The 115,343-nt window shown below is 34.6% G+C and carries 102 protein-coding genes, 1 tRNA gene, 1 pseudogene and 1 riboswitch (1 of these 105 running past the window's edge); of the genes and pseudogenes, 53 read left to right on the top strand and 51 right to left on the bottom strand.

What is annotated here, in order from left to right; genetic code table 11:
* The 3 genes from AC4PRO_RS01430 to AC4PRO_RS01440 form a co-directional block, all read left to right on the top strand.
* Positions 1-1,847, top strand: a 1,847-nt coding sequence (locus AC4PRO_RS01430) for a T9SS type B sorting domain-containing protein (RefSeq protein ID WP_492116026.1), incomplete at its 5' end; no start/stop codon positions are given.
* A 48-nt stretch (positions 1,848-1,895) separates the two neighbouring features.
* Complete coding sequence (locus AC4PRO_RS01435) at positions 1,896-2,825, top strand: PorP/SprF family type IX secretion system membrane protein (protein WP_074722006.1); 930 nt, start codon at positions 1,896-1,898, stop codon at positions 2,823-2,825.
* Between the two features lie 10 nt (positions 2,826-2,835).
* Complete coding sequence (locus AC4PRO_RS01440; RefSeq protein ID WP_492116027.1) at positions 2,836-4,776, top strand: OmpA family protein; 1,941 nt, start codon at positions 2,836-2,838, stop codon at positions 4,774-4,776.
* A gap of 118 nt (positions 4,777-4,894) precedes the next feature.
* Here AC4PRO_RS01440 and AC4PRO_RS01445 read toward each other — a convergent pair whose 3' ends face one another.
* From AC4PRO_RS01445 to AC4PRO_RS01455, 3 genes are all read right to left on the bottom strand, one after another.
* Positions 4,895-8,326 carry a DUF8818 domain-containing protein gene (locus AC4PRO_RS01445; RefSeq protein ID WP_492116028.1) on the bottom strand — a complete coding sequence of 1,144 codons (3,432 nt, stop codon included), beginning with the start codon at positions 8,324-8,326 and terminating at the stop codon, positions 4,895-4,897.
* A gap of 85 nt (positions 8,327-8,411) precedes the next feature.
* Positions 8,412-9,668, bottom strand: a complete 1,257-nt coding sequence (locus AC4PRO_RS01450; RefSeq protein WP_492116029.1) for an aspartate kinase — start codon at positions 9,666-9,668, stop codon at positions 8,412-8,414.
* 99 nt (positions 9,669-9,767) lie between these two features.
* Positions 9,768-10,250, bottom strand: coding sequence for a GNAT family N-acetyltransferase (locus AC4PRO_RS01455; protein WP_492116030.1), 483 nt, complete (start codon positions 10,248-10,250; stop codon positions 9,768-9,770).
* Between the two features lie 169 nt (positions 10,251-10,419).
* Here AC4PRO_RS01455 and fbp point away from each other — a divergent pair, with 169 nt between their 5' ends.
* Positions 10,420-11,439 (top strand): class 1 fructose-bisphosphatase, encoded by a 1,020-nt coding sequence (gene fbp, locus AC4PRO_RS01460; RefSeq protein WP_492116031.1) that lies wholly within the window; start codon positions 10,420-10,422, stop codon positions 11,437-11,439.
* Between the two features lie 48 nt (positions 11,440-11,487).
* Here the strand turns inward: fbp and AC4PRO_RS01465 are convergent, their stop codons facing one another.
* Positions 11,488-11,916, bottom strand: a complete 429-nt coding sequence (locus AC4PRO_RS01465; RefSeq protein ID WP_492116032.1) for a TerB family tellurite resistance protein — start codon at positions 11,914-11,916, stop codon at positions 11,488-11,490.
* Between the two features lie 194 nt (positions 11,917-12,110).
* Here AC4PRO_RS01465 and AC4PRO_RS01470 point away from each other — a divergent pair, with 194 nt between their 5' ends.
* Genes AC4PRO_RS01470 through AC4PRO_RS01480 form a run of 3 tightly spaced genes read left to right on the top strand, consistent with a single transcriptional unit; the run spans position 12,111 to position 14,709 of the window.
* The gene (locus tag AC4PRO_RS01470; protein WP_074721992.1) at positions 12,111-12,704 is read left to right on the top strand and encodes a HupE/UreJ family protein; all 594 of its coding nucleotides are present in this window, start codon (positions 12,111-12,113) and stop codon (positions 12,702-12,704) included.
* Position 12,705: 1 nt separating this feature from the next.
* A complete protein-coding gene (locus AC4PRO_RS01475) occupies positions 12,706-13,137 on the top strand; it encodes a deoxycytidylate deaminase (protein ID WP_074722098.1) in 432 nt (143 codons plus the stop codon).
* A complete protein-coding gene (locus tag AC4PRO_RS01480) occupies positions 13,138-14,709 on the top strand; it encodes a S41 family peptidase (RefSeq protein WP_492116033.1) in 1,572 nt (523 codons plus the stop codon).
* Positions 14,710-14,786: 77 nt separating this feature from the next.
* On the opposite strand, the gene AC4PRO_RS01485 is transcribed toward AC4PRO_RS01480, so the two are convergent.
* The 4 genes from AC4PRO_RS01485 to AC4PRO_RS01500 form a co-directional block, all read right to left on the bottom strand.
* Positions 14,787-15,551, bottom strand: coding sequence for a lysophospholipid acyltransferase family protein (locus AC4PRO_RS01485; RefSeq protein ID WP_492116034.1), 765 nt, complete (start codon positions 15,549-15,551; stop codon positions 14,787-14,789).
* Positions 15,552-15,607: 56 nt separating this feature from the next.
* Positions 15,608-16,213 carry an FAD-dependent oxidoreductase gene (locus tag AC4PRO_RS01490; RefSeq protein WP_492116035.1) on the bottom strand — a complete coding sequence of 202 codons (606 nt, stop codon included), beginning with the start codon at positions 16,211-16,213 and terminating at the stop codon, positions 15,608-15,610.
* Positions 16,214-16,215: 2 nt separating this feature from the next.
* A complete protein-coding gene (locus AC4PRO_RS01495; RefSeq protein WP_074721984.1) occupies positions 16,216-16,419 on the bottom strand; it encodes a hypothetical protein in 204 nt (67 codons plus the stop codon).
* Positions 16,420-16,542: 123 nt separating this feature from the next.
* Complete coding sequence (locus tag AC4PRO_RS01500; RefSeq protein WP_074721982.1) at positions 16,543-17,118, bottom strand: MarC family protein; 576 nt, start codon at positions 17,116-17,118, stop codon at positions 16,543-16,545.
* A 158-nt stretch (positions 17,119-17,276) separates the two neighbouring features.
* Between AC4PRO_RS01500 and AC4PRO_RS01505 the strand changes: the two genes are divergently transcribed.
* The 5 genes from AC4PRO_RS01505 to AC4PRO_RS01525 all read left to right on the top strand — a co-directional run bounded on the left by AC4PRO_RS01505 (position 17,277) and on the right by AC4PRO_RS01525 (position 23,435).
* Positions 17,277-18,080, top strand: coding sequence for a hypothetical protein (locus tag AC4PRO_RS01505; RefSeq protein WP_074721980.1), 804 nt, complete (start codon positions 17,277-17,279; stop codon positions 18,078-18,080).
* 86 nt (positions 18,081-18,166) lie between these two features.
* Entirely contained in the window at positions 18,167-18,733 is a 567-nt protein-coding gene (locus tag AC4PRO_RS01510) for a DUF3109 family protein (protein ID WP_074721978.1), read from the top strand.
* Positions 18,734-18,994: 261 nt separating this feature from the next.
* Positions 18,995-19,972 carry a ribonucleotide-diphosphate reductase subunit beta gene (locus AC4PRO_RS01515; RefSeq protein WP_074721976.1) on the top strand — a complete coding sequence of 326 codons (978 nt, stop codon included), beginning with the start codon at positions 18,995-18,997 and terminating at the stop codon, positions 19,970-19,972.
* Positions 19,973-20,194: 222 nt separating this feature from the next.
* Complete coding sequence (locus AC4PRO_RS01520) at positions 20,195-22,618, top strand: ribonucleoside-diphosphate reductase subunit alpha (RefSeq protein ID WP_492116036.1); 2,424 nt, start codon at positions 20,195-20,197, stop codon at positions 22,616-22,618.
* Between the two features lie 316 nt (positions 22,619-22,934).
* Entirely contained in the window at positions 22,935-23,435 is a 501-nt protein-coding gene (locus AC4PRO_RS01525) for an RDD family protein (protein ID WP_492116037.1), read from the top strand.
* A 99-nt stretch (positions 23,436-23,534) separates the two neighbouring features.
* Here the strand turns inward: AC4PRO_RS01525 and AC4PRO_RS01530 are convergent, their stop codons facing one another.
* Complete coding sequence (locus AC4PRO_RS01530; RefSeq protein WP_492116038.1) at positions 23,535-24,269, bottom strand: hypothetical protein; 735 nt, start codon at positions 24,267-24,269, stop codon at positions 23,535-23,537.
* 203 nt (positions 24,270-24,472) lie between these two features.
* The gene (locus AC4PRO_RS01535; protein ID WP_492116039.1) at positions 24,473-25,537 is read right to left on the bottom strand and encodes a flavin monoamine oxidase family protein; all 1,065 of its coding nucleotides are present in this window, start codon (positions 25,535-25,537) and stop codon (positions 24,473-24,475) included.
* 235 nt (positions 25,538-25,772) lie between these two features.
* Between AC4PRO_RS01535 and dgt the strand changes: the two genes are divergently transcribed.
* Positions 25,773-27,119 (top strand): dGTP triphosphohydrolase, encoded by a 1,347-nt coding sequence (gene dgt / locus AC4PRO_RS01540; RefSeq protein ID WP_492116040.1) that lies wholly within the window; start codon positions 25,773-25,775, stop codon positions 27,117-27,119.
* Here dgt and AC4PRO_RS01545 read toward each other — a convergent pair whose 3' ends face one another.
* Both AC4PRO_RS01545 and AC4PRO_RS01550 read right to left on the bottom strand, forming a co-directional pair.
* Positions 27,120-28,088 (bottom strand): DUF3078 domain-containing protein, encoded by a 969-nt coding sequence (locus tag AC4PRO_RS01545; RefSeq protein WP_492116041.1) that lies wholly within the window; start codon positions 28,086-28,088, stop codon positions 27,120-27,122.
* Between the two features lie 40 nt (positions 28,089-28,128).
* A complete protein-coding gene (locus AC4PRO_RS01550) occupies positions 28,129-29,910 on the bottom strand; it encodes a 1-deoxy-D-xylulose-5-phosphate synthase (protein WP_492116042.1) in 1,782 nt (593 codons plus the stop codon).
* A 124-nt stretch (positions 29,911-30,034) separates the two neighbouring features.
* On the opposite strand from AC4PRO_RS01550, the gene AC4PRO_RS01555 reads away from it, so the two are divergent.
* Positions 30,035-30,478, top strand: coding sequence for a nucleoside deaminase (locus tag AC4PRO_RS01555; protein WP_492116043.1), 444 nt, complete (start codon positions 30,035-30,037; stop codon positions 30,476-30,478).
* Between the two features lie 15 nt (positions 30,479-30,493).
* Here AC4PRO_RS01555 and AC4PRO_RS01560 read toward each other — a convergent pair whose 3' ends face one another.
* From AC4PRO_RS01560 to AC4PRO_RS01575, 4 genes are all read right to left on the bottom strand, one after another.
* Entirely contained in the window at positions 30,494-31,534 is a 1,041-nt protein-coding gene (locus AC4PRO_RS01560; RefSeq protein WP_492116044.1) for a potassium channel family protein, read from the bottom strand.
* Between the two features lie 153 nt (positions 31,535-31,687).
* The gene (locus tag AC4PRO_RS01565) at positions 31,688-32,032 is read right to left on the bottom strand and encodes a hypothetical protein (RefSeq protein WP_492116045.1); all 345 of its coding nucleotides are present in this window, start codon (positions 32,030-32,032) and stop codon (positions 31,688-31,690) included.
* A 290-nt stretch (positions 32,033-32,322) separates the two neighbouring features.
* Positions 32,323-33,867: an Rne/Rng family ribonuclease gene (locus tag AC4PRO_RS01570; RefSeq protein ID WP_492116046.1), complete on the bottom strand. Its 1,545-nt coding sequence runs from the start codon at positions 33,865-33,867 to the stop codon at positions 32,323-32,325.
* A gap of 391 nt (positions 33,868-34,258) precedes the next feature.
* Positions 34,259-34,549 (bottom strand): HU family DNA-binding protein, encoded by a 291-nt coding sequence (locus tag AC4PRO_RS01575; RefSeq protein WP_016989051.1) that lies wholly within the window; start codon positions 34,547-34,549, stop codon positions 34,259-34,261.
* Between the two features lie 134 nt (positions 34,550-34,683).
* Here AC4PRO_RS01575 and mutY point away from each other — a divergent pair, with 134 nt between their 5' ends.
* Genes mutY through gldD form a run of 4 tightly spaced genes read left to right on the top strand, consistent with a single transcriptional unit; the run spans position 34,684 to position 38,114 of the window.
* Positions 34,684-35,718, top strand: coding sequence for an A/G-specific adenine glycosylase (gene mutY / locus AC4PRO_RS01580; RefSeq protein ID WP_492116047.1), 1,035 nt, complete (start codon positions 34,684-34,686; stop codon positions 35,716-35,718).
* Positions 35,719-35,768: 50 nt separating this feature from the next.
* Complete coding sequence (locus AC4PRO_RS01585) at positions 35,769-36,209, top strand: single-stranded DNA-binding protein (protein ID WP_492116048.1); 441 nt, start codon at positions 35,769-35,771, stop codon at positions 36,207-36,209.
* Between the two features lie 23 nt (positions 36,210-36,232).
* Positions 36,233-37,531, top strand: a complete 1,299-nt coding sequence (locus AC4PRO_RS01590; protein WP_492116049.1) for a gliding motility-associated protein GldE — start codon at positions 36,233-36,235, stop codon at positions 37,529-37,531.
* Between the two features lie 55 nt (positions 37,532-37,586).
* Entirely contained in the window at positions 37,587-38,114 is a 528-nt protein-coding gene (gene gldD / locus AC4PRO_RS01595; RefSeq protein WP_245744864.1) for a gliding motility lipoprotein GldD, read from the top strand.
* Positions 38,115-38,171: 57 nt separating this feature from the next.
* On the opposite strand, the gene AC4PRO_RS01600 is transcribed toward gldD, so the two are convergent.
* Entirely contained in the window at positions 38,172-38,552 is a 381-nt protein-coding gene (locus tag AC4PRO_RS01600) for a heavy-metal-associated domain-containing protein (protein WP_492116050.1), read from the bottom strand.
* A 110-nt stretch (positions 38,553-38,662) separates the two neighbouring features.
* On the opposite strand from AC4PRO_RS01600, the gene AC4PRO_RS01605 reads away from it, so the two are divergent.
* The gene (locus AC4PRO_RS01605; RefSeq protein ID WP_492116051.1) at positions 38,663-39,529 is read left to right on the top strand and encodes a DMT family transporter; all 867 of its coding nucleotides are present in this window, start codon (positions 38,663-38,665) and stop codon (positions 39,527-39,529) included.
* 81 nt (positions 39,530-39,610) lie between these two features.
* Here the strand turns inward: AC4PRO_RS01605 and AC4PRO_RS01610 are convergent, their stop codons facing one another.
* From AC4PRO_RS01610 to AC4PRO_RS01625, 4 genes are all read right to left on the bottom strand, one after another.
* A complete protein-coding gene (locus tag AC4PRO_RS01610) occupies positions 39,611-41,659 on the bottom strand; it encodes a M16 family metallopeptidase (RefSeq protein ID WP_074721940.1) in 2,049 nt (682 codons plus the stop codon).
* A gap of 12 nt (positions 41,660-41,671) precedes the next feature.
* A complete protein-coding gene (locus tag AC4PRO_RS01615) occupies positions 41,672-42,997 on the bottom strand; it encodes a M16 family metallopeptidase (protein ID WP_492116052.1) in 1,326 nt (441 codons plus the stop codon).
* 170 nt (positions 42,998-43,167) lie between these two features.
* Positions 43,168-44,535: a M16 family metallopeptidase gene (locus AC4PRO_RS01620; protein ID WP_492116053.1), complete on the bottom strand. Its 1,368-nt coding sequence runs from the start codon at positions 44,533-44,535 to the stop codon at positions 43,168-43,170.
* Positions 44,536-44,596: 61 nt separating this feature from the next.
* Positions 44,597-45,922 (bottom strand): M16 family metallopeptidase, encoded by a 1,326-nt coding sequence (locus AC4PRO_RS01625; protein ID WP_492116054.1) that lies wholly within the window; start codon positions 45,920-45,922, stop codon positions 44,597-44,599.
* A gap of 244 nt (positions 45,923-46,166) precedes the next feature.
* On the opposite strand from AC4PRO_RS01625, the gene rplU reads away from it, so the two are divergent.
* Together rplU and rpmA are read left to right on the top strand one after the other, a co-directional pair.
* On the top strand, positions 46,167-46,610 hold the full coding sequence (gene rplU / locus AC4PRO_RS01630; RefSeq protein WP_074721932.1) for a 50S ribosomal protein L21: 444 nt from the start codon (positions 46,167-46,169) through the stop codon (positions 46,608-46,610).
* Positions 46,611-46,633: 23 nt separating this feature from the next.
* The gene (rpmA, locus tag AC4PRO_RS01635) at positions 46,634-46,900 is read left to right on the top strand and encodes a 50S ribosomal protein L27 (RefSeq protein WP_016989063.1); all 267 of its coding nucleotides are present in this window, start codon (positions 46,634-46,636) and stop codon (positions 46,898-46,900) included.
* 167 nt (positions 46,901-47,067) lie between these two features.
* On the opposite strand, the gene AC4PRO_RS01640 is transcribed toward rpmA, so the two are convergent.
* Positions 47,068-47,343 (bottom strand): hypothetical protein, encoded by a 276-nt coding sequence (locus tag AC4PRO_RS01640; RefSeq protein WP_492116055.1) that lies wholly within the window; start codon positions 47,341-47,343, stop codon positions 47,068-47,070.
* 51 nt (positions 47,344-47,394) lie between these two features.
* Positions 47,395-47,661, bottom strand: coding sequence for a hypothetical protein (locus AC4PRO_RS01645; RefSeq protein ID WP_492116056.1), 267 nt, complete (start codon positions 47,659-47,661; stop codon positions 47,395-47,397).
* Positions 47,662-47,903: 242 nt separating this feature from the next.
* Here AC4PRO_RS01645 and AC4PRO_RS01650 point away from each other — a divergent pair, with 242 nt between their 5' ends.
* Positions 47,904-49,751 carry a hypothetical protein gene (locus AC4PRO_RS01650; protein ID WP_492116057.1) on the top strand — a complete coding sequence of 616 codons (1,848 nt, stop codon included), beginning with the start codon at positions 47,904-47,906 and terminating at the stop codon, positions 49,749-49,751.
* Positions 49,752-49,965: 214 nt separating this feature from the next.
* On the opposite strand, the pseudogene AC4PRO_RS01655 reads toward AC4PRO_RS01650, so the two are convergent.
* The 4 genes and pseudogenes from AC4PRO_RS01655 to ahcY all read right to left on the bottom strand — a co-directional run.
* Positions 49,966-50,085 (bottom strand): annotated as a pseudogene (locus tag AC4PRO_RS01655) (adenosylhomocysteinase); the annotation flags it as partial.
* Positions 50,082-50,246, bottom strand: a complete 165-nt coding sequence (locus AC4PRO_RS01660) for a type II toxin-antitoxin system YoeB family toxin (RefSeq protein WP_492116198.1) — start codon at positions 50,244-50,246, stop codon at positions 50,082-50,084. The pseudogene AC4PRO_RS01655 and the gene AC4PRO_RS01660, both read right to left, overlap by 4 nt.
* Positions 50,247-50,347: 101 nt before the next feature.
* Complete coding sequence (locus AC4PRO_RS01665; protein ID WP_492116058.1) at positions 50,348-50,569, bottom strand: DUF2683 family protein; 222 nt, start codon at positions 50,567-50,569, stop codon at positions 50,348-50,350.
* Positions 50,570-50,874: 305 nt separating this feature from the next.
* On the bottom strand, positions 50,875-52,191 hold the full coding sequence (ahcY, locus tag AC4PRO_RS01670) for an adenosylhomocysteinase (RefSeq protein WP_074721918.1): 1,317 nt from the start codon (positions 52,189-52,191) through the stop codon (positions 50,875-50,877).
* 269 nt (positions 52,192-52,460) lie between these two features.
* Between ahcY and AC4PRO_RS01675 the strand changes: the two genes are divergently transcribed.
* The 6 genes from AC4PRO_RS01675 to AC4PRO_RS01700 all read left to right on the top strand — a co-directional run bounded on the left by AC4PRO_RS01675 (position 52,461) and on the right by AC4PRO_RS01700 (position 59,528).
* Positions 52,461-53,093 (top strand): 4'-phosphopantetheinyl transferase family protein, encoded by a 633-nt coding sequence (locus AC4PRO_RS01675; protein ID WP_492116199.1) that lies wholly within the window; start codon positions 52,461-52,463, stop codon positions 53,091-53,093.
* Positions 53,094-53,181: 88 nt separating this feature from the next.
* Complete coding sequence (locus AC4PRO_RS01680; protein WP_492116059.1) at positions 53,182-53,925, top strand: phosphoglycerol geranylgeranyltransferase; 744 nt, start codon at positions 53,182-53,184, stop codon at positions 53,923-53,925.
* Positions 53,925-54,548 (top strand): nicotinamide riboside transporter PnuC, encoded by a 624-nt coding sequence (gene pnuC, locus AC4PRO_RS01685; RefSeq protein WP_074721908.1) that lies wholly within the window; start codon positions 53,925-53,927, stop codon positions 54,546-54,548. Before AC4PRO_RS01680 ends, pnuC begins: the two co-directional genes overlap by 1 nt.
* Complete coding sequence (locus AC4PRO_RS01690; protein ID WP_492116060.1) at positions 54,509-56,620, top strand: DUF4301 family protein; 2,112 nt, start codon at positions 54,509-54,511, stop codon at positions 56,618-56,620. Before pnuC ends, AC4PRO_RS01690 begins: the two co-directional genes overlap by 40 nt.
* 30 nt (positions 56,621-56,650) lie before the next feature.
* Positions 56,651-57,055, top strand: coding sequence for an alternative ribosome rescue aminoacyl-tRNA hydrolase ArfB (arfB, locus tag AC4PRO_RS01695; protein ID WP_492116061.1), 405 nt, complete (start codon positions 56,651-56,653; stop codon positions 57,053-57,055).
* A 244-nt stretch (positions 57,056-57,299) separates the two neighbouring features.
* Positions 57,300-59,528: a TonB-dependent receptor gene (locus tag AC4PRO_RS01700; RefSeq protein ID WP_492116062.1), complete on the top strand. Its 2,229-nt coding sequence runs from the start codon at positions 57,300-57,302 to the stop codon at positions 59,526-59,528.
* Positions 59,529-59,586: 58 nt separating this feature from the next.
* Here AC4PRO_RS01700 and AC4PRO_RS01705 read toward each other — a convergent pair whose 3' ends face one another.
* Positions 59,587-60,006 (bottom strand): Rieske (2Fe-2S) protein, encoded by a 420-nt coding sequence (locus AC4PRO_RS01705; protein WP_492116063.1) that lies wholly within the window; start codon positions 60,004-60,006, stop codon positions 59,587-59,589.
* A 163-nt stretch (positions 60,007-60,169) separates the two neighbouring features.
* On the opposite strand from AC4PRO_RS01705, the gene greA reads away from it, so the two are divergent.
* From greA to AC4PRO_RS01720, 3 genes are all read left to right on the top strand, one after another.
* Positions 60,170-60,646 carry a transcription elongation factor GreA gene (gene greA, locus AC4PRO_RS01710; protein ID WP_074721898.1) on the top strand — a complete coding sequence of 159 codons (477 nt, stop codon included), beginning with the start codon at positions 60,170-60,172 and terminating at the stop codon, positions 60,644-60,646.
* Positions 60,647-60,780: 134 nt separating this feature from the next.
* Positions 60,781-61,170, top strand: a complete 390-nt coding sequence (locus tag AC4PRO_RS01715) for an HIT family protein (RefSeq protein ID WP_074721896.1) — start codon at positions 60,781-60,783, stop codon at positions 61,168-61,170.
* A 96-nt stretch (positions 61,171-61,266) separates the two neighbouring features.
* Entirely contained in the window at positions 61,267-62,430 is a 1,164-nt protein-coding gene (locus AC4PRO_RS01720) for a transglutaminase domain-containing protein (protein WP_492116064.1), read from the top strand.
* Here the strand turns inward: AC4PRO_RS01720 and AC4PRO_RS01725 are convergent.
* A complete protein-coding gene (locus AC4PRO_RS01725) occupies positions 62,422-63,576 on the bottom strand; it encodes a sensor histidine kinase (protein WP_492116065.1) in 1,155 nt (384 codons plus the stop codon). The two genes, AC4PRO_RS01720 and AC4PRO_RS01725, sit on opposite strands and share 9 nt — an antisense overlap.
* Positions 63,577-63,762: 186 nt before the next feature.
* Between AC4PRO_RS01725 and AC4PRO_RS01730 the strand changes: the two genes are divergently transcribed.
* A complete protein-coding gene (locus AC4PRO_RS01730; RefSeq protein WP_492116066.1) occupies positions 63,763-64,644 on the top strand; it encodes a flavin reductase family protein in 882 nt (293 codons plus the stop codon).
* 21 nt (positions 64,645-64,665) lie between these two features.
* Positions 64,666-65,037, top strand: a complete 372-nt coding sequence (locus AC4PRO_RS01735; protein WP_074721889.1) for a DUF3127 domain-containing protein — start codon at positions 64,666-64,668, stop codon at positions 65,035-65,037.
* A gap of 59 nt (positions 65,038-65,096) precedes the next feature.
* On the opposite strand, the gene AC4PRO_RS01740 is transcribed toward AC4PRO_RS01735, so the two are convergent.
* Positions 65,097-65,828 carry a phosphatase PAP2 family protein gene (locus AC4PRO_RS01740; protein ID WP_492116067.1) on the bottom strand — a complete coding sequence of 244 codons (732 nt, stop codon included), beginning with the start codon at positions 65,826-65,828 and terminating at the stop codon, positions 65,097-65,099.
* A gap of 68 nt (positions 65,829-65,896) precedes the next feature.
* Between AC4PRO_RS01740 and aat the strand changes: the two genes are divergently transcribed.
* Positions 65,897-66,541: a leucyl/phenylalanyl-tRNA--protein transferase gene (gene aat / locus AC4PRO_RS01745; protein ID WP_492116068.1), complete on the top strand. Its 645-nt coding sequence runs from the start codon at positions 65,897-65,899 to the stop codon at positions 66,539-66,541.
* Between the two features lie 240 nt (positions 66,542-66,781).
* Here aat and AC4PRO_RS01750 read toward each other — a convergent pair whose 3' ends face one another.
* The 13 genes from AC4PRO_RS01750 to rplM all read right to left on the bottom strand — a co-directional run bounded on the left by AC4PRO_RS01750 (position 66,782) and on the right by rplM (position 77,708).
* Positions 66,782-67,492 carry a HesA/MoeB/ThiF family protein gene (locus AC4PRO_RS01750; RefSeq protein WP_492116069.1) on the bottom strand — a complete coding sequence of 237 codons (711 nt, stop codon included), beginning with the start codon at positions 67,490-67,492 and terminating at the stop codon, positions 66,782-66,784.
* Between the two features lie 154 nt (positions 67,493-67,646).
* Positions 67,647-68,759: a 2-iminoacetate synthase ThiH gene (gene thiH, locus AC4PRO_RS01755; protein WP_492116070.1), complete on the bottom strand. Its 1,113-nt coding sequence runs from the start codon at positions 68,757-68,759 to the stop codon at positions 67,647-67,649.
* Positions 68,760-68,961: 202 nt separating this feature from the next.
* Entirely contained in the window at positions 68,962-69,738 is a 777-nt protein-coding gene (locus tag AC4PRO_RS01760; RefSeq protein ID WP_492116071.1) for a thiazole synthase, read from the bottom strand.
* On the bottom strand, positions 69,719-70,357 hold the full coding sequence (locus tag AC4PRO_RS01765) for a thiamine phosphate synthase (protein WP_492116072.1): 639 nt from the start codon (positions 70,355-70,357) through the stop codon (positions 69,719-69,721). Before AC4PRO_RS01765 ends, AC4PRO_RS01760 begins: the two co-directional genes overlap by 20 nt.
* Entirely contained in the window at positions 70,350-71,105 is a 756-nt protein-coding gene (locus AC4PRO_RS01770; RefSeq protein WP_492116073.1) for a hydroxymethylpyrimidine/phosphomethylpyrimidine kinase, read from the bottom strand. The genes AC4PRO_RS01765 and AC4PRO_RS01770 overlap by 8 nt, the downstream gene beginning before the upstream one ends.
* On the bottom strand, positions 71,078-71,671 hold the full coding sequence (locus tag AC4PRO_RS01775; protein WP_492116074.1) for a thiamine phosphate synthase: 594 nt from the start codon (positions 71,669-71,671) through the stop codon (positions 71,078-71,080). Before AC4PRO_RS01775 ends, AC4PRO_RS01770 begins: the two co-directional genes overlap by 28 nt.
* A gap of 49 nt (positions 71,672-71,720) precedes the next feature.
* On the bottom strand, positions 71,721-73,544 hold the full coding sequence (gene thiC, locus AC4PRO_RS01780) for a phosphomethylpyrimidine synthase ThiC (RefSeq protein WP_492116075.1): 1,824 nt from the start codon (positions 73,542-73,544) through the stop codon (positions 71,721-71,723).
* Positions 73,545-73,767: 223 nt separating this feature from the next.
* A complete protein-coding gene (gene thiS, locus AC4PRO_RS01785; RefSeq protein ID WP_074721869.1) occupies positions 73,768-73,974 on the bottom strand; it encodes a sulfur carrier protein ThiS in 207 nt (68 codons plus the stop codon).
* A 65-nt stretch (positions 73,975-74,039) separates the two neighbouring features.
* Positions 74,040-74,136: riboswitch (TPP riboswitch) on the bottom strand.
* 114 nt (positions 74,137-74,250) lie between these two features.
* A complete protein-coding gene (locus tag AC4PRO_RS01790) occupies positions 74,251-74,811 on the bottom strand; it encodes a DNA-3-methyladenine glycosylase I (protein ID WP_074721867.1) in 561 nt (186 codons plus the stop codon).
* A gap of 87 nt (positions 74,812-74,898) precedes the next feature.
* A complete protein-coding gene (gene tsf / locus AC4PRO_RS01795; protein ID WP_074721865.1) occupies positions 74,899-75,723 on the bottom strand; it encodes a translation elongation factor Ts in 825 nt (274 codons plus the stop codon).
* A 138-nt stretch (positions 75,724-75,861) separates the two neighbouring features.
* The gene (rpsB, locus tag AC4PRO_RS01800) at positions 75,862-76,695 is read right to left on the bottom strand and encodes a 30S ribosomal protein S2 (RefSeq protein WP_074721863.1); all 834 of its coding nucleotides are present in this window, start codon (positions 76,693-76,695) and stop codon (positions 75,862-75,864) included.
* A 171-nt stretch (positions 76,696-76,866) separates the two neighbouring features.
* A complete protein-coding gene (gene rpsI, locus AC4PRO_RS01805; RefSeq protein ID WP_074721861.1) occupies positions 76,867-77,253 on the bottom strand; it encodes a 30S ribosomal protein S9 in 387 nt (128 codons plus the stop codon).
* Positions 77,253-77,708, bottom strand: coding sequence for a 50S ribosomal protein L13 (gene rplM / locus AC4PRO_RS01810; RefSeq protein WP_074721859.1), 456 nt, complete (start codon positions 77,706-77,708; stop codon positions 77,253-77,255). The genes rpsI and rplM overlap by 1 nt, the downstream gene beginning before the upstream one ends.
* Before the next feature lie 342 nt (positions 77,709-78,050).
* Here rplM and AC4PRO_RS01815 point away from each other — a divergent pair, with 342 nt between their 5' ends.
* The gene (locus tag AC4PRO_RS01815; RefSeq protein WP_492116076.1) at positions 78,051-79,076 is read left to right on the top strand and encodes a LacI family DNA-binding transcriptional regulator; all 1,026 of its coding nucleotides are present in this window, start codon (positions 78,051-78,053) and stop codon (positions 79,074-79,076) included.
* 105 nt (positions 79,077-79,181) lie between these two features.
* Here AC4PRO_RS01815 and polA read toward each other — a convergent pair whose 3' ends face one another.
* Positions 79,182-82,022: a DNA polymerase I gene (gene polA, locus AC4PRO_RS01820; RefSeq protein WP_492116077.1), complete on the bottom strand. Its 2,841-nt coding sequence runs from the start codon at positions 82,020-82,022 to the stop codon at positions 79,182-79,184.
* Positions 82,023-82,369: 347 nt separating this feature from the next.
* Between polA and AC4PRO_RS01825 the strand changes: the two genes are divergently transcribed.
* From AC4PRO_RS01825 to AC4PRO_RS01835, 3 genes are all read left to right on the top strand, one after another.
* A complete protein-coding gene (locus tag AC4PRO_RS01825) occupies positions 82,370-83,857 on the top strand; it encodes a phage tail-like protein (protein WP_492116078.1) in 1,488 nt (495 codons plus the stop codon).
* A 165-nt stretch (positions 83,858-84,022) separates the two neighbouring features.
* The gene (locus AC4PRO_RS01830; protein ID WP_074721853.1) at positions 84,023-85,258 is read left to right on the top strand and encodes a metallophosphoesterase; all 1,236 of its coding nucleotides are present in this window, start codon (positions 84,023-84,025) and stop codon (positions 85,256-85,258) included.
* A 74-nt stretch (positions 85,259-85,332) separates the two neighbouring features.
* A complete protein-coding gene (locus AC4PRO_RS01835) occupies positions 85,333-85,629 on the top strand; it encodes a thioredoxin family protein (protein WP_074721851.1) in 297 nt (98 codons plus the stop codon).
* Positions 85,630-85,646: 17 nt separating this feature from the next.
* Here the strand turns inward: AC4PRO_RS01835 and AC4PRO_RS01840 are convergent, their stop codons facing one another.
* A complete protein-coding gene (locus tag AC4PRO_RS01840) occupies positions 85,647-86,294 on the bottom strand; it encodes a polysaccharide deacetylase family protein (protein ID WP_492116079.1) in 648 nt (215 codons plus the stop codon).
* A 90-nt stretch (positions 86,295-86,384) separates the two neighbouring features.
* Positions 86,385-89,696, bottom strand: a complete 3,312-nt coding sequence (locus tag AC4PRO_RS01845) for a glycosyltransferase family 117 protein (protein ID WP_492116080.1) — start codon at positions 89,694-89,696, stop codon at positions 86,385-86,387.
* Positions 89,697-89,933: 237 nt separating this feature from the next.
* On the opposite strand from AC4PRO_RS01845, the gene AC4PRO_RS01850 reads away from it, so the two are divergent.
* Positions 89,934-90,004 (top strand) — tRNA-Gln (locus AC4PRO_RS01850).
* Positions 90,005-90,104: 100 nt separating this feature from the next.
* Here the strand turns inward: AC4PRO_RS01850 and AC4PRO_RS01855 are convergent.
* Positions 90,105-90,929: a universal stress protein gene (locus AC4PRO_RS01855; protein WP_492116081.1), complete on the bottom strand. Its 825-nt coding sequence runs from the start codon at positions 90,927-90,929 to the stop codon at positions 90,105-90,107.
* Between the two features lie 175 nt (positions 90,930-91,104).
* Here AC4PRO_RS01855 and rimP point away from each other — a divergent pair, with 175 nt between their 5' ends.
* The 4 genes from rimP (at position 91,105) to AC4PRO_RS01875 (ending at position 96,997) form a co-directional block, all read left to right on the top strand.
* Positions 91,105-91,569 (top strand): ribosome assembly cofactor RimP, encoded by a 465-nt coding sequence (rimP, locus tag AC4PRO_RS01860; RefSeq protein WP_492116200.1) that lies wholly within the window; start codon positions 91,105-91,107, stop codon positions 91,567-91,569.
* A gap of 13 nt (positions 91,570-91,582) precedes the next feature.
* On the top strand, positions 91,583-92,836 hold the full coding sequence (gene nusA, locus AC4PRO_RS01865) for a transcription termination factor NusA (RefSeq protein WP_492116082.1): 1,254 nt from the start codon (positions 91,583-91,585) through the stop codon (positions 92,834-92,836).
* A 112-nt stretch (positions 92,837-92,948) separates the two neighbouring features.
* On the top strand, positions 92,949-95,840 hold the full coding sequence (gene infB, locus AC4PRO_RS01870) for a translation initiation factor IF-2 (protein WP_492116083.1): 2,892 nt from the start codon (positions 92,949-92,951) through the stop codon (positions 95,838-95,840).
* A 431-nt stretch (positions 95,841-96,271) separates the two neighbouring features.
* Positions 96,272-96,997, top strand: a complete 726-nt coding sequence (locus tag AC4PRO_RS01875) for a DUF6563 family protein (RefSeq protein WP_492116084.1) — start codon at positions 96,272-96,274, stop codon at positions 96,995-96,997.
* Positions 96,998-98,389: 1,392 nt separating this feature from the next.
* Here AC4PRO_RS01875 and AC4PRO_RS01880 read toward each other — a convergent pair.
* Positions 98,390-98,779 carry an SPOR domain-containing protein gene (locus tag AC4PRO_RS01880; RefSeq protein WP_074721837.1) on the bottom strand — a complete coding sequence of 130 codons (390 nt, stop codon included), beginning with the start codon at positions 98,777-98,779 and terminating at the stop codon, positions 98,390-98,392.
* 217 nt (positions 98,780-98,996) lie between these two features.
* On the opposite strand from AC4PRO_RS01880, the gene AC4PRO_RS01885 reads away from it, so the two are divergent.
* The 10 genes from AC4PRO_RS01885 (at position 98,997) to queG (ending at position 112,532) form a co-directional block, all read left to right on the top strand.
* Positions 98,997-100,316 carry a c-type cytochrome gene (locus tag AC4PRO_RS01885; protein ID WP_492116085.1) on the top strand — a complete coding sequence of 440 codons (1,320 nt, stop codon included), beginning with the start codon at positions 98,997-98,999 and terminating at the stop codon, positions 100,314-100,316.
* Between the two features lie 32 nt (positions 100,317-100,348).
* Positions 100,349-103,399, top strand: coding sequence for a TAT-variant-translocated molybdopterin oxidoreductase (locus AC4PRO_RS01890; RefSeq protein ID WP_492116086.1), 3,051 nt, complete (start codon positions 100,349-100,351; stop codon positions 103,397-103,399).
* Between the two features lie 38 nt (positions 103,400-103,437).
* Positions 103,438-104,841 (top strand): NrfD/PsrC family molybdoenzyme membrane anchor subunit, encoded by a 1,404-nt coding sequence (gene nrfD, locus AC4PRO_RS01895; RefSeq protein WP_492116087.1) that lies wholly within the window; start codon positions 103,438-103,440, stop codon positions 104,839-104,841.
* Complete coding sequence (locus AC4PRO_RS01900) at positions 104,834-105,358, top strand: DUF3341 domain-containing protein (RefSeq protein ID WP_074721829.1); 525 nt, start codon at positions 104,834-104,836, stop codon at positions 105,356-105,358. The genes nrfD and AC4PRO_RS01900 overlap by 8 nt, the downstream gene beginning before the upstream one ends.
* A gap of 7 nt (positions 105,359-105,365) precedes the next feature.
* Positions 105,366-105,911 carry a c-type cytochrome gene (locus AC4PRO_RS01905; RefSeq protein ID WP_492116088.1) on the top strand — a complete coding sequence of 182 codons (546 nt, stop codon included), beginning with the start codon at positions 105,366-105,368 and terminating at the stop codon, positions 105,909-105,911.
* Between the two features lie 27 nt (positions 105,912-105,938).
* On the top strand, positions 105,939-107,399 hold the full coding sequence (locus AC4PRO_RS01910) for a quinol:cytochrome C oxidoreductase (RefSeq protein WP_492116089.1): 1,461 nt from the start codon (positions 105,939-105,941) through the stop codon (positions 107,397-107,399).
* Between the two features lie 19 nt (positions 107,400-107,418).
* Complete coding sequence (locus AC4PRO_RS01915; RefSeq protein WP_492116090.1) at positions 107,419-108,573, top strand: cytochrome c oxidase subunit II; 1,155 nt, start codon at positions 107,419-107,421, stop codon at positions 108,571-108,573.
* Between the two features lie 28 nt (positions 108,574-108,601).
* On the top strand, positions 108,602-110,398 hold the full coding sequence (locus AC4PRO_RS01920; RefSeq protein WP_074721821.1) for a cytochrome c oxidase subunit I: 1,797 nt from the start codon (positions 108,602-108,604) through the stop codon (positions 110,396-110,398).
* A 156-nt stretch (positions 110,399-110,554) separates the two neighbouring features.
* The gene (gene ruvB / locus AC4PRO_RS01925) at positions 110,555-111,577 is read left to right on the top strand and encodes a Holliday junction branch migration DNA helicase RuvB (protein WP_492116091.1); all 1,023 of its coding nucleotides are present in this window, start codon (positions 110,555-110,557) and stop codon (positions 111,575-111,577) included.
* Between the two features lie 34 nt (positions 111,578-111,611).
* The gene (queG, locus tag AC4PRO_RS01930; RefSeq protein WP_492116201.1) at positions 111,612-112,532 is read left to right on the top strand and encodes a tRNA epoxyqueuosine(34) reductase QueG; all 921 of its coding nucleotides are present in this window, start codon (positions 111,612-111,614) and stop codon (positions 112,530-112,532) included.
* Here queG and AC4PRO_RS01935 read toward each other — a convergent pair whose 3' ends face one another.
* The 3 genes from AC4PRO_RS01935 to AC4PRO_RS01945 form a co-directional block, all read right to left on the bottom strand.
* Positions 112,533-113,567, bottom strand: coding sequence for a LacI family DNA-binding transcriptional regulator (locus AC4PRO_RS01935; protein WP_492116092.1), 1,035 nt, complete (start codon positions 113,565-113,567; stop codon positions 112,533-112,535). It lies immediately after the preceding gene.
* Between the two features lie 245 nt (positions 113,568-113,812).
* Positions 113,813-114,832: a LacI family DNA-binding transcriptional regulator gene (locus AC4PRO_RS01940; protein WP_492116093.1), complete on the bottom strand. Its 1,020-nt coding sequence runs from the start codon at positions 114,830-114,832 to the stop codon at positions 113,813-113,815.
* 291 nt (positions 114,833-115,123) lie between these two features.
* Positions 115,124-115,343, bottom strand: the 3' portion of a protein-coding gene (locus AC4PRO_RS01945; RefSeq protein ID WP_492116202.1) for an alpha-glucosidase C-terminal domain-containing protein. Its footprint extends 41 nt past the window's final position; only the last 220 of its 261 coding nucleotides appear in the window; its start codon lies beyond the right edge, outside the window — the gene reads right to left on this strand; it ends in the stop codon at positions 115,124-115,126.

The following is a 115,343-nucleotide window of genomic DNA, read 5'->3' on the forward strand; positions in this document are numbered from 1 at the left end:
GCAATCCAAGTGCAGTAGATGTAGAGTACACCTTCACATTAAGTACAGGAACAGCTGGAAGTTCAGATTACACGACTACCGATGTTAAAGTAACAGTATTAGCAGGTGCAACGACCGGAACAGTAAGCGTACCAACAACCATCGACACAATCGATGAGTCAGATGAGACCTTCACAATCCACAATGGAGCGGTAAGTGCAACAGGAACAATCATAGACAACAATACAGCACCAACAGTAACTGGAATCACTCCATCGATCGCCACCGAAGGCGATGCTGTAGTATTTGATTTCGAGTTAAGCAATCCAAGTGCAGTAGATGTAGAGTACACCTTCACATTAAGTACAGGAACAGCTGGAAGTTCAGATTACACGACTACCGATGTTAAAGTAACAGTATTAGCAGGTGCAACGACCGGAACAGTAAGCGTACCAACAACCATCGACACAATCGATGAGTCAGATGAGACCTTCACAATCCACAATGGAGCGGTAAGTGCAACAGGAACAATCATAGACAACAATACAGCACCAACAGTAACTGGAATCACTCCATCGATCGCCACCGAAGGTGATGCTGTGGTATTTGATTTCGAATTAAGCAATCCAAGTGCAGTAGACACGACGTATACCTTCACATTAACCAATGGAACAGCGGGTGATTTAGATTACACAATAACCAATGTTGTGGTAACAGTACCAGCAGGTGCAACTACTGGAACAGTAAGTGTACCAACGACCCAAGACAGTATTGATGAGTCGGATGAAACCTTCACGATTAATAATGGAACAGTAACGGCAACAGGAACCATTATTGACGATGATGATACTGCACTTATTCCTCCAACAACAAATGACATTGTAAATGCGACTTTGATTAAAAACGACAAATCGCAATCAGTTTCGCCATTAACTGGTTCAGATGCAGACGGTGTAGTAGTTGCTTACGTAATTCGAACGCTTCCTGATCCTGCATCAGGGATACTAACTTTGAATGGAATTCCTTTGTTCGTTGGTCAAGAATTAACAGTTGGAGAAGCTGCATTGATCCAATTTACTCCTAACTCAAGTTTCAACGGTAATAGAGCTAGTTTTACGGTAGTAGCCAAAGACAATACGGGACTGATGGGTCTTACTCCAGCAACAATAATAATTCCATTAGTGGAAGCTGAATCCCCAAGTATTTTACTTGTTAAAGAGGGGGTTTTTAATGATGTGGACGGCAACGGATTTGCTGAAGTTGGAGAAACAATAACTTATAATTTCACAATAACGAACACAGGAAATATTCCATTAACAAACGTTACTATTATTGATACTATGCCAGGTTTAGTAATAAGTGGAAATCCAATAGCTCTTTTGCAAGTAGGTGAGGCAAATAGTACTTCAATTATAGCTACATATGTGATTACTCAAAGAGACCTTGACGCTTTATCGATATCAAATAAAGCACTAGTACAGGGTACAAGTCCTAATGGTGCTATAGTCGAAAGCAGCTCTACGAAAATTGTTGATTTATCGCTAGTTGCTAGAGAATTTGTTTGTGCAATTAAGGTCTTTAACGCCTTATCACCAAATGATGATGGTAAAAATGACGAGTTCTTTATTGAAGGGTTAGAATGCTATCCTGATAATAAAGTCGAGATTTATAATAGATGGGGTGTTCTAGTTTTCGAGAGAGAAAAATACAATAATAAAGAAAGAGCCTTTAGAGGGGCATCTGAAGGACGAGTGACAGTAGCTCAATCCCAGGAATTACCAACAGGAACCTATTTCTATATTTTAAAATATTCAGATTTGGATAAGAAGGTAATCGAACAATCAGGTTATTTGTATATTAATAGATAAAACGAACACTATAGGTTTTTTCGAACCTTAGGTTATAAAAAATAAGTTATGAAAACAAGATTATTAATATTCACTTTAATTTTATTGTCGGGGACGATGGTAGCGCAGCAAGACGCGCAGTTTACCCAGTACATGTACAATACTGTTGGCATTAATCCAGCCTATGCAGGTTCTAGGGGTGTAATGAGCATTTTTGGAATACATAGAACCCAATGGGTAGGATTGGATGGAGCTCCTACCACCAATGGATTTTCATTAAACACCCCAATAGGAGACAGTAATGTAGGATTGGGATTGTCAATATTGAATGATAAAATTGGACCTTCAGTAGAGAACAATGTTTCGATTGACTTCTCTTATAGTATTCCAACATCAGAGACATACAAATTGTCGTTTGGTTTAAAGGCGACTGCTAATTTATTGAATGTTGATTTTAATAGATTAAATCAACACGATGCAAATGATTACAGTTTTGAAACCAATATTGACAATAAGTTTTCTCCGAATTTTGGGGTAGGAATGTATTTACATTCTGACGATACTTATATTGGTATATCAGCTCCGAACATATTGGAAACCGAGCATTTTGACAGATATGCAGGTACGGGAGCTAATAGCCATGTTGCAAATGAAAAGATTCATTATTATTTAATAGCAGGTCATGTATTTGATTTAAGCGCAACAGTTAAGTTTAAACCTTCGTTACTAACAAAAGTGATTCAAGGAGCACCTTTGCAAGTGGATATTTCAGGTAATTTTCTAATAAATGAAAAATTTGTAGCCGGTGTAGCCTATCGATGGAGCGCTGCTGTGAGTGCCATGGTAGGGTTTCAAGCCAGTGATTCCTGGTTTATAGGGTATGGATATGATTTAGAGACCACTAGATTGTCTAACTACAATTCAGGTTCCCATGAAATATTTTTGAGATATGAATTATTTAATAAATATGGTAGAATAGTATCCCCAAGATTCTTCTAAATTCCTCATTATGAAATTTAAAAACGTTATTTATAGTGCATTTTTAATTATTCTTGCCAGTCAAGGGTATGGACAAAAAGCAAATGTTGTTGCTGCAGATAAGAAATACGATCAGTATGCGTATATCGATGCTATCGCCACATACGAAAGTGTTGCAGAAAAAGGGTATAAGGATGAAAAGATGTTTCAAAAGCTAGGGAATGCCTACTATTTTAATGCCGATTTAGAGAAAGCAGGAAGATGGTACAAGGAGCTTTTTGATATGAATCAAGATCAGGAGCCAGAGTATTGCTACAGATATTCGCAATGCTTAAAATCGATTGGTGAATACAAAAAAGCAGATCAGATGCTGGAGCAATTTAATCGAAAGTCAGGGAATGACCAAAGAGCTAAATTATATGCCAGCAATAAAAATTATCTCGAAGAAATCAAAGCTAACTCAGGACGGTTTACTATTGAAGATGCAGGTATCAATTCTGAATATTCAGATTATGGTAGTTCTTTTTCAGGGAATAAATTAGTATTTGCATCCGCTAGAGATACAGGTGGAGTTGCTAAAAAAGTTTTTAGATGGACGAACCAGTCTTTTACAAATTTATATAGTTCAGAGAGGAACAATGATGGAAGTCTAAGCGCTCCAAAACGTTTAGCGAATGCTGTTAATTCTAAATTTCATGAATCTACGCCTGTCTTTACCAAAGATGGCCAGACAATGTATTTTACAAGAAATAATTATTTAGATGGAAAGAAAGGGAAGGATGATCAAAAAATAACACTTCTTAAAATATACAAAGCTAGTTTAGTGAACGGACAGTGGGAAAACGTATCTGAATTGCCTTTTAATAGCGACCAGTACAGCGTTGCTCATCCAGCATTAAGTGCCGATGATACAATTTTATATTTTGCTTCTAATATGCCTGGTACAATGGGCCAATCTGATTTGTTTAAAGTGACTATTAATAATGATGGGACATATTCCATTCCAGAGAATCTAGGGACTACAATTAATACAGAAGGACGAGAAACATTTCCATTTGTTTCAAATGATAATGAATTGTATTTTGCTACTGATGGACGTCCGGGACTAGGAGGACTAGATATTTATGTTTCTAAAATTGAAAAAGATTTAAGTTTCAAGGAAGTGAAAAATGTTGGAGCGCCAATAAACGGTACTCAAGATGATTTTGCTTTTTTGATAGATAGTAAAAGTAGAACTGGTTTTTTTACTTCTAATAGAATTGGCGGAAAAGGATATGATGATATTTACAAGTTTAACGAAACCAAAAAATTAGAGTGTTTGCAACTTTTAGATGGAACGATCACAGATCAAGAAACGGGTTTATTGCTTGCAGATTCTAAATTAAGTTTGTTTGACGATAAATTTGAATTCATTAAGGGAAGTAGCACCGATGAAAAGGGACAGTACAGTTTTGATGTAGAATGTGGTAAGATGTATTATATAAGAGCTGAAAAACTAAACTACGAGACCAAAGAAGCCAATATAACAATTGCTAAAACAACGGGTAAATCCGAATTAAATTTAGCGCTAGAGCAACGTATGAAGCCAATTGGTCTTGGCACAGATTTAGCTAAAACATTAAATATTCCGATGATTTATTTTGATTTAGATAAATCTTTTATTCGAAAAGATGCTGCCTTTGAGTTAGAGAAAATTGTTGCAGTTATGAATCAATATCCTAAGATGAAAATCGACATACGCTCCCATACCGACAGCCGACAAACAGAACAATATAATGAGGCTTTGTCAGACAGAAGAGCCAAATCAACAAGAACATGGTTAATCAAGAATGGCATCGATGGCAGTCGTTTAACCGCTAAAGGATATGGGGAATCCCAGTTAGTAAACCATTGTTCAGATGGCGTAATATGTACCGAAGTGGAACATCAGGCTAACAGACGTAGCGAATTCGTGATTATTTATATGGAATAAATTTTTTACCCGTTCGAAAGTGAAAAAGGAAACAGAAGAGGCTAAACTAGCCAACTATTTACAATAAATAGTTGGCTAGTTTAGCCTCTTTATTTTATTATAGTACAAATATTTCCTCCTAAAAATAAGCCCTCAATTGTACATTTCCGGTATGAATGGCTTTACTTGTTTCGCTTTTTCTTCCTTGATAATTGAAATTAATATCTAGGAATTGGGTGATGTTTTTTTGTAATAACAATCTCCATGTGATATTTTGACCCGTTTGTAAACCTTCTAGCATTTGAAAACCAACAGCAGAAAATTCATTGCCATTAAATTTATTTTGGTAAAAAGAAATCTCGCCATTTAAGGTGATTTTTTTCTCGCCAGCATAAGAAAAGGAAGTTCCAAATCGATTTTGAATTAGATTTTCGAAATTCCCAATCTGATTTTCTTTGTTTTGTAACTCGTAGAAAACATCCCAACTGGTGTTTTTTGAAAACAAATAGCTGATTTTTGGAGCTAGTTGATAACCTGATATAGTAAAATTCTTTTCTGGAAAATTTTCAGAAATTATAGCCGTTTGAATTGTTTTTGCGAAAGCGCCAAACAACCAACTCTTTCTATATAAATGTGAATATTGGAATTGATGAGAGCTGTTTGTAGATTCTTGTGAGCCTATGGAGAGTAAATTTTTTGTTTGATTTTCTAAGAATGAGTAGGTGACAGAGTGCTTTTGCTTTCCTCTATTGTAAAACAAACTATTTCTAAAACTGGAACTCAGTCCCAATACATTTTCTTGTGAGGAGTTAAAAGGGTTCAATTCAAAATTACCGCCTTCGTTTTTTGTTTTCCTATCAATAATGAAGGAAGTCTGATTGTAAAAAAACGAACTAAATTTTTTAAATCCCGTCGCGTTTTGCCACTGATTAGGATTTAAAATGATTGATTGAGAAAACTTGGTCTGATGCGTTTTTATATAGACACGATTGGGCAAATACACTCTAATGTACTTTGCCTGATCGATAAATGGAGCGACTTCAAATTCCTGTAATTCCTGAATTCCGTTTGCGTTATAATCATTCCAAGTGTAAACCCCTTGTCCAGCGGGAACTTCAAGATAAGTGAACTCCTGTTGCGGCAATGTTCCCGAATTGGTTTCATAAGCACTGGTTCCCTGAAGCAGTTGATTGAAAAAGCGGTCATTATATACTATTCTCGAATTCAGCGAAGGCTCGTTTCTCTTCGAAGCAGCTACAAAATCCAATACTCGATAATTAGCGTAAACAGATAAATCACTTTTAGGTGTTTGAATTAATTTTGATTTGAAATAGTAGGTTTGAGAAGTGTTTACCCTTTGTAATAGACCATTTTGAATACTATCATTGGTTCTTTTTAATAAACCCAATTCGACAAATACCTTTGTACTATCCCCTCGTCCGGCGAATAATCCATATTCGGAAAATCGCTGACTTAAGTTCGAAAATTGATTGGTTGATTTATTTTTTTCTTGATTGTCCTCCAATCGCTGGCTGGCACCGACCCAGTTTTTATCAAAATGATACCGAACTTGAGATTGGTTTCTAATGAAATTCGAAAAGGCAAGTATACCATCACTTTTTAAATAACTTCCTTGGTTTTGAAAGCTCCATTTTTTTAAATTAAAATATCCGTTTAGCATATGTCTATTCCCAGAGAAGCTTTCGGAGAAATCTAGTTTTTCAAATTGGTATTTTAGTATCCCGTTGTTATTCGTTTTTGTGGTGGGATTTAAATTAAAGTTCAAGCCCGATACGAGTAAACTTTGATTTCCAACCGCTGTCGTTCCGAGATTCCAATCCCTGTCAAATTCAATAGTATACAGCCGTTCAACAGTTTTAAATTCTTTTTGGGTAAATTGATAATTGGCAAAAGCATCAACGATCCATTTTTTTGAAAACAGACGTTGTTTGGTATTAATTTTTCCGCTTATTCCTTGATTGTTTGAGTCATCATTATTCGAAAACAGATTACTATCGTTGTTACTAACTGCTATTTCGAAATCAACAGCGGTTTTCTCAGATGGGGAGTATTTTCCTAAAAAAGTAGCTATTTGAATTTTTGTAGGAGCTACAAGTTGAACTGTTGGGGCATAATTCCCTTGTGGAACGGTGTTTATTGGTGCAATATATTCGTATATTCTACTGATGCTAGCCGCATTTTTCACTATGTAATTTCCCTTGTTGGAGCCAACTAAGCTAAATCGTACATTGAATAGCTCTATTTGAGCGTCATTTGAATATTCGAATATTTCAGCCGCATTCACCACCGTTTTTCTATACAGCACTTTATTGTCAGAGAAAGAGTCTGGATAGGCAGATGGAGCAATCATCAATTCTGGATTGTCTCCCGCATCGATCAAGATTTGTGCTTGCTCTTTGGAGAGGTTTTGTTGTAAAGGTTGGTTTTTGATATCATTTTCAGAATAGATATAACTTCCAAAACTCCATTTTTCATTTTGATGCGTGGCTCCTGCATACGTCACAAATCGCGTATAATTTCTGTCGGAATACTGGTATTCAATGGCAATACGCATTTCTGAAGTTATGGTAAACAAAGGTGTAAATGTTATTTCCCCCGCGTTATAGTCAATCGTATAATCATTATTTTTGCCTCTTTCTAAAAGCAATCCATTTACATAAACCCGCTCTGAGCCAGATATTACAAGTACGTATAATTCGCCATTTTGCCCCTTTAATTTATACGGCCCTTGACTGCCTTCGACTCCCGTGAAATTACTTTTGGCATATTGACCTCTGACCAAGGCTACGGCAGCGAAAACATTCGTTTTGTTTTTGGCGGTACCAAAATCGAAATTAGTGGAAAGTCCCTGCACCTTTTTATTAAAGTTAAGAAATTGTGTGGCGTGATTTTCTAGAAAGAGATCTCCCGCTCGAATATTCCATTTATCACTAAAAAGTTCCATGAAAATGTTGTCAAATTGGTCTAGTCGCTGTGAGTAACCACCATCTTGTAAAGGAATATTACTGTCTTGCAAAGATGCTCGTAAACTAACTTTTTCCGACAGTTTCCCCGTGATTTGTAAATCTAAATTGGAATTTAGAACTGTGTTTTGATTGTTCCCTATTGTTACTCCGCGGGTAATGCTCCCGGAAGTAGTCAAGCCGTCAAAAGGGATATTTTTTTCAGCAGTTTTCGTGTTTACTTGATATAATTTTTCCGAATTAATATCATTGCTGACCACCCGACTTGGGTCGTAAATGCGGTATTCCTTCGTTAGAAAATCAGGAAATTTTAGGTATTGTATTGTGATAGAATCGGATTCAAAAAGAAGTTTGCTATTTAACAGTAAAGTTGCTTTTAGAAAATCTACTTTATAAGAAGTACTGTCTATAGGAGTACTATTGGCGTCAAGCAATTTAAAAAAAGACGCATTTAGACTTTCATTTTCAAGATGTATGGTATCACGAGAAAATGCAATTTTCTTGGTTTTGTATAATGATTTGTTTTCCTGGGCATGGAGCCCAGAAAAACAAATGATCATCGCCAAAAGCAATATTTTTTTTACCATAAAGAGAATAACGTCTATAAATCAAAAGTAGTGTATTCTATATTATTATGGGCAATGTGATGCTAAAGCAAGCAAAGAATAGATTTTAATTTTCGCTGGTCACAATTTGCATTGTTTCCGTACTGATTTGTTTTAAAATTACTTTTTTGCCATTTTCAACTGTTTGGGCAGCGGCGTCGTTAAAATGTCTAATGGTATATAAAGTTACATTTTGACTAAAGTCAACTTTGAATTTTTTTGATAAAATAGCATTTAACTCGTTGAAATTATCAAATTTATCTTCAACACATACGGAGAAGCTGATAGCAGTATTCTGAATTAAATTGACTTTTAGTTTAAACTCATGGAATAAAGAAAATATCTCACTGATATTCTCTTCCATGATAAAAGAGAAATCTATTGAGGAAAGCGATATCAATAATTGGTTTCTTTTGACTATAAAACAAGGTAAATACGGCTCTAAATTAACGCCTTTTGAAACACTTGTCCCTTTTAGTAAAGGGTTAATAAATGATTTTACATACAAAGGAATTTCCTTTTTTTGTAAAGGTTGTAATGTTTTTGGATGGATTACCGTTGCGCCATAAAAGGCTAGTTCAATGGCTTCACGATACGAAATCTGATTCAATAAACTGGCATTCTCAAAATAACGTGGATCAGCATTCATTACTCCAGGAACGTCTTTCCAGATGGTTACGCTTTCAGCGTTTAAACAATAGGCAAAAATAGCTGCCGTATAATCAGAACCTTCACGTCCTAGTGTCGTTGTGAAATTGTTTTCATCAGAACCCAGGAATCCTTGGGTAATGTTTAACATTTTTCTTTTTACATTTTTCGAAATATTCTTTTGGGTAAGGTCCCAATCTACTGTGGCATCTCTATAATTAGAATCGGTTTTAATGAAGTTTCTAACATCAATCCATTCTGTTTTTATACCCATATGATTCATGAAATGAGCAAGAATAGTGGTAGATATCAACTCACCATAACTCACAACCTGATCATAAACAAAATTATAGTTAGGAGATTTGTTGTGTACTAAAAAATAGTCTAGATCAGAAAATTGCGCTTTTACAGCATTAAAAACAACGTGTTGATCATCTTCAAACAAATCCATTAAGATTTGATTGTGGTATTTTTTTACTTCTTGAACCGAGGATTGAAGTGCGGATGACTTATCAAAATAGTCTTTTATCACTACTTCAAGTGCATTAGTAGTTTTTCCCATTGCGGAGACCACCAATAAAACATCTTCATAACCTACCTTTTGTAAAACGTCATAAACATTTTTAATTCCCTCAGCATCTTTCACGGATGCACCTCCAAATTTGAATACTCTCATAATTATAAAAATTCCAATTTTTTAAATTCTAACTTCCAATGTTTAAATTCTAACTCCCCTTTTTTTAATTGGAATTTGGAATTTATTTTTTTTGAAAATTTATTTTCTTATCTTATTCTCAACAAAATTTTCTACACCTGCCTCGTCCATTTGCACTACGTACCAATCACGAAGTACTTTGGCACCTGATTTTTCATAAAAATCAATTGCAGGAGTATTCCAGTCCAGGACATTCCATTCCACTCTGCGAACTTGATCTTTTTTACCTTGTTTTATAATTTCTGAATACAAAGCATAGCCAGCTCCTGTACCGCGCATTTTTTCTTTGACTACTAAATCTTCTAAATGTATAGTCTTGCCTTTCCATGTTGAGTAGCGATAATAGTACAAGGCAATTCCAACAATCTCCGTCTCCACTTCAGCTACAAAAACATGAAATAAGGGAGTAGGGCCAAAGCCATCGCGAATTAAATCATCTACATTTATCAATACCGCATCTGGTTCCTTTTCAAAATCAGCTAATTCTTGAATTAATTCTAGAACAGCAGTCATATCTTCGGGGGTTCCTTTTCTAATAATCATATAGTATTGTTTTTAAAGGTTAAAAACTTAAAATAAAGTTTTTTCAGCCCGTAATTTAGGGATTATATTAGCAAATATACAATACCGACAAACTAAGTAAATATTATTCAATTCATTTTCACAAAAAAGCCGATATTTGTGACTTCAATTTAACTACAACGATGTCGTAATGGAAGAACGCAATAAAACCTTAGGGGAATTTATCATTGAGAATCAAAATGCCTTTCAATATTCGTCTGGCGAATTATCTAGAATTATCAATTCGATTAGATTAGCAGCCAAGGTGGTCAACTACAAAGTAAATAAAGCTGGGCTTGTTGACATTGTAGGAGCCGCTGGAGAACAAAACATTCAAGGGGAAGACCAACAGAAACTTGATGTTTATGCTAATGAAGTTTTTATTCAAACATTAATAAATCGTGAAATTGTTTGCGGAATTGCTTCTGAAGAAAATGACGAATTTATTACTGTTGAAGGAAGTGATAATAGCCATAATAATAAATATGTTGTATTAATGGATCCGCTGGATGGATCGTCAAATATTGACGTAAACGTTTCTGTTGGGACTATCTTTTCTGTTTATAGAAGAGTTACACCAATAGGTTCTCCGGTAACCATTGAGGATTTTTTACAGCCTGGAACGAGTCAAGTTGCTGCAGGATATGTAATTTACGGAACATCAACTATGATTGTTTATACAACTGGACATGGTGTAAATGGCTTTACTTTAAATCCTGCAATTGGGACGTTTTATTTATCACATCCTGACATGAAATTTTCTGAAGATGGGCATATATATTCCATTAATGAAGGGAACTATGTGCATTTTCCACAAGGGGTTAAAGATTATATCAAATATTGCCAATCAGAAGAGGATGACAGACCTTATACCTCTCGTTATATAGGAAGTTTAGTTTCTGATATTCATAGAAACATGATCAAAGGCGGAATTTACATTTACCCAACAAGTTCTAAAGCTCCAAAAGGGAAGCTACGTTTGTTGTATGAATGCAATCCAATGGCTTTTATTGTAGAGCAGGCTGGCGGAAAGGCGTCAGATGGTTTTGGAAGAATAATGGAAATTGAACCAACTGAATTGCACGAAAGGGTACCGTTTTTCTGTGGTAGTTATAATATGGTGGAGAAAGCAGAAGAGTTCATGCACAAAGCAAAACTAAGTAAATACTAAAATAATATATAAAGAGCCCTAAATTTTTAGGGCTCTTTATTTTTAAATTTATAGATGTTTTTCCATTTCTAAAAGGAAATCATCGACATCTGTGTTTTTGTCTACCAATAAAAGAGCTTCAGCTACGACCAAGTCTACGTTTTCTGGAGTAAAACCAATTCCTAAACAAAGTTTTTTCAACATAACTTCTTGTTTGTCTCCCAAAATATGGTCAACATGAACAATCCTTGCTAAATCGTACAAACGCTCCAATCTCATCGAATTTAAATAAGGAGGATTGATTGGGTATTTTGAAGGGTTTTCTAAAATCTCTTCATATTCTGCAGGAGAAATTTCAAGCCTAATGGCTAATTTGTCTAAAAACTCTTTTTCTTCAGGGGCAAAAACCCCGTCTGCTAATGCTAATCTTACAATAGAAGAAAAGTGACCTTTGTTTCTTTGCTTGAATTCGCTATCAAATAAATCTGAAAATGACATAATTAAGTGTATTTTTTATGGTACAAATATAAATCAATTTTTAAACTATTAAATTATTTTCGTTTTAATTTTAATTTTAAAATTATGGAATGTTTTTATTGAAATATAAATGTGGGATTTGACTATTCAATTCTACCATTTTCAAAATAAATCGTAAGTTTACAATCCCTTTATCAACTATAATTATTTCACCTATGTCAGAATTTTTGATTTATTTTCAAATAGGATTAAAACACGTTTTGGATATTTACGCTTACGATCATGTTTTGTTTTTAATCGCTCTTGCGGTGCCGTTTTCTTTTAATGATTGGAAACGAATAGTCCTCTTAATAACGCTTTTTACGATAGGTCACACTATGGCTTTATTGCTTTCTGTTTTTGGTATTATTGCCATTAAAGTAAATGTTGTGGAACTATTAATCCCAATCACGATATTAATTACCGCCTTTTTTAATTTGTTTACTGCCGGTAAATCAAATAAAAAAGAAAGTGTAAATCTGATTTTTTTCGTCACTCTGTTCTTTGGAATTATACATGGATTAGGATTTTCTAATTATTTTAAAGCAATACTTGGCGGAAATGCGACATCAAAAATACTGCCTTTAGCCGAATTTGCGTTAGGAATTGAAGCAGCACAAATTGTTGTGGTTTTTGTAGTTTTAATATTGTCATATATTGTACAAACTGTTTTTAGATTCTCGAAAAGGGATTGGACTTTAGTGATGTCAGCATTTATAATAGGAGTAGTATTGCCAATGATAATTGAAAATGAAATTTGGACGAGATAAAATGGAAGTAAAAAAATTAAATAAATACGATAAGGCTTATCTAAGAATTGCTACTGAATGGGGCAGTTTGTCTTATTGTAAGCGGAAACAGGTAGGGGCGATCATCGTTCGCGACCGAATGATAATTTCAGATGGTTATAATGGAACGCCATCGGGTTTTGAAAACTGTTGTGAGGATAACGAAGGATTAACCCGATGGGATGTCTTACATGCGGAAGCAAATGCCATTCTAAAAGTAGCAAGGTCCACCCAATCCTGTGAAGGCTCCACTTTGTATATTACATTGTCACCATGCAAAGAGTGTAGTAAATTGATACATCAATCTGGAATAAAACGAGTAGTGTATCATAAAGGGTACCGTGATGATTCAGGAATTCAGTTTTTAATAAAAGCTGGTGTGATTGTTGATCATATTTCAATATTAGAAGAATAGATGAAAACTGACGTTAAATACCTTCCAATAGTTCTGGGCGCAACTCTTGCGCTAGGGATTGTTATTGGCGGTTGGTTAAATACTTTCAATGGGAATCATTTTTTGGACGAAAATAGTTCTAAAACTAAAATTAATAAACTGATTGACTTTATCGATAATGAGTATGTAGACAATGTGAATACAGATTCTATCGTAAACATTACGGTCGACAATATTATGAGTCAGCTTGATCCGCATTCTGTTTATATTTCGCCGAGTGAGCAAACGCAAGTTGCGGAAAGCATGAAAGGCGATTTTGTGGGGATTGGTGTCAATTTTTATATGTACAAAGATTCTGTGGCGATAATCAGACCCATTGAGAATGGCCCTTCGGCCAAAGCGGGAATACAGGCTGGAGACAGGATTTTATATGCTGATAAAACAAAATTATTTGGACGTAAATTACCTAGCGACAGTCTTTTCTCTAAGTTAAAAGGAGAACAAGGTTCTGTTGTAGAGCTTACTATTTATAGAAAATCTATTGGTAAACAAATAAAAATCAAAATAGAACGGGGTATTATTCCTTTAAAAAGTGTCGATGTGGCAGTACTTTTAAATGGGAAAACTGGATATATTAAGATCAATCGCTTTGCCGAAACCACCTTTGAAGAATTTAAAATGGGATTGGCCAAATTAAAAAAAGAAGGAGCAAAAACGCTGATAATTGATCTTCGTGATAATGGTGGCGGTTATATGGAAGAAGCAATAGATATTGCAGATGAGTTGTTGAAAGATAAGCAATTAATCGTTTTTACTAAAAATAAAAAAGGCAACATACAAAAAACATACGCAACAAAAAAAGGCGATTTTGAGTCAGGTAATGTATTTGTATTGCAAAATGAAAATAGTGCTTCGGCGAGTGAAATTCTTGCGGGAGCGATTCAAGATAATGATAGAGGTACTATTGTAGGACGACGTTCTTTCGGCAAGGGATTGGTGCAACGAGAAATGGATTTTGATGACGGATCGGCAGTTCGATTAACGGTGGCGAGGTATTACACGCCTACAGGAAGGTCTATACAAAAACCATACGTCAAAGGGAATGAAGAATATTTTAAAGAGTCGGAAAATCGTTTTGAGAACGGGGAGTTATATGAAAAAGACAGTATTAAAGTTGCCGATAGTTTAAAATTTAAAACACCTAAAGGTAGAATTGTTTACGGCGGCGGCGGTATTGTTCCGGATATTTTTGTTCCTCTCGAAGTGGAGCATGGCAATGAAAATACAGTGTACTTAATGAAATCCGGAATCGTAGGGAATTTTGTTTTTGAGCAATTGGATAGAAATAGAGTTGTTTTTAAAGGGGTGCCTTTTGAGCAGTTTAAGGGTAAAATGGATAAAACCGATTTGTATTTTAAAGCTTTTCAAAAATACCTTTTGAGAAATGGATTAGATGTCGATTTATCGAAAAGCAAAGCTATTGTAAAGCGGTATCTCGCAGCTGAATTTGCTCGACAATTGTATGGAGAAAGCAGCTATTATGAGATCGTTTTAAAAGAGGACGCCATGGTTAACGCGGTACTTAATAAGTAGTTGTAGGCTTCAATATCAATTAAAAAAAATCAATATCAAATAAATACGGGCTCTAATCTTGAATGCCGCATTGCATTCTAACTTCTACCTTCCGTTATTAGGTTATCCCAGTCTTTCCTGTAGCGTATAAGTTCGTCATCGATCATTTCTTTGGAAGTTTTTAATAGAAAATCAACATCATTAGAATATAAAGGAGGGAAATACGTCATTTTTATCTGTGTGGTGCGTTTTCCGAAGCATTTTATAAAATGGGGCACGAAGGTATCGTCGTCAACAAATGCATCTGTTTTTTCTTTGTAATCAATTGCAATAGGGATTACAGCAGCTTCGATTTTTGTGGCCATTGCAAATGAGCCGTAGTTAAAGTCGATGGTGGTGGGTGAAACATGTGTTGTTCCTTCCGGAAAATTAATGACTGAATGGCCGAGGCTCAGTGCTTTCTTTATGCTTTCGCAGGTGTTTTGTCTGCTTTCAGGATCTTTTCTGTCAACAAAAATCACTCCTGATATTTTGCAAATGTATCCTATAAGAGGCCATGATTCTACTTCCTTTTTTCCTACTGGAAAGGTCTGTCTGTGATTTACCATGATTATGGGGTCAAAATACGAACGGTGATTAGCAACAATTAGTCCTTGGACTTCTGGAGGTACTCCGTAAATTTGGAGACGGATACCAAGTAATGAGTTGAGTACGCTGATTATAAAATCGCGAAATATAAGCGCGTTTTTTGAAGTTGTTTCTTTACTCCAAAATAAACTTACTAAGTAGAAAAGAAGAGAGAAGAAAGAAATAAATAGTATAAAAAGAATCAATCTTGTTAAGCCTAATATATATGATTGCATAATGTGTTTTGTAAAAAAGGTAAAACTAACATTATTTCCGAATAATTAAAGGTGCTTTATCGAATACTGTCGTGAATATGTGTTTGAGTTCCGTGATTCCATAACGTAAGAATATCTGTTGCTACTGCGGCGCCACTTCCGGCGGCAATGGCAAGTTGGCTTCTCCATCCCGCTAGAGTTCCCGCTACGTAAATGCCTTCGGTAATTTTGTGATCAATATTGTGTAATTGAATTCTTTCTTTTTCGGGTAGTGATTTTTGATGCGGCTCGACAAACTGCATTAGTCCTTCAATTGAAAAGGTGTTTGCCGCGCCAATAGCGACTACAATTACTTTGGTTTTGTAAGTGTTTTTGTTTGTTATTATGGTAAATTCTGGAGATTGTCCTTCAATTTTCAAGACTTTTTCACTTGGTATTTGAGCGATATGAGGATAGAGTTGAGATAGTTGCTTTATACTTTGTACTAGCAAATCTGAGCCTAATGTTGCGGAAGGAATTCCATAGGCATTATTAAAAATAGCTTCTTGGAGAGAGGATGATTTTTGATGGGTGAAAATTCCAATTTCTTTTTCGGTTGCAAATAGTTTCTTTTTTGCAGACCCTAATACAAGGCCACATGACATTCCAGAAACGCCACCACCAATAATCAAAACGTCAAACATAGTTATAGGTTATCGTTCATCTTTTCTTCAATTTTTTTAGACATTCTAAAAATCAAAAGAATTAACACAGCGCAGAACGAAGCTCCGATTCCAACCGATGCTACCATACTGTCTCCTTGAAATGGATGATTGAAATCTAGCAATGTAATATTAAAAATAATAAGTGCCAAAGCTAAAAACACTAAAATGTTAGTAAAGATTTTCATAATATGGAATTTTATACCTGAGTCGTAAAAAAGATTTGAGGAGTAGTTTAATTAAAACATATTCCAGAAAAATCAGATTATATTTACAGGCTACATTAGAGGGTAAATTTATAAAAAAAAATATTATACAAACAAACCTTTAACATTAGCAGCGAATAATTTAACAGCGATTGCGAGAAGAACGACCCCGAAAGTCTTGCGAACAACCCCTAATCCGTCTTTTCCAAGCATTCTCTCGATTTTAGAAGATGATTTTAGTACGATATAAACTAAAAGAATGTTTAAAATGATTGCGATAATGATATTTATGGTGTGAAATTGAGATTTTAGCGACAGCAAAGTGGTCATTGTTCCGGCTCCCGCAATTAATGGAAATGCAAGAGGAACAATAGAGGCAGAGCTGGCTTCCTCGTCACGATAAATACGAATTCCTAAAATCATTTCTAATGCTAAAAAGAATAAAACAAAGGAACCAGCGACCGCAAATGAGTTCACGTCGATACCAATTAGTTTTAAAAGTTCTTCACCCACAAAAAGGAAAACAATCATAATAAAACCAGAGGCTAAAGAAGCTTTTTCAGATTCAATATGGCCAAATTTGGATCGCAGGTCAACGATTATGGGAATAGAACCCACGATATCAATCACAGCAAAAAGTACCATTCCAACAGTAATTATCTCCCTTATATCTAATTGCATAACGTTTTTTTATTTATTGCAAAAGTATTAAATTTAGTTGACAGCTATGTTAGTTTTTAATTGTAATTCTGACTCTAATTCTGGCATTTTTCTTTTAAATTAATGTAACTGTTTGAAAATCAAGTCGTAAATTTGACTGTAATTTAAAATTTATAGTCATGAAACAGATAGCTCGGGTTTTTAGTATAGTGTTGTTGTTATTTTTTATTACTACTTCGGAAGCGCAGATTTTGAAAAAATTATCAAAAAAAATTCAAGATAATGTAGCTGCAAAAGTAGTTCGCAAAGATAGTGTAACGGTAGAGCATAAAGAGGGAATTTTGAATGATGATGTGATGGCAATGGTACATGGAAAGAATAAAATAGATGTTTCATTGATTCCTAATTCTTATCCGTTTAGTTGGGAATATTCTTTAGAAATTCAAAGTGACAATAACAAAGCGATGGTTGTGGATTATTTACTGGAACCTAATGCAGAATATTTTGGTTTTAAAATGCAGGATGCAGGAGGTATGTTTATGGTGATTGACAGCAAAAACAGGTTTATGATTAGCACTTTTAAGGGTGAAAAAGGAAATATGGCCATGGCTTCTAAAATGCCTGAATATTCTGAAATGATAGAAAAAGGAAATGATAGCGACGAGTTTTCATATAAAGCACTTCCGGATAAAACAATAATGGGTTATAATTGCAGAGGAATTGAAGCTACAAGTGAGAAGTTTATTATGGTTTTTTATTATACTAATGAGGCTAAAGTGAGTTTTTCTGACCTGTTTAGAGCGCAACAAAAGCAAACAGCCCCAAATGCTTTGAAAAATTATTTCAAAGTAGGAGATAAACCTTTAATGATGACTATGAGTATGAAGGATTTAAAAAATAAAGGGGTAGTTACCACGATGAAGTGTGTTAGCTTGGTTGAAAAAACAAATACATTTAATAAAGTAGATTATATATTTATGTAGTTTGTCTTTCAATCTTTTCCGTTTTTGTTTTCAAATTTATGATTTGCTGAGGTGCTTTTTTGAATATCTTTGAATATCTTTGTAGAATGTTTCAACTAGGTAAGACCATCGTCTCAGAAGATATTTTAAGTAAAGATTTTGTTTGCAATTTAACAGCCTGTAAAGGGGCTTGTTGTGTTAACGGTGATGCCGGAGCACCACTAAGTCTCGAGGAGACAAAAATTTTAGAGGAAATATATCCAAAGGTAAAACCGTTCCTTCGAAAGGAGGGGATTGCGGTTATTGAGGCTCAAGGAACTTCGATAGTGGGTACAGACGGTGACCTTGAAACGCCACTGATTGACGACAAAGATTGCGCTTATGTAATCTATGATGGCAAAACAGCACTTTGTGGTATTGAACAAGCTTATAATCAAGGAGAAATACACTGGAAAAAACCTGTTTCTTGTCATTTATACCCAATTCGTGTAAAAGATTTCACTGAATTTGCTGCTGTTAATTATGACAGATGGGATATTTGTGATCCAGCCTGTTCTTTAGGTCAGGAACTTGAGGTTCCAATCTATAAATTCGTCAAAGAAGCTTTGGTTAGAAGGTTTGGCGAAGACTGGTACTTGGAACTTGAGAAAGTCGCCGAAGAGCTAAAAAAGTAATTCCGAAAAATCGCCTTTTTTTATCGCGATTTGTTTTTAAATCCCTATGTTTTACGGTGCTTTAGCGAGCATCGATAAATTTAATCTATTGATTATTAGCAATTTGTGATTTCATGAAAAACGTTCTGTTTTTTCATGTTTGTTAAAAACTATGGCCGATTGTGGATAAGTTTGGCTTTTAATTATCGCAATATTTTACAATCTTTGTAATCCCCAGAACGCATAAAAATTCTTTAAAACATCAAAATAAAACAAACAACAATGTCGCAAATTGAACCAATATTACAAGAGAATAAAAATCGATTCGTAATTTTTCCTATCAAGCATCATGATATCTGGGAATGGTATAAGAAGATGGAAGCTAGTTTTTGGACTGCTGAAGAAATCGATTTGTCTCAAGATTTGAATGACTGGAATAATAAATTGAACGATGATGAAAGATATTTCGTGAAACATATTCTTGCTTTTTTTGCCGCTTCAGACGGAATTGTAAATGAAAACCTAGCGGAAAATTTTGTAAATGAAGTACAATATGCTGAAGCCAAATTCTTTTATGGTTTTCAAATTATGATGGAAAATATTCACAGTGAAACCTATTCGTTGTTGATTGACACCTACGTAAAAGACGAGGCTGAAAAAGATGATTTGTTTAATGCTTTGGAAGTTTTTCCAGCTATTAAGAAAAAAGCAGATTGGGCTTTGAAATGGATAGAATCTGATTCTTTTGCAGAGCGATTAATTGCTTTTGCAGCAGTTGAGGGGATTTTCTTCTCAGGAGCATTTTGTTCTATTTACTGGTTAAAGAAAAGAGGGTTAATGCCAGGATTAACTTTTTCTAACGAGTTGATTTCTCGTGATGAGGGAGTTCACTGCGATTTTGCGGTACACTTACATAACCACCACTTGGTTAATAAAGTTCCAAAAGAAAGAATTAGAAGCATTATTGTAGATGCTTTAAATATAGAAAGAGAATTTATTACAGAGTCACTTCCGGTAAGTTTAATAGGGATGAATGCGGTCTTGATGACGCAATATTTAGAATTTGTTGCTGATCGATTGTTAGTTGAATTGGGTTGCGACAGAGAATACAATACTACAAATCCATTTGATTTTATGGATATGATTTCGCTTCAAGGAAAAACAAATTTCTTTGAAAAGAAAGTAGCCGAATATCAAAAATCTGGTGTGATGAACACTGATGGTGATGCTCAAAAAATATCTTTTGACGCAGACTTTTAATTTTTAGAAGCAAAGAAATTAGGTTGCAAAGTAAATTGAAAGCTTAGTTTTAGCAGAAAAGCTATAATAATAGAAACTTTAAGTCTTCGTGTCTTTACGGCTATCGGAGATGAAATACTAAAGCATAAATACATTGTGCCTTAGCGCTCTAGTGGCAAAAATTAAATAACAAATAACCAGAAACAGCGAAGGGATTTACTGTTTTTAAAAACAAACAAAAGTATGTACGTAGTAAAAAGAGATGGCCACAAGGAGCCAGTAATGTTCGACAAAATAACAGATAGAATTAAAAAACTATGTTATGGTTTGAATGATTTAGTGGATGCCGTTAAAGTGGCAATGCGAGTAATTGAAGGACTTTACGATGGAGTTTCTACGTCAGAATTAGATAATTTAGCAGCTGAAACCGCAGCTTCGATGACTATTGCGCACCCGGATTATGCACAATTGGCAGCGAGAATTGCGATTTCAAATTTGCATTCCAATACAACAAAATCATTTTCGGAAACAATGACCGAAATGTTTGAATATGTAAATCCGAGAAATGGACAATACGCTCCATTAATTGCTGAGGATGTTTACAAAGTAATTCAGGAAAACGCTGAGTTTTTAGATTCGCATATCATTTATAATAGAGATTTTAACTATGATTATTTTGGATTCAAGACATTAGAACGTTCTTATTTGCTTAAGATAAACGGGAAAATTGTAGAGCGACCACAACATATGTTAATGCGTGTTTCTGTTGGGATTCACTTAGATGATTTAGAGTCGGTTTTAGAGACCTATGATTTAATGTCTAAAAAATTCTTTACGCATGCAACACCAACATTATTTAATTCAGGAACGCCAAAGCCTCAAATGTCTTCTTGTTTCCTTTTAGCAATGCAAGATGATAGTATTGATGGGATTTATGATACGTTGAAACAAACGGCTAAAATTTCGCAATCTGCCGGAGGAGTAGGACTTTCTATTCACAATGTACGTGCTACAGGTTCGTACATTCGTGGTACAAACGGAACTTCTAACGGAATTGTTCCTATGTTGAGAGTTTTTAACGATACGGCACGCTACGTAGATCAAGGTGGAGGAAAACGTAAAGGTAGTTTTGCTATTTATATCGAAACTTGGCATGCAGATATTTTTGATTTCTTGGATTTAAAAAAGAATACAGGAAAAGAAGAAATGCGTGCGAGAGATTTATTTTTCGCAATGTGGACTTCTGATTTGTTTATGAAAAGAGTTCAGGAAGACGGTAATTGGACGTTGATGTGTCCTAACGAATGTCCTGGATTGTATGATGTATATGGTGAAGAATTTGAAAAAATGTACACTGATTACGAAAAAGCTGGTAAAGGAAGAAAAACAATTAAAGCACAAGAATTGTGGGAGAAAATTCTAGAATCTCAAATTGAGACTGGAACGCCTTACATGTTATATAAAGATGCGGCAAACCGCAAATCAAATCAAAAGAATTTAGGAACGATACGTTCGTCAAACTTGTGTACAGAGATTATGGAGTACACTTCTCCTGATGAGGTAGCGGTTTGTAATCTAGCATCACTTTCATTACCCATGTTTGTGGATAATGGTAAGTTTGATCACGAAGCATTTTATAATGTAACAAAACGCGTTACCAAAAACTTGAATAAAGTTATTGATAGAAATTACTATCCGGTAAAAGAAGCAGAAAATTCTAACCTACGTCACAGACCAGTAGGTCTTGGAGTACAAGGATTAGCAGATGCTTTTATCATGTTGCGTTTGCCTTTTACATCTGATGAGGCTAAAAAGCTGAACCAAGAAATCTTCGAAACACTTTATTTTGCTGCTGTAACCGCTTCTATGGAAATGGCAAAAGTAGAAGGGCCTTATTCAACATTTAAAGGATCGCCAATCTCTCAGGGAGAATTCCAGTACAATTTATGGGGAATGAAAGATGAGGAATTATCAGGACGTTGGGACTGGGCGTCTTTAAGAAAAGAAGTAATGGAGCACGGAGTACGTAATTCATTATTAGTTGCACCTATGCCTACCGCTTCAACTTCTCAAATTCTGGGTAACAACGAAGCATTCGAACCTTATACTTCTAATATTTACACTCGTCGTGTATTATCCGGAGAGTTCATTGTGGTAAACAAGCATTTATTGCATGATTTAGTGGAGCTTGGTTTGTGGAATGAAACTTTGAAACAAGAATTGATGAGAAATAACGGATCAGTACAAGATTTAAATATTCCTCAAGACTTGAAAGAATTGTATAAAACAGTTTGGGAAATGTCAATGAAAGATATTATCGATATGTCACGTCATCGTGGTTATTTTGTAGATCAATCGCAATCATTGAACTTGTTTATGCAAAATGCCAATTATTCAAAACTAACGTCAATGCATTTTTATGCTTGGCAGTCAGGATTGAAAACAGGAATGTACTACTTAAGAACAAAAGCGGCAGTTGATGCGATTAAATTTACATTGAACAATGATAAAAAAGCAGAGCCAATCGAAGTAATGTCTAGACCAGCGCCAGTAGCAACTCCGGTTGCTGTGGAAGCGGCAGTAGAGATGACAGCAGATGAATACAAAGCAATGATCGAACTAGCTAAAAATGCTGGTCCAGATGATTGTGAAATGTGTGGATCGTAAATTAGAAAATAGAATACAGTAAATGAAGCAGCTATCAATTTTTTGGTAGCTGTTTTATTTTTAGGAGCAGTTTACTTCGTCAGTTCGCTTCGCTCGTGTCCCGCTTTCCATTACAATCTTTTTATTTTTAAAGAAAAAATAAAAAGGATTTTCACTGCAATCAGGGCTATGAATATAGTTGTTAAAATTGTGTTTAAGGACTAATGACAAACTCGTAATAATGAATATTCTGATTAATATTTTAATATTAATTGCTTATATTTGAGTAGATTAAGCTGTGGGTTTATTCTTTTTGTTAGCTAAAAATACGGATAATATGAAAAATACAACATTTGCAATTACGGATGATTTACTCGCTACACGGGGACAGCGATTTCTTAATTTTAGTATTGATTTAGTATTCCTTTATATTATCATACTGAGCATTGGGACTTCTATTATCCTGATTGCTGATGCTGCGAGTAAGTTTGCGGTTTCTACTTGGGTCGAGACGATGTCCAAAGGAGAAATCGTACTTTATAGCATATTGATCATGCTGCTCTATTATAGCCTTACTGAAATCTACTTTTCCAGAACCATCGCGCAACTAATTACCAAAACGGTTGTAGTTAATAAGGATGGCGTAAAACCAGATATAAAAACGTTAGTGATACGCACGCTCTGCAGGTTTATTCCATTTGAGCCTTTTTCCTTTTTAGGAGCGATTCCCCGCGGTTGGCATGATACTTTTTCGGATACGTACGTGGTCAAAAAAAAGAATTTGTCAAAAAGTAGAGGGTTTTTTAATAACCCAGAAGAATTTAGAAAAATAGAATAATAAATAACCCTAGTACGTATAAGGTACTAGGGCTTTTGATTATAGTGACGCCGTATTATTTTCTTTTCAAATTTTATACTAACAAGTATTATTTAAAATTTACAACTCAGTAAATGGATTTACACCATTATTAATGGCTTCAATCGATTTTCCGATTTTAATATTTTGTAGTTTCAAATTAATTAACCCTTTATGGCTTGTCGCAATTTTGACATTGTTCTGAAATGTTTTCCAATCTTCCCAGCTTGTCTCTAGTCCGCCCATGGGAATAATGCTAACCCAAAGTCTCCAGGCTTTAGGAACATAATTTTGATCGACTAACCAAAGATAAGAATCGCCTGGAGTGCTGCCACCAGTAGCGTAGGTAACCATTAAAGCTTCCTGATTGTCCTGCATTACAATACTTCGAGTTGTTCCAGCGTCCCGTAATTTGAACGGAGCAATAAGCCAGAAAGAATCATTATTAAAAGAATCATTCGCTTGTTTTATAGCTTTTGTTTTATCAGTATCAGCCAATTTTTTGTCATTTTCATAAGCAACACCTTCTAAAGTTTGATTGTTGTAAATTACCTTTTTATGATCCCATTGCACTTGAACCAAATTGCGTTTTTTGTCCCACAGATAATGATGGCTTCCTTTAAAGGTAAAGGCAACTGCTACGATCGAGTCCCACGCTTTTTGATTGATTGCTTGTTGAATTTTATCCGTAAGCGCTTCGGCTTTTATTCCTTTTTCACCTTGCGGTAGTGGTTTACTCGTGAAATATAAAAAGGCTACGAGCGCGATAATAAGGACAAGAATAATAGTGCCAATTATTTTGAATGTTTTTTTCATTATTTAAAATTGTTTTGTTTTGAACTCCTTCTCAAATATAATGAAATAGGATCATTTGAACTGGATCTTTCTTAATTTGTTAGTGTATTACACAGGGCCTAGCTTATTAAAGCTAAACCCTTTGCAACTACATTGATGATAAATAAATCGCAAACTATTGAAAATAGCAGCAACACTATATAAATAGTTTTTGTAATCTTATGCTAGGCCTTACTTTGTAATTTTAAAATAGTTTCGGCGGTATTTTTGGCAGCTATTACAGCGCCTTCCATATAACCTGGATATTGATTAGCGGTTTCGGTTCCAGCAAAAAATAACCGATTATCGTAATAAGATTCCCGGAATAAAGGATGTCCATTGTTTTGATGTGGATACATAAACCCTATTTGCTTCGCGCTTTTAGTGGCTGTTTCCTTTGCCCAAACCGTTTCATGATAAGACGTAAAGTTGAGCGATTCCTGACCAAAAATCTTCTCTAATTGTATTTTTAGTTTTTCTAATCGCTCTTCCTGAGTGTACATTTCCATTCCGGAACTGATGAAGCCACAAAGAGCAAATTTGTTCAACGCCGCATTGGATTGATCGTAAAACTCCGTTATCGGGCCCACATTACTAAATAAAGTACCTGAATAATTCTTGTTGCGCCAAAAAGGGTCATCGTAAACAAAGGCAACTTTAATAGAATCTTGCATCCAAGTATGCGTTTTTTTAGCAATATCTGTTAGTTTTTGCGGCAGTGGAGGATTTATGTTAATATCATTTGCAAACAACGCTTGCGGCAAAGTCGAAATCACATAATCAGTTTCGAATATTTTGTTTGGAGTTGTAATTTTTATTTTCTCATTGTCAAAATCGATGTTAGAAATTACTTCGTTTAAATGAATTGGAACATCAGTCAATTTAGATTTTAAGGTTTCGATAAGTTGGCTTGTTCCGCCTACAACTCGGTAACTCGGACTATTTTGTGGAATCTGGATCTCTTGTGCTGGTGCAGCTGAAAATGGTTCGAAATAGGAAGTGCCTTGCATGAATTGTTCGAAATAATCCAGCTCTAATTCGCTTAAGAGATTTTTGAAATTAACATGAATCTCATTAAACCAAGTCGCACCCATTTCTACTTGAGCGGTATCAGAATTTATAGTGTGGATTCGCCCGCCAATGCGGTTTCTAGCTTCAATAATTTCGATATCAAAGTCTTTATTTTGTAGGTGGTAAGCGGTTAATAATCCGCTTAATCCAGCGCCAAGTATGGTGATTTTTTTAGTCATTTTTTTCTTTTGAAATTGCGCGTAAAAATACAATCTGTTTGTCTATAAGATACTTTTTAGCAATCATATTATCAAATACCACTATAGTACGTTTTAGTACATGCTTGTGTGCAGATGCTGTTTCGATTTTTGTTTTCACACATCCGTTTATAAAACAATTAAAAGCTATTTTATGTTATTGCTATTTCTTTATCTTTGAAAAATAATCCAATTATTCAAATTTGAAAAAGACAGTATGAACTGGGAACAACTTCTATCACTAAAAAGACAAGGCGACACAAGCAAACGATTGCGTATAGAGCAAGATGATACCCGCTTGGGTTTTGAAGTAGACTATGACCGTATTATTTTTTCTGCGGCATTTAGAAGTCTACAAGATAAAACACAGGTAATTCCACTTTCAAAAACCGACTTTGTACACACGCGTTTGACACATAGTTTAGAGGTTTCGGTTGTGGGTCGTTCATTAGGAAGATTAGTTGGAAAGAAAATAATTGAAAAGTATCCACATTTAAAAGAAGTTCATGGGTATCACATGAATGATTTTGGAGCTATTGTTGCTGCTGCATCTTTGGCGCATGATATTGGGAATCCACCTTTCGGACATTCTGGCGAGAAAGCTATCGGGGAGTATTTTTCTATTGGAAACGGAAAAAAATACGAAGATAAATTGTCTAAAAAACAGTGGCAGGATTTAATTGATTTTGAAGGAAATGCCAATGGGTTTGCGGTTTTGACTGCAAGTCGTCCCGGAATAGAGGGCGGTCTTCGAATCTCTTATGCCACTCTTGGTGCTTTTATGAAATACCCAAAAGAAAGTTTGCCTAAAAAGCCAACTAAAAATATTGCTGATAAAAAATACGGTTTCTTTCAAACTGATAAAAAATTCTTTGAAGAAGCGGCTCGTGATATGGGAATGATTCCGAATAAGTCTGGAGACAATATTGGTTTTGAAAGACATCCTCTTGCTTATTTAGTAGAAGCTGCAGATGATATTTGTTACACCATTATTGATTTTGAAGACGGAATAAATTTAGGATTAGTCTCAGAGGATTTTGCTTTAGAATATTTGATTAAATTAGTTAAAGACAGCATTGATACTTCCAAATATAAAACGCTTACTACAAAGGAAGATCGCATTAGTTATTTGCGTGCTTTGGCAATCGGTAGTTTGATTAATGATGCAGTAAAAGTTTTCATAGACAACGAGGAAGCCATTTTAAACGGAAAATTTCCGTTTGCGTTAACTGATAAGAGTAAGTATAAAGCACAAATGGATGATATCATCAGCATTAGTGTGAACAATATTTATCAGAGTCGTGAAGTTATCGAAAAAGAGATTGTGGGTTACCAAATTATCCAAACTTTGTTGGATAAATTTATAACGGCCTACGATAACAAGTATAATGGAAATGCATCTAATTATGATGTGTTAATTTTAAAATTACTGCCGGAGAAACACCATTACGAAAAAGCAGATCTGTATGAAAGATTGCTTCATATCTGTCATTTTGTGTCCTTACTTACAGATGGAAATGCCTTAGAGTTATTTGAAACTATCAATGGAAAGAAAAAGGATTAATTAGAAATCATAAACGATTCCCACTCCTAAAATTTGTTTTAATTGTAGTTTTGGACCTACGGTAACTTGTTCTCCGTTGATGTCTTCTTTTGCTTTAATGTCATCATCATAAATGACATGCATCCCAATATTTGTCTTCACGTGTTGATTGACCACTAATTCTAATGTCAGATCGTAATCGATATCAACATTTCCAAATTTATTGATGTAGTCAGAATATAAACTCAGTCTGTTTTCAATAGTGATATTTTTGAATATTTCTTTTTTATAAAAACCAGTTAAAAGAAAACCAAGTTCCACTTTTGATTTTTCTCCTTCAGCAATTAAATTTCCATTTAAATCATATGTCGCCTTTTTAACACCAAAAGTACCTAGATTAGCTAATCTTTGGTCCAATACCATCGTTATTTTTGAAGTGAAAGGAGATAAGTATAGTAGTTTGTGTTTGTCTTTTGAAGCATATTCTGCTCCAAGTCCTAGGAATATATAAGCGGGTGCAAATGCTCTGGATATGGAGGTTTCCTTATTTGGATACGCATACCCATCAGTGAATTGGGTAGCAAAATTGAATTTTGCAGTATGGAACCAGTTCGATAATGTGTCTTGACGATACCCTAAAGCAGAACTTAACTGCAGTACGTCTTCTGTTTTTCGAAGTTCAATTCCATCTTGTTTATTCAAACCATATCGTACAATCAATTCGTTAGTCCAGTTGTAATTGTCTTTGGTGTATACTCGATTAAATTTTCCTTTTAGTAAGCCTGAAATGGAGCTAGTTCCTCCGGCATTCCAATTTAGAAAAGCAATTTCAGAGATATCAAATCCAATTCGGTTTTTATTTACCCAATGAGAAAGGCTGTCTATATCGACTTTTTCAGGACCATCTATGGTGGTAATAATTTTCTGGGAGAACATATTTGCTGAAAACAGCAATATGATTAACAGGACGGACGAATGCGGTAATTTCATTATAAGCTCATTGTGTTTAGTGGGCGCAAAATAATTGTTTTCACTCAGAGGAAAAAATTATTTCTAAACTTTTAACGTCAATGTTACAGTATTGTTGTAGTTTTTCTACAGTGCCGTGTTCTATAAATTCATCAGGCATTCCCAGTAATTGTATTTTTGCAGTATAATTATTTTTTGCTGCAAACTCTAGGATTGCACTTCCAAATCCGCCTTTTGTTACTCCATCTTCGATTGTTACAATCTTTTTGAAGGTTTTGAAAATAGTATGTAATTCTTTTTCATCCAATGGTTTAACGAATGCAAAGTCGTAATGAGCAATAGTTTTTGGGTTGTTTAAATTAGCTAATGCCAAAGTGACGTTTTTGCCTATCGAGCCATTCGATAAAACTGCAGTTTCAGTTCCGTGCTTTAAGCAATTGGCGCTACCGATTTCAATTTTTTCGTAGTTTCCGAAGTTTTTGGATTGCCAGTCTGCGAGCACGCCACGACCACGAGGATAACGAATGGCTATAGGATGATCTAGGCCTAGCTGGGCACTGTAAAGTATGTTTTGCAGTCCAATTTCATTCAGTGGAGAATAGATGATCATATTAGGAATACAGCGCAAATAAGCCAAATCAAAAACGCCATGATGGGTTGCTCCATCTTCTCCCACGAGTCCCGCTCTGTCTAGGCAAAAAATCACGGGTAAGTTTTGTAAGGCTACGTCATGAATCACTTGATCGTAGGCTCTTTGTAAAAAAGTGGAGTAGATGTTGCAAAAAACCACCATTCCTTGCGTCGCCATTCCGGCAGAGAGGGTAACAGCATGTTGCTCGGCAATTCCCACATCAAAGGCACGCTCTGGCAAAGCGTCCATCATGAATTTCAATGAACTTCCTGATGGCATAGCGGGCGTAATCCCTACTATTTTTTCGTTTTTTTTAGCTAAATCTAAAACGGTCAAGCCAAAAACGTCTTGGTATTTTGGTGGAAGATTTTCTTCCGACTTTAAATGTATTTCACCAGATTTAGCATCAAATTTTCCTGGTGCATGGTATTTTACTTGATCTTCTTCGGCTTGTTTTAGTCCTTTGCCTTTTGTAGTAATAACATGAAGAAATTTTGGGCCTTTTATTTTTTGTAAACGTTTCAGTTCTTTAATTACTGCAAAAATATCATGTCCGTCAATAGGACCGGAATAGTCAATATTTAAGGATTTAATCATGTTATTTTGCCTCGGATTTTTTCCGTTTTTCACCGCAGTGAGGTAATTTTTTAAGGCACCTACGCTTGGATCAATTCCGATAGCGTTGTCGTTCAGGATTACTAATAAATTTGCATCAGTGACTCCTGCATGATTTAATCCCTCAAAAGCCATCCCTGAAGCTATAGAGGCGTCTCCAATCACCGCGATGTGTTGTTTGTCGAAGTCTCCTTTTAGGTTGCTAGCAATTGCCATTCCCAAAGCCGCAGAAATAGAAGTGGAGGAGTGGCCTACGCCAAAAGCGTCATAGATACTCTCACTTCTTTTTGGGAAACCAGATAGGCCGCCCAATTGTCTGTTCGTATGAAAACTGTCTCTTCTTCCAGTCAGTATTTTATGTCCGTATGCCTGATGCCCCACGTCCCAAATCAATAAATCATCGGGGGTATTAAATACATAATGCAAGGCGATGGTGAGTTCGATAACGCCTAAACTGGCACCGAGATGGCCTTCTTTTACGGAAACAACATCGATGATAAAATTACGTAATTCTTGAGCCAGCTTTGGAAGTTGGGCTTCGTCCAGTTTGCGCAAATCAATGGGACTATCAATGTTTAAAAGTAAATTGTCTGACATAAAGCAAATGTACGATTTGAATTTGTATTTTTACATTCGATAAAATAACTTGTTTTACAAAGATTCACAAAAAAAAGCGAAGATTCACAAAGAATTTAAAATTTGGGAATGCGCGGTCAATATTATGATAAATCCTTTCACTGACGAGTACTTCATGAAGAAAGCTTTGCAGGAAGCTGAAATGGCTTTCGATAAAGGCGAAATTCCTGTTGGGGCTATTATCGTAGTTAATAATACGGTTATCGCGCGAAGTCATAATCTCACCGAATTGCTTAATGACGTTACTGCTCATGCAGAAATGCAAGCGATTACCGCCGCCGCAAATTACCTTGGTGGAAAATATTTAAAAGACTGTACGCTTTATGTTACTCTCGAACCCTGCCAGATGTGCGCTGGTGCTTTGTATTGGAGTCAAATTTCTAAAATTGTTTTTGGAGCAATCGATGAGAGCCGTGGTTTTTCAAAAATGGGTACACAACTGCATCCAAAAACGATCGTAAAAAGAGGAGTTCTCGCTGATGAAGCAGCGGAGTTAATGAAGCAGTTTTTTGCTGCGAAAAGAAAATAAGTTTTGGAACCCAGTTTAATTGGTGTCATTCATTATTATTTCATGATTATAACTTTCGCAATTAAGGTCAGTCCATTCCCATCCGTCATCTATCAGTAGAGACAATAATAATCGGCGTCTCGTTCTCAGCTTATCATATTCTAAATCTACTATTTCACCAGATATTATTTTTATTCCCTTGTTTTCAAGTGCAGTAAGAATTAAAACTGGTGGTGTTTTTTTTCCTGGAGTTATGAAGGTGGCTGGTAGCGTTACTAGGTAGCTGGAAATCGCTTTTCTCAGTCTGATAAGCACATGGAATGAAGGTTGCTGTTCTTTAGAAATGTTATGGAGTAGTACAGTAATTACTTCGTCGAGGTTTGTGATATTAAGAACAAAGGCTTCTTTCCTATCGGAAGAATGGAAAAAATGCAATACAGAGTAGGCTTTATGATTTTGAGCGTGTAAGATGATAGAATCAATTAGGGGAATGAAAGGTTGTTCTAGTTCCTTAAAGTCTTTTCCATTCCAATAATTCAATAGTATCTCTTCCACAGAACCGCCAAGTGTATTGATGTTAACACTAATTTTTCTTTTTGTTATTTCAGCTGAAACTACTGGAATTAAGTAGGTAATTGCTATGGAAATCAGAATTAATCCGGTGAATGAAAGTATCGCGGTAAGAATATCCCAGAAGTTTCCTTCGGGTTCTATGTCGCCAAGGCCTAAAGTAGATAAAGTATAACCAGTGAAAAAGATCTTATTAACTACAGTTGTAGGAGAGTTGGTCTCAACATTCATCAGTGAATCGGGATGACTGATGAATAATAGACTGGCCGAAATCCAGATGAGCAGCAACCAGTTTATTAAAATAGAAACCAATATGATAGCCCCGCCCATTTCCAGCACTTTTCTGCGCCCCATTTTTTTATTAATGACCAAGAGTATATTCCAGATGGACATGGACAGCCGTTTTGTAAGAAAACCTGCCCCGCGTACGGATAGAGAAGTATTAATTAAATCAGTGGCAGTAACGAGAAGAAGTATGAATCCTAGGAAAAACACAAAATAGTTCATGGTATTTATTTTAATCTATAACATCAAAAAATATAGTATTGGGCTATTGCAGTAGTCTTGTGTTTTGATATTTGGTCAGGGGACTAATATAGTAAATAAACACAAATTTCTGGGCACTTAGTTTTACTGTAAATCTTGCGCAAGTATTTGTGCTTAGCCCAATTTAATACTAAACTTGCTTTTGCTATCTTGTTTTGGCGTTATTAGTTGATTTTTAAGTACGCTAATTGGTGATCCGAAAATACCAACGGCAAGTTCTGCCCAGATCAATAAGAGGAGCAGCAGAAGTGCTGCACAAATGACAATGCGATATTTAGTTTTAGGGATTTTTTTTAATACCAACTCACACATTAACCCAATACCGGGGAGCAGTACTCCAGCTACAATAAAATCAATTGCTGTCCAATTTACTTCAGTTGTAAATCGCATGGCTATAAACGGTATTAATAATAGAATTACTGTCGTAAGGACGATGATAATTTGTCTTTTATTTCGCATAAATGGCCGTTCTTTTTTATGTTTTTTTGTTTGGAATCGAATGCTTTGTTTTTCGATATACTAATGTATGCTATTTTTTAGGACAGTAATAAGTTACTTAGTTGTAATCTGGAGGTTTTCGTGTAGAATTTTTTTAGCCCTGATTGCAACGAAAATCCTTTTTATTTTTTCTTTAAAAATAACAAGATTGTAGTGTAAAGCAGGACACGAGCGAAGCGAACTGACGAAGTAAAAAGCTCCTTAAAAAAAAGCCAAAAAAAAACTCCTCAATTTCTTAAGGAGTTTCTGATTTATTCTTTTATAACATTTCCCGTTTTGTCGTAGAAATGATATTCTAAATACGTGTAAGCGTCACGCGGTATGATTTTTACCCACTTTTTACGTTCAAAAAACCATTTTGAACGTAATGATGGAAAACCTTTGGTAAGGTATGCGGCCACAAAAGGGTGTACGTTAAGCACAACATCTTTGTTGGTTTTTAATATTCTTTCTAAATCAGAATTGATTCGGTCAATGATTAAAATTGGCGCTTCAATTTCGCCATTCACATCGTTTGGATCTTCTTCTCTAGTTTTAATGTTTACTTCAGGTCTTACTCTTTGTCTTGTAATCTGGACTAATCCAAATTTACTAGGAGGTAAGATCTTGTGTTTTGCTTTATCATCGCTCATTTCTTCTCGCAAGAAGTCAAACAATATTTTACGGTTTTCAGGATTAGACAAGTCGATAAAATCAATTACGATAATACCACCCATATCACGAAGACGCAATTGTCTAGCGATTTCGGCAGCGGCGATCATATTGACTTCCATGGCAGTATCTTCCTGATTAGATGCTTTATTAGAACGGTTTCCGCTGTTTACGTCAATGACGTGTAAGGCTTCAGTATGTTCGATAATAAGATAAGCACCTTTACTCATGGACACTGTTTTCCCGAATGAAGTCTTGATTTGTCTCTCTATGTTGTATTTCTCAAAAATGGGCGTATCATTTGATTGATAAAACTTAACAATTGATTGTTTTGAAGGTGCAATTTCTTGCAAATAATCCTTCGTTTGGTTGTACAACTCTTCATCATCAATTTGTATACTAGTAAAAGTATCATTAAAAACGTCTCTTAATATAGAAGAAGCTCTATTGAGTTCTCCTAAAATTTTTGACGGATGATGAGCGGTCGGTAATTTTTTACACATTGCATCCCATCTGCTAAGCAGGTTCTGCATGTCTTTTTCTAATTCGGCTGTATTTTTGCCTTCTGCTACTGTGCGAACAATAACACCAAATCCTTTTGGCTTGATGGATTGCACAAGTTTTTTTAGTCTGTCTTTTTCTTTCTTATCTTCTATTTTTTGAGAAATAGAAACTCGATCAGAAAAAGGAACTAAAACAATAAATCTTCCGGCAAGAGAAAGCTCAGCGCTAATTCTTGGGCCTTTTGTAGATATTGGTTCTTTTACAACTTGTACTAAGATAGATTGATTAGCGTTAATTACATCAGTAATAATACCGTCTTTGTCTATCTCTTTATCAAACTGAAAGTTTTTTAGGGAGAAATCTTTTATTTTACCTGCGCTTACAAGTTTTATGAATTTCATTTGGGAAGCTAAATTAGGTCCTAAATCGTGATAATGTAAAAAAGCATCTTTTTCGAAGCCTACATTTACAAAAGCAGCATTAAGACCAGCAACTGGTTTTCTTATTTTGGCAATAAAAATATCACCTACTTGAAAGTTGCTTTTTTCTTCTTCCTTGTGTAATTCAATTAGTTTTCCATCTTTTAATAAGGCAAAATCTACAAAATCAGAACTAGATCGAATGATTAATTCTTTATTCACGTTGTAAATTTTTATCCGAACTGATGATTTGGGATATTGGATTTGAGATTTTGGATTTTATAATCCTGAATCCTGAATCTAAATTCCTAAATTAAAAATAAGGATGGATTAAACAATAATTTTAACAGGTATTGAACCCGGAGAAATTTAGGCTGGCAGATTAACTCGCAATTTTCAGATACTTAAATCTTAGATTATGCTCTGTAAACCTGAAATCACTAAATTTCAATTTCAATGAACTTTTAAAAAGGAAAAAGTAGTTTAAAACTACTTTTTCTTTTTGTGACGGTTAGCTCTCGCTCTTTTTTTACGTTTGTGAGTTGCTACCTTATGTCTCTTTCTTTTTTTACCACTTGGCATATCTTATCGATTTTATGATTAATTAATATTTTTATTTTGCTTCGTTATTGATCTTTACTCCTTCAACAAAAACTTTTGCTGGTTTGAAAGCAGGAATGTTATGTGCAGGAATTTTTATTGTTGTATTTTTGGAAATATTTCTTCCAGTTTTTTCAGCTCTAGTTTTCACGATAAAACTTCCGAAACCTCTTAAATAAACATTGTCTCCAGTTTCTAATGAATTTTTAACTTCATTCATAAAAGTCTCTACAGTTGCTTGCACATCACCTTTTTCAAGACCTAATTTTTCTGAAATTTTTGCTACGATATCTGCTTTCGTCATTTTCTTTCCTTATTTATTATATTGTAATCATTTTTTTGAGTGTGCAAATATATGAATTTAAAAAACAATTATTCAAGCTAATTCATTAAAATTTAATCACATAAACTTTTACTTTTGTCAACAAATAATTAATAATGAAATTTTCTAACTTGCTTATAAAGTGGTATTTACAAAATAAAAGAGATTTGCCATGGCGAAGCACTACAAATCCGTACCTAATTTGGCTCTCCGAAATCATGCTTCAACAGACTCGAGTGGCTCAGGGGACGCCGTATTTTTTGGCTTTTACAGCTGCATTTCCCACTGTTTTTGATTTGGCTAAAGCCAATGAAGAAGAAGTGCTAAAGCTTTGGCAAGGACTTGGGTATTACTCGCGTGCCAGAAACTTGCATAAAACAGCTCAATATGTAGCATTTGAATTAAATGGTGTTTTTCCTGGTAGTTATAATGACTTGTTGAAATTAAAAGGAGTGGGCGAGTACACCGCTGCCGCCATTGCCTCTTTTTCTTATAATGAGATCGTTCCTGTAGTGGACGGAAATGTGTTTCGGGTGTTGTCGCGCTATTTTGATGTCGAAACCGATATTGCTTTGGCTTCCGCCAAAAAAGAATTCGCTGCCTTGGCTTTCGAATTAATACCTAAAGACAACCCCGCTATTTTTAATCAAGCGATTATGGAGTTTGGTGCTTTGCAATGTGTTCCCAAAAGTCCGAATTGTAGTATTTGTGTGTTTAATGAAAGTTGTGCTGCACTGCAGAAAAATAAAGTAGCTCAGTTGCCAGTAAAGTCTAAGAAGTTGAAAGTGCGCAATCGCTACTTTAATTACTTGGTTGTTGCTGATGATAATGAAAACACCATAATACAAAAGAGAACGGCCAAAGGGATTTGGCAAAATCTATATGAGTTTCCTTTGATAGAGACCGATAAGGTGGAAGACTTTGAATATGTTTATAAACAAGTTCAGCAGAAGTTTTTTAAAGACAATGAGGTGGTTAGTTTTATAGGATATAACGAAGAAAGTATTATTCATAAATTATCGCATCAACACCTTTATATTAAGTTCTGGAAAGTAGGTCTAAAAGGGACTATTGAAAACGGAATAAACAATGAGGTTTTGAAAACGTTTCCATTCCCTATCGTGATTCATAATTTTATTGAAAAGGAATAATTAAAAGAAGTAAAAAAATGTACCTTTGAGTAAAATACACACCAAATACCATGAACGGAACGTTAAATAAGGTGATGCTGATTGGGCACCTTGGAGATGAAATAAAAATGCATTATTTTGATGGAGGGAACTGTATCGGCAGGTTTCAATTGGCTACAAATGAAGTGTATATTAATAAAACTACAAACGAAAAAATCACTTCTACGGAGTGGCATAATTTAGTGGTACGTAATAAAGCGGCCGAAATTTGTGAGAAACATTTATCAAAAGGCGATAAAATTTATGTAGAGGGACGTATTAAATCGCGTCAATGGCAGACAGAGGACGGAACCACAAAGCACACTACCGAAATTCAAGTTACGGAGTTCACTTTTTTATCAACGAAGAAAGCTAGCGAAAACAACAAACAAATTGATATCACGGAATCCGTAAAAAACACTAACTTTGACCCACAAAATAATGGCTTGCCTATCAATGATTTGCCATTTTAATTGTTTAACTAATCTTTTTTAATTTGGACCCAGAGCCCAGTTTAAATTTCGCGTATACAATAGATACCAATCTATTGTTTGGTTTTGCCGGTATATTTGTATTGCTTTTTTGCTCTGCATTAGTTTCCGGAGCTGAAGTAGCCTTGTTTTCGTTGTCACAACAAGACATTGACGAAACAATACAAGGGAATGATTCCAAAGGGAAAATTCTCGCTGATCTTATAGAGAGACCCAAAAAACTATTGGCTACGCTTCTTGTGGCTAATAATTTTATTAATATTGGAGTGGTAATTTTATTTTCATTTATTGGGAAAAACTTGTTTGCTGCGATTAGTTCACCGGCTTTAAAGTTTACTGTCGAAGTCATCGTTGTTACCTTTTTACTTTTGTTATTTGGCGAAGTATTACCTAAGGTATATGCCAGTCGAAACAACATTAAGTTTGCAAAAATGATTGCATACCCGATTGCCGTACTTGATAAATTGCTTTCACCTATTAGTGTTCCTATGCGAGAAACAACCATTTATTTACACAATAAACTAGGGAAACAAAAAACAAATTTTTCAGTTGATCAGCTGTCACAAGCTTTAGAACTTACTTCTTCAGATGAAACTTCTTTAGAGGAGCAGAAGATATTGATGGGGATTGTAACTTTTGGTAATACAGATACGAAGCAGGTTATGAGTCCGAGGATTGATATCTTTGCTTTAGAGATAACAGAATCATTTTCTGAAATCTATTCTAAGATTATCGAAAAAGGATATTCCCGAATTCCTGTTTATCGGGACAATATTGACCAGATAGAAGGCGTTTTGTTTGTGAAGGATTTATTGCGTCACCTTGATGAGAAAGATTTTATGTGGAACACCTTAATACGGGAGCCGTTTTTTATCCCAGAGAATAAGAAATTGGATAACCTGCTAAAAGACTTTCAAAGAATGAAAAGTCATCTTGCTATTGTGGTGGATGAATACGGCGGAACCTCTGGTTTGGTTTCTCTCGAAGATGTTATTGAGGAAATTGTTGGAGATATCAGTGATGAGTTTGATGATGACAATGTTAATTTCATTAAAATTGATGAAAAAAACTATCTTTTTGAGGGTAAAATAAATCTGAAAGATTTCTATAGAATTATTGATGTCAACGAGGAAGAGTTTGAGATAAGAAAAGGAGAAGCTGAAACTTTGGCTGGATTTATTCTTGAAATTTCAGGTAATTTCCCAATGAAAGGGCAAAAAATATCATATGAAAATTGCCTATTCACAATTGAGACAGTAGATAAAAAACGTATAAAACAGATAAAAGTAACGGTTGATGTTTAATTTGAATCAGGACAAAAATATATATTTTTCTAGTATAATAGTTGTAATCGTGTTTATGGGATTGTTCCTGTTTTCAAGCTGTAAGGACGATGTTCTTCCAAAACCATCCAGTTATTTGCGCTTGGATTATCCGGTTGCGACCTATGCTAATTTTGAAAATGAATGTCCGTTTACTTTCGAAATGAATTCAGAAGCGGTCATAAAAGGAGAAAAGGATTGCGGATTTACGATTACGTACCCAAAAATGAAAGCGACAATTTATTTGACTTATAAGCCAGTGAATAACAATATCAATACCTTGCTGCGGGATGCCCAGAAGCTAACTTACGAGCATGTTATAAAGGCCGATGATATATTGGAGCAGCCTTATATGAATCCTGCCAAAAAAGTGTATGGTATGTTTTATCAGGTGGATGGAAATGCAGCAACCAATTCGCAATTCTATGCAACCGATAGTACGAAACATTTCGTTACCGGTTCCGTTTATTTTTACGCAAAACCTAATTTTGATTCTATAATGCCAGCGGCGAGTTATGTTAAAAATGACATGCAACGGTTGCTGGAAACTTTAAAATGGAAATAGATTTCATAAAAAAAGCTTCTCAACGAGAAGCTTTTTTTATGAAATAAAATCTGTTAATTACGATTTCATATTCGAAACGGTGTATGTTTTTCCGTCACCGGTAGCTTGAACGACTTTAGTTAAGCTTTCAGGAGTTTGTACTGTTTTATCAAAAGTTACTATTGCTGATTTTGTGTCAAAATCCACCTTAGCGGTTTGTACTCCGTCAAGAACCGTTAATTCTTCTTGGATTGTTTTAGCGCAACCTACTGCACAAGTCATTCCTTCAACAGAAAATTTAGCAGTTTGTACGTTTTCGGCAGCGATTTCTTTTTTTACTTTTGGGGCTTCCGTTTCTGTTTTTGAAGTTTCTTTTGGGGCTTCTTCAGTGTTTTTTTTGCAGCTTACAAACAAAAGTCCAGCTAGTGCTACTATAGCGATTGATTTTGTAATGTTCATTATGATATGATTTTAAGTGTTTTACCCGTTTTTTTTATTCGAAAACAAAATTACTTAAAAAAGTAGCGCTAATTCATAAAATTATTACAATTTTGAGGTAAACTAACAATATGGAATCGAAACAATTAAAATGGATTTATTTAATGGGACTTGCCTTGATTTGGGGAAGTTCATTTATTTTAATAAAAAAAGGATTAATTGGATTGTCAGCTTTACAAGTTGGTTCCTTACGAATCATTTTTGCTGCGATTTTTTTATTGCTGATTGGTTTCAAAAGCTTGTCAAAAATCCCAAAAGAAAAATGGAAGTTCATTGCGATGACTTCTATGTTCGGGACATTTGTTCCTGCTTTTCTTTTTGCTTTAGCACAAACGGAAATTGATAGTTCTGTAAGCTCTATTTTAAACTCTTTGACGCCCTTAAATACGTTGATTTTGGGTGCGCTAGTCTTTGGTGTTAGTTTCGAAAGAAGACAAGTTTGGGGTGTTTTTATTGGACTAATTGGAAGTTTATTGTTAGTTTTCAATGGAGCAATGAATCATCCCGATCAGAATTACTATTATGCTATTTTAGTGGTTATTGCTTCGGTTTGTTATGCTATTAATGTCAATCTAATCAAACGATTTTTGTCAGACTTGAGTCCGCTTAGTATTACAACAGGTAATTTTCTAGTACTGCTTTTTCCCTCTTTGATTATATTGTATTTCACCAGTTTTGCAGATGTTGTACATGTTGAAAAAGTACAGCAGGCAGTTGTATTTATCATAATCTTAGGAGTTCTTGGAACTGGAATTGCCAATATTCTTTTCTTTAAACTAATACAAATGTCTTCGCCGGTTTTTGCAACTTCGGTGACCTATTTGATTCCGGTGGTAGCCTTCTTCTGGGGATTGTTGGATAATGAAATACTAACTTCGGTGCAGTTTGTAGGTGCTTTTATCATCTTAATTGGAGTGTATTTGTCGGCGAAAAAGTAACATTCAATACATATAGGATATTTTGTATAATAATAAAGGCTGTCGTTTTAGACAGCCTTTATTGTTTATTTCAGGATTTGATTATTTAAAATCAGCATCTGTAACACCTTCATTAATTTTTACATCGGACATTTTGATGTCTAATTCAAAGCCTACGTTTTGAATGATGTTGAAAGGAACTTTTACACCTTTAACTTCTCTGTAATCCCCAAAATTAGTTACTTGAGTAATAGATTTGCCTCCTTGCTCCATTGTTTTTGCGTCTGCCAGTTTTAAACCGGTAGTCACATCATAATAGAGTGTAGTTTTACCGTCTTTAATAGCATAAGTGTCTTTACCGTTAATGGTTTCGATACCAGTTAGTGTTACGCCGTCTTTTTTATCCAAAAGTAATTCTTCGAATAAGACTGCGCTATTTTTCATTTCAGCTAACTCATCGCCTTTAAAATCTTTTCGTTGCCCTTGTTGTAGCGCATAAGCACTGGTTTCATTGACTACTTGTTTCATCATGCTCATAGTTCCCATTGCTAGTTCTATACTTAATTTTCCTTTTGCATCCGCTTTTGAAGTAAAAGTTAAAGGCGATGGCGCTTGAGGTATTACTGTTGAACCTACCATAGAGATTGTTTTTACGGCTTTCACCGCTTTTTCTCCACCTATTGCAACGATGTAATTGTCTAAGACACTTTTAATAGTTACGCCTGCTGGTATCTCTTTTTTGAAAATTGGTTTTTCAATTGGCGTTCCGTATTTATCAAAATAAAACATTGGCATTTTTAGTTTCTCCAATGCGGGAGCTACTTCAGATCCTTTACCCACAACCAATACTCTTATATTGTCAGCCAGGAAATATTTATTAGCTACATCTTTAATATCTTCTACAGTTACTGCATTTATGCTTTTAATGTAGTTTTCGTAAAAATCAGAAGGCAAATTATAGATTTCTGTATTTAAGGCATAACGTGCAACCGTAGTTGGCTTTTGGATTTGCATTACAAAGTTACCTATGTATTTTGCTTTTGCGTTTTTTAGATCGTCAGCAGACACAAATTCTGTTCTGATTTTTTTTAATTCGCTTAAAATTTCAACTACAGAACTGTCTGTTACTGCATTTCTTACTGAAGTTGAAGAACGAAATTTTTCTACGTATTTACCAAATCCTATATTAGAATAAGCGCCGTATGTCCATCCGTGTTTTTCACGTAAGTTTAAAAATAATCTTCCTTCTCCGCCACCACCAAGAATTTGATTTGCTAAAATTGCAGAAAAATATTGTTTGTCAGTAAGTTTTAAATTGATGGTATTTACCACTGCGATTTCAGACTGGACAGCGTTTGGCATATCTACAAAATCAATCTGAGTTTGTTGCACGTTTTTAGGATCAGGATATGTGATCTGAGGGGCAATGCCTTTGGCCCAAGAGCCAAAAAGTTTCTCAACCATTTTTTTTACTTCTTTCGTATTGACATCTCCTACAATAACCAAGTAGGCATTTCCGGGAACGAAATTAGTTTTGTAGTTTGCAACGGCATCTTTTAGGGCAACTTTGTCAATGGTTTCGGCACTTAAAAACTCTCCTGAAGGATGGCTTACCCCAAAGGCTAAAACATCTTCAACGCGGCCTGCAACAGCAGCGACGCTCTTTTCTTGTGTTTTTATTCCTTCTAAAAGCTTTGCTTTTATTTTATCAAATTCTTCTTGAGTAAAGACGGTATTGAGTGCGCCGTCAGCCATTAATTCTAATATTCTTTCAGAATATTTAGACAGTCCGCTGGCATAAGCACCATTTGAATTAAAATTTATATTTGCACCTAAGAAATCAACTTCTTCATTAAAGGCATCTTTTGATGTTTTTGTGGTTCCGCTTCCGATAAGTTGACTGGTAATATCTGCTACTCCTTTTTTGTCTCCTTCGGCATAAGGCATGTTGTCTAAACTAAGGCTATAGGCTACTCGAGGCAGTTTGTGGTTTTCTACGACCATTATTTTCAGTCCGTTCTTAAGCTCAAAATTACTGGATTTACCAATCTTAATTGTCGGAGGAGCTGCAGGTTTTGGTTGCGGGATTATTTGTGCTTGCAAAACTAAAGTCAAAAATAGACTTGATAGTATATATATTGTTTTTTTCATGATGGTTCTGTATTATTTTGTGGCTTTGTCTGATGATGGAACATAATCTAATACTAATCTTTGGTTTGGATTTAGATATTTTTTTGCAACAGTTCTAATCTCTTCCGGTGTAATAGTACGATACATTTCAATTTCTGTATTGATTAAGTTTACGTCCTTGTAGAGCATATAGTAGGTTGCAAGATTATCTGCTACTCCTTCAATAGAGGCGTTACTATTTACGTATTGATTCTCATACTTGTTCTGAAGTTTTTGCAATTCCTTATCAGAAATTAATTCTGTCTGTAGCTTCACGATTTCGGCATCAATTTCAGTAAGTAGATTTTCAGACGTACTTGGTGCTTGCGGTAAACCATAAAGAATATACGTTCCGTAATCTTCTTGACTATAACTAAACGCACCAATTTGTAAGGCCATTTTTTTGTCGTCCACTATTTTTTTGTATAATCTAGAGCTCTTACCGTCACTTAAGATTGTGGAAATAAAATCCAAAACTCTGGCATCACGAGTTTTCATTGATGGAGTTCTGTAAGCAGCTACAACCATTGGGATTTGAATGTTGGAGTCCTCAAATTTTGCTTTGATGGTTTCGGTAATTGGTTCTTCTACGAAAGTTTCTCTTTCAATAGTAGTTCCTTTTTTTATCGCACCAAAGTATTTTTGGATCCATTCTTTCGTTTGAGTTGCGTTAAAATCTCCAGCGACTACAAGAACTGCGTTGTTCGGGATGTAGAATTTCTTGTTGAAGCTTTGGAATTCCTCTAATTTTGCGGCGTCTAAATGGTCCATTGAACCAATAGTTGTCCAGCGATAAGGATGGTTTGTGAACATCTTTTTCTTTACTTCCGGAATCATTTGTCCATAAGGACTATTGTCATAACGCAATCTTTTTTCCTCTTTGACAACCTCATTTTGGGTATCAACGCCAATTTGGTTAATCACAGGGTGTAGCATTCTTTCGGATTCCATCCATAATCCTAATTCAAGATTGTTCGATGGGAATACTTCGTAATAATAAGTACGGTCTTCGGTGGTGTTGGCGTTATTTGTCCCTCCATTTCCGGTGACAATTTTAAACCATTCTCCACGCTTGATGTTCTCAGTACCTTCAAATAATAAATGTTCAAAAAAGTGAGCAAAACCAGTTCTTTCTGGATTTTCATTTTTAGCGCCTACGTGATACATTACTGATGTTATTACAACCGGAGCCGAAGGATCGTTTTGTAAAATAACATGTAAACCATTGTCTAAATTGTATTCTTCGAAGGCTACTTTTTGTGCAAAAACAACTCCGCCAAAAAGAAGTGTGACACTTAATGCCAATATTGATTTTTTCATAGATAGTAATAGGTTGATTGAATCATAAGTCGTGTTACAGGTTGTATTGTTACACCAAATCTAAATTTTTTTATAGGAATTTACTTCTTTTATATTTTTTTGAAAAAATAGGGCTATCAATCAAATGATTAATAGCCCTATTTTGTATTTAAAATATGGGTTAGAAGTCTTTATATAAGAAGCGGTTTCTCTGTTGGACGACCGTAATTATCAAAATAAAACAATGGGATATTTAGTTTCTCCAATCCCGGAATAACATCTGCGCCTTTTCCAGCAATTATAATTCGGGTATTGTCGATCAGGAAATATTTCTTAGCGGCTTCGAGAACAGCGTCTGCGGTTACTGCATTTATGGTTTTGATATAATTTTCATAAAAATCAGGACGCAGCTCTTCCGTTTCTACATTTAAGGCATAGCGTGCAATGGCTGAAGGTTTTTCCACCTGCATTACAAAACGACCAATATACCCAGCTTTCACATTTTTAAGGACTTCTTCAGATACTTTTTCAGTTCTGATTCTATTGATTTCTTTTATGAATTCAAGCACTGCGCTATCGGTTGCCGTATTTCTTATTGATGCCGTTGATTTTAATTTCGAAACATATTTCCCCGCTCCGATAACAGTGCTAGCGCCATATGTCCAGCCGTGTTCCTCTCTTAAGTTCATATTCAAATAACTATTGTAATCTCCTCCTAAAATATATGTGGCGATAGCTGCTGGAAAAAAGTCTTTGTCAGCCATTTTTAAATGTAAAGTATTGACCAATGATATTTCGGATTGAACAGCGTTTGGAACATCTACAAAATTAATTTGAGTAAAAGGGACATTTTGTGGGGAGTTATACGTTATTTTTGGTGTGTTTGCTCTTTTCCAAGATCCAAAAAGTTTTTCAACAATAGGTTTTACTTCCTTATATTTTATATCTCCAATAATTACTAAATAGGCGTTTTCTGGCGCGAAACGCGCAGAATAATTCGCTTTTACATCCGCAAGGGTGACGTTGTTAATTGTTTCTATCGTCGTGTATTCTCCCGCGGGATGATCCATCCCAAAGGCTAAAGCATTTACAACCCTGTTAGCAATTGCAGGAACGCTTTTTTCCTGCGATTTTATACCTTCTAGCAACTTTGCTTTTTCCTTGTCAAATTCTTCCTGAGTAAAATTGGGATATAGGGCTCCGTACGTTAAAAGTTGCAGTACACGACCAGAATATTTAGAAAGTGCACTAGCATCAGCGCCATGTGAATTGAAATTAATATTGGCTCCTAGGAAATCTACTTCTTCATTAAAATCGTCTTTGGTTATTTTGGTGTTTCCGTTACCTATTAAGTTACTACATAGTTCGTCTACTCCCTTTTTGCTGTCTTCTGCAAAAGGAGGATTGTCTATAGTGAGTTTAAAAGTGACTTTGGGTAGTTTATGATTTTCTACAACCAGTACTTTCAGTCCGTTAGCCAAGAAAAATGTCTGTGGTTTTTTTAGATTTACAACTGGTGGTTTTCCAGGTTTGGGTTGGGTGCGATCTTGTGTATGCATAATTCCTGTTATAAATAAAAGGATGAATAGAATAGTTGTTTTTTTCGTAGTTACGAAGGCGTTAATTCTGAGTTGTTTCTTTAGTAGGGATATAATCCAAGACTAATCTCTGATTCGCATTTAAATATTTTTTTGCCACCTCTCTAATTTCTTCTCTGCTAATAGAGTGGTAAAGATCTATTTCAGTATTAATTAAATGGATGTCTCCATATAGTAAATAATACTTTGCCAGATTCTCAGCAATTCCTTCCACAGTGGAGTTGTTACTTACATATTGGTTTTCAAACTGATTTTGTAATTTCTGATAATCTTTCTCAGAGATCAAATCCGTTTGGATTTTTACGATTTCCTCGTCAATTTCATATAGCAAATCTTTGGCAGTATGTGTTCCCATCGGTAAGCCATATAGTATGTACATTCCGTAATCTTCTTGGCTAAAACCTACAGCGCCTATTTGCAAGGCTATCTTTTTTTCGTCTACGACTTTTTTGTATAATTTCGAACTCCTACCATCGCTTAAATACGACGATATAAAGTCTAGAACGCGAGCATCTCTAGTTTTCATTGATGGTGTTCTGTAAGACGCGACGACCATCGGAATTTGAATATTGGGATCTTGGTAGGTTGCTTTAATAGTTTGTGTTATTGGTTCTTCAACAAACGTTTGTTTTTTTAATACTTTGCCTTTTTCTATTGGCCCAAAATATTTCTCTATCCATTCTTTTGTTTGTTTTTTTTCGAAATCTCCAGCGACCACCAAAGCAGCGTTGTTAGGTGTATAGAACTTTTTGTGAAAAGCTTTAAAATCTTCTAAAGTTGCGGTGTCTAAATGTTCCATAGATCCAATAGTAGACCAGCGGTACGGATGGTTTTTAAACATATTTTCCTTAATAATAGGTAAAATTTTCCCGTAAGGCTGGTTATCATAACGCGAGTTTTTTTCTTCTTTAATAACCCCGTTTTGGGTATCAACCCCAATTTGGTTGATAACAGGATGCATTAGCCTTTCGGATTCCATCCAAAGAGCCAGTTCTAAATTATTGGAAGGGAATACTTCATAATAGTAGGTACGATCATCAGAAGTATTGGCATTATTAACTCCTCCGTTACAAGTTACAATTTTGAACCATTCACCTCTTTTGATGTTTTTGGTTCCTTCGAATAAAAGATGTTCGAAAAAGTGGGCAAAACCTGTTTTTTCTGGATTCTCATCTTTGGACCCTACATGGTACATCACCGAAGTTATCACGACAGGTGCCGAAGAATCGTGGTGCAGAATAACATGCAATCCATTATCCAAATTGTATTCTTCAAAAGCTATTTTTTGAGCAGTAGCAACTCCGCCAAGGAGAAGGACATTAGTTAATCCCATTATTGATTTTTTCATTAAGATTAATAAAAATGCATTTACAATAGAAGAAAATGCAAATTATTGTTACTTCAAAAATACTTATTTTTAGTGAGGTGAGTCTGGTATTTTGTTTTTTTAGGAAAATGAAGGATATTTTGGTAAGGTAATCCATTGAAAACACGGTAAAAAGTAAAGAAATTATATTTTTAGTTTTAAGGGATTGCATAGTAAAAATTAAATTGTATATTTGCAACCTTAAAAATCAATAAATCAATTTGGTATGTATGCAATCGTAGAGATAGCAGGGCAACAATTCAAAGTAAGCAAAGACCTAAAGGTTTACGTTCACCGTTTGGCAAATGAAGAAGGAACTACAGTTTCTTTCGACAAAGTTTATTTGTTAGACGACAATGGCGTAATCACAATAGGCGCCCCCGCTATAGAAGGTGCTTCAGTAGAAGCTAAAGTGTTACAACACTTAAAAGGAGATAAAGTTATCATTTTCAAAAAGAAAAGAAGAAAAGGATACAAAAAGAGAAATGGTCACAGACAATATCTTACTCAAATTGTAATTGAAGGTATTACTGCATCAGGTGCTAAAAAAGCGGCTCCTAAAAAAGAAGCAGCTCCTAAGAAAGCAGCGGTAGAAGCAAGTACTGAAGAAGCTCCGGCTGCTAAAGTAAAAAAAGCTCCTAAAGCTAAAAAAGAAGATACTAAAGAATAATAACAATATTAAACTAATACGTCATGGCTCACAAGAAAGGTGTCGGTAGTTCCAAGAATGGTAGAGAATCAGAATCAAAACGTTTAGGTGTTAAGATTTTTGGAGGACAAGCTGCTATTGCAGGGAATATCATCATAAGACAAAGAGGTTCAAAACATAATCCAGGTGCAAATGTTTACATCAGTAAAGATCACACCCTACACGCAAGAGTAGATGGTGTTGTACATTTCCAAAAGAAAAGAGATAACAAATCATACGTTTCAATCATTCCATTTGAAGTTGAAGCATAATTGATTTACTCAATTTATTAGAAAACCCAATCTGAAAAGATTGGGTTTTTTTATGGACTCTCCCAAAGAGAGGGAGGTTAGGTGAAAAATGGATTGGTTTGATTGTATTTGTGGGTTTCATGAGCGAAAGTCTAGCCCAGTGTGTTGTGTCTTTTTTGATTAAATACTTATTGCAATTTAAAATAGTAAAACACTGGGTTACCACAAACCAATTGAGTATAATTATCTTCTATTTTTTCTCCAATGTAAAATGTAGTTAATTCACCTGAATCTTTGTTAATAGTGTACTCACAAACTTCTTTATTAGAATATAAAAATTCTGTAAAAGAATATGAATCTGGGTTTTCAGAAAAAGCAATCTTCTCTGTTTTGAATAATTCCCATCTTTTTGAATGACGATATAATTCGTAAAACAGAATTTCATCGGGAGTGATTGTTATCATTTTTCCAACTAAGCCATCATCTCTTATTTCCCCATTTGCTTCTTTAGAACTCTATTTCCAATTCCCTATTAAAGTATTTATTTTGTCTTTTCTAAAAATAGTTTTTAAAGAATCTGCTTTTTTGATAGCAATTTGAGCGTTAGGATTTATGTTGTAGGCAGTAGTAAATATTTTGATGGCTTGTGGGTAATTGAGATTCTTTACTGTGTTTTTGCCTAATTCAAATAGTTGTTTTTGGTATTCGTTTCGATTATTGTCTTGAGCCGAAATTGGAATGGTTAATAATAACAGTAATAGAAGAAGTAGATAGTTTCTCATTATTTCGTGATAAACCTAAAATTAAGCGATTTCTTTAATGCTGAAAGTTATTTAAATATACGGTAAAGTTCTTTTAATATTTTTATAGAGCTAAGAGATCTATAAAATGAACTAGGTTTTAACAGGTCAAAAATCTTAATGTTGTCTCTTTCCTTTTTTATGCGGTTAGATGTTTTAGTATGGTGAGAATAAAGAAAAACCTCGTTTCGAAGCATAAAAAATTGTACATTTCAAAAAAAACAATGAATAAAATTATATTGGTTTTGATGTGTTTTAGTGTCGCTATATATTCACAAAATAAACAGCCTACTCAGGAGGAAAAAGATATGATTTATAGCCTTAGTTATAATTTTAGTAAAGAGGTTTTTAATACTCCAGATTTTCCTTTCAAAAAAGTAAAGCAATCAATTGGTGAAATTCTAAAACAGGCAGTTCAACCATCTAGCATAATAGAATCTTCGATTGATACTCTTATTTCTCGCGCTGTGTTGAAGTTAGAGAAGTCTGAATATGGATATGACTTGTTGTTTAAATCGCGGTTCCCTAGTTATTATAAGGAGATCGAGAATGCTTCTATTGTTGATTTTCATCCTGTAGAGAGTAAATTGTTTAATTTTAAAAAGGAGTTGATTAAGGTTATGAATGTTGGTGGAACTTCTTTTGGGAATGAGTCTTTTTTTAAGTACAAAAATGGTAAAACTACTGATTTGAACTTTACTACTTTAGACAAGCAAGACCAAATTAATAATTCAGTAAACTTTGAAAATAACAATGAACTTTCGGAAATTAAAGGAAGTGTGATTTATAATATTAAATTCATTACTGGTTATTCTCAAGTAAAACTATCATCAAAGGATATAGGTCTTATGTTTAAGTTGAATAGTACTGATTATAAGTTAATAGATATTATAAACAACGTTATTGTGATAGAGTTAGTTGATTTAAAGAATCTGGGTAGAGAGAATGAGATTTTTATGGTAAATTATGATGCTGCAGGAAATGTTTTAGTAAATTATAGCCGTCAAGAAGTTCAAGAGTTAAAAAAGAAAGATAATAAAATTAATACAGAAAGAGCAGGATATAACAATATAAAAGGGGAGGTAAGTAAACGTGTTTTTTTAGCTTTCAAATCAAATCCTTCGATGACATTTCTACAGTATCAAAATCTTTTCCTTATTGATGATATTATTAATGATAAAAATAAATATATCTTTATTCAAACAATAGCACCAATTAAAAATAATTTTATTCTTTATGAGCCAATTTATGGTATAGATAGAACTTTTGAATTAGTTCCTAATGCATTAAAGCCCGAGCCTAAAAAGCTTGTTCTATCTGATTATAGTGCTCCGCAGTTATCTGCAAATTGGGGTGAGGTTTTATGGGGAAATGTTAAAGAATATACCGAGAATGTCTATTACGCATCAAAACGAAATGGGAAATATGTAAAAGGTAAAATGCAAAATTTTACAACATTCAAAAAGAATTCAAATGGTGAGTTTGTGAAAGAAGAAATGTTTCCTAAAAAATCAGATTATCCAGAGAATAAATACAATGCACTTAAGCAGAAAATTGAATCTATTACGTTTGATGATGAAGATAATGTAATGAGTAAAATAATTTATTCATATAATGATAAAAACCAACTGATCACTGAAGGGCTCTACAATTCAACTATGGATACTTTATTAAATCTAAAAAAGTACGAATACAAACAAAACCAAACTACAATAAAAGAGCGTTCTTATTTTTATATGCTTGGGAATTTAGATGAAAGTGAATCTCAAACGCTATTGTTGTTTGATGGTAATAAGAATTTAGTAGAAGAGCATTCTCAGAACGCAAAGGAGAATTTAGTTCTTGAAGACGCATTGGTCTTTTATTATAAATACAATTCTGATAATAGAAAAATTGAAAGCTCGCATCAGGATTTTCAATGGGGTGAAGTTGCAAAACTATCATTGGACACAAAAATGAAATATATAAAAATAGATGATAGAAAAAATTGGACTGAAATGTTTATTGAAGATGGTTTAGGTTCAGAAAGCCCAGAAGGAAATTTTATAGAACGTATATTTGTTTATGAATAGTTGTCTCGGGGCGTTTTGCAGGGTTTGTGTGAGTGATCGCAGCAAGCTACCGAAGTAGCGCGGAAAGCACGACATTATCTAGGGAAAAGGGGTGTGACGACAAAGCTCTTAGCCCTTTTTCTTAGCTAATGGCACGCCCAAAAATAAAAAACCCTCGCATTACTGCAAGGGTTTCTCTAATTATAATTTTTAGCTAATTACTATTCACTAAAATTTAGTATCTGTAGTATTCTGGTTTGAATGGATCATCAACAGGAACACCAATGTATGCTGCTTGATTATCACGTAAAGTCTCTAAATTAGCTCCTAATTTAGCAAGGTGCAACATAGCTATTTATCTTTATAATGACCCAAAACCGATATAATAATAATGATTACTTCGTAGTCAATGATTTCATATACCAATCTGTCTTTTTTGTTGATTTTTCTCGACCAAACATTTTCGGTTTTGTATTTTAGCTTTTCGGGTTTTCCAATTCCAGTTGTTGGATGAATTTCAAGTTCCTAAAATATTTTTTCAAGTTTAGAAATATCCGCTTTCTTACCAGATTTTTTAATTTTAGATAAGTCGGCAAGTGCTTCTTTGCTTATTTCTATTAAATATCGGCCCATATATTTTTTGGATCTACTTTGGTGTAGTTTTCTTCTCTATAAGTAGGGTTATGGAAATTTTTGCGGTGTTTTTCTAATCTTTCCACTATTTCAGGATTTGTTATCTCTCTGTTTTGTTCAATTACTTCCACATCAAAAGCCTTCAAAATTTTTTTGATGATAGCAAGTTTAGAACTGTCTTTTATGTTTACAGTAAGTGTAGTCATTTTGATAATCATTTGAGATACGAAGGTATGAAATATTCGGGTTGTTCTTGAGATATCGAATGCAAAAATGCTTTTTTTGGTTTTTATTGAAAACTCTGTATTTCTTGAATTGAAGTAGTATTTAGTGGCGATTTGCGTGAGGGATAGCAGTGAAAATCCTTTACGGAACGGAGTGGAGTAAAGATTGTAACGAATAGCCCGACCCGAAGTTTTTACGAAGGGGCACGCCCAAAAACAAAAAACCCTCGCATTACTGCAAGGGTTTCTCTAATTATAATTTTTAGCTAATTACTATTCACTAAAATTTAGTATCTGTAGTATTCTGGTTTGAATGGACCATCAACAGGAACACCAATGTATGCTGCTTGATCATCACGTAAAGTTTCTAATTCAACTCCTAATTTAGCAAGGTGCAACATAGCTACTTTTTCATCTAAGTGTTTTGGTAACATATAAACGTCATTGTTGTAAGCTGCGCTGTTTTTCCACAATTCGATTTGAGCTAGAGTTTGGTTAGTAAATGAGTTACTCATTACAAAACTTGGATGACCTGTAGCACAACCAAGGTTTACTAAACGACCTTCAGCCAAAAGGATGATGTCTTTACCATCGATAGTATATTTATCAACCTGTGGTTTGATTTCCACTTTAGAAGCTCCGTGGTTCGTGTTCAACCAAGCAACTGCAATTTCGTTATCAAAATGTCCAATGTTACAAACGATAGTTTTATCTTTCATTTGCTCAAAGTGAGAACCAAGAACGATATCTTTATTTCCAGTTGTTGTGATGATGATATCAGCATTTCCAACAACAGTGTTTAATTTTTTAACTTCAAAACCGTCCATTGCAGCTTGTAAAGCACAAATTGGATCAATTTCAGTAACTGTAACAATAGATCCAGCACCTCTAAAAGAAGCAGCAGTACCTTTTCCTACGTCACCGTATCCACATACTACAACTCTTTTACCAGCAAGCATAATATCAGTTGCACGACGAACAGCATCTACTGCCGATTCTTTACAACCATATTTGTTGTCAAATTTCGATTTAGTAACCGAGTCATTAACATTGATTGCAGGCATTGGTAACGTTCCCGCTTTTACTCTTTCGTACAATCTGTGAACTCCAGTTGTAGTCTCTTCAGACAAACCTTTTATTCCAGCAACTAATTCTGGGTAACGGTCAATAACCATGTTAGTCAAATCCCCACCGTCGTCAAGAATCATGTTCAATGGCTTTCTATCTTCACCAAAGAATAATGTTTGCTCAATACACCAGTCAAAATCAACTTCGTTCAACCCTTTCCAAGCGTAAACTTGAATTCCAGCAGCAGCCATAGCAGCAGCAGCTTGATCTTGAGTGGAGAAAATGTTACATGAAGACCAAGTAACTTCAGCACCAAGAGCGATTAAAGTCTCGATTAAAACTGCAGTTTGGATTGTCATGTGTAAACATCCTGCGATACGAGAACCAGCAAGTGGTTGTTCGTCTTTATATTCAGAACGAAGTGCCATTAGACCTGGCATTTCAGCTTCAGCTAATTCAATTTCTTTTCTTCCCCAGGCTGCTAGAGAGATGTCTTTTACTTTGAAAGCCACAAAAGGCATAGTTGTAGTACTCATTTATAGTATATTTGTATTGTGATTTTTTGCAAATTTACGGAATAACTTATGATTTAAAAAGGATTCACTTATATTTATGAATTGTTTAATAGTGTAATCTTTTAAAAATCAGTAAAATAATAATTAAAATACCATTTAGCTTCATTTTCAGGAGCTAATCCCGCTGTTCACTATATCTTTTTATCTGGAACTTATTTTGGTGACCAGAAACTATTTGCAAGATAAAAAGGATGTCGTTTCCATCGGGGCTAGGAAATCAAGTAAATATCATGCCTTTATACAAAACGATACGCTTTAGTTCTACAACACAAATTTTCGTTTGGAAAATCACCGAATCCTTCGAGCAATTAAACGACGAAGTACAACTAAACGAAAAAAATTGCATTCGTCTTGAAGGAATGAAGTCCGAAATGCATCAACGGGGTTTTCTAAGCGTACGCAAACTATTGCAAACTGCCGGTTACACTGATTTTGATTTGTATTATGATGAATTTGGGAAACCGCATCTAACAGACGATAAATACATTTCCATTACCCATTCCCATAATTTTTCAGCCATTATTGTAAGTGACGAAACAGTAGGGATCGATATCGAATTACAACGAGATAAAATAATCCGAATTGCTGATAAGTTTGTCGATACCGAATTTAGCTATTTAGATAAAAATGATTTAGAAAGCTATATTAAAAAGCTAACTGTAATTTGGGGAGCCAAAGAAGCGATTTTTAAAATTAGAAACGAAAAAGGAATCAGCTTTAAAGAACATATTGAAGTTCAGAGTTTTGAACTTGAAGCTGCAGATACAAATGCCTTTCTTCATTTTGATAATCTTATAAAGGATTTTAAGGTTTGTTTTGAGGAAATAGAAAATTTTGGATTGGTGTATGCTTTCGAAAAATAGCTTTCGTTCGCCGTTTATAGTGAAGCAATACAAATTATAATTTTCGCGAATCTTTCCCTTAACTTTGCGAATCTTTGCGTAATAAATTATGAAATCAATTTACAATCATATTCTTAGAGCTAAATCTAACAACCAGAAACTACTGGCTATTCTTATAGACCCTGATAAAGTAGTTTGGGAAAATTTAAACAATCTGATTTCGAAAATTAATGAATCACCCGCAACTCATATTTTTATTGGCGGAAGCCTTGTAGAAAGCAATAGGATTGATGAGTTAATTATTCGATTAAAAGAAAAAATTAATTTGCCAATGGTACTTTTTCCTGGAAACCCAACACAGATTTCGAAAGAAGCTGATGCGATTTTATTTCTTTCTCTAATTTCAGGAAGAAACCCAGATTATTTAATAGAACATCAAGTAAAAGCTGCGCCAATTCTCAAACAAACCCAACTCGAGATTATCTCAACAGGCTATATTTTAGTAGATGGCGGAAACGAAACTGCTGTAGAAAGGGTAAGCAAAACAAAACCTTTGGACAGAAACAATTTAGATTTGGTTCTTGCAACGGCTCAAGCAGGCGAAATGCTGGGTAATAAATTGATCTATCTCGAAGCGGGTAGTGGCGCAAAACAAGCAGTTCCTTTAGAAATGATTGATTTAATCTCTAAAAACACTGAAATACCTTTAATTGTTGGTGGCGGAATTGTAGATTTACTCGGAATTCAAGACGCCTATGATTATGGAGCTGATCTTGTAGTTATAGGAACTGCTTTTGAAAGAGATTTTGATTTCTTTGAAACGGCTAAATATCACCTAATTGAAAATAAATAATGATAGAGTTTTTTTTAAATGCATACAAAGACGTTTCTATTACTCATATTATATTAGAATTCATCGCCTTTGTATTCGGAATTTTAAGTGTGTGGTATGCGAGACAAGAAAATATATTAGTGTACCCAACAGGATTAATTGCAACAATAATTTCCGTGTATCTTCTTTTTATTGCTGGCTATCTTGGGGATATGATGATTAATGGGTATTTTACCATAATGAGTATTTATGGCTGGTATAAATGGTCTCGAAAAACAGAAGGCAGCGACAATCTACCAATTACAAGAACCAATACCAAAGAAAAAATCATTGGGATAGTATTGTTTTTTATTACAATTTTTGTAGTTTTCGGTATTTATAAGTTTTTTGATTATCAAATAAAAACAGACAATTATATTGATATTATAGCCTCTGGAATATTTTTTACGGGGATGTGGTATATGGCCAATAAAAAGATAGAAAACTGGACCCTTTGGATTATTGGGGATCTCATAGTTACGCCTTTGTACGCGTATCGCGGACTAGGAATGTTATCATTACAATATTTAATTTTTACAATTTTAGCTATTTCAGCCTATTTAGAATGGAGAAAAATCTTAAACAAGAGCAATCTGCAATTATAAAAATTGCCATGTTTGGACCAGAAAGTACTGGAAAAACAACTTTGGCGATACAGCTTGCCGATCACTATAAAACAGCCTGGGTTCCTGAATTCGCTAGGGATTATTTACAAGAAAAGTGGGATAGAAGCGCACTTATTTGTGACGTTGATGATATGTTACCCATTGCTTATGGTCAAACTAAATTGGAAAATCACGGACTATCAATCGCTAATAAGTACTTGTTCTGCGATACAAATTTATTGGTGACTACCGTTTTTTCTGAAGTGTATTACAATTACTGTGACCCATTATTACATAAAGCTGCTCAGGAACACGAGTATGATTTGTTTTTTCTTACGGACATCGATGTGCCGTGGGAGAAAGATGACTTAAGGGATAAAGCGGAAGGACGAGACGCTGTTTTTGCGGTTTTTAAAAAATCATTGATAGATAATAATAAACCATTCATAACACTTTCTGGAGATAAAAATTTGAGGCTTGCAAAAGCAATTTCAATTATTGAGGGCTTGACAAAAGCCAAAGAAATGGGGCTGTCTTCGCTTGATTTTGTTCAAATTTATGAACATGGAATCCCAATCGAAAATATCAAAAGACAATTAGCGATTTTTAAAAACGGAATTCCTAAAATGCATCTATTATCAGCGGCGACATTCAATAATGGCATTGTGAAATTTTCTGAAAAAGAATTTTCTGAGAAAGCCGCTTTTTTTGATCAAGAGAAATCGAAGCTTAAATTGCTAAAGTTTGTTCCTGCCTCAGGAGCTGCGAGTAGAATGTTTAAATTTTTATCGGTCTTTTTATCTGATTTTAAAATAGGAGAGGAAACGATAAACGCCTATATCAATAGAAAAAAAGATACTGATCTGGCTGTGTTTATTGTGGGTATGGATAAATTTGCTTTTTTTAATACGGTTCACGAGCAATTAAAAATGGTATACCCAAATTTTGATAGTCTAGATCGAGATTATAAAAACTATTTTTTTATAAAAATGATGTTAGATCCTGAGTATTTTGATTTTGCAAATAAGCCAAAAGGAATTTTGCCTTTTCATAAATATTACGCCAATATAGCATCTCCAATAGAAGAACATTTGTATGAGTGTGGTTATTACTCAAGTTCAAATGGTAAATCGAATCTTCATTTTACAGTTTCAAAAGAACATCAGTCTCAGTTTCAAGACATTATTAAAAAGACTTTAGATAGAGTGGAGACAGAGACAAAAAATACAGTAGAAATTCAATATTCCTATCAGAATAAAAGTACTGATACTATTGCTGTAGAGGAATCTAACGCTATTTTTAGAAATGAGAAAGGGAATTTGGTTTTTAGACCAGGAGGACATGGAGCTTTAATTGAAAATCTAAATGCGCTAGATGCAGATGTTATTTTTATTAAGAATATTGATAATGTAATCTTGCATAATAATGATGCAATTGCATTGTATAAGAAAGCATTGGCAGGAGTTTTGTTAGAGTTGCAAAATCAAGTTTTTGACTATCTAAATGTAATAGAATCTGAAGAAAATGACGCTACTAAAGTGGAGGAAATAGCACTATTTTTAGATAAAAAATTCAATGTAAAATTAGCTGAAAGTTTTGATTCTTTTACATTTGAAAATAAAATTGCCGCAATTACATCTGCTTTAAATAGACCCATACGTGTATGCGGAATGGTAATAAATGAAGGAGAAGCTGGTGGTGGTCCATTCTGGGTAAAAGACGAAAAGAATCTAGTTTCATTGCAAATCGTTGAAACTTCACAGATTGATTTAAATGATAACAAGCAAAATAGTATATTGAATAGTGCGACCCATTTTAATCCGGTTGATTTAGTATGTGGAACTAAGAATTATAAAAACGAAAAGTTTGATTTGACTCAATTCATTAACCAGAATAGTGGGTTTTTAGTCAAAAAGACTAATTCTGGAAAAAATATTAAAGGATATGAATTGCCCGGACTATGGAATGGGGCAATGGCTAATTGGTTAACGATCTTTATAGAAGTCCCGTTGATTACTTTTAATCCAGTTAAAACGGTAAATGATTTGTTGAAAAATGCGCACCAACAATAACGTTGTTTTGGTGTACTAAATTAAATCCAAATGGAGATTCAAAAAATAATATCAGAATTACAATATAAAGCGGTTCGCAGTAGCGGGGCTGGTGGGCAAAATGTCAACAAAGTTTCCTCTAAAGTGGTATTGACTTTTGATGTGGAACATTCACAAGGTGTAACCGAGAAAGAAAAAGAATTGCTGAAAGTGAATTTGGCCTCACGATTAACTACTGATTTTGTTTTAATTCTAAATTGTGATGAAGACCGTAGTCAGCTTAGAAATAAAGAAATAGTTACCAAACGTTTTTTGGAAGTCGTCAAAAAAGGCTTGGAGGTTCCTAAAATTAGACTAGCAACAAAAATTCCTAAATCAGCGATACGAAAGCGGATTAAAAATAAAATGAACGTATCCCAAGTTAAGCAAAATCGTAGAAAACCAGATCATGACTAATGCTGATTTTCCGACGAATAAAATTTTGATATTTGATGTTTTTAAGGTTACATTTGCACCGTCTCAAAGGGGTGCTCTAAATAACGAGCTGAGATCATACCCAACGAACCTGAGCAAGTAATGTTGCTAAGGGAAAAAACGATACAATTATAGAGTGCACGCTATTATTTTGTCGTAGGAAACAATCATTTTTTAATTTAACAAAAGGAATAATTCCCCCTTTTATTCGTAATCTTTTTTACGGATGAATACTATTTTTAATTTTTCTCGCACAAACCTGCCTGCGATAGGCAGGAGTACAAAGACACAAAGTGTAACTTTTTTACTGTCTCTTTTCTTTTCACTCTTTTCTTTTCACTCCTTTTCACAAGTTAAAGACACTACTTCGGTAAATCAACTGGATGAGGTGCTAGTTTCGGCGGTTCGAGTTACTGCAAAGACACCGGTTAGTTTTAGTAATTTGAGTAAAAAAGAGATTGCTCCACGTAATTTAGGACAAGACATTCCTATTTTAATGAATTATTTACCGTCAGTTGTCACCACTTCTGATGCTGGAAATGGAGTAGGGTATACTGGTATTCGTGTTCGTGGTAGCGATGCCACTCGTGTGAATGTAACGATCAACGGAATACCTTACAACGACTCGGAAAGTCATGGAACCTATTGGGTAAACATGCCTGACTTTGCTTCTTCACTAGAAAGCTTGCAACTGCAACGTGGTGTAGGAACATCCACTAATGGATCGGGTGCTTTTGGCGCAAGCCTGAACATGCTTACAGATAGTTATGCTAAAGATAGCAATGGAGAAATCTCTAATTCTTTTGGGAGTTTTAATACTAGAAAACACACGGTTAAATTTAGTACTGGTTTAATTGACAATCATTTTGAAGTGGCAGGACGTCTTTCTGCTTTAAAATCGGATGGGTATATTGACAGAGCGGCTTCGGATTTAAAATCCTATTTCTTACAAGGAACTTATGTGGGTAAAACGACCTTAATAAAGGCATTGGCTTTTGGAGGTACCGAAAAAACCTATCAATCGTGGAATGGTTTAGAAGATTTAGATGTTCTAAAAAATGACCGAACTTTCAATACTGCCGGAATGTATAAAAATGAGTTTGGAAACACTCGTTTTTATGATAATGAAACCGATAATTACCAACAAGACCATTACCAATTGCATTGGAACGAAAAAGTAGCAACGAATTGGAGCACTAATTTAGCTTTTCATTATACTAAAGGAAAAGGCTACTATGAAAACTATAAAGAAAATGCAAAGTTTTCAAGTTATGGATTAACTCCAATTGTTATTGGTGGAACAACAATTAATAAAACAGACCTTATTCGTCAGAAATGGTTGGATAATGATTTCTACGGAACGACTTTCTCGGCTAATTATAAGAAAGAAAAGCTAGATGTGATTTTTGGTGGAGGTTATAACAAGTACGAAGGAACCCATTTTGGGAAAGTTATTTGGGCACGTTATGCGTCAACAAGCGAAAATCAAGATCGTTATTATGAAGACTATGCTTCTAAAAATGACGGAAATATTTTTGCAAAAGCCAATTACCAAATTGCTGATAAACTAAGTTTGTTTGGCGATTTACAACTTCGAAACGTACAGTATAAGGCCAACGGAGCCGAAACAGGATTGGTGAATGATAACTTTAATTTCTTTAATCCAAAGGCGGGTTTAAATTTTGATCTTAACTCTAATAACGCTTTGTATTTTTCTTATGCCAGAGCCAATCGCGAACCTAATAGAACCGATTATGAAAATGGAAGTCCAAAACCAGAAAAACTAAATGATTTTGAGTTAGGATTGCGTCATAACTCATCAAAAATAAAATTGAATGCCAATCTGTATTATATGGCCTATAAAGATCAATTGATTCTTACAGGAGCATTAGATGATGTAGGTGCACCTGTTCGTAAAAATAGTGGAGATAGCTACCGTTTAGGTCTTGAGATAGACGCTACGATTGCACTATTAGATAATTTGTTTATTAGACCTAATGTGACTCTAAGTACTAATAAGAATAAAGATTTTTACTTTTCAAGAGATGGGGCACTCACTGCTTTAGGAAATACTAATATTGCCTATTCTCCTGATTTTATCGCAGGAAATATAATCACTTTTGTACCAATAGCTAATTTACAAGTTTCGTTGCTATCTAAATTTGTTGGTGAGCAGTACATGGGAAATATCGACTCTGAGGGTTCAAAATTGAAATCGTATTTTGTTAACGATTTGAATGCGTCGTATGAACTTAAACCTAAGTCAGTATTCAAGTCGATAGTATTGTCTGTTTTAGTTAACAATATTTTTGATTATAAATACATATCTAATGGTTATTTTTATACCTATGATGATGATTACTCTAACCCACCGGCAGTTACAACAATTGAAGGGGCGGGTTATTATCCACAAGCGCGAATTAATTTCTTGGCAGGATTGACATTGAAGTTTTAGTTTTTTATATTGTAGTAGTGAAAAGCCTGAAAACATTCGCTTTCAGGCTTTTTTAGTTTTAATTATACACTCTCAACGAAGTTCCGTTAACTTCCACCCGATATTGTTTTAAAGGATATTGTAGTCCAGTTTGACTTAAACCGCTAAACAAGCTATATTCAGCATCATCACAAGGACAAACTATATTTATTCCTTTTAAAGTCATAGTAGAACAAGAACTTAAAGCTTGATTTGGACAAGCGGCGTCGAATGCATTATAGCCACTTCCAGTATTGAAAATATAGATGCCTTTGACTCCCACGCCAGAATAAAAAACAGCATTACTTACGAATTTTAGGTTCGAATAGGCAGGCAAATTCATGTTGATATCTATAGTAAATGTATAGTTAGGTAGATAAGGGTTATTATTGCGAGAACCATTGTCGCTACAGTTTAAAAAAAGAGGCAATAGTACGAGTAGAAAAAGGTGTTTTTTCATTATTTAAAATAAATTAAAAGTATTAGCGAAACAAATTTAATTTATTTAACTTTGAATTAAATATGATTAACATATAATTATAGACTTAAAAAAATAAAAGTATCTTTGAGAAAAGAAATCCCGTCCTGATGGGATTTTTTCTATTTACATAAACGATGAAACTATGAGCGCAATATCTTATTACACGGCAGAAGGATTAAAAAAATTAAGAGAGGAATTAGATTATTTAAAAAGCGTGATGCGTCCAAAAGCATCTGCAGATATAGCTGAAGCGAGAGATAAAGGAGATTTGTCTGAAAATGCAGAGTACGATGCCGCAAAAGAAGCGCAAGGAATGCTGGAGATGAGAATTGCTAAGCTAGAGGAAGTACATTCTAATGCGCGACTGATTGATGAAACTCATCTTGATGTTTCTAAGGTGTTGGTTTTATCTAACGTAAAAATCAAAAACCAATCTAACGGAATGGAATTGAAATATCGACTTGTTGCTGAAAGTGAAGCCGATTTAAAAAGCGGAAAAATATCAGTTACTTCTCCTATTGGAAAAGGATTACTTGGTAAAAAAGTAGGTGATGTTGCCGAAATTACAGTGCCAAATGGAGTGCTGAAATTTGAAATTATGGAGATTTCGCGCGACTAAGGGAGTATTCAGTTTTGAGTATTCAGTCGCAGTTTACAGTTATAAATTAATTATAATATTCACAATCTACTTCCAGATTGACTCCCCTTCATTCATAGGGGGACTGGGGGAGGATTTAATAAAAGTCTTAAAAAATGAGTTCAATATTCACTAAAATCGTAAACGGAGAAATTCCTTGTTATAAAATAGCGGAAGACGAAAATTATTTGGCTTTTCTAGATGTTAATCCAAATGCAAAAGGGCATACACTTTGTATCCCGAAATTTGAAGTCGATAAGATTTTTGATATGGATGAAGCCCATTATTTGGGATTAATGCATTTTGCAAGAAAAGTAGCTATCGCATTAGAAAAAACAGTTCCTTGCAAAAGGGTAGGAATGGCAGTCGTAGGACTGGAAGTTCCTCATGCACATGTTCATTTGATTCCATTGAATGAGATGGATGAAATGCGTTTTCAAAATAAAGTATCTTTAACTAAGGAAGAATTTGAAGCTTTAGCAGAAAATATTAAAATCAACCTATAATTTTTTATAAATAAAATAAATTGGTATGGTTTTCGTTTAGAAAGGGAATAGGTGAAAACCTATTCCCTTTTAATTTATGGGCTTACATTATATAATATGAGAAATATTTTTATACTATTTTCTTTCTTTTTCTCTCTTCTAAGTTTCGGGCAAGTCACTACTGGATATGCTTTGATTGACGGTAAAATGGCTGCCGTTTCTGCTACTTCTGCGGAATCAATTGCTAAATACATCAATGCTAATTTCAAAACGGATACTGATAAAATACGGGCTATTTTTTATTGGACCGCATCTACGATAAGCTATGATGTGGCTAATATGTACGCAGTAAACTTCGATGAAACAGTTCAGGAAAAAATAACAAAGACTTTACAGACAAAAAAAGGGGTTTGTATTCATTATGCTACCGTTTTTAATGAACTTTCGAGTAAAGTTGGAATAGAATCCTATATAATTGAAGGGTATACAAAGCAAAACGGAAAAGTGGGGAACTTGGCTCATGCTTGGGCCGCTGCAAATATCGATGGTGTGTGGTATGTGTTTGACCCCACTTGGGGTGCTGGCTATGTTAATAATGGCAAATTTTATAAGAAATTGAATAATGCTTATTTTAAGGTAGAACCTGCTAAAATGATTGCCTCACATATTCCATTTGATTATTTATGGCAATTCTTAAATTACCCCATTACTAATGGTGAGTTTTATGAGGGTAAAATCCAAGTGAATAAATCCAAGAAATATTTTGACTTTGAAAAAGAAATCACCAAACAAAATGCTTTGTCAGAAATCAATCAGTTGTTTGAATCAGCTGCGCGAATAGAAAAAAATGGTATAAAAAACGCTATGATTCTAGAACGTTACGAAGGCAAAAAGAAAGAGTTGGCCTCTGTGCGACAAAATACAAATATTGAAAAATTGAATTCCATTGTGATCGAATTGAATGAAGCGGTTGTCCTACTGAATGATTTTATTTATTACAGAAACAATAAGTTTAAACCCACTTTTTCAGATGAAGAGATTAATAAAATGATTCAAACTCCAAGAGAAAAGCTTGCCAAATGTCAAAACAATATTTACAGCATTGGTTCAGTAGGGACTGAAAACGGATCAAATGTAGCTTCGATTAAAAAATCAATTGAGACAGCTTTGGCGCAAGCCGACGAGCATGCTTTGTTTGTTGAAAACTATTTAAGTAAATCTAAAATAGTTAGAAAAACCATGTTCTCGAAAGTGTCTTGGTTCGGAGTTCCGTTAAACTAGATTGCTTTTTTTAAAAGTGATTTGCATAGTAGTTCCTTTCCCTATTTCAGAACGAGACACTTTAATCGATCCTTTGTGGTATTCTTCTACAATCCTTTTTGTTAGAGATAAACCTAATCCCCATCCTCTTTTTTTGGTAGTAAAGCCTGGCTCAAAGACCCTTTTAAATTGGCTTTTCTGAATTCCACTTCCGCTATCAGTCACACTTATTTTTACGGAATCGTGGTCTTGTTCTATTTTTAAAGCCAGTTTGCCTCTTCCTTTCATGGCATCAATAGCATTCTTAACCAGATTTTCAATCGTCCAGCTGTGTAAGGTTGCGTTAAGCATGATAAAAATGGGCGATTTCGGACTTTCAAAAGTAAATTCTATTTGTTTCGAAAATCGAGATTGAAGATAGTTATAGGATTGAAAGGTCTCCTCAACAATGTCCTTCTTTTCTAAGATGGGTTCCGAGCCAATTTTTGAGAAACGATCTGTAATGGTCTGTAAGCGTTCAATGTCTTTTTCAATTTCCATCGTTGTTGATTCATCAACATTTTCAGATTTCAAGATTTCGACCCATCCTATTAAAGAAGAAAGTGGTGTGCCTATTTGGTGTGCTGTTTCTTTTGCCATTCCCGCCCAAAGTTTGTTTTGAGTTGCTATTTTCGTGCTTCGATAAAAATAATAGACTAAGGCAGAAAATAAAACAATTATGAGTAATAAGGCAATGGGATAATATTTTAATTTATTCAACAATGCCGAATTACCATAATATAATTTTTGAAATTTTCCGGGATCATATTCAATTACGATAGGGGTATTTTCATTTTTTAAATTTGATAAAAATGCGTTAGCTCTGGTATTGTCTTTTACAATTGCATCATCGATATTCACGGTATTGATGATGCTGTCATTCTCAGTAAGGATAATAGGTATTGACGTATTGTTACTGAAGATTTGAAGCGGGAGCTCAACATCAGTATTTTGTCCAGCGTTAATAAGTGTTTTTTGAGCTTTTGCCCAAAGATTCATCTTTAAACGTTCTTCATTTTTGAATATTTGAAAAAAGGTATAGGTGTTCCATAGAATCATTGAAATTATCAAAAATGAAACAAAAATAATAATCCAACGTGTTGTATTTCTTCTTTCGGAAAACTGCATAAACGAGATTTTGAGGTATAAATATAACGAAATATAAACACTATTATTTTAGTTCTTAATACAAAGGAAAAATATTATTTTGCTGGATTTTTTTTTGCGATTAAATAAGCAGGCGCTCTCTTTTTAAACTTAAACCATTTACTTACTTTTGTAAATCGAGGAACTAAATAAGCGAAAACAAATAGTATGATTAGTATTGATCCAAAAAGTATAGAAACAGCTAAGTTACAAGGATATCTTCAAGGTTCTGTAGGGCCAAGACCCATTGCTTTTGCAAGTACCATAGATAAAAATGGAAATCCAAATGTATCTCCTTTCAGCTTTTTTAACGTTTTTAGCGCGAATCCGCCTATTCTTGTTTTCTCTCCTGCAAGACGCGTTCGCGATAATTCGATTAAGCACACTTTAATTAATTGTGAAGCAACGGGAGAAGTGGTTATTAATGTCGTGAATTTTGACATGGTACAGCAAACGTCTCTTGCAAGCACAGAATATGCTGATGGCGTAAATGAGTTTTTAAAATCAGGGTTAACGCAGGTTCCGTCTGATATCGTAAAGCCATTCCGAGTGAAAGAGTCGCCGGTACAATTTGAATGTAAAGTGAGTCAGATAATTCCATTAGGAAGTGAAGGCGGAGCTGGAAATTTAATCCTTTGTGAAGTAGTACGAATTCATATTAACGAAGCCGTTTTAGACGCAAATGGAGCGATTGATCAGTATAAAATTGATTTGGTTTCCAGATTGGGTGGGAATTGGTATTCACGATCAAATCAAGGTTTGTTTGAAGTGACTAAGCCTCTGTCAACGCTGGGAATCGGAGTAGATGTTATTCCGTCTTACGTTAAGGAAAGTCACATTTTTGATGGAAATGATTTAGGTAAATTAGGAAACATAGAAGCCTTGCCTACCCCAGAAGAAGTTAGTATATTTGTAAAACAGAATTTTTCTGTGAAAGGAGTTTTAAGTGCTGATGATCAGGATAAGCTACATTTAGAGGCTAAAAAATATCTAGATGAAGACGATGTTCTTACTGCATGGAAAGTGCTTCTGGCCAAAAAAGAAGAGTAAATAACAATTAAAATAACGAAGATGGAAGTTACAGGAAAAATTAAAGTTGTTAATCCAGAACAACAAATTAGTGCCGCATTTAAAAAGAGAGAATTAGTTGTTACAACAGAAGAACAATATCCTCAACATATTATGATAGAGTTTACTCAAGACAAATGTGACTTGTTAAACAATTATACAGTTGGTGAGCCAGTAAAGGTTTCTATCAATTTAAGAGGTAGAGAATGGGTTAATCCACAAGGAGAAACTAAATATTTCAATAGCATCCAAGGATGGAGAATTGAGAAAGCAGGAGTGGAGCCTCAAGCGCCATCTGCGCCTATGCCATCAGCTCAAACTTTTGCTCCGGCATCAAACTTAAACGAAGACGAACCAGATGATTTGCCTTTTTAATTTATAGTACAATATAGAAAAAGCCTTGATTTATCAGGGCTTTTTTGTTTTAAAAAAATTTAAAAATTGGGTTTTATAAGAATTCCTAAACCATTAGTTCTTCCAAATTGGGGATATACAAACGCTGAGGTACTTTTCTTTCTGCCAAATTTAATTGCCTGGAAAGGATTGTAATTAGAGACTATAATTCCGGAAAGTAATCCAATTCCAGCTCCTGCTAATACATCAGATGAATAATGCCTGTTATTTGCAACTCGTAAGATGCCGGTAGTTGTTGCAAATATAAAACCACTACTAGCATACCAAAAATTCGAATCTTTATATTCTTGAAATAGCAACGCTGCATTGGTAAAGGCTATGGCAGTATGACCCGAAGGAAAGCTAAGATTGTTTGAGGCATCCGGTCTTTCTTCTTTTACTAGGTTTTTAGTGATTTGTACAACGGCTAATGTTAAAGAATTAGCAATAACAATATCTATTGTTTGATGTAAAACTGTATTTTTAGGTTGGAACCCAATGTATCTTCCAGCGTATATTTGAGCTACTGGTACTAAAGGCGTGAAGTTGTCTATTTTAGAATTAAACCCAATTCCAAAAAAAGCATTTGATTTTTCTTGGATGCTATTATTTTGACTAGAATTTAATAGGAATATACCACCGATCAACACAGCTGCAGGCACAATAAAGTTCTTGTAAGATAGTTTTTTATGGATTGCTAAACTATCAATTTTTTGACCGTACATTTGTGAGACAAACAATACCAAAAGGAATAGCGTTGATAATTTTTTCATTTTTAAAATAGTCAAATAAATAAGTTGTTTCAAATTTAGTAGTTAGTTTTATATTTAAGTTTAAAATCATGTTTTATTTATCTCAAGAATTATTTTTCCCTCTAGTTTCTGAAACTAAGTCACATGGCATTGTTGCACTTGGTGGGGACTTGTCTCCAGATCGTTTACAATTAGCTTATAAAAGCGGCATCTTTCCTTGGTTTGAAGATGGAGAACCCATTACTTGGTGGTCGCCTAATCCGCGCATGGTTTTGTTCCTTGATGAATTAGTAGTTTCTAAAAGTATGCGAAATATTTTGAACCGAAATATTTTTACAGTTACGTTCAATCAAAATTTTAGAGATGTAATAGCTAATTGTCAGCAAATAAAACGCGATGGGCAAAATGGAACTTGGATTACTAGTGATATGGTTGAGGCCTATTGTAAACTAAATGAATTAGGTATTGCAAAGTCAATCGAAGTTTGGCAAAATGATGAATTAGTAGGTGGATTATACGGGATTGACTTAGGGCATATTTTCTGCGGCGAAAGTATGTTTTCTAAAGTTTCGAATGCTTCTAAAGTGGCTTTTATTACCTTAGTAAAATACTTGCAGCAAAATGATTACAAACTGTTAGATTGCCAAGTCTATAACCCACATCTAGAAAGTTTAGGATGCCGCGAAATTGATAGAATCGATTTTATGGAATTATTGAAAATGGACCAATTATGAAAAGTACTCATATTGTAAAGGAATTGTTTGTTTATCCAATAAAAAGTCTTACTGGAATAAGCATCCAAAGTGCAAAAGCGTAAGAAATAGGTTTTGAATACGACCGATGATGGATGCTCATTGACGAAGAAAATCAGTGCACAACGCAACGTATAGAACGGTAAATAATTCCATTTTATTTGGTGTAAATATTGTTTGTCAAAATTCAGGAATATTAACTGTTGGAGATATTTTAGAGTTTTAGAAATTCAGTTTAGCAAAACTCCAATCTAAAGTTTTAAATAAAACCAGTTCATTCCTCAAACTTGGCAACCCAATAATCAATTTCAAAGTTTCATGTGCCATCATCGTGCCAATCATTCCTGGTAAAGTCCCTAGGACTCCATTAAAACTACAATTCGGCACATCTTTAGGATTAGGTAGTTCAGGGAATAGATCGCGTAAATTTTTACTTCCTTGATGGTTAAAAATAGCAAGCTGACCTTCGAAACCTAAAATACTTCCATACACCAATGTTTTGCCCAAAGCCACACAAGTATCATTAACTAAATATCGAGTGCTAAAATTATCCGAGCCATCGACCACAATATCAAATTCATCGATAATTCTAGAAGCATTTTCAACGGTTAGTTTTTCCTCAAATGCCTGGACTTCTATCAGCGGATTCAGTTTTTCAACTGTAGCTCTTGCAGTAGTAGCCTTTGGCAATCCTACTTGGTCTTCGGTATATAAAATTTGTCGGTGTAAGTTGTGAATTTCGATTATATCAAAGTCAACAATTCCAATAGTCCCCACGCCAGCCGTGGCAATATATTGCAAAACAGGACAACCCAAACCACCAGCACCAATTAAGAGAACCTTCGCTTTTTTTAATTTTACTTGTCCCTCATCACCAATCTCGGGTAAAATAACTTGTCTGTTGTAACGTAAAAAATCTTGTATAACGCTCATATTTAGGTCTTAGTAAATAGTTGGTTAGTCCTTAGTGAAAAAGTCCTTAAGTAGTTAGTGTGTTTTTTAGTTTTCTTATCGCGGTGTTATTGAATCATATGTCACTTCGACCGCTGTCACCAAAAATCTGCAATCAAAAATCTGCAATCAAAAATCATTTGTAGCTTCTGTCCCAATCCTTCCAAACCGGTTCGTAGCCTCTCAACGTAATAATATTCGCAATCTCCGCGACTGATCGCTCATCGCTAATTTCAAATTGTTCCAGTGATTGTGGATCGACCACATAACCGCCGGGATTCGTTTTTGAACCCGCGCTCATACTTGTCGTTCCAATAGGAATAATGTTGTTTCTAAACTTCTCGTTTTCCCGAGTCGAAATCGAAATCTCCAAATCTTCGTTCCATAAACGATAAGCGCAAATCAGTTGGGTTAAATCTTTATCATCCATAATGAAGTTGGGAGGAACCGTTCCTTCAGCAGGACGTAATCTGGGGAAGGAAACCGAGTATTTTGTTTGCCAATAGGTTTTTTGTAAATAATCTAGATGCAAGGCATTAAAATAACTATCCGTGCGCCAGTCTTCTAATCCAAGTAAAACACCCAATCCTATTTTATGAATTCCTGCTTTTCCAATACGATCTGGAGTATCTAAGCGGAAATCAAAATTGGATTTCTTTCCCTTGGTATGGTACTTTTTATAGACTTCTTGATGATAAGTTTCTTGATACACTAAAACCGAATAAACGCCAGCTTCATGCAAACGTTCGTATTCTTCTTGTGATAGGGGTTGGACCTCAACGGATATAGTCGAAAAATCATTTTTTATTACTTCGATTGCATTTAGAAAATAATTGATATTTACGGTATAATTAGCTTCTCCAGCGACTAATAAAACATGATCAAATCCAAGCGTTTTTAGTACTTCCACCTCTTGTTTAATCTCTGAATCCATCAAAGTCTTGCGTTTGATTTTGTTATCCAAACTAAAACCGCAATAGGTGCAAATATTCTGACATTCATTACTTAAATACAAAGGCGCATACATTTGGATGGTTTTTCCAAAACGCTTCTTAGTCAGTTCATGGCATTCTTGCGCCATTTGTTCTAAATAGGGTTGTGCGGCAGGAGAAATCAACACTAAAAAATCATCTAGATTTCTTGTGGATTTAGCCAATACTTGCTCAACTTGCTTTGAAGTACTAGCGTAAATTTTGGATTGGATTGCATCCCAATTGTATTGTTCAAAAGTAGATTTGAATGTTTTCATAAGCTTAAACGCAAAGTGCGCTAGGTTTTTTTTCGGAAGATTTGCAAAGCATGGCCCGCTTAGCGTTCTTTCCTTGTGAAATTTGTGGTTGAATTTGATAACCTTAAACGCAAAGTGTGCAAGGTTATCGAGCAGTTAATAATGTTTTTTCAACAATTTTTATTGATAAAATCTCCCCTCCTTCGCAGGGATTGGGGGAGGATTACTCGTACAAAAATGCCGTCAACGGACTCGATGCCACTGCTTGTTTGTATTGTTGTCCCAGTTTCGCTTCATACGCTTTTCGTCCCGCAATAACCGCTTCCTTAAAAGCTTCTGCCATTAATATTGGTTTTCCAGCTACAGCAATCGCTGTGTTTACTAATACTGCATCTGCTCCTAGTTCCATTGCTTTTGCGGCATCTGAAGGAGCTCCAATTCCCGCATCGATGATTACAGGAACTTTAGATTGTTCGATAATAATCTCAAGAAAATCAATTGTTTTTAATCCTTTATTACTCCCTATTGGCGAACCCAAAGGCATTACCGCAGCGGTTCCTACATCTTCCAAGCGCTTGCATAAAACGGGATCAGCATGAATGTAGGGCAAAACAATAAATCCAAGTTTAGCCAATTCTTCGGTCGCTCTCAAAGTTTCAATTGCGTCTGGCATTAAGTATCTTGGATCCGGATGTATTTCGAGTTTTAACCAATTGGTTTCTAGAGCTTCTCTAGCGAGTTGCGCCGCAAAAATGGCTTCTTTCGCATTTCGTGCTCCTGAAGTATTGGGTAATAAATTGATATTCGGATGCTGTAAATGAGATAAAACAGCATCAGTGTCTGTTTCTAAATCGATGCGTTTTAACGCGACGGTCACTAATTCACTTCCTGAGGCTAAAATTGCCTCTTCCATTTGCTGATTAGAACCAAATTTCCCTGTTCCTAAAAACAAACGAGAACGCAATATCTTATCGCCTATTTTAAACAATGATGCTTCCATGTAAGTCGTTTTTTAGTTGTTTGATTATTTTTTTCTTGTTCGTTGCTTGAGTGATTAAACCTGAAACGGCAATACCATAAATTCCAGTTTGCAGTAGCGGTTCGATATCGTCTAATGTGATTCCGCCTATTGCATAAACGGGTGTTGTGAGTTCGTTTTCTTGCATTTTTCCCATGATGGTGCGGTAGCCTTCAAGACCTAATATTGGACTCAGATTCTGCTTGGTTGTCGTGAATTTAAATGGTCCGAGACCAATATAATCACAGCCATTTTGAATGTGATTTTGAATATCTTCGAAAGTATTTGCAGTCGCTCCAATAATTTTTGTGTCTCCTAGAATGCTACGCGCTTCACTAATTGACATATCGTCTAGACCAAGATGAACACCATCTGCAGCGATTTGCTGTGCGAGATAGACGTTGTCATTTATAATGAAATTAGCTAAATACTCTTCGCATAAAGTTTTTACGGCTTCCGCCAAAGTAAATGCGTTATCTGAAAAGTGATTTTTAAACCGAATTTGAATCCATTTACATCCGTTGTCTAAAGCTTGATGAATATTATTCAATTGCTCGTCAACGGTATTTCCTTGAGAAATGTATTGTAATTTGTTAAACATAATGATACCCTAGTTTTGTGTGGTTAGATAGTAAGTAGTTTTCAATATAAATTTTAGCGTTTTTGCAAGCAGTAACTATATTTTGTCCTTTGGCAAGATTAGCCGTAATAGCAGATGATAATACGCAACCAGAACCGTGCTTTTCATATACTTCGCTGTGATGCGGTTCTAGTCTAAAAAAGCGATCTTTAGTGTACAAATAATCTACTCCCGGTTCACTGGGGTTGTGGCCGCCTTTTAGTAAAACAGTGCAATGTTCTGATAGCATTTCGGCTATAGACTCGGGATCTATTTCCTCTTTTGATAGTTTTAGAATCTCATCGTAATTGGGCGTAATTACATCTATCTCTTTTAAAATAATTTTTAAAGACTCGTGGTTTTTAATTTCCAGAAAATCAAATGTGGTCGAAGATTTTACAACGGTATCCCATATAATTTGAGTTGCTGGAGAGCGTTGTTTAATTAATGTGACAATGGTTCCCAAATAAAATAGCGAAGGAACTATCCCAATCTTGACAGCCTTAATTTTATAAGAATCAAAAAGCTTTTCTATCGAACGCATGGTGAATTCTAATGAAGTCCACTCTATTTCAAAAAACTCATTTTCAGTCTGGATCGTATTTGCCGAGTTGATAGCAAGACCATATACCTGATGTTGTTCGAATGTTTTGCAATCAGCCAAGAATCCTGCGCTTCCCGAAGGGTCAAAACCGGCAATACTTAATACAAAAGGGCGATTTTCTGGCATAATTTAAAATTTTGTATAGGTTGATTAGTATTCCAAATACTTCCTAATAGTGCAACAGAATCAAATCCGAGCTGAAAGGTTTTTTCAATGTTTTGAGCTGATATTCCACCCAAAGCCACTAGTTTAGTTTTATAATTGGTACGTTCGGTAATGGCTTTTCGTACATTCAAATCAGATGTGTAATCGGGTTTAGAAATACTTTGATAAATCGGACTCAAAAAAGCGTATTCAAAAGAACAGTCTAGTTTGTTAAAATCAGCTATAGCATGAGTTGAAGTCGATTTGATAAAATGTTTCTGCTTGTTTTTCGTTTCCAAGCTCCAATTTGTCCTAGCGTTTTCAGTAAAATGAATTCGGTTGACACCAAAGAGGATTGCGAGTTGATGGTGCTGATGCAAAACCAATCGTGATCGATAATCGAGTCCAATTTTCGATAAAAACACTTTCATTTCTTCTTCTGAAAAATGGGGTTTACGCACATGAAGCAACTCCAATCCACACTCAAAAAGAGCGTGAATGGTGTTGGTTTCATTTGCTATAGCGATTGGATTTGTGATTACAATCATTTGTATTTTATAAGTCAAATTAGGGTTCTCTTTTCGGGGACTAGGGGGATTAACTATAAATCTCTTTTCCTTGTTCAATAAACTCTTCTGATTTTTCTTTCATGCCTTTTTCAGCTTCGGCGACATCACGAATTTCTTGTGATATTTTCATCGAACAGAATTTAGGCCCACACATAGAGCAAAAATGAGCCACTTTTGCCCCTTCAGCCGGAAGTGTTTCATCGTGAAATTCTCTAGCGGTATCTGGATCTAATGATAAATTAAATTGATCATTCCAGCGGAATTCAAATCGCGCTTTACTCAAGGCATTGTCACGGTATTGAGAACCCGGATGTCCTTTGGCTAAATCGGCAGCATGGGCAGCAATTTTATAAGTGATGACACCGTCTTTTACATCTTTTTTGTTGGGTAAGCCAAGATGTTCTTTTGGAGTTACATAGCATAGCATCGCACAACCGTACCAACCAATCATGGCAGCACCAATAGCTGAGGTGATGTGATCGTAACCCGGTGCAATATCAGTCGTTAACGGACCAAGGGTGTAAAAAGGTGCTTCGTTGCAATGTTCTAATTGTTTCTCCATATTTTCCTTTATCATGTGCATCGGTACATGACCTGGACCTTCTATGAATACTTGTACGTCGTGCTTCCAAGCAATTTTTGCTAGTTCTCCTAAAGTTTCTAGTTCAGCGAACTGTGCGGCATCATTAGCATCAGCAATAGAACCCGGACGCAAACCATCTCCAAGGGAAAAAGCCACGTCGTATTGTTTCATGATTTCGCAAATGTCTTCGAAGTGCGTATATAAGAAGTTTTCTTTGTGATGAAACAAACACCATTTGGCCATGATTGAACCCCCACGAGATACGATTCCAGTAACACGTTCCGCAGTTAAATGGATGTAACGCAATAGAACTCCAGCGTGAATGGTGAAATAAGAAACTCCTTGTTCTGCTTGTTCTATTAAAGTATCGCGAAAAACTTCCCAGGTTAGATCCTCGGCTATTCCGTTTACTTTTTCTAAAGCTTGGTAGATAGGTACTGTTCCAATAGGTACTGGCGAGTTACGGATAATCCATTCTCTTGTTTCGTGAATGTTTTTTCCTGTTGATAAATCCATAATCGTGTCGGCTCCCCAACGGCAAGCCCAAACTGATTTTTCTACTTCTTCTTCAATTGTCGAGGTAACGACACTGTTCCCGATATTGGCATTTATTTTTACTAGAAAGTTACGTCCTACGATCATTGGTTCGCTTTCGGGATGGTTGATGTTGTTTGGGATTATAGCGCGACCAATGGCTACTTCAGAGCGCACAAATTCTGGCGTGATTTTGCTTTTTGGTGTGTTGGCTCCCCAGCTGTGCCCTGAATGTTGAAATTGCATGGCTTTGGTTTGGGTGTCTAATTGCTCAATGCGTTGGTTTTCACGAATCGCAATATATTCCATTTCAGGAGTGATGATGCCTTGTTTTGCGTAGAATAATTGCGAAACATTAACTCCTTTTTTGGCGCGCATTGGTTTGTGTAAATATTCAAATCGCAATTCGTCTAATTTTTTGTTATTTAGGCGTTCTTTTCCGTAATCAGAACTGATTTCTGTTAGTTCTTCTACATCATTACGGTCCAGTATCCATTGCTCTCGGATGCGTGGCAATCCTTTTCGAATGTCGATTTGGATATCAGAATCTGTAAATGGACCAGATGTATCGTAGATGGTTACTGGCGGGTTTTTCTCTATTTGTCCATTAGACATTTTGGTGTCGGCAAGTGAGATTTCGCGCATCGCTACTTTTATCGGGTGGATTGTGCCATCGATATAGACTTTTTTAGAATTGGGGAATGGGATTCTAGATATTTTTTCTTCGTTTGTCATTTTGGTAAGTCTTAAGGTTATAAAGCTTCTTTGTATTTGAATCTGGTATTGCCATGGAAATCGCCATTTTTTTTCTGCTAGGGATAGCAATGGAAAGCCCGTAAAGTGATGTGCTGTTTAAAACAAGGAGTAAGAAAGCGACCGTAGGAAGCTCTTGTTGCGACTGTGTTTTTACGGCGTATAGCTGCGGACTTGAAATGGATAGCCCGCGCGAGCAGCCTAATTAGCCTCCTTGGGTTGCAGAAATAATTAAAATTTCGTCAGATTGGGATAAGGGGTAGTCGTTCCAGTTGGATTTTGGAATAACGGTATTGTTGATTGCAACGGCAATGCCAGATTGTTTTTGGTGAAATTCAATATCGAGCAGCTCTTGAATGCTTACGGCATTTGCTTGAAATTGTTTGATTTGGTTGTTGATTTTTAGTTCCATTCCTGTTGAATTTAGTATATAGTTATACTTTAGGAATGGCTACAAAGTGCCCACAATGGGACCACGGAAGTCATCTTACTTTTCCCTACGCTAGTATGAACTAGATCAGGTTCAGAGGGTAATTCTCAGCCTACAATGTTGTAGACACCCCTAAAGTTGAAACAAATGTAGCGGTTTATTTGGTTTAAAGTTTAAGGTTTAAAGTTAAATTTTTGTTGTGTTATCGTTTTATTTGTGAAAAAGCCAAATTGAAGTAGTGGATTTTATCTTTTTAAATTAGGCTTTTTTCCAGCAATTTTCAACGTGGTCGTCGACCATTCCCGTTGCTTGCATGAGTGCATAAATAACAGTGGAGCCTACAAACTTAAAGCTTCTTTTTTTTAAATCTTTACTTATTACGTCAGAAAGTGGGGTAGTTGCAGGAACGTCTTTAAGTGTTTTTGGGTTGTTGATGATTGTTTTTCCATCTGTAAAATTCCAAATGTATTTAGAAAAACTGCCAAATTCTTCTTGGATTTTTATAAAAGCTTGCGCATTAGTAACAGCCGAATAGACTTTTAGTTTGTTGCGAATAATCCCAGCGTCTTGTAATAAATCGAGAATTTTATCATCGTTATATTGAGCGATTTTTTTATAATTGAATTGGTCAAAAGCTTTGCGGAAATTTTCTCTTTTGTTTAGAATGGTAATCCAACTCAGTCCAGCTTGAAAGGTCTCTAGAATTAAAAACTCAAATAAGGTAGCGTCATCATAAACTGGAGTTCCCCATTCTTGATCGTGGTATTCTTTGTAAAGTGCACTAGATTGACACCAGCCACATCTTGATTTAGTTTCCATAATTTAGAGTTTTGAAATTCAAATATAAAAGAAAAATCCCATTTCAAATTGCTTCGAAATGGGATTTGATATGAAATATAGAATAAATTATCCTAAAGCAGCTCTTTTGAAACCTGTAACGATAAGATCTTTATCTAAAGATTTTACGTAGTTAGCCACGCTCAATTTGTTGTCTTTAATATAATCTTGGTTTACCAAGGTATTGTCTTTAAAGAAACGAGCTAGTTTCCCTTTAGCGATATTGTCTAACATTGCTTCTGGCTTACCTTCTTGACGCAAAAGATCTTTTGCGATTTCGATTTCTTTTTCGATAATTGCAGCATCTACACCTTCTTCGTTTAACGCGATAGGAGACATAGCAGCGGCTTGCATAGCAACGTTTCTTGAAACTTCTTCAGCACCAGCAGGAGCAGCAGATAAAGCTACCAAAGTAGCGATCTTGTTACCAGAGTGGATGTAAGACCCTACAAATGCACCTTCTAATTTCTCGAAAGTTCTAATTTCTAATTTTTCACCGATAACTCCAGTTTGCTCGATCAATTTATCAGCAACAGTTATTCCGTTGAAATCTGAAGCTAAAAATGCTTCTTTAGTATCAAAGTTCAATGCTTGATTAGCCATTTCAGTAGCCATTTTTACAAAACTTTCATTCATACCTACGAAGTCAGTTTCACAGTTTAATGTGATAACAACACCAGCAGTTTTGTCAGCATTTACAACAGCAATTGCAGCACCTTCAGTAGATTCTCTATCTGAACGGTTTGCAGCTACTTTTTGTCCTTTTTTACGTAGGTTTTCGATTGCTAATTCAAAATCACCATCAGCTTCTACTAATGCTTTTTTACAATCCATCATTCCAGCACCTGTAGCTGTTCTTAATTTATTTACGTCTGCAGCAGTTATTGTTGCCATGTTGTATTTTTTTATAAGGTTAAAAGTAAAAATTCCAATTCCTAAATCCCAAATTCCAATTTTATCAAATTATCAACTTATTGTTTCTAATTTTTATTCTGGAATTTGGAATTTAAAATTTGGAATTTAAATATTGTTTTATTCTTCAGTTGCTGGAGCTACTGTGTCAGCAGCCGGAGCTACAGTCTCAGTTACTGCTGGAGCTGCTGTTTCAGTTGCTACTGGAGCTACTTTTTCAGCTGCTGGAGCCGCTTTTTCAGTTGCATCTGCGTCTTTATCAGAACCTCTATCAGAAAGTCCTTCAACAATTGCAGCTGTTACTAAAGTTAAAATTTTATCGATTGATTTAGAAGCATCATCATTTGATGGAATTACGAACTCTACTTCACGAGGATCAGAGTTAGTATCAACCATTGCAAAAACTGGAATGTTTAATTTTTGAGCTTCTTTTATTGCGATGTGTTCTGCTTTGATATCTACTACAAATAATGCAGCTGGTAATCTTGACATATCAGAAATTGAACCTAAATTTTTCTCTAATTTAGCACGAAGACGATCAACTTGTAAACGCTCTTTCTTAGAAAGGGTCATGAATGTACCATCTTTCTTCATTTTATCAATAGTAGCCATTTTTTTAACAGCTTTACGGATAGTCACGAAGTTAGTTAGCATTCCACCAGGCCATCTTTCAGTGATGTAAGGCATGTTTGCAGCTTTTGCTTTTTCAGCAACGATGTCTTTTGCTTGTTTTTTGGTAGCAACAAATAATATTTTTCTACCTGATGCAGCGATTTTTTTCAAAGCTTCATTAGCTTCTTCAATTTTTGCTGCAGTTTTATATAGATTGATAATGTGAATACCATTACGTTCCATATAAATGTAAGGAGCCATGTTTGGATCCCATTTTCTAGTCATGTGTCCGAAGTGAACACCTGCTTCTAGTAATTCTTTTACTTCTACTTTGTTTGACATTTTTTGTACTAGTTTACGTTCTGTTGATTAGCAATGTATGAATGGCGATTTCTCGGCTAAATACATTTAGATGCTAAACTAATTCCTACCTCGGTAGGCAACAACAACATTGTTTTAAATTCAATAATAAACTCAATAAGTCTTGAATAAATGTATTCAAGACAGGCAATATTAACGTTTCGAGAATTGAAATTTCTTACGAGCTTTCTTCTGACCGAATTTCTTACGTTCAACCATTCTTGGATCTCTTGTCAATAAACCTTCTGGTTTCAAGATAAGTCTGTTTTCAGGATTCACTTCACACATAACACGTGCTAATGCCATTCTTACAGCTTCTGCTTGTCCAGTTGAACCACCTCCATAAACATTTACTTTTACATCAAAGTTAGTTGCATTTTCTGTCATAGACATTGGTTGCATAACTTTGTACTGTAAAGTAGCTGTTGGGAAGTAAGTTGCGAATTCTTTTTTGTTTACAGTGATTACTCCTGTTCCTTCCGAAACATAAACACGTGCAACAGCGGTTTTTCTTCTACCGATTTTGTGAATAACTCCCATTACTTAAGATCGTTAAGGTTAACTGTTCTCGGTTTTTGCGCACCTTGTTTGTGCTCTGAACCAACAACAACATTTAAATTTCTAAAAAGTTCAGCACCAATTTTATTCTTTGGTAACATTCCTTTTACAGCTTTTTCTACTAGTAATGCAGGGTTTTTTGATTGCAATACTTTAGCAGTTAAAGTTCTTTGACCTCCTGGGTAACCTGTGTGACGCATGTAAATTTTCTCGTCCATTTTGTTACCTGTAAGGTTGATTTTCTCTGAGTTGATAACAATTACGTTATCTCCACAGTCAACGTGCGGTGTGTAACTTGGTTTGTACTTACCTCTTAAAATCATAGCGACTTTTGAAGCAAGACGACCTAAGTTATGCCCATCAGCATCTACAACAATCCACTCCTTTGTAACGGTGGCTTTGCTTGCTGATTTTGTTTTGTAGCTTAATGCGTCCATAATATTATTTTAATTAAACATTCCATCCCCATTAAAGGGGATGCAAAAGTACAATTAATTATTTTAAATACAAATACCTTAAAAGAATAATTTTCACTCGTTTTGCCACTGATTATCAATCGTATATTTGATGCGGCATGGATTAGTTCTCTTTTGCAATTATACATTGTGGCGACTTTCTATTTTTATATTACTTTTGTTATCGAAATAATTTTTATATTGCGAAGTGGTAATGAAAGTTCATTAGCTGAAAAACAGCTATTCGCAATAAAAAAAACTATTATTTAGCAGGTTAAGATGGATTTCTCTTAAATTGCTTGTAAAGTTAACAACTACTTAATTATGAAAGTCAAAGCAACTCTAAAACAAATAGCGAAAGAACTTAACGTTTCTGTTTCTACAGTTTCAAAAGCACTTAATGATAGTCCTGAAATTAGTGATCAGACAAAAATTAAAATTAAGGAATATGCAAAGTTAAAAAACTATAAGCCCAATGTGATTGGTTTAAATCTTAAAAATCGAAAAACAAAAACAATAGGGGTTATTATACCCAATATTCTTAATTCTTTTTTTGCCAAAGTGTTTAGCGGTATCGAAAAAGTAGCAGATGAAAAAGGATATAACGTTATTATGTGTATTTCTAATGAATCCATGGACAAGGAAGCGCATACTTTAGAAATGTTGAGTAATGGTACGATAGACGGATTTATTTTATCAGTGTCTGAAGAAGCGCAAAAACTGCATGAATACAATCACTTTTCGGCAATTATCAATGATGGCACTCCTATCGTTATGTTTGATAGAACTGCGGATGGTATTGAATGTGACAAAGTGATTGTTGACGACTTTGATTCGGCGTTAAATTCTACGCAGCGATTAATCGATTTGGGATGCAAAAATATTGCTTTGTTGTCCTCGGTAGATAATTTGAGTGTGGGAAAATTAAGAGCTGAGGGGTATTTGAAAGCTTTAAAGGATAATAATATTCCAATAAATAAAAATATAATTCTTCGTACAGATTCAGAAGAAGATTTGAAAAGTAAAATTGATGCTGTTTTTGATAATAATGCCATTGATGGTGTTTTTGCCTTAGAGGAAAATGACTCTGTCGCAGCTTTAAAAATGGGCTTAAAGAAAGGATATAAAATTCCTGAGGAACTTTCTATAATAGGTTTTGCTGACGGGATATTAGCTTCAAGACGATTGACACCAAGTTTAACCACCATAAGTCAACACGGAGTTGAAATTGGCGAAGTAGCTGCTAAATTACTTATTGACAGATTAGAATCGAAAGAGGAACACATTCCTTATGAAACGGTGGTGATAAAAACGAAACTTAAAGAAAGAGAGTCTACCAGAAAAGGGTAGTTATAAGTAAGGATATTTAAAACATAAAAAAAAAGTCCATTTGAAAGTTTAATTTTCAGATGGACTTTTTTATTTTAAACGCTATTGAGTTTTAATTTTTAACGTCTAATGCGCTTCTAGCCAATCTTTACCCATTCCTAATTCTACAGTTAAAGGTACGTCAAGTTTAAATGCATTTTCCATTTCGTGCTTAATCATCGGTTGGATTTTTTCTAATTCACTGTTGTGTGCATCAAACACAAGTTCATCATGAACCTGTAGTAACATCTTACTTTTCCAGTTTTCTGAAGCTAGTTTTTTATGGATGTTGATCATGGCAATCTTAATAATATCAGCTGCGCTTCCTTGTATCGGGGCATTTACTGCATTTCGTTCTGCGCCGCCACGCACCATGGCGTTTTGAGAATTAATGTCTTTTAAATAGCGACGACGTCCCAGGATGGTTTGAACATAGCTGTTTTTGCGTGCAAATTCAATTTGCTCTTGAATATAAGATTTCAATCGGGGATAGGTTTTGTAATAGGCTTCTATCAAGGCGGCACTTTCGCTTCTTGACAATGAAGTTTGATTGCTCAGTCCAAAAGCCGAAACCCCGTATATAATTCCGAAGTTTACTGTTTTTGCGTGACTTCGTTGCTCACGAGTGACTTCTTCTAAAGGAACATCAAATACTTTTGAAGCTGTAGATTTATGAATGTCTTCATTATTTAAAAACGCTTTTATCATGTTTTCCTCTCCACTCAAAGCTGCAATAATACGCAATTCGATTTGGGAATAATCGGCAGAGATTAAAGTGTAATTTTCGTCTCTGGCTACAAATGCTTTTCTAATTTGCCTTCCTCTTTCTGTACGAATGGGGATATTTTGAAGGTTTGGATTATTAGAACTCAAACGACCCGTTGCGGCTACAGTTTGCATATAATCGGTATGAATGCGACCGGTGATTTTGTCTACTTGGTTGGGTAAAGCATCAACATACGTGTTTTGCAGTTTTATTAGTTGTCGCCAATTCAAGATGTCTTTCACAATTGGATTATCATTGGCTAAATAACTCAGTACTTCTTCACCTGTGGCGTATTGTCCTGTTTTGGTTTTCTTTTGTTTGGCTCCGCCAATTTTTAGTTTGTCAAATAAAACTTCACCCAGTTGTTTTGGTGAAGCTAAATTAAAGGAATGGCCGGCAGTTTCATAAATGGTTTTTTCCAATGATTTGATGTCATTGTCCAATTCTTTAGAAAGCGATTTTAGAAAATCGACGTCCACACGGATACCTTCCTTTTCCATATCGGCCAATACTTTTACTAACGGAATTTCAATTTCGTCAAAAAGCTTTTTGGTTTCTGTTTTGTCTAACTCAGCGGTAAATATTTCTTTTAATTGGAGTGTTACATCTGCATCTTCAGCAGCGTATTCTTTTATTTCCTCTAATGCGACTTCGCGCATCGACTTTTGGTTTTTTCCTTTTTTTCCAATTAAGTCTTCAATAGGCTTTGGGGAATATTTCAAATAAGTTTCGGCCAGAATATCCATATTATGGCGCATATCTGGATTGATCAGATAATGAGCAATCATGGTGTCGAATAATTTTCCTTCTACAGTAATGTCATAGTTGGAAAGTATTTTTAAATCATATTTCAAATTTTGTCCAATTTTCTCAATGTTCTCATTTTCAAAAAAAGGAATAAACTTTTCTATCAGCGCTTTTGCCTCATCCTGATTTTCTGGAAATGGAACATAAAATCCTTTTCCTTTTTCGAAGGAGAAAGAAATTCCCACTAATTCAGCATGCAAGGCATCTAGTCCAGTAGTTTCCGTGTCAAAGCAAACAGAAGTTTGTTTTAATAAATTTTGCAACAATAATTTTAGCCCTAAATCTCCTTGAATAATCTGATAAGAATGTTCAGTATCGGCTAAGGTGTTGTAGTATTTATGGTGGGTTTCTTCAGAAGATTCATCAGAAATTGCACTACCAAAAAGATCAAACTGGTCATCGTTTTTTTGTTGGGCTTTTTTGGGTTGGTCGGAATCATCAGTAGGCTTGCTTGCAGTTGCTGTTCCTCCTTTTTTAAATATAGCATCAAACTGCTCAGCCATTCGTCTAAATTCTAGCTCATTAAAAAGAGCGTCAGTTTTTTCAACATCTGGAGTGGATAATTCATAATCCTTTTCATCAAAAACAACTGGGCAATCGAGTAGGATAGTTGCTAAAGTTTTAGATAAAATACCTTTCTCTTTGTTAGCCTCGATGTTTTCTTTCATCTTTCCTTTTAGCTTGTCTGTATTAGCCAAAAGGTTTTCCATTGATCCGTATTCTTTCAAGAATTTCTTAGCGGTAACTTCTCCCACACCGGGTAATCCGGGAATGTTGTCTGCTGCGTCGCCCATCATTCCTAGAAAGTCAATTACTTGTTCCGGTCTCTCAATTTGGAATTTTTCCAATACTTCTGGAACCCCCCATATTTCTATACCATTACCCATTCGGGCCGGTTTGTACATGAATATATTTTCAGAAACTAGTTGCGCAAAATCCTTGTCAGGAGTGACCATAAAGACTTTATAGTTCTCTTTTTCGGCTTGTTTTGCAATAGTTCCTATCAAATCATCGGCTTCATAGCCTTTGACTTCTATAATAGGAATGTGCATAGCTTTCAATAAGGATTGAATGTATGGAACGGCAATCTTAATGGCTTCAGGGGTTGCATCACGATTTGCTTTATACTCTGGGAATATCTCATTTCTTAATTGGCTTCCGCCATTATCAAAAGCAACTGCCAAATGATCTGGTTTTTCTCTTTTGATAACATCCATCAAGGAGTTCATAAAACCCATAATGGCCGAAGTATCCATTCCTTTAGAATTGATTCTTGGGTTTTTTATAAAAGCGTAGTACCCGCGGAAAATTAAAGCATAAGCATCGAGTAGAAAGAGACGTTTTTGTTCTGACATGATTGTGATTTTGTAAAGATTTCAAAAGTACAAAACTTAAAAGATAAAGATGGAACGGATTTTAATATTTCTAAAAATCGGTATGGTAATTTCATGATTTTGAAATTTTTTAGCAAGCAAATACTATTTGTAGGGCGTTTGTTACTTTCATTCTTGAAACAGATTTGGTTTAAAATCAGACAGTTATATTTGTAGTATTTAGATGATAATTTAATTGATTTTAACGTTTTAAGTTAAATAAATATGCGTTTTGTCGACGTAATGTGTATTTGGTCGATATATTGTATATGTTTGTAAAGCGGTTTTATGGCTCGTCGGGCTTAGATATAAATTATAATATGCATGTTATGAAAAACAATTACTCTGCTAAAAAGGTATTACTAGCCTTAATGTTATTTTTTATTGTAATAACTACAAATATGTTTGCTCAAGTAGGTATTGGAACAACAAGTCCAAGTGCATCTTCTATGTTAGATATCACATCGACAACACAAGGAATGCTCACGCCACGAATGACAACTGCTCAGAAGATTGCAATTGTTTCTCCTGCTAATGGATTAATGGTTTATGATACAGATTTAAAAGGTTTGTCGTATTATGATTTACCTGCAGCGACATGGGTTAATAATTCTCAAGGAAGAAGCAACTTTAAGCGTATCAAATCTACAGATGTTCTAGCGACTGTTCTTGCTGCCGAAAAAACAGCTGGAGGCGGCACAAAATACGTTTTAGACTCTCAAACTTTATACGAAATAAATGGTACGGTCATGGTTGATTTACCTATTGAGTTAAATAATGCTTATGTGGTAGGGTTAGATTCTAGTGATGATAAATTAGTTAAATCATCAGGAGATTTATTTGTAGGTACAACAGGAGGTTCTATAAGACTATTAACTTTGGTTGCTACTGCAGGTAATGTTTTTAATATTATAGGTACAGGTTCAATTGGTGCAGGCACGCAGACTCAAAACTTAATTTTAAGAGATGGTATTATTGCAAGTTCCTCAAATGTAGGTAAAATCGAAAATTTTGCCTTAGTATTTGTTAGTATTGTACAGTTTGCTAGTAATACAACTGGAATTGTTTATAAGGACATCAGTAAGTTGTTATTGAGTAATATGGGTTGGTTCGGGAATAATAGTGGGACCTACGAGACGTTCCAAGGAACTTTTGGACTATTAGGAAAAACAGGAGGGTTTAGTGAAGTAGTAGGTGCGAAAATTGGTGTTGATGTTTCTTCAAATCCTACAATTTCAGGTGATGGAATGATGAGTGAAGTAGTTTTTACAGGAACTTTAACTACCGGACAATATGTAAAAGGATATACAACTGGAAGTTATGTAGGTTATAATTTTAATAATAAATGGGTTATTACTTGTCCGGGGATACCTGTTGAAGGGGATGCGGTAGCAGTAGGGGATGCTAGTAACGATTTGGGAGTAGGTACCGGTTCTTCAACTACACTAAACACAAGTACTGCAACCAAATTAACAGGGGCAACAGTATCAAACAACTTGTATCGGTTTTCTAGGGGAGGTGTTGATAATAGATTACAATACTTAGGTAATAAAAAAAGATATTTTAAAATAAGTGGAGCTTCCTCTTTTCAGGCTAGTGCAAATTCAACAATATATATATTTTACATTGCAAAAAATGGGGTAGTAATCAATCAATCGAAGGTTTATGTAAGTTCTAATTCAACGTCTGACGTGCTTGCGGTACCTTTTCAATCAATTGTTGAGCTGGCCCCTAATGATTATGTCGAGGTTTTTGCGCAACGATTTAATGGTACTGGTAATATATTGACAGTATCTATGAATCTTATAGTAAATTAAAGTACTTGGTTTAGTTAGCAAGAAAGGTTAGTGTGATTGAACATGCTAACCTTTTTTGTTTTTCGTGTTATTAAATCATGACTTTTGTGTTTTTAGTTAAATTTTGATTAATTTCAAGAGAAGCTATGTTCTTAATTTGTTATTTTGTCAAAAAAAATAATTATAATGATTTTTCGTATCGTGTTTTTAAGTCTTGTCCTTATTATAATAGAGCTTTATGCATTTCAAGCATTAAGAACATTAATTAAGCTAAAATGGGTTTTAGTATCTTATCAGATTATTAGTGTATTGGTTTTTATATTTATTGTTTATTCTGTTATGCAATTTGATCGCTCTGTGGGCCAAACGAAGCAGACGATGTTTACAATGGGTTTAGTGCTTTTAGTTTATGTTCCTAAAATGGTATTGACTCTAGTATTACTTGGAGAAGATCTATTTAGATTAGGTACCGGATCCATAAATTATTTTATAGAAAATAATGATAAAGCAGCCTTTTTTGCCTCGAGAAGAAAATTTGTAAGTCAGGTTGGGCTAGGATTAGCAGCAGTCCCATTTATGTCTTTAATATATGGAATAACCATTGGGAGGTATAATTATAAGGTAATAAAACAACGCATCTTTTTCCCAGATTTGCCAGATGCTTTTGATGGTTTTACCATTACACAAATATCAGATGTTCACAGTGGTAGTTTTGATAATCCAGAGAAGATTAATTATGCAATCGATTTGGTAAATGAACAGAATTCTGATATGATTTTGTTTACCGGTGATATTGTCAACACAGATGCTAAGGAAATGCATCCTTGGTTAGAAACCTTCAATAGAATTAAAAAACACGAGTACGGTAAGTATTCTGTTCTTGGAAATCACGATTATGGTGAGTATGTTACTTGGCCGACAGAGGCGGCTAAAGAAGACAATTTTCAGGCGATAAAAAATCTTTATGGACAAATTGATTTTAAGTTATTATTGAATGAGCATACCTATATAGAGAAAGGCAATGATAAAATTGCATTAATAGGAGTGGAGAATTGGGGGCAAAATTTTAAAAAAGCGGGTGATATTAATTTGGCTTCACAAGGGGTGCATCAAGATGATTTTAAAATCTTAATGAGCCATGATCCAAGTCATTGGGATTACGAAATCAAAAACCATGAAAAGAATTTTCACTTAACACTCTCTGGTCATACGCACGGGATGCAATTTGGAATTGAAATTCCAGGTTATTTTAAGTGGAGTTTAGCTCAATACGTTTATACGCAATGGGCTGGTTTGTATGAAAACCTAGGAAGATATGTTTATGTAAATAGAGGATTTGGCTTTCATGCTTATCCTGGCAGGGTTGGAATAATGCCCGAAATTACGGTCATTGAACTAAAAAAAGGTAAGAATGTAGCATAATTAGTTAAAAATGCTACATTTGTACTTTAATGTCTGTTTTTTAAGTAGATTTAAAAATTAAATTCGTTGGTTTTATGTCAAAATTTGGAGAACTTATAAGCGCACAAGTGCCTGTGTTGTTAGATTTTTACACAGATTGGAATGAGTCATCTGTTTCTATGCATCCTGTAATAAGAGATGTGGCAGCAGCCCTTGGCGACAAGGCAAAGGTTATTAAGATTGATGTCGATAAAAATCAGCAATTAGCTGATGCTTTAAGAATTAAAGGGCTTCCTACTTTAATGATTTATAAGGAAGGTCAAATGATTTGGAGACAATCAGGTGAGCTAGATGCTAATACTCTTATCAGTATAGTACAAGAGCAATTGTAATACTTTTTCTTCTGTTGTCATATAACTTCACATCTGAAGTTGTTTTTATCTAAATAATCTAAGACTTTTGGCAGTGTATATTCTAGGTTTTTGAATGCTTTTACACTGTCATGAAATACAATTATACTTCCTGGTTTTATATTCGAGGTGACATTTTTTAAACATCTTTCTTTTGTGATTGTTTGATCAAAATCAGCACTTAGAACATCCCACATAATTATTTTGTACCCTTTGTTTTTTAATTTTTTTGCTTGTATGGATTTAATTTTTCCATAGGGAGGGCGAAAGAGTTTAGAGGCTGAGTTACTGGTTCCAATTGTGTGGTTTTTAATCGAATTAGCACAAAGTGAAACATTGGCGCTATAGTCATCTGAGGAAGTTTGCCATCCGTTTAAATGATTGAAAGTGTGATTGCCTATGGCATGTTTCTTCTGTATTAATTTTTCAAAAATAGAGAGGTGGGCTTCAATGTTTTTTCCAATGCAGAAAAAAGTTGCTTTGGCGTTGTACAAATCTAGCTGTTCCATAACCCATTCCGTAATTTCTGGAGTGGGGCCGTCATCAAATGTCAAGTAAACTTTATTTTCAGTATTTGGCAAGTCCCATATATAGTGAGAGAATAATTTCTTGATTAGTGAATGTGTTTTAATCCAGTAAAAACTCATCTTGGTATTTGTTTGGATCAAAATTAAAAAAAAATGCAGCAAAATTTCTAAATTTTGCTGCATTTTTTAAAAGATATTTATGGGGCTACTTTATTCTCTTTCGCGTCCGAAACGTTCGAACATTTGAATATAAGTATTAAATACAGTTCTATTTTTATTATAGAAATTCAAGTCTCCATTTTCTTTCATTACTTGCAATAAGCTTCTGTAGCGTTCAAGGTCTGTGATAATATCAACAGCTAAGCTTGATTGTTCTGAAGAGCTTAATTTACTGTAGTAATTAAGGTTGTCTTTGTATTTTGCCATTAATTTTTCTAAGAGATCTTGTGCTTTGGTTTTTTCACCCACTTGGTAATACCCTTTTGTAAAAGGTTCTACTAAGGAGTAATAGCCAAATTTATCCAATGGCATTTTTGTCATAGACAATTCAATAATCTTTTTTGCCTTATCGAATTTTCTTTCTACAATCAATTGATCCATTAATCGAGCAAGATTTGTTCTGTATGTAATACTCTCGCGTCTCGTTTCAGGGTCATGGTAAATTTTGTCGCTATCGCTATTACCCCAATCCCATTTCATAACATTGTTGTACATTTTGTCAGAATCAATTTGTCCCATGTCTAATGGGCTACCATCTTTAGAGATTACATTTTTTACAGGAACTAATTTATAGACCATTCCGTCGAGTTGCAGGTAGTTTTTCATCCAGATGTAGTCATCATCATCAAAAGAACCAGCGCTAAAGTAGATGGGTCTTTTCCAATCGTTGTTGGCTACGATGTCAAGCATCATTAATCGGTTTTTATACAAAGCGTTCCCTTTGATGTCGATGTCAATATAAGGTACAATTGAGTCATAATATTTAGGTGCAACTACCTTGTTTTGTATGATTGCATTTTTATCAACAGGAATTCTGATTTTATTAGTTGGATAAAAATGAATCGTTTGTCCGTTTTGCATACCAACAGTAGATTTTGGATTTTTAATGAAGTCCATTAAATCTTTGACGTCCCATCTGCTTTCTGTTTTTGGAATGTGCGCAACGTAATCCAATTTGTCCCCTACATACTGATCGTGTGTAAAAGAGATTGGTAATGGTTCAGCTTCGTATGTTTTCATTTTCATTTGGTCGATATACCAATCGGTCATAAAAAGACTAGTATTTACAATTTTAACGTCAGTCCTTACGTGTTCTATTTCCTGTGCGTACCACAATGGGAAAGTGTCATTGTCACCTATGGTAAATAGAATTGCATTAGGATCACAGGAGTTAAGATATGCTTTTGCCATTGCAGTTGCCGTATATTTTCCTGAACGGTCATGATCGTCCCAATTTTGGGACGCCATAAGCACAGGAGCTGCTAGTATGCTTGCAGCAATAATTATTGGCCCTGCTATTTTTGGGGCTAAATATTTTTGGGCACTTTCATAAAGCGCATACACTCCAAATCCTATCCAAATCGCGAAAACATAAAAAGAACCCACTAAGGCATAATCGCGCTCTCGTGGTTCAAAAGGTCTTTCATTTAGATAGATTTTTAAAGCAATACCAGTGAATAAGAATAAAGTCAATAAGACGTAGAAGCTTTTGCGGTCTTTAGTGGCATGATACATTAATCCGATAAGTCCCAAAAGGAATGGGAGAAAGTAATAGGTATTACGTCCTTTGTTCTGTAGGACATCAGCGGGTAAATTATCTTGTGAGCCTAGGTGTAACTCATCCATAAATTTTATGCCGCTAATCCAGTTTCCGTCTAGACTATCGTATCTTCCTTGGTTGTCATTTTGACGTCCAACAAAGTTCCACATCAAGTACCTCCAATACATATAGCCAAACTGGTATTCGAACATAAAACTCAAATTGTCTACTGTTGTTGGTTTTTCTATTATCAAATAGTCTCCGTAACTTTTTAGGAATTTTACATAGCCATCATTGTCGATCTGCTTTTGAGCGTAGGCAGTTCTAAACTCTGCAACCGTTTTTCTGATTTCATTCTTTAATTGCCCAATCGCTTTATTATAGTCTTCTTCAGACAATTGATTTACATCAATTCCGTATTTGGCTAAGTCTTCTTCATAAGGGTAATCAGGATTTAGTTCGAATTCAGGAGCATCTGTAAAGTTCATATAATTAGCTATATGATCGGTACTCCACATTCTAGGCAAAATCGTTTTGTGATTGTCATCGCTATTTTGCACAGCATTTTTAAAATTATTTACAATTTCATATTTCCCAGTTTTATAATTTCTTTCGTAGTTGGGAGCTTTGTCAAGATATGGGTTGTTTTTGTCTAAACCTGCAAAAACTTCGGTGTACTGAGGGCCGTAAAACAAAGGGTTAGACCCATATTGTTCTCTATTGTAATAAGCGAGTACCTCACGTGCATCTGACGGTTTGTTTTCATTGATGTTCACATTGGCATTAGCACGAATAGGTAACATCGTCCAGGTTGAAAATCCAATTAAGACGAACAGAATACATAAAATCAACATATTGTAGGTTACAAGACCTTTGTTGTTAGTGTATTTTAAGCTGAAATAAAATGCGGCCGCAAGAAGGACAGTAACTAGAATAGTTCCAGAGTCAAAAGGCATTCCTAAGGCATTAACCGTAAAAACCTCTGTTGACGCAAAGAAAGACATCGTTAATGGTAGAAGTAGTTTGAATATAAATAACAGTATGGAAATAACTACAACATTAGCAATGATGAAGTTTTTTATAGTAACTGTTTTGTAATGCTTAAAGAAATACAATAGTCCGATTGAAGGAATTGTTAAAAGGGCCATAAAGTGCACTCCAAATGACAGCCCAATTACTAGTGAAATGATCAATAACCATCGATTTCCTCTTGGTGAATCCATGTCTTGTTCCCAGCGTAAACCCAGCCAAAAAAGTAAGGATATAAAAAGAGAGGCCATAGCGTAAACTTCAGCTTCTACAGCATTGTACCAAAAACTATCAGAATAAGTATAGGCCAAAGCGCCAACAAAGGAGCTCCCTAGAATTACAATAGCGTTACTTGTGTTTAATTGTGTTGTCTCGTCTTCTTTTAGATTTGGTTCCGTTGTTCTCGAAATTAATTTTTTCAAGATCATCGATGAAGACCAAAATAAGAATAAAATAGTAAAGGCACTTGAAACGACAGAAGTCATATTCACCATTAAGGCGATATGTTCGTTATCAGAAGCAAACATTGCAAAGAAGGCACCAATCATTTGGAACAAAGGTGCTCCGGGAGGATGGCCTACTTCAAGTTTTGCGGCGGTAGCGATATATTCTCCGCAATCCCAGAAACTCATTGTGGGTTCAACCGTAAGGGTATAAGTTATTAATGCGATGACAAATGTAAACCAACCTATGATCGTATTCCATTTATTGAAATTGAATGGCGCCTTATTCATGTATTGAAATTTAGTTATATTTTAAGTTACAAAGAAAATGTTTTTTTATTTAAGGCAGGAAAGATTATCGAAAATTTCTGTCAAACTATTTATTTTGGTAACATATTGGTTTTTAGTAATTTTCAATTTGAAGGTGATTTGATTTGATTTTTTTTGTGTGTTTTTTGAATAAAAAGTTCAAAAAAGTTTGCACAACCTGAATTTTATTATAAATTTGCACTCGCTAAGCAGCACTGATGGTCTATGGTGTAATGGTAACACAACTGTTTTTGGTGCAGTCGTTCAAGGTTCGAGTCCTTGTAGACCAACAAAAGCCTCTCAATATGAGAGGCTTTTTTTTGGAGTAATTTTAAACTCCGGAAATCACATTTTGTCCAGTTTGAAAGCGCTGTCTAAAATAAAGTGACTTTATATTTTGAAAGTGACTACGGGTCTTATCGCATGGTTTACTAAGTCTTCGCCAATGCTTCCTGTGAAAAAGTGAGCTAAGCCTGTTCTTCCGTGGGTGCATAGTCCTATCAAATCAGCATTTATAGTTTTAGAGAAGTTAATGATTCCTTTTTCGATATTTACGTCATTATAAATATGAGTGGAGTAGTTAGTAATTTTAAAATCGGCTATGAAATCATTCATTATTTTTTCTGAAAGGGCAGTGGATTTGAAACTATTGGGGGTGCAAATCATTACTAAGTTCAATTTTGCATCAAATATTTTGCTAAAGGCAAGCATTTTTTCGAATGGTTTTTTTATTTCTTTGGAAAAATCCGATGCGAAAACAAAGTTGGTTCCTTTCAATTCGGGGGAGTCTTTTTTAATTACCAGCACCGGAACTTCTGAGAGTCGAACTACTTTTTCTGTATTTGAGCCAATTAATATTTCTTCGATACCAGAAACTCCATGAGACCCCATGACTATTAAATCTGTTTTGTGCTCACTACTAAAGGATAGGATTCCGTCAAATGCTTTTTCAAATTTCACAAATTCAGTTACTTGTATTCCTTTTAGATAGTCATTGTCTTTTAATTTTAGGAGCGTTTCGTTTGCTTTCTTAATGAATAGCATCACTTCAGGGATGCTTGCGGCTCCTGTTATAGCGTCATTCATTTGATTTGGAATTTCTAACATATGGAGTAGAAGTATTTCAGAATTGCTTTTTTTTGCAATTTGTGCGGCGACTTTTAATGCGTTTTCTGCATGTGCTGAAAAATCGGTTGGGACTAAAATTCGTTTCATGAATAAATGGATTAAATTAGGAAAAAATTCTTGATTTTCTTGCTTGTATAAAGATAAGAATTATTTTAACAGCAGTCAATCAATTAAATTTATAAAAAAAACACTATATTTGCACCGTTATTTATTAAAATCTAGATAATGAGGGGACTAAATGTCCCCTCTTTTTATAAAAAATATGACATTTAAAGAAAAAGTAAATTTATTGTTGACTGAAGCTCTTGTAGAAAAGCCATCGCTTTTCTTGATAGACCTTACCATCACTGATGCTTTTAAGGTTATTATAACTTTAGACGATGACAATGGTGTGGTATTACAGGACTGTATCGATATCAGTCGCATGATAGATGCTAGTTTAGACAGAGAAGAGCAGGATTATTCTATGGAAGTGGCCTCAGCAGGGGTTTCTTCTCCATTGAAAAAGATCAGGCAATACAAGAAAAATATAGGTAGAACATTGATTGTGAAAACTAATACAGAAAATATAGAAGCAGAATTAGTGGAAGCTAATGATGATTTTGTAATTTTGTCGTGGAAAGCAAGAGAACCTAAAAAGATAGGTAAAGGAAAAGAGACGGTTGAAAAGACGTTGCAAATCCCTTACGGAGATATAAAAGAAGCAATTGTTACAGTAACATTTTAATTAAAGAATTCGCATGGAAAATTTAGCATTAATCGATTCATTCTCAGAGTTTAAAGATGATAAACTTATTGATCGTGTAACGCTTATGGCAATTTTGGAAGATGTATTTAGAAATGCATTGAAGAAAAAATACGGTTCAGATGATAATTTCGATATTATTATAAATCCTGATAAAGGAGATATGGAAATTTGGAGACGAAGAGTTATTGTTGCGGACGAAGATTTAGATTTTGAAAACGAAGAAATTACTTTAACAGAGGCAAGAAAAATTGAAGCCGATTTTGAAATTGGTGAAGAAGTTTCTGAAGAAGTAAAATTAATAGATTTAGGAAGAAGAGCTATTTTGGCTTTACGCCAAAACCTTATTTCTAAAATACATGAACACGACAATACAAATCTTTACAAACAATTTAAGGATTTAATTGGAGAAATTTATACTGCCGAAGTACATCACGTAAGACCTAGAGTTGTAATTTTGGTGGATGATGAAGGAAATGAAATTGTTTTACCAAAAGAAAAACAAATTCAATCTGATTTTTTCCGTAAAGGAGATAACGTTCGTGGGATAATTGAAAGCGTTGAATTAAAAGGAAACAAACCTCAAATTATTATGTCTAGAACTTCTGAGAAGTTTTTAGAGAAATTGTTTGAACAAGAAATTCCTGAAGTTTTTGACGGTTTGATTATGGTTAAAAACGTAGTAAGAATTCCAGGTGAAAAAGCAAAAGTAGCTGTAGAAACTTATGACGATAGAATTGATCCAGTAGGTGCCTGTGTAGGTATGAAGGGATCACGTATCCACGGAATTGTTCGTGAATTAGGAAATGAAAATATAGATGTTATTAATTATACAAGTAACATTCAATTATATATTACGAGAGCGCTAAGTCCTGCAAAAGTATCTTCAATTAAGATAAATGAAGAAACTAAAAGAGCAGAGGTTTTCTTGAAATTAGAAGAAGTTTCAAAAGCGATTGGTAGAGGTGGACACAACATTAGATTAGCTGGTCTTTTGACAGGTTATGAGTTAGATGTTATTCGTGAAGGAGATGTTGCTGGCGCAACTGCCGATGAAGATGATGTTGAATTAACAGAGTTTTCAGATGAAATCGAAAGCTGGGTTATTGAAGAATTTGCGAAAATTGGTTTAGATACTGCAAAAAGTATCTTAAAACAAGACGTAGACGATTTAGTAAGAAGAACAGACCTAGAAGAGGAAACGATTCTAGATGTAATGAGAATATTGAAAGAAGAGTTTGATAGTTAGTCAATGAATCTTCAACGATAAACATGCCGCTTTACAATTAATTCTTGCTCGATAGATATCGAGTTGGGAGTAAAGCGAGGAATAACAAAAAAGGTAATAATAAAAAGGTTTTATGTCTGAAGAGAGAATTATTAGAATAAACAAAGTTTTAAGGGAATTGAATATTTCTTTGGAAAGAGCTGTGGATTATCTAAAAGATAAAGGGATTGCTATTGAAGCAAACCCAAACACAAAAATTTCTAATGATGTATACAATGTCTTGTGCGGTCAATTTGCGGGTGACAGAGGTAAAAAAGAGGCTTCAAAAGAAGTAGGAGAAGAGAAAAAGAAAGAGAAAGAGGCTTTACGTGTTGAGAGAGAGAAAGAAATCGAAGACAAGCGTAAGCACGACGAAGAGATTCTTAAAAAACAACAAGAAGTTGTAAAAGCGAGAGCTGTTATAGCGGGACCTGTTCAAGTAGGGAAAATTGATCTTAATCCTAAAAAAGCGGCTGCTGCTCCAGTACCAGTTACGCGAACTCCTGAGGCCCGTCCTGTTGTTGCTGAAAAAATTGAAGCGCCTAAAGCTAAAACTTCGACAGAAAAACCAGTTGTAAAAGAAACGGTTGAGGAAAAAGTTGTTTCTGACAAAAAAGAGGTGAAAGCCGTTGTCGAAACTAAGGAGCCAGTAAAAGAGCCAGTAAAGGAACCAGTAAAAGGAGATAAAAAAGTTGTTGTTTCGGAAGAAAAGGCAGCTCCAAAAACGGATGAAGCTCCGGTTGAGGAAGCTATTACAACTCAATATCAGAAATTATCGGGTACTAAATTAACTGGTCAAACTATTGATTTGTCTCAGTTTAATAAGCCGAAGAAGAAAAAAGAAGAGCCAAAAATCACTCCAAATAAGCCAGGCGCTGCCGGTGCTGCTGGAGCGGCTAATAAAAATAAACGCAAGAGAATTGCTCCTAAACCAGGTACACCTAGAGTTCCAGGTGCTCCAAATCCTAATAAGATTACGCCAAATACTGGCGGAGGCGGTGGTTTTAACGCGAATAGAAGTTCAAGACCTGGATTCGTAAGAGGAAATAGACCTGCAATTGTAGCAAAAGTGGAGCCTACGGAAGAGGAAGTAAAAAACCAAATTCGTGAAACTTTAGAAAAACTTCAAGGTAAAAAAGGAGGTAAATCTAAGGCAGCTAAATACAGAAGAGACAAAAGAGATACGCACCGTCAGAAATCTGATGATGAGCAAAGAGCAATAGAAGAAGGAAGTAAAACCATTAAGGTTACAGAGTTCGTAACTGTTGGTGAAATTGCCATCATGATGGATGTGCCTATTACAAAAGTGATCGGTACTTGTATGTCTCTTGGAATCATGGTAACCATGAATCAACGTCTTGATGCAGAAACGTTAACAATTGTAGCGGATGAATTTGGGTATGAAGTTGAATTTATCACTGTAGATATTGAGGATTCTATAACTGTTGTTGAAGATAGGGAGGAAGATTTAGTTTTTAGAGCTCCTATTGTTACTGTAATGGGTCACGTCGATCACGGTAAAACATCTTTGCTGGATTATATCCGTAAGGAAAATGTTATCGCTGGTGAATCAGGAGGTATTACGCAGCACATCGGTGCATACGGAGTAACTTTAGATAATGGTCAAAAAATTGCTTTCTTAGATACACCAGGTCACGAGGCGTTTACTGCGATGCGTGCACGTGGTGCTCAAGTAACAGATATTGCTATTATTGTAATTGCTGCAGATGATGATATCATGCCGCAAACTAAAGAGGCTATAAGTCATGCTCAGGCAGCAGGAGTGCCAATTATATTCGCTATCAATAAAATAGATAAACCAAATTCAAATCCTGAAAAAATTAAAGAGAAATTAGCAGGTATGAATTTACTTGTAGAAGACTGGGGTGGTAAATTCCAATCTCATGATATCTCAGCAAAAGTGGGTACAGGTGTAAAAGAATTGTTGGAAAAAGTTTTATTAGAAGCAGAAATTTTAGATTTAAAATCGAATCCTAATAAAGAGGCACAAGGAACAGTAGTTGAAGCCTTTTTAGATAAAGGTAAAGGATATGTTTCTACTATATTAGTTCAACATGGTACTCTTAAAGTTGGAGATTATATGTTGGCTGGTAAACATCATGGTAAAATTAAAGCCATGCATGATGAAAGAGGTAATATTGTTACCATAGCAGGTCCTTCTACTCCAGTATCGGTGTTAGGTCTTGATGGTGCAGCAACAGCGGGTGACAAGTTCAATGTATTCGAAGACGAAAAAGAAGCAAAACAAATTGCATCTAAACGTTCTCAATTAATGCGTGAACAATCTGTTCGTACACAGCGTCATATTACATTGGATGAAATTGGTCGTCGTATTGCTTTAGGTCAATTTAAAGAATTGAACGTGATCCTTAAAGGAGATGTTGATGGTTCTGTTGAAGCATTATCTGATTCGTTTTCTAAATTATCTACTGAAGAAATTCAAATTAACATTATACATAAAGGTGTTGGAGCGATTACTGAAACTGACGTTATGTTGGCTTCTGCTTCAGATGCGATCATTATCGGATTTAATGTTCGTCCTGCAGGTAATGCAAGACAGCTTGCTGATAAAGAAGAAATCGATATCCGTTACTATTCTATTATCTATGCAGCAATCGATGACTTGAAAGATGCAATGGAAGGAATGCTAGCTCCTGAGATGAAGGAAGAAATTCTAGGTACTGCCGAAATTAGAGAGATATTTAAAATCTCTAAAGTGGGATCAATCGCAGGTTGTATGGTTATGGATGGCAAAATAGCTAGAAATGCTAAAATTAGAATTATTCGTGATGGTGTTGTAGTCCACTCAGGTGAGCTTAGTGCTTTGAAACGTTTCAAGGATGATGTTAAAGAAGTAGCTAAAGGTTACGATTGTGGTATCCAAATTAAAGGGTATAATGACATTGAAGAAAGAGATGTTATTGAAGCGTACCATGAAGTAGCAATCAAAAAGAAATTGAAATAAAACTCAATTACTTATATAATTTAAAAATCCCGATTCTTCGGGATTTTTTTTATTTTAGACTTAAATTATTTATTTATGAAAGCACTTTTGATGTCTCTTTGTTTGTTTATCGATTAATGCGCAAAATGATAGTCATTATTTAATATCTCTTGAGAAGGACAGTAATAAGGAAATTGAAAGCGATTTTTATATTAACAATATTTACGATGGGAGACAATTCAAAGAAGATATTGGAATTGCGCAAAAATCTATTACGAATTCTAAAGTTCCGGTAAACTTTAAAAGGCCTTTTGTAGATGAGTTGGCTAGTTTCTTAGCAGTAATTTATCCAAAAAAAACAGGGTAAGAAACCAATATCTATTCGAGTCAATGAAATTTTTGTTTCTGAAGTAACCACGTCCAATCAAGAGACTGGTTATGCGACTGTTGTTTTGGATATAATTGATAGAAAAGAGAATAAGGATTATATTATCGGAACATATACTTCAACAATTTCAGAGGTAGGTTTTGATGTTACTGCTAAACATGATGAACGTGTCATTTTGGCTATTAAAAACTGTTTTGATGATTATAAAAAGTCAAATGAAACTTATAAAATACCCGTTGAATTCGATTCCAGTGCAGCACTTGATTCTACAGATAATTTTGATTTAAGTAAAAAGGAGGTTTATGTAAATTTTAATGACCTTAATACTGGGGAGGTTTTAGATTTAGATGATTATCGGATAACTAAATATAAGGAGGGGAATTGTCTTTTGAATAGTCGTAACGGAAGAGTCGAAACTAAATTCTTTGGTTTCAGTGATGGGCTTAGTTTTTATATAAATTCATCTAGATTTTCAACTGTGAGATTTTATTTTAAAACTGAAATAATGGGGGATTATTATTTTATTAATGAAGTTAGTTGTAATACGGTCGATTTTGCTGCAATAAGAAGTTCCTTTGGATTATTAGGGATGTTGTTAACTCTTGATCCATCTGAATTATCCGTTCCTTTACTTCTTGATAGGATAACGGGTAACCCGATTTTTTTGACTAATAGATATATTATTAACATGCTTTCTTCTGATAAAGAATTGCTAAAAGAATATAGAAAATCAGAACGAACAGTCGTTGATAAAAAACGTATTTATAAAAAGTATTTTAATGTTATATAAATTTTTTAGTGAGTTGTTTTTAGAGAATTATTAGTGTTTGTTTTTTATCAAAGAATATATTCGAATGATATTACGTGTTTTACTTAGTGCCGCTCATAATTTTTATGCTAAACGGTTCATACTTTAGTCAAGATGATTTTAGTGATTAATCACATTCAGTAGACGAGATGTATATTTTAAAAATAGAGGTAGGAAATTAATCAATTTGCTAGAGAGAATAACATAAGGTGTTTTACCGGTTAATCTAGATCAAGTTTTAATTTTATAATGTTAGTTGTTTCTTGTTCAAAATAAAAGTAAGTTAATTCTTATATATTATGTGGTATAAAAAAGGAGAAAAATGATCCGATATAAACAAATCATTATATTTTATTCTCAAAAAATTTTAAGCAGGAAATATGTTTAATGAAGTCATTTTAGATTTTCCATTCTTATAGAAAAAGTAGCAATATTAAAGAATACAATCTATTTTTTAATCATACTTTAGGTTAAAAAGTAGCAATTAATGTTTTTTTAAAGGATCATATTTATTTTTTATTTTAAAAATAAATTTGAAAAGGAGTACAAAAAATTAGATAGAAAGCAGTTATTTCATAGGTAGGGTTTTCAAATTACTGATCAAAAACGGATTTATTAAATACTAAACTAGTAGTAATTAATAATTTATTGGATGGCTTTTTTCCTTTATAAAAATGGTTACGAAATAACCTTGATAATTATTTATGGGCCTTATTATAGTAGTGATTTGATATGTAAATCTAACTATTGAATAGATAGCATAAATAGGGCGGGCCAGTTCGATATGTCGACAATTTTAGTGCAGATTTACAATCTGTGCCCACAGACAAGGATATTGGGAGCTTTCTTAAAGTAGAAGCCACTTCATTACGAAGTGGCTTTAGTGCTTTTATTTATAATTTTAAATCTTTTAAAGAAAGTCTGAAGTCCTTAGATAGTATATATAACTTTTGTGGCTGGTTTGTAAATCTGGTATTCTGATAGGAAATGGTTTCTAATTAATACAAGACTTTATTAAAGGATGGTGTATTATGCGAATGTCATAGGCTTGGTGCTCTTAACAACTAACAAACAAAGCATATAAAATAAGGAGCTGCTCAAACTGATTTTTTGTTTTTAAGGACTAATTGAGTTGTGAAATATGCCAAAAATAATAGTGATTTTTGTTGTTGTCATTGATTTGTTAAGGCCTATCATAAGGAAATTTCACGGTGAGTCGAATATGTCAACAACGGTAGTTCAAATTTGCAATTCGAGGGATCACACGACGTAGTAGAAGCGGAGTAAAAAGAAGAAACCACTTCATTTCGAAGTGGTTTTAGTGTTTTATTTAGTTGTTGTGACTTTCGTAAGCAGAACGTTTTTCTATTCTTTTTATTTCTGCGGTTTTATTAAATAAGCGTTTTCGTACTTTCTACGTATTTCGATTAAATTGCGTTCTGCTTCGATCTTAGTTCTAAAGTTGCCGATCCAAACTTTATAATTAGGAGTGTTGAATACTATTGTGCCATCGAGATCTGCAAAATCTTGTTTGCAATCGTTTAATGTCTTTTTTGCTTTATCATTATCGCCACTGAAGACTTGAATTTTATAGCGCTCATTTACAGCTATTGAAGCATTTATTTTTCTTTTTTCATTTAATAGTTGCTCAAATTTAGGATCTTGAGAAATGGTAAGGTTTCGGTCTTGTGCTTTTAAATTACTGGATAGTACACTCAGTATAAAGGAGTAATAAAAGATATTTTTTATTGTAATAATTCTCATAACGTAGTGGTTTTTAGGCAAAAATAGTATTTAATGGATGAATGGAAAGCATAATTATTATTTAGAATAGTTATAAATTGAAATTAAGATTATTTTAAGGTTTTGAGAATAGTTTCTAAGTCGTATTTTTGTCGAAGTTTAAAATAAAGGAACAGTTTTTATATATGTGTTTATAGAAAAAACTGTGCCAATTTTTAGTAGATAATCATTATACTTTATGAAAAAGGTGGGTAACCATAATTCGAACTCAAGGAAACTATTTTTAAGCTTAGCTTTGATGCTAACTGTTTCCTTAACTTCATTTGCGCAAGATGCTGTTCCAGCTGCCGCAACTGAAGCTCCAGTAGCCGCTCAAGGTGGTGACCCGGTAAAGGGTAAAGAACTTTTTAATTCAAATTGTGCTGCATGTCATAAGCTTGATGTTAAGGCAACTGGTCCGGCTCTTAGGGGTATTGCTGCTAAGTATGATATGCCTTGGTTGTACAAGTGGATTAATAATAGTGCTGAGCTTATTAAGTCAGGGGATGCAAAGGCTGTAAAAGTCTATGAAGAGAATAATAAGGTCGCTATGACTGCTTTTCCTACGCTGTCGGAAGGTGATATTGATAACATTATCGCTTACACTTCTGAAGTGAAGGCTGAAGCTCCTGCTGCAGTTCCTGGCGCTGTTGTTGCTGGAGGGTCTGATCAAGGAGCTGTGTCTAATAATATAATTTTAGGTGCTCTTGCTCTTGTTATGGCTATGTTAGTGGTGATGTTATTCTTGGTGAATAACGTTTTAAGAAAAGTAGCTAAAGTAAATGGTATAGAGGTAGCGTCAAAAACGCCTACTACTCCTATTTGGAAAGCGTTTGCTAAAAATCAATTCTTAGTATTAGTTAGTGCTATATTTTTATTGTTGGCTAGTGCGTATTTTGTTTATGGTTTTTTAATGCAGGTGGGGGTAGATCAAAACTACGAACCAATTCAGCCGATACATTATTCTCATAGAATTCACGCTGGTGATAATGAGATTAATTGTAAATACTGTCACTCTGCGGCTAGAGTTAGTAAAAATGCGGGAATTCCTTCTTTGAATGTTTGTATGAACTGTCATAAAAACATTGCTGAAGTTGCTGAAAGTACTGCTACGCCAGAATACAGCAAGGCATTTTACGACGAGCAAATCCAAAAATTATATACGGCAGTGGGTTGGGATAAATCAACTCAGTCTTATACTGGAAAAACACAACCTGTAAAATGGGTTCGTATTCATAACTTACCTGATTTCGTTTATTTCAATCACTCTCAACACGTTACTGTTGCCGGGATCGAATGTCAGACATGTCACGGTCCGGTTCAGACCTATGAGATTCAAAAGCAATTTGCTCCTTTGACAATGGGTTGGTGTATTAATTGTCATAGAGTAACTGATGTTAAGATGAAAGGAAATGAATATTACACAAAAATTCATGATGAACTTTCTAAAAAATACGGTGTTGACAAGCTGACTGCAGCGCAAATGGGTGGATTAGAGTGTGGTAAATGTCACTATTAATCAAATTATTAAGATTTTAATATTTATATACAATGTCATCAAACAAAAAATACTGGAAAAGTGTTGAAGAACTAGAAAACGGTTCTATTGTTGAGGCGCTTAGAAATAACGAATTTGTTGAAGCAATTCCTACTGATGAATTTTTAGGAAGTAAAGAGGCAATGTCTTCTTCAACATCACGTCGTGACTTTTTAAAGTACGTTGGATTTAGTACTGCAGCAGCTACACTTGCTGCGTGTGAGGGTCCGGTTAACAAGTCGATTCCTTATGTGTTGCAGCCAGAGCAAATCATTCCTGGAGTAGCTGATTATTATGCTACTTCTGTTTTTGATGGTTTTGATTTTGCAAACCTACTTGTTAAAACTCGTGAGGGGCGTCCTATTAAAATAGACAATAATACTATTTCAGGAGCTAAATTTACTGCTAATGCTAGAATTCATGCATCGATATTATCGTTGTACGATAATATGCGTTTGAAAGAACCTAAAATTGGTGGTAAAGATTCAACGTGGTCTGCTGTAGATTCAAAAATTAAATCAAGTATAGTTGATGCTAAGGCAAAAGGCGGACAAGTAGTATTGTTGACTAATACTTTAGCTAGTCCATCTACTGAAAAGTTGATTAGTCAATTTATTGCTTCAAACCCAAATGGGAAACATATTATTTATGATGCTGTTTCTTCATCTGAAGCTTTAGATGCTTTTGAAACTGTTTACGGTGAAAGAGCTCTGGTTGATTATGATTTTTCAAAAGCATCGCTTATAGTTTCTGTTGGTGCTGATTTTCTTGGTGATTGGCAAGGTGGAGGGTATGATTCAGGTTATACTCAAGGCAGAGTTCCTAAGAACGGAAAAATGTCACGTCATTTTCAATTAGAAGCAAACATGACTTTGTCTGGTGCTGCTGCTGATAAGCGTTTACCAATGTCTACTGCAAACCAAAAGCAAGCCTTAGTACATATATATAATATAGTAACTGGTTCTGCTATCGCTGTAAGTTTAGAAGATAAGTTTAAATCTGAAGTCACAAAAGCGGCACAACAATTAAAGTCAGCTGGTTCAAAGGGTGTATTGGTTTCTGGTATTCAGGATAGAAATGCTCAGTTATTAGTTTTGGCTATTAATCAAGTTTTAGCCAGTGAGGCTTTTAGCACTTTTGGAACAAGACAAATAAGAAAAGGATCAAACGAGAAATTAGCTCAATTGGTTAAAGATATGAAAGCAGGAAGCGTTCATACTTTGATAATGAGTGGTGTTAATCCTGTTTATACATTAGCAGATTCGGCTTCTTTTGCTGAAGGTCTTAAAAAAGTTACTACATCGGTATCTTTAACTTTAAAAGAAGATGAAACGGCTTTACTTAGTACGATTGCTGCTCCAGTTCCTCATTATTTGGAAGCTTGGGGTGATTTAAGTCTTACTAAAGGCACGTATAGTTTAACTCAACCTACAATTCGTCCTTTGTTCGATACAAAACAATTTCAAGATGTGTTAATGTCTTTGAATGGGATGTCTGGAACATATTATGATTATATAAAAGCAAATTCATCTTCAATTATTGCGGGTGCTTCTTGGAATAAAATATTGCATGATGGTGTTTATGTTGGTGCTGCTCAATCGGTTTCTGGTGGTTCTGCAGATTTTAGTGCTGCTGCAAGTGCATTAGCAAAATCTAAAGTTGCCGCAGGTTTTGAATTAGTGTTGTATACTAAAACAGGAATGGGTGACGGTCAACAAGCGAATAATCCTTGGTTGCAGGAATTTCCAGATCCTATTACAAGAGTTTCTTGGGATAATTATGTTACTGTTTCAAATGCAGATGCTAAAGCGTTATTGATGTCTAATGAAATCGTTGCTAATGGTGGTCTTAACGGAAGTTATGCTACAATTACTACGGCAGATGGTTTAAAACTAGATAATGTGCCGGTAATTGTTCAACCAGGTCAGGCTGTTGGTACGATTGGTTTGGCTTTAGGTTATGGTCGTAAAGCGGCTTTAAAAGAAGAAATGCAAGTAGGTTTAAATGCTTACACTTTATATAAAGATTTTAATGATGTGCAATCTGTTACATTAGTAAAAGCTGACGGAGATCACGAGTTTGCTTGTGTTCAAGGTCAAAAAACATTAATGGGTAGAGGGGATATTATCAAAGAGACTTCTTTGGAGATATTCAATACTAAAGATGCTAAGTATTGGAATGAAGTTCCAATGGTCTCTTTGAACCATGAAGAAGTAGAAGGGACTACAGTAGATTTATGGGATTCTTTTGATCGTTCTGTTGGGCATCACTTTAATCTTTCTATTGACTTGAATGCTTGTACTGGTTGCGGGGCTTGTGTAATAGCTTGTCATGCTGAAAATAATGTGCCTGTAGTAGGTAAGTCAGAAATTAGAAGAAGTCGTGATATGCACTGGTTGCGTATCGATAGATATTATTCTTCTGAAAGTACGTTTGAAGGTGATAACGAAAGAAAAGAAAACATTTCTGGTTTGTCGAGTTCATTGTCTACATTTAATGAGATGGAAAAAGCAGGTGATAATCCTCAAGTTTCATTTCAGCCTGTAATGTGTCAGCACTGTAATCACGCACCTTGTGAAACTGTTTGTCCGGTAGCGGCAACATCACATAGTCGTCAAGGGCAAAATCATATGGCTTATAACAGATGTGTTGGTACGCGTTACTGTGCTAACAACTGTCCGTATAAAGTACGTCGTTTTAACTGGTTCTTGTATAACAAAAACAGTGAATTTGATTATCATATGAATGATGATTTAGGTCGTATGGTCTTAAATCCTGATGTGAATGTTCGTTCTCGTGGTGTTATGGAAAAATGTTCTATGTGTATTCAAATGACACAAGCTACAATTTTAAATGCTAAAAGAGAAGGAAGAGAAGTAGTTGATGGAGAATTTCAAACTGCATGTTCAAATGCTTGTTCTAACGGAGCAATGGCCTTTGGGGATGTTAATGATAAAGAAAGTCAGATCAAAAAATTAGCAGAGGATGAAAGAATGTATCATTTGCTGGAACATGTTGGAACAAAGCCTAATGTGATTTATCACGTTAAAGTTAGAAATACTTAGTACAAAAAATTATTAATTAAGAAACAAGATAAAGGATTATGTCGTCTCACTACGAAGCAACCATTAGAAAACCTTTAGTTATAGGTGATAAATCTTATCACGACGTAACTGTTGATGTAGCTGCGCCTGTTGAAGGTAAAGCAAACAAACAATGGTGGATTGTATTTTCAATCGCATTAACAGCTTTCCTTTGGGGAATAGGCTGTATAATTTACACCGTATCTACAGGAATTGGAACATGGGGATTAAATAAAACAGTTGGTTGGGCATGGGATATCACAAACTTTGTTTGGTGGGTTGGTATTGGTCATGCTGGAACATTAATTTCGGCGGTATTATTATTATTCCGTCAACGATGGAGAATGGCGATTAACCGTTCTGCAGAAGCAATGACAATTTTTTCCGTTATCCAAGCGGGTTTATTTCCAATTATACATATGGGTCGTCCATGGTTAGCGTATTGGGTATTGCCTATACCAAATCAATTTGGATCCTTGTGGGTGAATTTTAATTCACCATTACTTTGGGATGTATTTGCAATATCTACATATTTATCAGTTTCATTGGTGTTCTGGTGGACAGGGTTGTTGCCTGATTTTGCAATGTTAAGAGATAGAGCAGTAACTCCTTTTAATAAAAGAGTTTATTCTATTTTAAGTTTTGGATGGAGTGGGAGAGCGAAAGATTGGCAACGTTTTGAAGAAGTATCTTTAGTACTCGCCGGATTAGCAACACCTTTGGTACTTTCTGTGCATACTATTGTATCGATGGATTTCGCTACCTCTGTAATACCTGGATGGCATACTACTATTTTTCCTCCTTATTTTGTAGCAGGTGCGGTATTCTCTGGTTTTGCAATGGTGAATACTTTACTTATTATTATGAGGAAAGTATCTAATCTTGAGGCTTATATTACTATTCAGCATATTGAATTGATGAATATTGTAATAATGATAACTGGTTCTATTGTAGGGGTAGCCTACATAACAGAGCTTTTTATTGCATGGTATTCTGGAGTTGAATATGAGCAATATGCTTTCTTGAACAGAGCGACTGGGCCATATTGGTGGGCATATTTGATGATGATGTCTTGTAATGTATTATCTCCACAGTTTATGTGGTTTAAAAAATTAAGAACAAGTATTATGTTTTCTTTTTGTCTATCTATTGTAGTAAACATAGGGATGTGGTTTGAAAGGTTTGTAATTATTGTTACTTCTTTACATAGGGATTATTTGCCTTCATCATGGACAATGTTTTCACCAACGTTTGTTGACATAGGAATTTTTATAGGAACAATTGGTTTCTTCTTTGTATTATTTTTATTATACTCTAGAACTTTTCCTGTAATTGCACAAGCGGAGATTAAAACTATTTTGAAAGGAACAGGAGATAATTATATAAGAGAAAGAGCAGCTAATAAAGATGTACATCATGAGTAATAAAGTAATATACGCCATTTATAATGACGATGATATATTGATGGATGCGGTTAAACAAACCAGGGCAGCTCATCATCATATCGAAGAAGTTTTTACACCATTTCCAGTTCACGGTTTGGATAAAGCGATGGGGCTTGCGCCTACTAGACTAGCTATTTGTTCATTCATATACGGTTGTATTGGTATTTCATTTGCTACTTGGATGATGAATTTTATTATGATTCAAGATTGGCCGCAGGATATCGGTGGAAAGCCAAGTTTTAGTTACATTGAAAACATGCCGGCATTTGTGCCTATTATGTTTGAGATGACTGTGTTTTTTGCGGCGCATTTAATGGTAATTACTTTTTATATGAGAAGTAAGTTGTGGCCTTTTAAACAGGCTGAGAATCCTGATGTTAGAACAACAGATGATCACTTCTTGATGGAGGTAGCTGTTAATAATAATGAGGAAGAATTAGTTTCTTTTTTCACGAATACAGGAGCTATAGAAGTTAAAGTAATAGAAAAGCATTAATTTAGATATGAAAAGGGTATATAAAATAACACTATTATTAGGCATTACTATTTCAATAGCATCTTGCCATAATAATTCAGCGCCGAATTATCAGTACTTTCCTAATATGTATGAATCAATTGGCTACGAAACATATTCAGAGTCTAGTGCATTTAAGAATGGTAAAGAAGGACAGCTTCCTGCTACTGGTACGATCAATAGAGGTTTTGAACCGTATGAGTATGAGAACACACCTGAGGGTTACGATTTAGCGAAAGCTAATCTTAAATCTCCCCTAGATTCTTTGGGTAGAAATTCTGGAGAAGGGCAGGCACTTTTTGAAATTTATTGCATGAGTTGTCACGGAACTTCTGGTAATGGAAAAGGGAAATTAGTTGAAAGAGAGAAATTTCTTGGAGTTCCTAGCTACAAAGACAGAGTTATCACGGAAGGAAGTATTTTTCATGTTGTGACTTATGGTTTAAATGCTATGGGATCTCATGCTAATCAATTAAGTGTCCATGAACGTTGGTTAGTTGCTGACTATGTTCTAAAACTGAAAAGCCAATTATAATTGTTGAACAAACTGATCGTAATAGATATGTATACATTTTCAAGTAAATTAAAAACTTTTTCTTTCATCTTAATGGCATTAGGTCTTTTAGGAATTGGATATGGTTTTTTAACTGCACCAAAAGATATTCAAGAAGTTGAAAAAATTCTTGCTGCTGATAGCCATGGAGGACATGTTGAAGTTAAGCATGAAGTTACTAGTGAGTCGGTTGCGGCTCATGCAGTGGTAGCGGATCATAAAGAAGTTGACTTGGCTGTTGAGGGTACTAAAGATACAACAGCGTTAGAAGGTCATAATGAGGTTGCAGCGGCTGTTGAGTCTACTGAGACTCATGAAGCAGTAGTGGAAAATCATAATGAAGTTAATGAAGCTGCTAAGCATGAAGTGCATTTGACTCATGTCTTGCATCAATTGCAAAATAAACCATGGGCGGCTTTATATGTAGCTTGTATTTTCTTTTTGCTAATTTCTATGGGTGTTTTAGCGTTCTATGCTATCCAGCAAGTTGCATCTGCTGGTTGGTCTCCTGTATTGTTTAGAGTAATGCAAGGAATTACTGCTTATTTGCCATGGGGTTCTGTAATATTCTTCGTGTTTTTAATTTTGTGTGGTCTTCATTTTAATCATTTGTTTATCTGGTTAGATCCTGAAGTGGTTGCTCATGATAAGCTTATAGCTACAAAAACAGGTTACTTAAATTTTCCTTTTTGGATTGCTAGAGCTGCAATATTCTTAATCGGTTGGAATTTATATAGATATTATTCTGCTAAAAACTGTTTAGCGCAAGATGAATCTAATGATGATAGTTTCTATAAAAAGAATTTTAATATTTCAGCTGGATTTTTAGTATTCTTTATAGTTACTGAATCTATCATGTCATGGGATTGGATTATGTCTATAGATCCTCACTGGTTTAGTACTTTGTTTGGATGGTATGTCTTTGCAAGTTTCTTTGTAAGTGGAATTACTATGATTGCAATGGTTACTTTATATTTGAAATCAAATGGGTATTTAGAACATGTAAATACAAGTCATATTCATGATTTAGCTAAATTTATGTTTGGTTTTAGTGTTTTCTGGACCTATCTTTGGTTTTCACAATTCATGTTAATATGGTACGCAAATATACCTGAAGAGATTACATACTTCATAACGAGAATAGAATTGTATAACTTGCCATTTTTTGGTGCGGTTGTTATGAATTTTGTTTTTCCTATATTGATTTTAGTAAATACTGATTTTAAAAGAATCACTTGGATATTGGTTATGGCAGGTGTTGTAATATTAGCTGGACATTATATTGATTTCTTTAATATGATTATGCCAGGTACGGTTGGGGACAGCTGGTTTATTGGAATATCAGAAATAGCCTCTGTTCTTTTCTTTATGGGGTTATTTATCTATGTTGTTTTTACGGCATTGGCAAAATCTCCTTTGTTACCAAAAAGAAATCCGTACATCGAAGAGAGTAAACATTTTCATTATTAATATTTAAAGAAAGAAACAGATGACAAGTTTGTTGGTAATTATAGTTTTGGTTTTATTAGCTGTTGCTTTATGGCAATTGACTAAAATATTTGACCTTACGCAAGTAGGTTCGGAGTCAGACAGTTCTCAAGTAGCTTCTGATAATGATAATAATGTACAGGGTTATTTAATGTTTGGGTTCTTAGCGTTTATATATATATTTTCAATATATGGTTTGTTTACTTGGGGGCCTCTTGTTCTCCATACTCCAGCGTCAGCGCATGGAGATCAAGTAGATAACTTGATGAATATTACCTGGGTTCTTATTTTTATTGTTCAAGCGATAACGCAAGTTTTGTTACATTATTTTGCTTTTAAATATAGAGGTAAAAAAGATCAAAAGGCATTGTATTTTGCTGATAATAATAAATTAGAAGCAATATGGAGTGTAATTCCTGCGGTTGTATTGGCAGGTTTGATTCTTTATGGTCTTTATGCTTGGACAAATATTATGTTTATCGATGAGGATGAGGATACTATTGTAATTGAATTGTATGCGCAACAGTTTAATTGGACGGCGAGAGTATCAGGAGAAGATAATGTTTTGGGAAAAGCAAATGTAAGATACATCGAGGGCGTTAATATTTTAGGAGTTGATCTTGCTGATCCTTACGCGCAGGATGACATTGTAGTTAAGGAATTGCATATTCCGAAAGGAAAGAAAATACATTTTAAGATCAGATCTCAGGATGTGCTGCATTCGGCTTACATGCCGTATTTTAGAGCGCAAATGAACTGTGTTCCAGGAATGGTTACTGAATTTGCTTTTGAGCCAATTTATACAACTTCTGAATATAGAGAGTTACCTTATATGATTGAGAAAGTTGCTAATATTAATGCAATACGTTCTAAGAAGTCTGTTGAATTAGTTGCTAATGGTAAGGCTGCATTGGATCCTTATGCTTTCGATTTTTTACTTCTTTGTAATAAAATATGTGGGGCATCTCACTATAATATGCAAATGAAAATTATAGTAGATACACCAGAAGATTATAAAGCGTGGTTGAAACAACAAACTGTTTTGGCAGATCAAATGAAAGCTGCTGCCTCTCCGTCTAGTGAGGAGGGAGCATCTGCAGGTGATAGTTTAAAATCAAAAGATACAATGGCTGTTGTTAAAATAGCTATGAAATAATTATTAAGAATATTTAAAGTATACATATATGTCAGCAGAAGGTCACGATCACGGACACGATCACGAACACGAACACCATCATAAAGAAACTTTCATTACTAAATATATTTTTAGTATTGATCATAAAATGATTGCTAAGCAGTACCTTATTTCAGGTATTGTAATGGGTATTATTGGTGTTAGTATGTCTTTGCTTTTTAGAATGCAATTAGCATGGCCAGAGGAATCTTTTAAGATTTTCAACGTCCTATTAGGGGATAAATGGGCGCCAAATGGTGTTATGACAAATGATATTTATCTTTCGTTAGTCACGATACATGGTACCATAATGGTGTTCTTTGTTTTAACGGCAGCTTTGAGCGGTACATTTAGTAATTTACTGATTCCACTCCAAATTGGAGCTCGTGATATGGCTTCCGGTTTTATGAATATGGTCTCTTACTGGTTATTCTTTTTGTCAAGTATAATCATGGTTTCGTCTTTGTTTGTTGAATCAGGGCCTGCAAATTCCGGTTGGACCATTTATCCTCCATTAAGTGCGTTGCCACAAGCTATTGGTGGGTCAGGAATGGGTATGACACTTTGGTTGATATCAATGGCAATTTTTATTGCGTCTTCTTTAATGGGTTCTTTAAATTATATAGTTACTGTAATTAATTTAAGAACAAAAGGAATGTCGATGACTAGATTGCCACTTACAATTTGGGCTTTCTTTGTTACTGCAATTATAGGAGTTGTTTCATTTCCAGTTTTATTGTCTGCGGCATTGTTATTGATTTTTGACAGAAGTTTTGGTACTTCTTTCTTCCTTTCTGATATTTATATTGCGGGTGAGGTTTTGCATTATCAAGGTGGATCACCTGTTTTGTTTGAGCACTTGTTTTGGTTCTTAGGACATCCTGAAGTTTATATTGTTTTACTACCAGCATTGGGAATTACTTCTGAGGTTATAGCAACAAATTCACGTAAACCAATTTTTGGTTACAGGGCGATGATTATGTCAATTATAGCGATTGCGTTTTTATCAACTATTGTTTGGGGTCACCACATGTTTGTATCTGGAATGAATCCATTTTTGGGTTCCGTGTTTACCTTTACAACATTGTTGATTGCTATCCCATCAGCTGTTAAAGCTTTTAATTACATAACAACGCTTTGGAAAGGTAACTTACAGTTAAATCCAGCAATGTTGTTTTCTATTGGTCTTGTTTCTACTTTCATAACGGGAGGTTTAACAGGAATTATTCTTGGAGATAGTACGCTAGATATTAATGTACATGATACTTATTTTGTAGTTGCTCACTTTCACTTGGTGATGGGAATATCTGCACTTTACGGAATGTTTGCTGGTATTTATCATTGGTTTCCTAGAATGTTTGGAAGAATGCTTAATAAAAATTTAGGTTATGTTCACTTTTGGGTTACTGCAATATGTGCTTATGGTGTGTTTTTTCCAATGCACTTTATCGGATTAGCTGGTTTACCTAGACGTTATTACACAAACACAAACTTTCCTTTATTTGATGATTTGCAAAATGTAAACGTTCTTATAACGACTTTTGCTTTAATTGGTGGAGCATTTCAATTGGTGTTTTTATACAATTTCTTTAGTAGTATCTTTTACGGAAAGAAATCTGTTCAAAATCCATGGAAATCAAATACACTTGAATGGACAGCACCTATGGAACACATACATGGGAACTGGCCAGGAGAAATTCCAGAAGTTCATCGTTGGCCGTATGACTATAGTAACCCTAATCACGACGAAGATTTTGTTCCTCAAAATGTTCCAATGAAACCAGGAGAAGAAGTTTTACATCACTAAAATATTCAAGAAGCCTTTACGAAAGTAAGGGCTTTTTTTATGGATTGTTCATACGGGATTTTACTTAGATTTACTTGTATATTGAATTATAATGTATTTTTTTAAACTCTTTTATCAGTGCTGTATTTTACTGATACTTTATTTTATCTTTGTTACATGAATGAAAATTTAGATCCAACAACTAACGGGTATAATTCAGAACAATTTGATCTCGAAAAAAAACTGAGGCCATTATCTTTTGACGATTTTGCAGGTCAAGATCAAATATTGGAAAACCTTAAAGTTTTTGTTGAAGCAGCTAATCAGAGAAATGAAGCTTTAGACCATACGCTGTTTCATGGTCCTCCAGGATTAGGTAAAACTACTTTGGCAAATATTTTGGCAAATGAGCTGCAGGTAGGAATAAAAATTACTTCGGGTCCTGTTTTAGATAAACCGGGTGATTTGGCAGGTCTATTAACAAACTTAGAAGAAAGAGATGTTTTGTTTATAGATGAAATACATCGTTTAAGTCCTATTGTTGAAGAGTACTTGTATAGTGCAATGGAAGATTTCAAGATTGATATTATGATTGAATCAGGACCAAACGCTAGAACAGTGCAAATTAATCTTAATCCATTCACTTTAATTGGAGCTACAACACGTTCTGGACTTCTTACAGCGCCAATGCGTGCTCGTTTTGGGATTTCATCAAGATTACAGTATTACACAGCAGAATTATTGACTACAATTGTTGAACGAAGTGCGTCAATACTCAAAATGCCGATTTCAATAGAAGCCGCAATTGAAATTGCCGGCAGAAGTCGTGGTACTCCACGTATTGCAAACGCTTTATTGCGCCGTGTTCGTGATTTTGCCCAAATAAAGGGAAATGGTACAATAGATATTGAAATTGCCCGATATGCATTAAAGGCTTTAAATGTAGATGCTCATGGTCTTGATGAAATGGATAATAAAATATTGACTACCATTATTGATAAGTTCAAAGGTGGGCCTGTTGGGTTATCTACTTTGGCGACAGCCGTATCAGAGAGTAGTGAAACTATTGAAGAGGTATATGAGCCATTCCTGATTCAGGAAGGTTTTATTATGAGAACACCTCGAGGTAGGGAAGTAACTGATAAAGCGTACAAGCATTTAGGGAGACTCAATACTAATATTCAAGGAGGATTATTTTAGGATTAAATACATTCTCTTTTATTAATAAAGTACTATTAATTCGAAATCAAAATACACACAATTTATTAAATCCGAAGCCAAACGCCTCGGATTTTTGTCTTGTGGTATATCCCAAGCTGGGTTTCTTGAACAAGAGGCACCAAGGCTTGAAAACTGGTTGAATAATAATCGGAATGGACAAATGTCTTATATGGAAAATTATTTTGATAAGCGTTTAGATCCTACTTTATTGGTAGAAGATTCTAAAAGTGTCATTTCGTTGTTGTTGAATTATTATCCTGAAAACACACAATTAGAGGATTCGTATAAGATTTCTAAGTATGCGTACGGTACGGATTATCATTTGGTAATTAAAGATAAGCTTAAAGAGTTGTTGTTATCAATTCAAGAAACTATTGGAGAAGTTTCTGGTCGGGCTTTTGTAGATTCGGCCCCAGTTTTAGATAAAGCGTGGGCAGCCAAAAGTGGTTTGGGTTGGATAGGAAAAAATAGTAATCTATTAACTCAAAAAGTAGGCTCGTTCTATTTTATAGCCGAACTAATTATCGATTTAGATTTGGACTATGATAATGCAACAACAGATCATTGTGGTACTTGCACTGCTTGTATCGATTCCTGTCCTACAGAAGCTATAGTCGCTCCTTATATAGTTGATGGTAGTAAGTGCATATCTTATTTTACAATAGAACTTAAAGAGAATATCCCGCAGGAGATGAAGGGGAAGTTTGATGATTGGGCTTTTGGTTGTGATATCTGTCAGGATGTTTGCCCGTGGAATAAATTCTCTAAACCACACAATGAGCCTTTATTTAATGCGAATCCAGAGTTGTTATCTATGTCTAAGAAAGATTGGGAGGAAATCACGGAAGATACTTTTAAGGTGGTATTTAAGGATTCCCCGCTAAAGCGAACGAAATTTTCGGGATTGAAACGAAATATCGATTTTCTGAAGTAATTAGTTGTTGTTTTTTTTTAGAGATGATTCCCTAGCAATTATGGCAGTTTCTAGTAAAATTGTTCTCGGTACAAAGGGTAGATTCAGTTTATGATAATTCATTTCTTCTAATAACAGATTAAATGATTCTATGCCCATTTGGTGACTCGGTTGATCTACTGTGCTTAGTTTTGGCGTTAGTACTTGAGACATAAACCAATTGCTGAAACCAATCACGGCTACTTGTTCTGGGATTTTAGTTCCTATGTCGTTAAAATAGGAAAGCACTCCTACAGCAACAAGATCTGTAATTGCAAAGATTCCGTCTACATCAGGATGCTCATTAATAATTTGCTCCGCAAAATCAATTCCTTCTTGAAAAGTAACATTTTCACAAGTGTATATCAGTTTTGAGTCAAATGGGATATTATTTTTTTCTAATGCTTTTTTGTATCCAATGTAGCGATCAATCGCATTTTGTGGATTTAAAGGTCCTCTTATGTGTGCTATTTTTTTGCATCCATTATCTATAAGATGTTGTACTGCATTAAATGCTGCTTTTTGATCATCAATAATAACTTTTGAACAATTGCAGAGCTTGGAGATTTTGTCAAACATGACAAAGGGTATATTTCTTTCAACAATTTGTTTTATGTGATCATCATTATTGGACTCATTAGAAAGGGACATTAAAATACCATCGACTCTTTTATTGATAAGTAATTCAACTTGTTTTTTTTCTAAAGTCAGGGATTCATTTGACTGTAAGATAATGACTAGATAACCATTTTTCTCTGCTTCGTCAATGATGGCATTGATAATATTGGAGAAAAAATGATGCATCACTTCTGGAATAATTAAACCAATTGTTTTTGATTCTTTAGTTCTGAGATTAACTGCAAAACTATTAGGGGTATAACGTAATTCTTGTGCAAGTTCAATTACGGCATTTTTTGTTTTCTGGCTAACATCAGAATAGTTCTTTAAGGCTTTAGATACCGTAGTAATCGAAATGCCTAATTTGATCGCAATTTCTTTAAGAGTGATGTCTTTCATGAACTATTTTTCTTGAGTTTAAGGCTTAGAATTACGTTTTCTTGCAGTTTTTTAAGAGTGTTATTTAGTTCTTAATATGTTTAAATGAAATTTCAGTACACAAATAATAGCAACTAAGGTATTCATTTTTATTTTAAGAATTATGGTTTTATGATATTTATCAAATGGAGATAATTATTTGCTATCTTCGAAAAGTAACTGTAAACAATGTGTCTTTAAAATTAGAATTCTAATAAAGCGCAAATTTAAGCAGATCCGCGTTCTATAATACTAGTTTCTAATTCGACTGATTGAAATTCAAAAGCTTTGTTACTTTTGAATAATTCTATTTCATCAAATAATATGGAAGCCGCTTTTTTGCCTATTTCAAATCCTGGTTGATCGATCGTAGTTAATTTAGGAGTGATTATTTCAGACATGAAGGAGTTACAGAACCCAAAGACTGCTATTTGTTGTGGTACTTGAACACCAATATCATTTAAGTATTTAATGATTCCAACAGCGACTAAGTCGGTCACGGCAAAAATGGCACTAATATCGGGATGATCATTAACTATTTTTTTTGCATTATTGTACCCATCTTCAAAATCAGTATTGTTGTCACATACATATACCAAACTAGAATCATAGAAGATATTGTTGTCTTCTAGCGCTCTTTTATATCCTAAAAAACGATCAATGGAATTTTGGGGTATGTACGAACCTCTAAAATGTGCGATTTTTTTGTGCCCTTTGCTTATAAGATAGGTGACAGCATCATAAGCTGCCTTTCGATCATTGATCATTACTTTTGAACAGTTCACTAATTTAGCAATTTTATCAAAAAGGACTAGGGGAGTTTTATAGGCGATAATATTATTAATGTGATCAAAATCACCTGTTTCATTCGAAAGAGACATTAAAATACCATCTACTCTTTTTTTTAGCAAAAGATCAATTTGTTTTTTCTCTATTTCTAATTTTTCATTAGAGCGTAAAATAATCACCAAGTATTTTCTTTTCTCGGCTTCCTTGAGGACTCCTTCGAAAACCTTTGAAAAGAAATTGTAATCTACGGTAGGGACTATAAGTCCTATAGTTCTAGATTCTTTTGTTCTTAGGTTTACAGCAAAACTATTGGGGGTGTAATTTAATTTTTTTGCTAGGGCAATTACTGTATTCTTAGTTTTTTTACTAACATCAGGATAGTCTTTTAAGGCTTTAGAAACGGTAGTGATAGAAACTCCTAGCTGAGCGGCAATTTGTTTTAATGTTGCATCTTTCATAGTAGGATTACCCTGTTTTAAAAATAAAAAAAACTGTTTTTTGAAAACAAACTTACAATTTATTTATTGTAAATCAATTTTCAAAAAACAGTTTCGGTTAAAATGATAAATTTATAGAATTAAAGGCCAATTAGTTTATTTGATTGAAAGCGCTAATGATTCGTAAGGACGCAATGTGTTGTTTTTCAAATTATTTAGGTCAATTTAATTGGATTTGTTACTAAAATTAAGGGACGCTATTGTTAGGATGCTCTTTTTCATTTTATACATTTTAAAAAAGGAGTTGTGATTTTATTTTATTTCCAAAACAACAGCTTCATATGGCTGTAGCTCTAGAGCTTTCGAAGGTTTTACATAACTCCCTATCAGTAGCTTTGCTGTTTTAAAGTTTATTTTTGTGTTTAATATTGCCTTCTGACTTCTAAAGTTCAACATTACTAATGATTTCTTTCCTTCTAATTCTCTTGTGTAGGCATAAATACTAGGGTTGTAGGCATTAATTAAAGTGTAT

The organism is Flavobacterium sp. DW-iso2, from assembly GCF_058725285.1.

Bases quoted from the DNA above. Each gene is read 5' to 3' on its own strand.
- AC4PRO_RS01435 (WP_074722006.1), top strand. From the start codon at position 1,896: ATGAAAACAAGATTATTAATATTCACTTTAATTTTATTGTCGGGGACG.
- AC4PRO_RS01440 (WP_492116027.1), top strand. From the start codon at position 2,836: ATGAAATTTAAAAACGTTATTTATAGTGCATTTTTAATTATTCTTGCC.
- AC4PRO_RS01445 (WP_492116028.1), bottom strand. From the start codon at position 8,326: ATGGTAAAAAAAATATTGCTTTTGGCGATGATCATTTGTTTTTCTGGG.
- AC4PRO_RS01450 (WP_492116029.1), bottom strand. From the start codon at position 9,668: ATGAGAGTATTCAAATTTGGAGGTGCATCCGTGAAAGATGCTGAGGGA.
- AC4PRO_RS01455 (WP_492116030.1), bottom strand. From the start codon at position 10,250: ATGATTATTAGAAAAGGAACCCCCGAAGATATGACTGCTGTTCTAGAA.
- fbp (WP_492116031.1), top strand. From the start codon at position 10,420: ATGGAAGAACGCAATAAAACCTTAGGGGAATTTATCATTGAGAATCAA.
- AC4PRO_RS01465 (WP_492116032.1), bottom strand. From the start codon at position 11,916: ATGTCATTTTCAGATTTATTTGATAGCGAATTCAAGCAAAGAAACAAA.
- AC4PRO_RS01470 (WP_074721992.1), top strand. From the start codon at position 12,111: ATGTCAGAATTTTTGATTTATTTTCAAATAGGATTAAAACACGTTTTG.
- AC4PRO_RS01475 (WP_074722098.1), top strand. From the start codon at position 12,706: ATGGAAGTAAAAAAATTAAATAAATACGATAAGGCTTATCTAAGAATT.
- AC4PRO_RS01480 (WP_492116033.1), top strand. From the start codon at position 13,138: ATGAAAACTGACGTTAAATACCTTCCAATAGTTCTGGGCGCAACTCTT.
- AC4PRO_RS01485 (WP_492116034.1), bottom strand. From the start codon at position 15,551: ATGCAATCATATATATTAGGCTTAACAAGATTGATTCTTTTTATACTA.
- AC4PRO_RS01490 (WP_492116035.1), bottom strand. From the start codon at position 16,213: ATGTTTGACGTTTTGATTATTGGTGGTGGCGTTTCTGGAATGTCATGT.
- AC4PRO_RS01495 (WP_074721984.1), bottom strand. From the start codon at position 16,419: ATGAAAATCTTTACTAACATTTTAGTGTTTTTAGCTTTGGCACTTATT.
- AC4PRO_RS01500 (WP_074721982.1), bottom strand. From the start codon at position 17,118: ATGCAATTAGATATAAGGGAGATAATTACTGTTGGAATGGTACTTTTT.
- AC4PRO_RS01505 (WP_074721980.1), top strand. From the start codon at position 17,277: ATGAAACAGATAGCTCGGGTTTTTAGTATAGTGTTGTTGTTATTTTTT.
- AC4PRO_RS01510 (WP_074721978.1), top strand. From the start codon at position 18,167: ATGTTTCAACTAGGTAAGACCATCGTCTCAGAAGATATTTTAAGTAAA.
- AC4PRO_RS01515 (WP_074721976.1), top strand. From the start codon at position 18,995: ATGTCGCAAATTGAACCAATATTACAAGAGAATAAAAATCGATTCGTA.
- AC4PRO_RS01520 (WP_492116036.1), top strand. From the start codon at position 20,195: ATGTACGTAGTAAAAAGAGATGGCCACAAGGAGCCAGTAATGTTCGAC.
- AC4PRO_RS01525 (WP_492116037.1), top strand. From the start codon at position 22,935: ATGAAAAATACAACATTTGCAATTACGGATGATTTACTCGCTACACGG.
- AC4PRO_RS01530 (WP_492116038.1), bottom strand. From the start codon at position 24,269: ATGAAAAAAACATTCAAAATAATTGGCACTATTATTCTTGTCCTTATT.
- AC4PRO_RS01535 (WP_492116039.1), bottom strand. From the start codon at position 25,537: ATGACTAAAAAAATCACCATACTTGGCGCTGGATTAAGCGGATTATTA.
- dgt (WP_492116040.1), top strand. From the start codon at position 25,773: ATGAACTGGGAACAACTTCTATCACTAAAAAGACAAGGCGACACAAGC.
- AC4PRO_RS01545 (WP_492116041.1), bottom strand. From the start codon at position 28,088: ATGAAATTACCGCATTCGTCCGTCCTGTTAATCATATTGCTGTTTTCA.
- AC4PRO_RS01550 (WP_492116042.1), bottom strand. From the start codon at position 29,910: ATGTCAGACAATTTACTTTTAAACATTGATAGTCCCATTGATTTGCGC.
- AC4PRO_RS01555 (WP_492116043.1), top strand. From the start codon at position 30,035: ATGATAAATCCTTTCACTGACGAGTACTTCATGAAGAAAGCTTTGCAG.
- AC4PRO_RS01560 (WP_492116044.1), bottom strand. From the start codon at position 31,534: ATGAACTATTTTGTGTTTTTCCTAGGATTCATACTTCTTCTCGTTACT.
- AC4PRO_RS01565 (WP_492116045.1), bottom strand. From the start codon at position 32,032: ATGCGAAATAAAAGACAAATTATCATCGTCCTTACGACAGTAATTCTA.
- AC4PRO_RS01575 (WP_016989051.1), bottom strand. From the start codon at position 34,549: ATGACGAAAGCAGATATCGTAGCAAAAATTTCAGAAAAATTAGGTCTT.
- mutY (WP_492116047.1), top strand. From the start codon at position 34,684: ATGAAATTTTCTAACTTGCTTATAAAGTGGTATTTACAAAATAAAAGA.
- AC4PRO_RS01585 (WP_492116048.1), top strand. From the start codon at position 35,769: ATGAACGGAACGTTAAATAAGGTGATGCTGATTGGGCACCTTGGAGAT.
- gldD (WP_245744864.1), top strand. From the start codon at position 37,587: ATGGGATTGTTCCTGTTTTCAAGCTGTAAGGACGATGTTCTTCCAAAA.
- AC4PRO_RS01600 (WP_492116050.1), bottom strand. From the start codon at position 38,552: ATGAACATTACAAAATCAATCGCTATAGTAGCACTAGCTGGACTTTTG.
- AC4PRO_RS01605 (WP_492116051.1), top strand. From the start codon at position 38,663: ATGGAATCGAAACAATTAAAATGGATTTATTTAATGGGACTTGCCTTG.
- AC4PRO_RS01610 (WP_074721940.1), bottom strand. From the start codon at position 41,659: ATGAAAAAAACAATATATATACTATCAAGTCTATTTTTGACTTTAGTT.
- AC4PRO_RS01615 (WP_492116052.1), bottom strand. From the start codon at position 42,997: ATGAAAAAATCAATATTGGCATTAAGTGTCACACTTCTTTTTGGCGGA.
- AC4PRO_RS01620 (WP_492116053.1), bottom strand. From the start codon at position 44,535: ATGCATACACAAGATCGCACCCAACCCAAACCTGGAAAACCACCAGTT.
- AC4PRO_RS01625 (WP_492116054.1), bottom strand. From the start codon at position 45,922: ATGAAAAAATCAATAATGGGATTAACTAATGTCCTTCTCCTTGGCGGA.
- rplU (WP_074721932.1), top strand. From the start codon at position 46,167: ATGTATGCAATCGTAGAGATAGCAGGGCAACAATTCAAAGTAAGCAAA.
- rpmA (WP_016989063.1), top strand. From the start codon at position 46,634: ATGGCTCACAAGAAAGGTGTCGGTAGTTCCAAGAATGGTAGAGAATCA.
- AC4PRO_RS01640 (WP_492116055.1), bottom strand. From the start codon at position 47,343: ATGATAACAATCACTCCCGATGAAATTCTGTTTTACGAATTATATCGT.
- AC4PRO_RS01645 (WP_492116056.1), bottom strand. From the start codon at position 47,661: ATGAGAAACTATCTACTTCTTCTATTACTGTTATTATTAACCATTCCA.
- AC4PRO_RS01650 (WP_492116057.1), top strand. From the start codon at position 47,904: ATGAATAAAATTATATTGGTTTTGATGTGTTTTAGTGTCGCTATATAT.
- AC4PRO_RS01665 (WP_492116058.1), bottom strand. From the start codon at position 50,569: ATGACTACACTTACTGTAAACATAAAAGACAGTTCTAAACTTGCTATC.
- ahcY (WP_074721918.1), bottom strand. From the start codon at position 52,191: ATGAGTACTACAACTATGCCTTTTGTGGCTTTCAAAGTAAAAGACATC.
- AC4PRO_RS01675 (WP_492116199.1), top strand. From the start codon at position 52,461: ATGCCTTTATACAAAACGATACGCTTTAGTTCTACAACACAAATTTTC.
- AC4PRO_RS01680 (WP_492116059.1), top strand. From the start codon at position 53,182: ATGAAATCAATTTACAATCATATTCTTAGAGCTAAATCTAACAACCAG.
- pnuC (WP_074721908.1), top strand. From the start codon at position 53,925: ATGATAGAGTTTTTTTTAAATGCATACAAAGACGTTTCTATTACTCAT.
- AC4PRO_RS01690 (WP_492116060.1), top strand. From the start codon at position 54,509: ATGGAGAAAAATCTTAAACAAGAGCAATCTGCAATTATAAAAATTGCC.
- arfB (WP_492116061.1), top strand. From the start codon at position 56,651: ATGGAGATTCAAAAAATAATATCAGAATTACAATATAAAGCGGTTCGC.
- AC4PRO_RS01700 (WP_492116062.1), top strand. From the start codon at position 57,300: ATGAATACTATTTTTAATTTTTCTCGCACAAACCTGCCTGCGATAGGC.
- AC4PRO_RS01705 (WP_492116063.1), bottom strand. From the start codon at position 60,006: ATGAAAAAACACCTTTTTCTACTCGTACTATTGCCTCTTTTTTTAAAC.
- greA (WP_074721898.1), top strand. From the start codon at position 60,170: ATGAGCGCAATATCTTATTACACGGCAGAAGGATTAAAAAAATTAAGA.
- AC4PRO_RS01715 (WP_074721896.1), top strand. From the start codon at position 60,781: ATGAGTTCAATATTCACTAAAATCGTAAACGGAGAAATTCCTTGTTAT.
- AC4PRO_RS01720 (WP_492116064.1), top strand. From the start codon at position 61,267: ATGAGAAATATTTTTATACTATTTTCTTTCTTTTTCTCTCTTCTAAGT.
- AC4PRO_RS01725 (WP_492116065.1), bottom strand. From the start codon at position 63,576: ATGCAGTTTTCCGAAAGAAGAAATACAACACGTTGGATTATTATTTTT.
- AC4PRO_RS01730 (WP_492116066.1), top strand. From the start codon at position 63,763: ATGATTAGTATTGATCCAAAAAGTATAGAAACAGCTAAGTTACAAGGA.
- AC4PRO_RS01735 (WP_074721889.1), top strand. From the start codon at position 64,666: ATGGAAGTTACAGGAAAAATTAAAGTTGTTAATCCAGAACAACAAATT.
- AC4PRO_RS01740 (WP_492116067.1), bottom strand. From the start codon at position 65,828: ATGAAAAAATTATCAACGCTATTCCTTTTGGTATTGTTTGTCTCACAA.
- aat (WP_492116068.1), top strand. From the start codon at position 65,897: ATGTTTTATTTATCTCAAGAATTATTTTTCCCTCTAGTTTCTGAAACT.
- AC4PRO_RS01750 (WP_492116069.1), bottom strand. From the start codon at position 67,492: ATGAGCGTTATACAAGATTTTTTACGTTACAACAGACAAGTTATTTTA.
- thiH (WP_492116070.1), bottom strand. From the start codon at position 68,759: ATGAAAACATTCAAATCTACTTTTGAACAATACAATTGGGATGCAATC.
- AC4PRO_RS01760 (WP_492116071.1), bottom strand. From the start codon at position 69,738: ATGGAAGCATCATTGTTTAAAATAGGCGATAAGATATTGCGTTCTCGT.
- AC4PRO_RS01765 (WP_492116072.1), bottom strand. From the start codon at position 70,357: ATGTTTAACAAATTACAATACATTTCTCAAGGAAATACCGTTGACGAG.
- AC4PRO_RS01770 (WP_492116073.1), bottom strand. From the start codon at position 71,105: ATGCCAGAAAATCGCCCTTTTGTATTAAGTATTGCCGGTTTTGACCCT.
- AC4PRO_RS01775 (WP_492116074.1), bottom strand. From the start codon at position 71,671: ATGATTGTAATCACAAATCCAATCGCTATAGCAAATGAAACCAACACC.
- thiC (WP_492116075.1), bottom strand. From the start codon at position 73,544: ATGACAAACGAAGAAAAAATATCTAGAATCCCATTCCCCAATTCTAAA.
- thiS (WP_074721869.1), bottom strand. From the start codon at position 73,974: ATGGAACTAAAAATCAACAACCAAATCAAACAATTTCAAGCAAATGCC.
- AC4PRO_RS01790 (WP_074721867.1), bottom strand. From the start codon at position 74,811: ATGGAAACTAAATCAAGATGTGGCTGGTGTCAATCTAGTGCACTTTAC.
- tsf (WP_074721865.1), bottom strand. From the start codon at position 75,723: ATGGCAACAATAACTGCTGCAGACGTAAATAAATTAAGAACAGCTACA.
- rpsB (WP_074721863.1), bottom strand. From the start codon at position 76,695: ATGTCAAACAAAGTAGAAGTAAAAGAATTACTAGAAGCAGGTGTTCAC.
- rpsI (WP_074721861.1), bottom strand. From the start codon at position 77,253: ATGGGAGTTATTCACAAAATCGGTAGAAGAAAAACCGCTGTTGCACGT.
- rplM (WP_074721859.1), bottom strand. From the start codon at position 77,708: ATGGACGCATTAAGCTACAAAACAAAATCAGCAAGCAAAGCCACCGTT.
- AC4PRO_RS01815 (WP_492116076.1), top strand. From the start codon at position 78,051: ATGAAAGTCAAAGCAACTCTAAAACAAATAGCGAAAGAACTTAACGTT.
- polA (WP_492116077.1), bottom strand. From the start codon at position 82,022: ATGTCAGAACAAAAACGTCTCTTTCTACTCGATGCTTATGCTTTAATT.
- AC4PRO_RS01825 (WP_492116078.1), top strand. From the start codon at position 82,370: ATGAAAAACAATTACTCTGCTAAAAAGGTATTACTAGCCTTAATGTTA.
- AC4PRO_RS01830 (WP_074721853.1), top strand. From the start codon at position 84,023: ATGATTTTTCGTATCGTGTTTTTAAGTCTTGTCCTTATTATAATAGAG.
- AC4PRO_RS01835 (WP_074721851.1), top strand. From the start codon at position 85,333: ATGTCAAAATTTGGAGAACTTATAAGCGCACAAGTGCCTGTGTTGTTA.
- AC4PRO_RS01840 (WP_492116079.1), bottom strand. From the start codon at position 86,294: ATGAGTTTTTACTGGATTAAAACACATTCACTAATCAAGAAATTATTC.
- AC4PRO_RS01845 (WP_492116080.1), bottom strand. From the start codon at position 89,696: ATGAATAAGGCGCCATTCAATTTCAATAAATGGAATACGATCATAGGT.
- AC4PRO_RS01855 (WP_492116081.1), bottom strand. From the start codon at position 90,929: ATGAAACGAATTTTAGTCCCAACCGATTTTTCAGCACATGCAGAAAAC.
- rimP (WP_492116200.1), top strand. From the start codon at position 91,105: ATGACATTTAAAGAAAAAGTAAATTTATTGTTGACTGAAGCTCTTGTA.
- nusA (WP_492116082.1), top strand. From the start codon at position 91,583: ATGGAAAATTTAGCATTAATCGATTCATTCTCAGAGTTTAAAGATGAT.
- infB (WP_492116083.1), top strand. From the start codon at position 92,949: ATGTCTGAAGAGAGAATTATTAGAATAAACAAAGTTTTAAGGGAATTG.
- AC4PRO_RS01880 (WP_074721837.1), bottom strand. From the start codon at position 98,779: ATGAGAATTATTACAATAAAAAATATCTTTTATTACTCCTTTATACTG.
- AC4PRO_RS01885 (WP_492116085.1), top strand. From the start codon at position 98,997: ATGAAAAAGGTGGGTAACCATAATTCGAACTCAAGGAAACTATTTTTA.
- AC4PRO_RS01890 (WP_492116086.1), top strand. From the start codon at position 100,349: ATGTCATCAAACAAAAAATACTGGAAAAGTGTTGAAGAACTAGAAAAC.
- nrfD (WP_492116087.1), top strand. From the start codon at position 103,438: ATGTCGTCTCACTACGAAGCAACCATTAGAAAACCTTTAGTTATAGGT.
- AC4PRO_RS01900 (WP_074721829.1), top strand. From the start codon at position 104,834: ATGAGTAATAAAGTAATATACGCCATTTATAATGACGATGATATATTG.
- AC4PRO_RS01905 (WP_492116088.1), top strand. From the start codon at position 105,366: ATGAAAAGGGTATATAAAATAACACTATTATTAGGCATTACTATTTCA.
- AC4PRO_RS01910 (WP_492116089.1), top strand. From the start codon at position 105,939: ATGTATACATTTTCAAGTAAATTAAAAACTTTTTCTTTCATCTTAATG.
- AC4PRO_RS01915 (WP_492116090.1), top strand. From the start codon at position 107,419: ATGACAAGTTTGTTGGTAATTATAGTTTTGGTTTTATTAGCTGTTGCT.
- AC4PRO_RS01920 (WP_074721821.1), top strand. From the start codon at position 108,602: ATGTCAGCAGAAGGTCACGATCACGGACACGATCACGAACACGAACAC.
- ruvB (WP_492116091.1), top strand. From the start codon at position 110,555: ATGAATGAAAATTTAGATCCAACAACTAACGGGTATAATTCAGAACAA.
- AC4PRO_RS01935 (WP_492116092.1), bottom strand. From the start codon at position 113,567: ATGAAAGACATCACTCTTAAAGAAATTGCGATCAAATTAGGCATTTCG.
- AC4PRO_RS01940 (WP_492116093.1), bottom strand. From the start codon at position 114,832: ATGAAAGATGCAACATTAAAACAAATTGCCGCTCAGCTAGGAGTTTCT.